The sequence below is a fragment of the Mycobacterium sp. ITM-2016-00316 genome (assembly GCF_002968335.2).
GTDB lineage: Bacteria > Actinomycetota > Actinomycetes > Mycobacteriales > Mycobacteriaceae > Mycobacterium.
This window is the reverse complement of sequence record NZ_CP134398.1, coordinates 796,215-911,557: the sequence shown is the minus strand read 5'-3', so window position 1 is coordinate 911,557 and position 115,343 is coordinate 796,215. Positions and strand designations below refer to the sequence as shown.

Genomic DNA, 115,343 nt, shown 5'->3' with positions numbered 1-115,343 from the left:
GCTTTTGCGGTGCCATCTCGTTTAGCTAGATGACGATGCATACTGAGGTCCGTATGACTCTCGATCAGACCGGCATTCGCATCGGCACCGCACGAAAAGGAGAGATGGGGCACGGCCATCTCCGCCCAGCCCCGAACTGTCTATGAGACTGAAACACGAACTGCGCCAGTTCATACAGCGATTTGGTTTGGATGTTGTGCGGTACCCCTTGCATGATCCGGTAGCGCGGACCGTCAGGCTTCTCCATCATTACCAAGTGGACTGTGTCATCGACGTGGGTGCCAATGATGGAGGATTTGCGACCACCATTCGCGGGCATGGATACGCTGGGCGCATTATCTCTTTCGAGCCACTGAGCGGGCCTTTCTCGGCGCTCAGCCACAGGGCCCGAGACGACGCGCGATGGGACGTCGTACAAAGCGCAGCCGGCAACGCCAGAGATCAAGTCGAGATCAATGTTTCGGGCAACGCCGGATTGTCGAGTTCTGTTCTCCCGATGTTGGATACTCACGTTTCCGTGGCCCCCGACTCCCGGTACATCGGCACCGAGTCGGTCGCTCAAGACCGGTTGGACGCGCTTCTCCCCGAGCTTGGTGTCGGTCATCCCAGCCGCACATTCTTGAAGATCGACGTACAAGGCTACGAGCTGGCGGTGCTGGAGGGCTGCACCGGCTTGTTCGCAGAGGGCGCCATCATCGGAATGCAATTGGAGCTTTCACTTGTACCGCTTTACGCCGGGGCAATGACCTATCAGGAATGTTTGGACCATGCGCATTCCCTCGGAATGACATTGATGGGCCTGGATCCTGTTTTCGCTGACCCGAAGACCGGCCAATTACTGCAGGCCGATGCAGTGTTCTTCACCGCGTGATTCAGTGCCATCACCGAGTTCGGCAGGTACTCTTGCCGGTTCGGGTCGCAGATCAATCACGAAATTGTTCGCCCCGAAGGTTCTTCCATGCCAACAAGACCGAGCTTTGTTGCTCTACCATCGATTTGCTGCTTGTCCTAGGCCGCGTGGGCCGCATCAAGCGGGCACTGCAGACACGGGGGACCCTATGAGGCACACGAACAACCAACCATCCGTAACAGAGGTACCGTGAACACTGCACTGAACTGGTTGCTCTCCGGTGGCCGCGTGCGGAATGCGGTTGCCGCTCGCCTACACGGGCTCATTTGGGCACGCAGACTGCTCGGCGGACGGTCCGACGTGTCCGAGATGCGCCTACTGGACGAGCTCGCACTGCAAGGTCGCGTGGCCGTTGATGTCGGTGCGCACGCCGGGAATTGGACCTTCACACTCGCTCGGCACGTACAGCCGAGTGGCAGAGTAATCGCCTACGAGGCACTTCCCCACTACGGCCAGGCCCTATCCCTGGCGCTTCGGATTTTGCGCGTACGGAACGTCGAGATCAGGACTGTCGCCGTCGGCGAGTCCGAACGAACCATGAGCCTACGTTGGCGCTCGGAAACAGACGAGCTACTCACTGGCCGTACGCATATTGATCCGGGTGCCGATGCATCAAAGGGGGTCATCGAAATACCGATGGTCTCACTCGACCACGACTTGGCGGCGCGTGGAATCACTCCCTCCGAGGTCGGGTTCGTCAAGATCGATGTCGAAGGCGCCGAGCTGGAGGTACTTCGGGGCGCGGCGAACCTTCTGAGAGAGGGCCGTCCGGCTGTATATCTTGAGGCAGAACCCAAATGGGTGGCCCGGATGGGTCATTCGGTACGGGACATCTTCGCCGAGATGGACTTACAAGGCTACCGCCCCTACCTCACGTCGGGCACTAACCGTGTCCCAACAGATCCCGATGCCTACCTGGCTCAATACTCCAGCGAGCGCGCGTACAACAACGTGCTATTTCTGCCCCTGCCATAGCGCAGGATTCATCTTGGGCCACAACGACAGACGCGCCAGGCTAGGTAACAAAGCGGCTTGCCGAGCGCTACGGCGCTCTAGGCCTCGGCCCGAATTGTGACATCGGTTGCCCTCGTTTGTCCGCGTCGTGCTACATGGGGCCGCATTAGATTCTTGATCAGACCGTCGAAGGCAGCCATCGCGGCATCTGCCGAAAGCACATCGCGGCAATAGCGCCGACCGGCAGCACCGTACGTATAAGCAGCCTCGGCGTCCTTGGTCAGCTCCAATGCGGCGACGAGAAGTGCCTGTGGATCGCCGGCCGGAACTACGACACCTGCACCCGACTGTTTGATTTCGCTTGCTGTGATGCCCTGCGGGTCGGTGGCCGCAAGTACTGGGCGAGCGGAGTCGAAGTATGAGGTGAGCTTGCTGGGCACCGCCATGTTAGCGACTCCGGGCTTTTCATTGACCACCAGGCAATCTGCTGCTGCGAGCGCACAACGGTAGTCTGCGGCGTTCAATGGATCAACAAACTGAATACTGTTGATTCCTTGAGCAAGACGTTCCAGCCCGGCTCGTTCGCCCCCATCACCGACCAGAACGAACTTGATCGGTGCACGCCACTCGTCAGCCAATCGTGCTGCCTCAACGACGTTGTCGAGGCCCTGCTTCGAACCCATGTTTCCCGTATGCACCGCCAACAACGTGTCCACGGGCCAGCCTAGCGCCGTCCGTGCGACGTCTTTCGGCATCGCCAATGACGGCCTCAAGTGAGTCCAGTTGCGGATAACGGTGATTCGTTCGGCCGGAATACCGAGCTCGCTAACCATGTAGTCCTTGAATCGGGGATGTATGGCGATGACTCTGTCGGCCGCACGAAGGGTGCGTCGCTCCACAATCTTCGTAATTGCGGCCGAAACGCTGTTCCCTTCACTGGTTTCGGCGAGCCCGAGCGTGTAGATGTCCTGTACCCAGATTATGAGACCCGGCCTGCGGCGATTCAACCGAATTCGAACGGCTGCCAGCGCCGTCGCGAACAATGCCGGCGACACCGCAATGACGACATCCGCACTACCTGATCGGTTGAAGACGAGGCGGATCCCAAAGCTGATCTCTGAGAGCAACCGTCTCAAACCGCGCGGCGGACGGGGAACATAGTGGCGCATGCGTTGCACTTTTACGCCGTCAATGGTCTCGACTCTCCGCCATTGGCCATACCCGGGCCGGACCCGCCATTCGGGGTAATGCGGTTGTGCAACAAAGGCATTGACGCGATAGTTCCGATTGGCCAGGCCGGACGCCAAGGCACCCGCGTACGGAGCATTGCCAGTCGTCTCGGGCGGATAGTGCAGACTCAGGATCGCGGCATTCAGTCCATCCTTATTGCCGTCCAGTGCCGCAGAGACGGTTGCCCGCACGTGCGCATCTGTCACCTTTTATGCCGATCCTCTGCAGTCATGTCGATAATTCACCTACCTCGGTAGAGAATCACCTCTCGAAATGTTCGAACAATGATCTTGATATCGAGCCACAGCGACCAATTCTCGATGTAGAAGTTGTCGTAGCGTGCGCGGTCTGCGATCGAAGTGTCGCCACGGAGACCACTGACCTGTGCGAGTCCCGTTAGCCCGACCTGTACCCGATGCCGGTGGGCGTATCGATCGAACTGCGTCGAGAACTGCTCGACAAAGTGTGGCCGTTCAGGGCGCGGGCCCACCACGGCCATGTCGCCTCGCAGAATGTTCCAAAGCTGCGGTAATTCGTCTATCGATGTGCAGCGCAGAAACCGTCCAACACGGCCAACCCGAGCATCGGTAGCTACGCTCCAACAGGTTTGTGACTCGGCCTCATTAGCCGGACACATGGAGCGGAACTTCAAGAGTTCGAACTCTTTACCATCGCGACCCACTCGCACCTGCTTGAAGATGATTCCCGGCCCACCTTCGAGCCGCACCGCCACAGCCGCCGCCAGGAGCACCGGCGCAAGTACGAGGAGTGCCGCCAAGGACGAGACGATGTCGAAGACCCTCTTGAGCAAGCGCGCCAGCCCATGCAGGTTCGGATTACGTATGCGCATGATCGGGATTGAGCCGATGTGATCGGCCATGCCGGTCAATGTATGGAAATGGTGCATACGTGGGACCACGAGTAGCTCCGCGCCAAGACACACCTGGGTTCGCACCGCATCGACCAAGGCGCGCTCGTCGAAGTTACCGTCGGCGACTAGTAGCGTGTCGGCACCTGCACTCATTATTGCCATGTCCAAGTCGGCAAGCCTGCCGAGATGCGGGGCAAGCTTCGCCGCAGGGCAGTGATCGGCATCGTCGACGAAACCATCGACGATCAGCCCGTACTCTCGGTGCTCCTTCAGGGTCCGCGCCAGTTCGGCAGCCGTAGGTCCGCCACCAACCAGCACGGTGTGGTGCTGCACGAGACGGTACCGACGACCCATTGCAATCAGGCGAGTGGTGACCACGCGACCGACGACGACGAGAGCCACAGCCTGACAAGCCGTCTCGAAGAAGATCAATACGTGTGGCTTCTGATGAAGGTGCAGGACCACTGCAGAAACCGCCGCTACCGCAGCGAGCAATCGAGTGATAATGCTGGGCAACTCATCCAAGACGCTCAGGTGCAATGGCGCGACGTATCGGCTGCCCCCGGTCAGCAGAAGGGTCCCCAATATAGCCAGCGTGAGGGTGGACAACAGTTGCGGAGGCCGCCATGCCAACGGCGCCATCATCATCGCGAAGTCGACGACCGGCACGACCATCCATGCGCGGACCCGGCTGAGGTGGCGCACACCAAAACGGCCATGCTGCACCGGCGAGAAGCGAAAGCTTGAATACGCGTCGATTGTTTCGGGCCACCTGGTTTCGCCGACCACTAGTCGGTCGGCGACTTCACGCGGCGTGAGCGCGAATTCCTTAGATGAGGTGGTGTCAACGTTCAAGCCGCGGCTGCCGTCCACGTTGCCCGAGCGAATCCTCGCCCCAGAGGAGGGTTCTACAACGGTCATGGCTTGCAACCTGCCCTTGTTGCGCTATTATTTACGGCCGCGCAAGTCAGCAAACCATGACGCAAAGGGCGCGCCGGGGTTCGCGGCCCCGATTTGGCCAGCCGATTCCGATCGGCCGACCAGGACTGTCGCATTGCTTCCCGACTCACCGGCCCCCCTAAACCATCCGCGCGAACGATTTGCCAACCGACGTGCGACTGCCAAGATAACGCTGAGGATACGATTCTGCGGCGAATGCGGTCTGCGCCGTCTGAAATATCCATTGATCAGGATCTTAGTGCCATATTGACGCACCGGATAGTTGGTTTGCGAAAGTTTTGCAGAGTTAACCGGTCGTTGCGTAGAACGGATGCTCCAGGTGAGCGTATAGGCAGGTAAAGAGCAGTTTCTTGGGCCCCGACGCGCCCGTTCACGGGACAGCAGCCTCGCTGTCGGCCGCCCGGAGAGTGTGTTTGCTGGATCAGCCGAGAGAGGGCGAATTTCAGTCTGTGATTCCAGAAGACGGCCCGCACCGCGCCACTGGCAGCGCGGCACCGGGGCCTCCTTGCAATTGAGGCCACAGTGTTTCCAACAGCAAATACAGATCGCGCCATGGCAATGTCACGGCGACGACCCACAGGGTCGTTGCGCACATCTCCGACGAGCGTCAACAGTGTTGCTAAAAGTGCCTCGCCGTACCTGGTTGGCAACATATTGCCAACGGCAAGGCGATGACTCAGTGATAGCAGTTGAATTTGCCAGGATTCGACGTCCAGCACAGGGCGCCATGTAGGTGGCGACATAGCGGTCCACACACCGATACTGGACGGAGCGTACGTCTGCCATGAGGGTGCGCGTGCCACAGTCGAATTTCGCGCGAGCCAGGAGCCTCAACTTGCACGTTCTGTTCGTGTGCACTGGAAATATCTGCCGATCACCCACGGCTGAACGCTTGGCGGCGGCCTATGCACGCCGGAATCAGATTGCAGACCTTGTGACGGCGAGCGCTGGCACCCACGCAGTTGTGTCGCATCCGATGCACGTCCATGCAGAGGCGGCGCTGGCGCAGCTCGGCGGGGAGAGTTCAAAGTTCGCTGCCCGGCAGCTGACGCGGAAGATTGCGTCCCAGGCCGACCTCATCATCACGATGACCAGATCGCACCGTCACCGCGTGCTGGAGATTGCTCCCAACAAACTCAGCTCGACGTTTACGCTCACCGAAGCCGCACTTTTGGCAACGTCCCATGGGGCGCGGACAATCAGCGAGCTTGCCGACCTTCGAAGCCACCTGAGCGTGGGCGACATCTGGGATATCAAGGACCCCATCGGTGAAGAACTGGACGTCTTCGCAGCCGTCGGCCAACAGATCGCCGATCTGCTGCCTCCGGTGCTCGAACTTTGCCGTCCCGAGTGACTCACGACGTGCGCCGTTCGCGAGGCCACCGCCGGAGTCCTCCGCACATCTCGATTCCGGCCTCGCTGGCGGTTGCCACTCTGCTCTATGTGGTCGCCGCACTGATCGCGCGCACCGTCCCGCTGGCCAACCTGCCGGCCCTGGTGCTCGCCGCGAGCTTCGCCTACGTCCCGCTGCTCGCCCTCGGCGCGGCGATCCTTGCCGCGCTATGTCGCAAGAAGCTGCTCTCCGTGATCGGCATCGCCCTGCTGGCGGTGTCGGTAGCCGTCCAGGTGCCCTGGCACCATCTCGGGCGCACCTCCGACAGCGGCCAGCCGAGCACCGAACTGCGGGTGCTGTCCTCGAACATCCAGAAAGGCGAGGCCCACACGGCCGAGTTCGTCGACCTCGCCGTGGACAGCGCCGACATCATCACGATGTCCGAGCTGACCGCCGAGGCCGCCACACGGTTGCGCGAGGGTGGCCTTCGCAAGACCTTTCCGTATTCGATCCTCGTCCCCCGACCGGGCGCCGGCGGCATGGGTCTGTGGAGCCGATACCCGCTCACAGCCCTGCCGCCCTCGAAGTACGGCAACAACTTCATCGCGGCGCGCGTACGGGTTCCCGGCGTCCGACACGACCCCCTGGTCGCCAGCGTGCACCTGATGTCCCCGCTCGCCGGCGGCGCCAATACCTTCGCCGAATGGGGACACCGGATCACCGTCGCCAAATCCGAATTCGCCGACTGGGCCCGTACCGCCGGCCCGGCCGCGGTGATCATCGCCGGCGACTTCAACGCCACACCTGATATGCGCCAGTTCCGCGACCTCCTGGACGTCGGCTACCGCGACGCGATCAGCCAAACCGGAGCGGGCTTCTCCCCCACCTACTCACCGCACCCCGCGATCCCGCCGGTCATCACCATCGACCATGTGCTGACCCGCAACTCGACGGCGCAGTCGATCCACACCGTCGACATCCCGGGCACCGATCATCGCGCGCTGCTGGCCACCGTCGCGGTTCCGCTGGATTAGACCGCATCACGACGCCGAAGCGAACTGCTGGGCGACCAATGCCCGACCGAATTCGGTCAACAGGTCGGCGTCCTTGAACGACGGTGCGCGCGCATCGAGCACCGCGTTGCCCCGGATCAGGAGCGTGAACAGGGTCTGCAATGTCGAGACCATCGTCGTGGAGGGCTCGGGGAACGGCGCATCCGGTTCGTGGTTGTCGACGGCGCTGAGGGTCACGCGCTGCGCAATCCGGGTGTCCCCCCAGGTGAATTCCACCGCGTTCCAGGTGACCAGCAACCTGTCATCCACCACCGACACCAGCTGCCCGGTCACCCCGTAGCCGAGATCCAGCGGTCGGGGCACACTCACCCTTGCCTGGTCAGTGTTGTACAACACGCGGCTGGGAAAGACATTGAAGGTGGACGGGCGCTCGCTGACGATGCTGTCGACGACGACCGTCCGCGGTCGGGCATCGCGGTCGAACCGGCTGTCTCCCTCGACCGCGATCATCTGTTGTCGAAGCAGGACCGCGGCCGCTCCGTAGAACCGGCTCATCCCGCCATACCGCCGGGGCGCCAAGGGATACCAGCCCGGCGGCGCGGCCAGTGGCTGACCGAGATGTAGCTGACCCGGGGCGCTGCGCCCGACGACGCTTTGTATATCGGCTGCGGGCAGCGGCCGGACAGCGAGCACTACGGTCACCGCGAGAAACAGAGGTACCGCTGCCCAGACCTGTTTGGCTGCCAGTGGCGCAATCTTGCGGTCGAACACGGTTTTGGGCTGACCGCGGCGGGCCTGCAGGTACATCGCCACACCCACCACCGTGATCGAGATGAGCACCGGTACTTCTTGGTACACCAGCACGGGTGCATCCGGGAACGCCCGCGAGATGAGGAACAGTGACACGAACCCGACGACCCAGGCGGAGAGCCCACCTATCACCCCGCGCCGAACCGTCCGTCCGACGGCGATCCCGGTCCCGACTCCGGCTATCGATAACGTCACGGCACCCGCGGCGAACTTTCCGCCACCGAGCAGGACGACCAGCAGGTAGTACGGCAAGGAGAACACCATGAGCAGCAGCGCCCAGACATGCCGGAATCGGATCACCGGACGCAAGCCGAACAGGATGACCGCCGAGGACACCACGAACAGCCACATCGCGAGTAGATCCAGCCGCAGTAGATGGAAGTAGTCGACGAACCGCTCGATCAGTACCGCCTTGATGAGGATCGCAAGACCGAAACCCATTGCGCCGACAATGATGTCGGTCTGCCGGTCGTGGATGGGCAGCTCGGTGCGGTCCCGGCGCGCCACCCCGATGGAGGCCAGAATTGCCGCCGCGGGCACCACCCACACGTAGCCTCCGACAACCCCGACCGTAGCGGTGCGGGCGATGTCAATGATGGTGTCGCGGAAGGCGATCGCCGTGCCTGTCGCGATCAACACCCAGCGCAGACTCAGCCGAGCCGGAGCCGGCAACGCGTAGTAACGCGCCATCACCGATGGTCTGCCCGCGCCCGCCTCGGTGTGCTGATCGATACCCGTTGACGCCATCCCAGCCCCCAGATTTTTCGGAGCGGACAGGCTGTGCCGGCCTGAGTGAAAAAATGCTAGCCCCACTGGCGGCGCGATCACATCACATCACCAACAAAATGCCCCCGCACCAAGGTGCGGGGGCATCAAGCTGAAACTCTGGGTCAGGCTAGACCTGATCCTCCGTGAAGTTACGGGTGATCGCCGGGTCGACCGGGATGCCCGGGCCGGTGGTGGTGGAGACGGTGACCTTCTTGACGTAGCGCCCCTTCGACGACGACGGCTTGGCCCGCAGGATCTCATCCAGCGCGGCACCGTAGTTCTCGGCGAGCGCCTTCTCGTCGAAGGACGCCTTGCCGATCACGAAGTGCAGATTGGCCTGCTTGTCGACGCGGAAGTTGATCTTGCCGCCCTTGATGTCGTTGACGGCCTTGGTGACGTCAGCGGTCACGGTGCCGGTCTTCGGGTTGGGCATCAGACCACGCGGGCCGAGCACACGCGCGATGCGGCCGACCTTGGCCATCTGGTCGGGGGTGGCGATCGCGGCGTCGAAGTCCAGGAAACCGCCCTGGATCTTCTCGATCAGGTCATCGCTGCCGACGATATCGGCGCCTGCTGCGACGGCCTGCTCGGCCTTCTCACCCACGGCGAACACCGCGACACGGGCCGTCTTACCGGTGCCGTGCGGCAGGTTGACGGTGCCGCGCACCATCTGGTCTGCCTTGCGGGGGTCCACGCCCAAGCGGACCGCAACCTCGACGGTGGCGTCCTGCTTCTTCGAGGAGGTCTCCTTGGCCAACTTGGCGGCCTCAAGAGGGGTGTAGAGATTGTCGCGGTCCACCTTTTCGGCGGCTTCGCGGTAAGCCTTGCTGTTCTTGCTCATTGTGAATCCAATCCTGTTACTGGACGGTGGTTAGCGAGCCGAGCCGGCTCTCCCACGCGTTCTGACTACTTGACCGTGATGCCCATGGACCGGGCGGTGCCGGCGATGATCTTCGCGGCTGCGTCGATGTCGTTGGCGTTGAGGTCTTCCTTCTTGGTCTCGGCGATCTCACGCACCTGGTCCCAGGTCACCGAGGCGACCTTGGTGGTGTGCGGGGTGCCGGAACCCTTCTGCACGCCTGCGGCCTTGAGCAGCAGCTTGGCGGCGGGCGGGGTCTTCAGGGCGAACGTGAAGGAGCGATCCTCGTAGACACTGATCTCCACGGGGATGACGTTCCCGCGCTGCGACTCGGTCGCGGCGTTGTACGCCTTGCAGAATTCCATGATGTTGACGCCGTGCTGGCCGAGCGCCGGACCCACGGGCGGAGCAGGGTTGGCCTGCCCGGCCTGGATCTGGAGCTTGATCAACCCGACGACCTTCTTCTTCGGGGCCATGCTCTGGTTTTTCCTTCTCTCGATGGGCCCGGCCGATATCCGGGCCCGAAAACTAAATCTTGGCGACCTGCGTGAACGTCAGCTCGACCGGTGTCTCGCGACCGAAGATCGACACCAGCACCTTGAGCTTCTGCTGCTCGGCGTTGACCTCGCTGATCGAGGCAGGCAACGTCGCGAACGGGCCGTCCATGACGGTGACGGACTCGCCCACCTCGAAGTCGACCAGGATCTCGGGACGCTCCAGAGTCGCCTCCGACGATGCCGCGGCACCGGAAGTGCTCTTGGCGGGCTTCTTGGCCGCCGCCGGCGGCAGCAGGAACTTCACCACGTCGTCCAGCGACAGCGGGGACGGCTTGGACGTCGCGCCGACGAAGCCGGTGACACCCGGGGTGTTACGCACCGCGCCCCACGACTCGTCGTTGAGTTCCATGCGCACCAGGATGTAGCCCGGCAGGACCTTGCGGTTGACCTGCTTGCGCTGGCCGTTCTTGATCTCGGTGACCTCTTCGGTGGGCACCTCGACCTGGAAGATGTAGTCGCCGACGTCGAGGTTCTGCACGCGGGTCTCGAGGTTCGCCTTCACCTTGTTCTCGTAACCGGCGTACGAGTGGATGACGTACCAGTTGCCCGGACGGGTGCGCAGGTCCTTCTTCAGCGCGACCGCGGGATCCTCGTCCTCAGCCTCGGCCTCGGCAGCCTCGGCCGCGGGAGCCTCGTCGGCTTCCGGAGTTGCGGCGGTTTCGTCGATCACGTCGACGACGGCTTCACCCTCAGGCGTGTCGGCGTCAGAGTTCTCAGTTGAATCTGAGACGCCGTCGAAGCTAGTCACGGTTGTCAGTCCTCTCTCATACTTCCCGGGTCAGCCGAAGATGATCGCCACGAGCTTGGCCAGCCCGAGGTCGGTGAATCCGATCAGCGTCACCATGAAGGCCAGGAACACCAAGACCACGGTGGTGTAGGTGACCATCTGCTTGCGGTTCGGCCAGATGACCTTGCGCAGTTCTCCGATGACCTGCTTCAGGTAGTTCCAGACGAACTGGAACGGATTGGCCCGTCCCTCGTCCGTCTTCGCTGCCTTGGCCGGTTTCGTGCGCTTGGCCGGCTTGTCCTCGGATCCGGCGTCATCCGCGTCCTCAGCATCGGAGACCGCAACGGCGCCTCCGGCCGGTTCGGCTGCCGTGCGTCGCGACCGCTTTCCGGTGGGGCGCAGCGGTCCGGCGGGAACGGCGGCGGGACCGCTCGTCTGGCCGTCCTCGGGCCCTTCGCCTGCCGAAGGCCCCAGAGGCGGTTGATCGTCGCTCACCGCATGCCTTTCGTCTGTGTACGTGTGGTCACCTTCCAGTGTCCACACTTGTCGAGTATTCAGTTGAGCAGGGGCGACAGGACTTGAACCTGCAACCTGCGGTTTTGGAGACCGCTGCTCTGCCAGTTGAGCTACGCCCCTTCGTTCGAGGCTTCACATAACTGCGCGCTCTCCGATCGGTCGATTTCCGAACCGACGGACAGCGCGCTGTAGTGGGAAAACCCCGAGGACCGAGTGTACATCGGCCCACATGCGAGTTACTAATCCCCTGCTGGCTACTCCCCTACCGCTGCCCGGAGCACCTGTCCGGTCTCGCGGTCGTAGCGCACCGACACCGAGTTGTCGCCTTCGTGGCCCATCAGCGTGGTGAACGCCTCCATGATGATCCCGCCGTCATCGTCGGTGAGCACGTTGCGGGTCACCACGATGTCGGCGTTGAAGCGGTTCTCGACCGACTTGATCTCCAGCTGGGCGTGCAGACGGTCGCCGACCTTGATCGGGCGGTGGTACACGAAGCGCTGGTCGACCTGGATGATCTGCATGGTCTCCATGCCGACGTCGACGTTGCGGAAGAAGTCCTGCTGCACCAGCAGCGCCACGATCGAGACGAACGTGGGACCGGCGACCAGCGTGTCGTGGCCCAGCTCGGCGGCGGCCTCTTCGTGCAGCGACGCCGGATCGGGAGACTTCACCGCGAGCGCGAATTGCCTGACCTGCTCACGGCCCACCACGAAGACCTCGGGGTACTTGTAGACCATCCCGAGGATGTCTGCCTTCAACGCCATGTCAGGCCAGCTTCGCGGTCGCGATGGCGCGGCCGAAGATCTTCTTGCCGCCGGTGGTGGCGGAGATCGCGATCGTCACGGTCTTGGATTCGGGCTCAACCGATTTCACGCGACCGTTGAACACGATCTCGGCTCCGACACCGTCGTTGGGCACCGGCACCACGGCGGTGAAGCGGACGTTGTACTCGGTCACTGCGGCCGGGTCGCCGACCCAGGAGGTCACGTAGCCGCCGCCGAGACCCATGGTGAGCATCCCGTGCGCGATCGCGGTGTCGAGGCCGACCTGCTTGGCGATCTCGTCGTCCCAGTGGATGGGGTTCAGGTCGCCGGAAACGCCGGCATAGTTGACCAGGTCCTGACGGGTCAGCGGGACCACCTTCTCCGGAAGGGTGTCGCCGACGCTTACCGAACTGAACTCACGCAGTGCCATCTGAAAAGCCCTCTTCTCCGTCGCCCGAACGTCCCGCGAGGGTCGTCCGGGCCTCCTGCACGACGTCACCGCTGTGGTTGGTGATGACGTTCCTGGTGACGATGATGTCGGTGCCGTGTGCCTGCCGGACCGAGTCCACGTAGACGTCGCAATACAGTTTGTCCCCCGCCCGAATGGGCCGGCGGAACTTCAGCTCCTGATCGACCTGGACGATCTGAGCGTCGTGAATACCGATGTTCGCGCTGTCGAAGAACGCCAACTGCGCCGTCAATCCGAAGATGCAGATGAATGTCAGCGGCGCCGGCAGCGAGTCATGCCCGAGCTCGGCGGCGACAGCCTCATCGAAGTAGAAATCATCATCGTTCTTGACGGCGATGGCGTGCTCGCGGATCTTCTCGCGGCCCACCTCGTAGGCGTCGGGATAGCGGTAGTGCATCCCGACGATTTTCTCCGACAGTGTCACGACTAGGGGCTAGCGCGACTCTTTGTGGGGCTGGTGGTGACCACAGTTCGGGCAGAACTTCTTGATCTCGAGGCGATCGGGATCGTTCCGCCGGTTCTTCTTGGTGATGTAGTTACGGTGCTTGCACACCTCGCAGGCCAAAGTGATCTTCGGCCGTACGTCGGTACTCGACGCCACGTCTCTTGCCTCTCGTTGTTCTACCTGTAGCGGTGGGGAGGCTCGATCTCCCGACCTCACGATTATGAGTCGTGCGCTCTAACCAGCTGAGCTACACCGCCCCGATCGACGCGGCGGTGTTTCGCCGAGCGTCTACCGAGCCCCCTAACGGAATCGAACCGTTGACCTTTTCCTTACCATGGAAACGCTCTACCGACTGAGCTAAGGGGGCCTTGCACCATCTGCGGCCGTAGGGCCTTAAAGAGGGTACATTCTCCCTGTTCCCGGCTCCAAAACGGCTGGTCTGTGGCTCATTTTTGGGCGCTCTTCGCAGTGGCCGCGAGCCTGCCCACCCAGATGGTGCACCGGCGTACGTCAGTTCAGTCAACTAGGCGAGGCCGCACCCTTCCGGAAGCCAGGTAGGCAAATAGGCCGTCTGGCCTACCTGACGTCAGCCAACCACCGACCTCCCCGGTCCTGGCTGAAACCACGTCCTCACGCGGCACGCCACCCGCGGCTGTACAACGCGGCGGCGACGCGGCCGACAGCGTCGGCGTCGGAGTCCTCGGCGATCACCCGGATGACGATCCAGCCCAACGCCGCCAGATCCCGATTGACCTTCTGGTCGCGGACGTAGGTCACGCGATCGGTCTGGTGGTGTCCGCCGTCGTACTGCACGGCGATCTTGAGGTCCTCCCAGCCCATGTCAACCTTGGCGATGATGCGTCCCCGGGTGTCACGCACGACGATCTGCGTGCCAGTCGGCCGCATACCTGCGTCCGTCAACGCCAGCCGGAGCCGGGTCTCGCGGGGCGAGTCCGCGCCGGCGTCGACCAGACCGAGCGCCGTCCTCAGACAAGGCATCCCACGGGCACAGGGATAACGGGTGATCAAGGGCAGCACGTCGTCGATCGTCACCTTTCCGCGATTGAGCAGGGCATCGATCCGGGCCACCGCCGCATCGCGCTCAAGATGCCGGCCGAGGTCGAAGATCGTCCGGGCACGCGTCGTGACTCTGATACCGGCGACTGTCGTCACCTCATCTTCGGCCCACGCCTCGTTACGGACGATCAGCCCCTTCGGCGGATGGGTGTTGCGCCACAGCATCTCGATCGGGACGTCATCGTCGACCCACTTGGCGTAGTGCAGCGCCGACGCCGCGACGCCCGCGATCACCCCGCGGCGCCTCGACCACAACCACGCTCCACCCGCCCGATCCCGAATGGACGGGTTCGGCGGGCCGTAGACATCAGGGAGCATCCGTCGATATCGCGTCCGCAACTCGTGCCGCGTCACTGTGCCTGCCGCCAACGCTTCACTGCCGATCACGACCCCCATGACGGGATGCTGGCACGTGCTGCCCGCGAAAACAGCCCCTGGACTGGGCTCCTGTGGATAACTCCCGACTACGTAGTTTCAGTTTCGCGTCGAGAACCCCGGTGCGGCTGAACCCCGGTACGAAAATCGGCGCCGAGTCGTACGTGGCTTCAGTTCCGCGACAGGCATCGTCACGAAGCTGAAGCCACGTACACCGAACTACAGCAGCCAGTCGTTCGGGCTGAACAGCTCGCAGTGCACCCGGGTCACTCCGCGCGCGAGCAGCTGGTCGCGCACCGCGCGCACGAAGCCGTCGTTGCCGCACAGGTAGACCTCGGCGTCGGCGGGCAACTCGACCCCGTCCAACGACATCAGGTCCTCGTACCAGAGCTGCAGGGTCGCGTTGGGCAGCTTCTCGACGAGTTCGCGCTGACGTTCCCGCAGCGGGTGGGTCGCTTGGCTGCGGTCGGCGTGCAGCACCTGCACCCGCGCGTCGGCCGGCAGCGCTTCCAGGATGCCGAGCATCGGGGTGATGCCGATGCCCGCCGAGATGAGCACCAGCGGGACACCCGGCTGCGGGGCGGGCAGATCACCGAACGGGACGGTCACGTCGATCAGGTCACCGACATGCAGGTGGTCCCGGATCCAGTCCGACACCTCACCGGCCGGTTTGACCGCGAAGGTCAGCTCACCGCCGCCGGGAGCATTGACCAGGCTGTACTGCCGCAACTGGCGGGCGCCGTCGGGCAGCGTCACCCCGACCGACACGTACTGCCCCGGCTCGAAATCGGCATCGAGGCCGCCGACGGTCACCAGGACCACCCCGGACGGATCGTCGACCCGGCCCGTGACCCGCCCGCGCCGATAGACATCACCGGCGGCCACCCCGGCCTCTTCATAGAGCGCACGCTCCATGTCGATCAGCGTCTGCGCCATGATCCAGTAGACGCGGTCCCAGGCCTCGGCGACCTCGGCGGTGACGGTCTCGGCGCCCAGCACCTGCACGATCGCGGCGAACAGGTGCTCGTGCACGATCGGGTACTGGTCGGCGGTGATGCCCAGCGACGCGTGCTTGTGCCCGATCCGCGACAGCAGCTCGGCCGGATGCGGCAGGTCCGGATTCACCAGATGCGTCGCGAAGGTCGCGATGGACGCCGCCAGTGCGCGCTGCTGAGCGCCCTGGGCCTGATTGCCCCGGTTGAACAGATTGCGCAGCAGCGACGGGTGCGCCTCGAAGAGCCGCCGGTAGAACTCCCGGGTGATCGCGTCGATATTGGCCCCGACCAACGGCAGCGTGGCCGTGATCATTTCGGCATGGGCGGGTTCCAGGTCCTGTGCGGGGGTGGTGACGGTCATCGAGTGGTCCTTTCGAGCGGGAGAGTCACGACCGGCAGCAAGCCGCCACCGGTCAGGTCTTGGAGCGTGTGGTTGTCGAGTTCGCGGTAGAAGGCCTCTTTGGCCTCGGCCAGCACGCGGCGCAGCCGGCACCCGGCGATCAGCGGGCACGGGGTGGCGCCGCCGGCGCAGTCGATGACCTCGGCGTCGCCTTCGAGTCGGCGCACCAGCCAGCCCAGCGACACGGTGCGGCCGGCCTCGGTCAGCGACAGCCCGCCCACCCGTCCGCGCCGGGCGTTGACCATGCCGAGGTCGGCCAGGCGCGCGACGGCCTTGGCGATGTGATGCTCGGAGGCGTCGGCGCCGACGGCGATGGTTCGGGTGGTGATGCGGCGATCGGCCGCGTCGCCCGCGGCCAGCAGCATCATGGTGCGCAGCCCCAGATCGGTGAACCGGGTGAGTTGCATGGCTGTGACGCTAGTAATCCTGCATCTGAAATACCAGATTTGGCGCCTGTGCCGTCAAACACGCGCTGACGTGCGGTTTTTAGACCTGCGGTTATGAGCGGTACGACGCGTACCCATAAGGTGTTGCGCATGGCTTCCGACGCAGATCGCCTGTACTTCCGCCAGCTGCTCTCGGGCCGCGATTTCGCGGCCGCCGATCCGATTGCCCAGCAGATGCGCAATTTCGCCTACCTGATCGGCGACCGGGAGACCGGTGACGCGGTGGTGGTCGACCCGGCGTATTCGGCAGGCGAACTGGTCGACGCGCTCGAGGCCGACGGCATGCGGCTGTCCGGGGTGCTGGTCAGCCACCACCACCCCGACCATGTCGGCGGCACCATGATGGGCTTCACGCTGGCCGGCGTGGCCGAGCTGCTGGAGCGGGTGAGCGTGCCGGTGCACGTGAATTCACTTGAGGCCGAATGGGTTTCACAGGTCACCGGGATCGCGATGAGCGATCTGACCGCACATGAGCACGGCGACAAGGTCAACGTCGGCGATATCGACATCGAACTGCTGCACACCCCCGGGCACACCCCGGGCAGCCAGTGCTTCCTGCTCGACGGCCGACTGGTCGCCGGGGACACGCTGTTCCTGGAGGGCTGCGGACGCACCGACTTCCCGGGCGGCAACGTCGACGACATGTTCCGCAGCCTGCAGTCGCTGTCGACGCTGTCGGGCGATCCGACGGTCTTCCCAGGCCACTGGTACTCCGCGGAGCCGAGCGCCCCGCTCTCGGATGTGAAGCGCTCCAATTACGTCTACCGCGCCAGCAATCTGGACCAGTGGCGCATGCTGATGGGCGGCTGAGCGCGCCGCTCGACCCGCAATACTCTCGCGGCATACCTGCGCCTGGACTATTCTGCGAGGTCACAGCGCCCCGGTGGCGCACATAGGGAGGAAACCCCGCATGACGACACCGCCGACCACGGCCGGCTGGTACCCAGATCCCGACGGATCCGGAGGTCAACGCTATTGGGACGGTGCCGCGTGGAGCGATCACGGGCCCGACGCCACCGAGCCGTCTGCGTCCACCGAAGAGACGTCGGCCTGGCCGAGCGAACTGCCGCCGTGGCCCGAGGACATGACGATGCCGTCCTGGGACGAGGCCGGAAAGGCCGAGCCCGTCAGTGAGGTCGAGACTCCCGAGGCCGACGCGGCACCGGAGCCCGAGGAACCCGTCGTCGACGAGGTCGAACCCGCGCCCGCCGAAGAGACGGAGGTGTCCGCGGATGAGCCGACGACCGTCGTCGAACTCGTCGAGCAGGATCAGCCCACCGCCGTCGTGCAGCTGCCCGAGCCGCCCGCCGCGGCGGTGCCGACGCCCCCGACCGAGCCCGTGGCGTTCGCCACCACCGCACCGCCGACCGAGGCCGGTTCTTCCGGTCCGCTGAAGGGCTATCTCATCGGTGTCGGCGGGCTGTTGGCCGTCCTGGTCGCAGTGCTGGTGTGGGCGTTCGCCTTCGCCGACCCCGGCACCAATTCCACTGAGGCCACCGGGGCTGAGGAGACCTCCGAGACTGCTGGGACGACGGCACCGGCAACGGATTCCACCGACCCGGCCGGGACCGCCGAGGGCGAGGTCATCGGCGCCGGCGGACAGGTCTCCGACGGCGACGTCGCGATCACCAGCAACGGCGTGGAGATCACCCCGACGGTCTCGGCCGCCGACAACGAGCTGCTCACCAAGACGGCCTCCGGCGAGTTCGTCGTCGTACGCCTGACATTGCTCAACAACGGTGAACTGCCCGCCACGTTCCTCGCCGACCAGCAGGTACTCAACGCCGGCGGGCAGACCTTCAACACCGAAACCGAGAGCACGTTCTACCTCGGCGGCATCTCGGCGGTGCTGTACCCCGGCCAACCGGTCGATGTCGCCTTCGCCTACGACGTGCCGCCCGGTACCGCTCCGGAGTCCCTGGAGGTCCACGGTGACCTGGCCAGCCCGGGCGCGGTTCTGCCTCTTTCCTGAGCCTTCGTTGCTTGCAAACAATTGACGCTGTACGCCATTTGGCGGATAGACAACCGATTCCGTCGCCAGGTAGCCTTTTGACGCCGGATTTCGTTGACGAAGACTCAGCCTTCAGCGAGATTACGCCCTAGCAGTACCAGGGCGATGTTGGCAGAATTGTTCGCTAGCGTCAGTTTGCGGAGTAGCGCGGGGGGTGGCCATGAAGAACATCGTGTTGTGTTTCGACCACTCTGGGGAAAGCAATGCCACAACGCTCTTCCGGCTCGTCGATCAGGGCGGACAGTTCGGCTGGCGGCAGTACACCAACAGCCGACCCGAAGATGCCCGCGCATCGGTCGCCGCCGCCTACACGCACCTGGTCGATCACTGGCATCCCGGTGACGATGTCTATGTCTTCGGGGCCGGTAGCGGCGCGGCCTGCGCTCAGGCGCTGACCCGCCTGCTGGGCACCATCGGTGTGCTCGACGGCGATCTGCGCAGCTACATGCTGGCCACCTACGCACTGCCGCGGACCTCGCGCACCGCACAGGAATGGCGGCACGTCACCGAGGTCGCCGCCGGACTGGCCGAGCACGACGACATCACGCTGCCGGTGCGTTTCCTGGGGTTGTGGGATGCCACCCGCATCCGCGGGACGGCCGGGCCGGTCAACGTCATCGCCGGCCGCCACGCCGTGGCCATCGACGGCGCGCCGAACCTGCAGCGCGTCGAGGGCGTGGACGAGGTGTGGTTCCGCGGATCGCACCGCGACATCGTCTCCAGCCCGCTGACGCTGGAGTGGATGCTCGACGGCGCCGAGCGGGCCGGGCTGCGGCTGGACCGCACTCCGTCGGTGCATGCCGAGCCGGAAAGCTCGGCGCTGAACGTGGGGCTGCGCCGGTTGCCGGCCGATGCCGTCGTGCACGCCAGCGTCCAGATGCATGTGCGGGCGCATCCGCGGTACTGGCGCCGGCTTCCGGCCCAGGTCGAATGGGCCGATCAGGACTGGCTGGACCGCGGGGAGCGCTTGATGGCCGGCACCTCGGCCCCGCCACTGCGGCCGAGGGCGCTCGCCGCGGCGTCCTGAGCTCACCAGCTAAACCGCGCGTTGCGGTTTACGCGATCACCAGCGAAGCGCTAATGTCCGAGGCGCAATCGGATGATCAGGTGAGGTCGCGGTGGAATGGTTTAGGGATCGGTGGGCCGATCTGAGCGGCCTGGGGTCGGCCGGATGGCTGACGATCGCAGCGTGGGCGGGGCTGGCACTCGGGCTGAGCGCCCTGCTGTTCACCGCGCGTGCGCTCAAGCGGAATCGCCTGATCAAGAGCGATGAGCTGCGGCCACACGTGGTGGTCTACATGGAGCCGCATCCCGCGGACTGGCATGTCATCGAACTCGTGGTGCGCAACTTCGGGAAGTCCGCGGCGCACAACATCAGGTTCGAGTTCACGCATCCGCTGACGGTCGGCCGCTACGAGGACTCTCGCGAGGACGGGCTGCCCGAGATCGCCGAACTCCGGTTGCCCAGCGAACTCATTCAGCTCGCGCCGGGGCAGGAGTGGCGAACTGTGTGGGATTCGGCGATCAGCCGCGAGGAGTTCGGCGGGCAGATCCGGGCCCGGTTCGAGGGCACGGTGCGTTACGGGGACCGGCCCGCCGGCGGTAAGGGCCGTGAGTTCGATGCCGACGTGGTGCTGGACTGGGCGACACTGCAGCCGGTGCAGCGCCTCGAGCTGATGACGACCCACGATCTGGCCAAGCGGGAGAAGCAGAAGCTGGAACTGCTGCGCAGCGTGCTGACCTATTTCCACTACGCCTCCAAGGAGACCCAGCCCGAGGTGTTCCGGGCCGAGATCGACCGGATGAATCGGGCGGTGCGCGAGACGCAGGACCGTTGGCGGACGCGGCAATCCGATGAGACTGCCGAGCTGGAGTTCCCGTGGATCGGCCAGGAACAGGTTGCGCAGGAAGCGTCCAACGGGCGACACCACTCCAGCCCCGCCATCGGAATCAAGCACCGCGCTCCGTAACATCCGGGCCCATGACCGCCACTTACGCCGCTCACGAAGCCGTCGCGACCATCACGCTCGACGACGGCAAGGTCAACGCGTTGTCGCCGGCGATGCAGGCCTCCATCAATGCCGCTCTGGATCAGGCCGAGACCGATATCGCCGCGGGCACGGTCAAGGCCGTGGTGCTGGCCGGCAACGATCGGGTGTTCAGCGGCGGATTCGACCTGAGCGTATTCGCCTCCGGTGACGCGGACGCCGGGCACGGGATGCTCTCCGGCGGTTTCGAATTGGCAATCCGGACGCTGACGTTCCCGGCGCCGGTGGTGATGGCCGCGACCGGGCCCGCGATCGCGATGGGGTCCTTTCTGCTGCTCAGTGGTGACCATCGGGTGGGGTCGGAGCGATCGCGCTGCCAGGCCAACGAGGTCGTGATCGGGATGACGCTGCCGCTGGCGGCGCTGGAGATCATGCGGGCGCGGCTGACGGCTGCGGCGTTCTCGCGGGCGGTGTCGGTGGCCGCGGTGTTCGCCGGGGACGCGGCGATCTCCGCCGGCTGGCTCGACGAGATCGTGGAGCGCGAGGCGGTGCTGTCGCGGGCCCAGGAGGTCGCCGCGGAATATGCCGGGACGCTGCACCTGAAGGCGCACGTGGCCAGCAAGCTGAAGGCCCGCTCGTCGGCGCTGGAGGCGATCCAGGCCGGGATCGACGGGCTGGCGGCCGAGTTCAAGATGTCGCTGAGCTGATTTTGGGGCCAGGCGGGTCCGCCGTCCTCCACCGACCCGGTCGGCAGTTCGGGAGCAAATCGCAAACTCTCGAGCCAGAAAACGATCGACGTTGAATAATCACCGACACACAAAATGGTGAGGCCCCCACGCGACCGCACCGACGGAGAGGGCCCGTTGAACTACCCCACGCCAGGCTCCAGACCCCCCGGAGAGAACCAACCGCAGCCGCACCGTACGACGTTGCTGTGGGTCGCCCTGGTGATTGCAGTGGTCGTCATCGTGGTGCTGTCGGTGGTCGTGATCAAGCAGTTCAGCAACGACACCTCCGACAGCCCGGCCGCATCGTCGACGTCTGCGTCGGCAACGGTTCAATCCGCACCTCCGCCGGTCCCATCGAGCCCGGACGACGGCGTCGTCAGTTCCTCGATGAGCTGCGACGGCTACACCGCATCCGTCGACGAGGGTTCCCAGCCGGGATGGCACGCGGCGATCAATCGGTTTGGCTTGGCCTACGCCGCTCCGCCGGATTGGACCGTCGCGGAATGCGGTGTCCGATCGGGCTGGGCCAAGCCCTGCCCCGCAGGTCAGTGCGTCATCCGGGAACTCGGCGCGGTGGCCACCGTCTCCAACCCCGCATGCCCGAAGCAGAACCTGGCGATGTCGGGCGTCGCCGGGTCCAAGAATCCGGATATCCGGGCCGCCCTGGACGAGGAATCGGCTCTGGTGGCACCGATATACACCCAGGGCGAGACGGTGCCGAACGTCGAGTTGGGCACAGTTCGTGACTTCACCATCGGGACGCGTCCCGCGGTGCAGGTGGTGGCCACGGTGACCGGCATCGCCGCCGACGACTGCAACGGGCCGAACGCGTTGCACAGCATGGTCGTCACCACGGTGCCCAACGTGGAGGGCTCCGTGGTCTTTTTGATCTCGTTGCGCGAGGGCGCCACCGCCTCCCCGAAGTCCGATGTCATCAACGAGATGGTTCAGACACTGCGCAGCCCTGCCTGACGTAACCACTTAGGTATGGCTTAGCAAACTTCGATCGAGTGGCCTCGTCGAGCTTGTCGTGCCGATTCAGCAAGCACAATCACGTCTGCGATCGGGACGGCATTCGGCCACAAAGGATCGCGGCCGGGCTTACTATCAGCTACGTCAATTTTTGCTAGGCGCATGTCGTGAGGGTCCGATGGCTGGGCACTCCCCGGGGAAACGTGCCACTGCGAGGCGAGTGGTCCAACGAGGGACCCTGAGCGCTGGGAGTGGGATATTGGCATCTTCTGCACGACGTCGGGATGCGGGGCGCAACCGGGCCCGCCACCACAAGCACAAGAACCCCGCCCGCGCCCAAGCGACGTACCCCACCTTCCGACTGGATGCCCAGGCAGCCACGTCGAACGCCGACAACGGCAACTACGGCAGGTACATCGGCCGGGTCGGCGGGCTGGCCATCGCACTCGGTGTCGGCGCTGCGCTGACCACCGGACTCGGCGCCGGGATTGCGCACGCCAGCCCCACCACGTCCAAGAACACCTCGCACGACTCATCACCGACTACGCCGCGCAAAAAGGAACCCAAGTCGGTGAGACCGGCGACAACCTCTCCCCGGACGGCGAAAACGCCTGGGTCGACGACTGTCGCGCCGATCGTCGAGGCTCCCGCGGATGCAGTGGACGAGACCGGGCCGGACGTCACCACCGAGGCGCCCACTCACACTGATGTCGATGCAGCGACGGAGCCGGCGAGCCAGCCCGACGCCACGGTCACCACCCCCGCGTCGACCAACACGGACGGATCGGTCCTCGACGCGGCGCCACCGTCGTCCGAACCCGACCGCCCATACTCCGATGCGTCGGCATCCGACTCGACGCCGGCCGATCATGCAGCCCCCGTACTGCCCACCGGATCGACTCCATCGGCCGCCATCTCCCTGCAGTCCCGGACCGACGAGACCGAGCCGGCACCACAAACCGCAGGTATGGACTTCTGGGCCAACAGCAGCCCGGCGGCGGGCGTCGGTACGCCATCGGCGGCTTCCCTCGCGCCGATCGCGGCGGCCCCGGCCGCGAAGACGAGCGTCATGCAGGTATTCGTCTCGACGCTGCTGTCGCCGTTCCTGGCACCGGGGCCGGCCGCCCCCTGCCAACCACCCCTGCTGTGGGCGATGCTGGCCTCCGTCGTCCGGGAGTTCCAGCGCACGTTCTTCAACAGGTCCCCCGTTGTGCTGCCCCAGGCACTGACCCTTGTCCTTGAACCAGACGGAACAAGCAGCCCAACAGCATTCAACGGCCATGACGGCGACGGCGACCGGCTCACCTACATCGTGCCGACACGGGGCGTCCCCGGTGGGCCCCGCCACGGTTGGGTCACCGTCGACGAACTGACGGGCACGTTCACCTATACCCGCGACGACGACTACACCGGCCTCGACCAATTCACCGTTACAGCCAGCGATGCCGGCAATCGTTTCCACATGCACGGGCTGCTCGGGTTCCTACGCCCCGCCTGGGGTCACACCGATACGGCCACGATCACCATCAACGTCGTCGCCGCCGAAACCCCGCCGATCGTCAACAACGACTTCTACACAACCCACGAAGATGTACCGGTACTGGGCAGCGTGCTGAGCAACGACAGCGACCCAAACAACGAAACACTAACCACAACAGTGCTTTCTGAACCATCCAACGGCAGCGTGACGATGGGACAGAACGGAGTCTTCAACTACACGCCAAATCCGGACTGGAATGGCGTGGACGGATTCACCTACCGCGCCTCCAACCTCATGGCCAGCGCCAGCGCCTCCGTGGCGATCGTGGTCACCCCGGTCAACAAGGCACCGCAGACCAGCGACGATCTGTACACCACCACGGAGGACACGGCGATCTCCGGGAACGTGTTGAACAACGACGCCGATACCGATGGCGACGCCATCACCGCCGGCCTCGTGATGCCCGCAAGTCACGGCAACGTGCAGCTCAATGCCGACGGGTCCTTCACCTACACGCCGGGCGCGAACTTCGATGGCACGGACGGATTCTCCTACGTCGCTTCGGACGGAACACTCTCCAGTGCACCGACACTCGTCACCATCACGGTGACACCGGTCAACGACCCACCCGTCGCCCAGAACGACAGCTACACCATCAATGAAGACAGCATCCTGACCGGGAGTGTGCTGCCGAATGACACCGACGCGGACGGGGACTCCCTGACCGTGTCACTAGGGGCGGGACCGGCTCACGGCAGCCTCACATTGAACCCCAACGGGTCGTTCTCCTACATACCCGCCGCCAACTACAACGGGACCGACAGCTTCACCTACACCGTGTCCGATGGCGTGGCCACCAGCAATTCAGCTACCGCCATCATCACGGTCAACGCCGTCAACGACACCCCCGTAGCAAGTGACACTTCGTTCAGTGTCAACGAGGACGCCAGCTACACGGGCACCGTGAGTGTCAGTGACGTCGATGGCGATTCCGTGACCTCCGTCGTGGTCAACGGTCCGGCCCACGGAAGCCTGAGCTTCGACGGCAATGGTGCGTTTGTCTACACGCCGGCAGCCAACTACACCGGCACAGACTCGTTCACCTACACCGCCACCGACGGCGTGGGTACCAGTTCTGTTGCCAGAGTCTCGATTACGGTGACACCGGTCAACGACGCCCCAGTCGCGGTCAACGACACATTCACCGCCAACGAGGACAGTGTCCTGACCGGAAGCGTGCTCAGCAACGACACCGATATCGACGGAAACACCCTCACGGCCACGACGGTTATCGGACCCAGCCACGGAACTCTTGTGCTGAACACGGATGGCTCGTTCAGCTACACGCCGGACGCCGACTACTCCGGGGCGGATTCGTTCGCCTACATCGCCGGCGACGGCACCGCGACAAGTTCGGTCGCCACCGTGTCGATCACCATCAGCCCGGTCAACGATGCACCCGTCGCCGGCGACGACATCTTCAGCATCAATGAGGACAGCTCCCTGACTGGAAACCTGCTCGCCAACGACAGTGACGTGGAGGGCGATTCACTGACGGCGTCGCTGACCGAAGGCCCAGGGAACGGCACCCTGGAGTTCAATTCGGACGGCACCTTCACCTACACCCCCACCGCCAACTTCAACGGCGTGGATTGGTTCAGCTACACCGTCTCGGACGGAGTGCTATCCAGCGCTCCGGCCCTCGTGGTCGTGCTGGTCGACCCGGTCAACGATGTCCCGGTTGCCGGCAATGACAGCTACACCGTCAATGAAGACAGCACTCTGGCAGGCAATGTCCTTTCCAACGATAGTGACGCTGAATCCCTCTCATTGACCGCGACATTGGTGTCCGGCCCCACCCACGGCACCCTCACCCTGTATCCAAACGGCTCGTTCACCTACACCCCAGCGCCGAACTACAAGGGAGCGGACTCCTTCACTTACACCGCATCCGACGGTAGCGCCATCAGTTCAGTGGCCGTGGTCTCGATCTCGGTCGCTCCCGACAACAAGGTGCCGGTTGCGAACGCAGACAGCTACACCGGGGACGAGGACAGCATCCTCACCGGCAACGTGCTGTCGAACGACACCGACGCCGACGGCAACACGCTCACCGCGACCCTCGTCAACGGACCCGCCAACGGCACCTTGACGCTGAACGCGGACGGCACCTTCACCTACACACCAGTGCTGAACTACAACGGGGCTGATTCCTTCACGTATACCGCGAGCGACGGAACTGCCACCAGTTCTGTCGCCACGGTGTCGATCACAATCAGCGCGGTCAATGACGTTCCTGTCGCGGTGGGCGACAGCTTCACCACCGATGAGGACACGGCCCTCACCGGCAACGTGCTGACCAACGACACCGACGCCGAGGGCAACACGCTCACCGCCACCCTCGTTAATGGACCCGCCAACGGCACCTTGACCCTCAACCTCGACGGCAGCTTCACTTACACACCGGCAGCCGACTTCAACGGGGCCGACTCGTTCACCTACACCGCGAGCGACGGCACGGCCACCAGCTCGGTTGCCACGGTGTCGATTACGGTCGACGCGGTCAACGACGCACCTGTCACCGTCGCCGATAGCTTCACCACCGACGAGGACACCGTCCTCACCGGCAACGTCCTGACCAACGACACCGATGTCGATGGCAACACCCTCACCGCCACCCTGGTCGACGGACCGGCCAACGGAACCCTGACGCTGAACCCCGATGGGTCGTTCACCTACACCCCGAATGCGGACCTCAACGGCGCTGACTCGTTCACTTATACGGCAGGCGACGGCACTGCGACGAGTTCGACTGCCACGGTGTCGATTACGGTCGACGCGGTCAACGACGCGCCGGTCACTGCTGATGACTCGTTCAGCACCGATGAGGACACCGTCCTCGCCGGGAGCGTCCTGACCAACGACTCAGATATTGATGGCGACACATTGACCGCGACGCTGGTCGATGGGCCGGCCAACGGCACCCTGACGCTTAATGCCGACGGCAGCTTCACCTACACACCGGCAGCGAACTACAACGGCGCCGACTCGTTCACTTACACGGTCGGCGATGGCACCGCCACCAGCTCTGTTGCCACGGTCTCGATCACGGTCAGCCCGGTCAACGATGCACCCGTCACCGCCGACGACACCTTCAGCACCGACGAAGACACTGTTCTCACCGGCAACGTCCTGACCAACGACCCGGACGCCGATGGCGACACCCTCACGGCGACCCTGGTCGACGGGCCTACCAACGGCACCCTCACGCTGAATGCCGACGGCAGCTTCACCTACACACCGGCAGCGAACTACAACGGCGCCGACTCCTTCACCTACACCGCCAGCGACGGCACCGCCACAAGTTCCGTTGCCACGGTCTCGATCACGGTCAACGCCGTCAACGACACCCCGGTCACGGCGGGTGACACGGTGAGCACCGACGAAGACACCCAACTGACCGGAAACGTTCTCTCGAATGACTCGGACGTGGACGGCAATACCCTCACCGCGACACTGGTGACCGGGCCGGCAAACGGCACCCTGACCCTCAATGCCGACGGCACCTTCACCTACACCCCGACGGCCAACTACAACGGCGCCGACTCCTTCACCTATACGGCAGGCGACGGCACCGCGACCAGCTCCATTGCCAACGTGACGATCACGGTCAGCCCGGTCAACGACGCTCCACTCGCCGTGGGTGACACGGTGAGCACGGACGAAGACACCCAGCTGAACGGAAACGTGCTGACCAACGATTCCGATGTCGATGGCGACACGCTCACGGCAACCCTGGTCGACGGGCCGACCAACGGCACCCTCACCCTCAATGCCGACGGCAGCTTCACCTACACACCCGCAGCGAACTACAACGGCGCCGACTCGTTCACCTACACCGCAAGCGACGGCACCGCGACCAGCTCCATTGCCACCGTGACGATCACGGTCAGCCCGGTCAACGACGCTCCAGTCGCCGTGGGTGACACGGTGAGCACGGATGAAGACACCGCCCTCACCGGAAACGTGCTGACCAACGATTCCGATGTCGATGGCGACACGCTCACGGCAACCCTGGTCGACGGGCCGACCAACGGCACCCTCACCCTGAATGCCGACGGCAGCTTCACCTACACACCGGCAGCGAACTACAACGGCGCCGACTCGTTCACCTACACCGCAAGCGACGGCACCACCACCAGTTCCGTGGCCACCGTGTCGATCACCGTCGCTGCGGTCAACGATGCACCTGTCACCGCCAACGACACCTTCACCACCGACGAAGACACCCAGCTGGCCGGCAACGTGCTGACCAACGACACCGACAACGACGCGGACACCCTCACCGCCACCCTCGTCACCGGGCCCACCAACGGAACCCTGACCCTCAACACCGACGGATCCTTCACCTACACCCCGGATGCGGACTTCAACGGCGCTGACTCGTTCACCTATACGGCAGGCGACGGCACCGCGACGAGTTCGACTGCCACGGTGTCGATCACCGTCAACCCGGTCAACGATGCTCCGGCAGCCGCAGGCGATAGCTTCACCACCGACGAAGACACCCAGCTGGCCGGCAACGTGCTGACCAACGACACCGACAACGACGGCGACACCCTCACCGCCACCCTCGTCACCGGACCGACCAACGGCACCCTGACGCTGAATGCCGACGGCAGCTTCACCTACACACCAGCAGCGAACTACAACGGCGCCGACAGCTTCACCTACACCGCGAGCGACGGCACGGCGACCAGCTCGTTTGTCACCGTGGCGATCACCGTCAACGCCGTCAATGACACCCCGGTCACGGTGGGTGACACGGTAAGCACCGACGAAGACACCGCCCTCACCGGAAACGTCCTATCGAACGACTCGGATGTCGATGGCGACACGCTCACCGCGACACTGGTCGATGGGCCGGTCAACGGCACCCTGACGCTGAACCCCGACGGCAGCTTCACCTACACCCCGGCCGCCGACTTCACCGGGGCCGACTCGTTCACCTACACCGCCACCGACGGCACCGCCACCAGTTCTATTGCCACAGTGTCGATCACCGTCGGTCCGGTCAACGATGCACCTGTCACCGCCGACGACTCGTTCAGCACCGACGAAGAAACTGTTCTCACCGGCAATGTGCTGACCAATGACTCGGATGTTGACGGCGACACGTTGACCGCCACCCTGGTCGACGGACCCGCCAACGGCACCCTCACTCTCAATGCCGATGGGTCCTTCACCTACACACCGGATGCGAACTACAACGGGGACGACTCGTTCACCTACACCGCCACCGACGGCACCGCCACCAGTTCTATTGCCACAGTGTCGATCACCGTCGGTCCGGTCAACGATGCACCTGTCACCGCCGACGACTCGTTCAGCACCGACGAAGAAACTGTTCTCACCGGCAATGTGCTGACCAATGACTCGGATGTTGACGGCGACACGTTGACCGCCACCCTGGTCGACGGACCCGCCAACGGCACCCTCACTCTCAATGCCGATGGGTCCTTCACCTACACCCCGGATGCGAACTACAACGGGGCCGACTCGTTCACCTACACCGCCACCGACGGCACTGCCACCAGCTCGGTTGCCACAGTGTCGATCACGGTCGATCCCGTCAACGACGCACCGGTCGCAGTGGGTGACACGGTGAGCACCGACGAAGACACCGCCCTCACCGGAAACGTCCTGACCAACGACACCGACATCGACGGCGACACCCTCACCGCCACCCTCGTCACCGGACCGACCAACGGCACCCTCACCCTCAACACCGACGGCACCTTCACCTACACCCCGACGGCCAACTACAACGGCACCGACTCCTTCACCTACGCCGCCAGCGACGGCACCACTACCAGTTCGGTGGCCACCGTCTCCATCACCATCAACCCGGTCAACGACACCCCCGTCACCGTGGGCGATAGCTTCACCACCGACGAAGACACCCAGCTGGCGGGCAACGTTCTGACCAACGATTCGGACGTGGACGGCGACACGTTGACCGCCACCCTCGTCACCGGACCCACCAACGGCACCCTGACCCTCAACCCCGACGGCAGCTTCACCTACACCCCGGCAGCGAACTACAACGGCGCCGACAGCTTCACCTACACCGCCGGCGACGGCACGGCCACCAGTTCGGTGGCCACCGTGGCGATCACCGTCAACCCGGTCAACGATGCTCCGGCAGCCGCAGGCGATAGCTTCACCACCGACGAAGACACCCAGCTGGCGGGCAACGTTCTGACCAACGATTCGGACGTGGACGGCGACACGTTGACCGCGACGCTGGTCGACGGGCCGACCAACGGCACCCTGACGCTGAATGCCGACGGCACCTTCACCTACACCCCCATCACCAACTACAACGGCACCGACAGCTTCACCTACACCGCCGGCGACGGCACGGCCACCAGTTCGGTTGCCACGGTGTCGATCACCGTCAACCCGGTCAACGACGCTCCAGTCGCAGCGGGTGACACGGTAAGCACGGATGAAGACACCCAGCTGAACGGAAACGTGCTGACCAACGATTCCGATACCGACGGCGACACGCTGACCGCAACCCTCGTCACCGGACCGACCAACGGCACCCTGACCCTCAACACCGACGGCAGCTTCACCTACACCCCGGCCGCCGACTTCACCGGGGCCGATTCGTTCACTTACACTGCAACTGATGGCACGACCACCAGTTCCATTGCGACGGTGTCGATCACGGTCAGCCCGCTCAACGATGCACCCGTCACCGTCGCCGATAGCTTCACCACCGACGAGGACACCGTCCTCACCGGCAACGTCCTATCGAACGACTCGGATGTCGATGGCGACACGCTCACCGCGACACTGGTCGATGGGCCGGCCAACGGCACCCTGACGCTGAATGCCGACGGCAGCTTCACCTACACACCCGCAGCGACCTACAACGGGGCCGACTCATTCACCTACACCGCCGGCGACGGCACCACCACCAGCTCCGTTACTACCGTGGCGATCACCGTCGATGTAGTCAACGACACCCCCACGGCAGTCGGTGACACGGTGAGCACCGATGAAGACACCGTCCTCACCGGCAACGTGCTGACCAACGACTCCGATACCGACGGCGACACCCTCACCGCCACCCTGGTCGACGGACCCACCAACGGAACCCTCACCCTCAACCCCGACGGATCCTTCACCTACACCCCGGCCGCCAACTACAACGGGGCTGATTCCTTCACGTATACCGCCACCGACGGCACGGCAACGAGTTCCGTTGCCACCGTGTCGATCACCGTCAGCCCGGTCAACGATGCACCCGTCACCGTCGCCGACAGCTCCAGTACCGATGAGGACACAACGCTCACCGGCAACGTCCTGTCGAATGACTCAGATGCCGACGGCGACACGCTCACGGCGACATTGGTCGACGGGCCGGCCAACGGCACGCTGATCCTGAACCCGGATGGCAGCTTCACTTACACACCAGCAGCGAACTACAACGGCGCCGACTCGTTCACCTACACCGCCACCGACGGCACCGCCACCAGCTCGGTTGCCACAGTGTCGATCACGGTCAACGCCGTCAACGACACCCCGGTCACGGCGGGTGACACGGTGAGCACCGACGAAGACACCGTCCTCACCGGAAACGTCCTGACCAACGACACCGACAACGACGGCGACACCCTCACCGCGACCCTGGTCGACGGACCCACCAACGGCACCCTCACCCTCAACCCCGACGGCAGCTTCACCTACACACCAGCAGCGAACTACAACGGCGCCGACAGCTTCACCTACACCGCCACCGACGGCACGACCACGAGTTCGATTGCCACGGTGTCGATCACGGTCAATGCCGTCAACGACACCCCGGTCACGGTGGGTGACACGGTCAGCACCGACGAAGACACCGCCCTCACCGGAAACGTGCTCTCCAACGACTCCGACGTCGATGGCGACACACTCACCGCCACCCTCGTCACCGGACCGACCAACGGAACCCTGACGCTGAACCCCGACGGATCCTTCACCTACACCCCGGATGCGGACTTCAACGGCGCTGACTCGTTCACCTATACGGCAGGCGACGGCACCGCGACGAGTTCGACTGCCACGGTCTCGATCACGGTCAACGCGGTCAACGACACCCCCGCGGGGGTGGGTGACACGTTTAGCACCGACGAAGACACCGTCCTCACCGGCAACGTTCTCTCCAACGACTCCGATGTCGACGGCAATACCCTCACCGCGACACTGGTCGACGGGCCGACCAACGGCACCCTGACCCTCAATGCCGACGGATCCTTCACTTACACACCGGATGCGAACTACAACGGCGCCGACTCGTTCACCTACACCGCCACCGATGGCACGGCGACCAGTTCTGTTGCCACCGTGTCGATCACGGTCAACGCCGTCAACGACACCCCGGTCGCAGTGGGTGACACGGTGAGCACCGACGAAGACACCGTCCTCAACGGCAACGTCCTAACCAACGACTCGGATGCCGACGGCAACACGCTGACCGCCACCCTCGTCACCGGACCGACCAACGGAACCCTGACGCTGAACCCCGACGGCAGCTTCACCTACACACCAGCAGCCGACTACAACGGCGCTGATTCGTTCACCTACACCGCCGGCGACGGCACGGCCACCAGTTCTGTTTCCACCGTGTCGATCACGGTTGATCCCGTTAACGACACCCCGGTCGCAGTGGGTGACACGGTGAGCGCCGACGAAGACACCCCAATGACCGGAAACGTCCTGACCAACGATTCGGACGTGGACGGCAATACCCTCACCGCGACACTGGTCGATGGGCCGACCAACGGCACCCTCACCCTCAACCCCGACGGATCCTTCACCTACACACCGGATGCCAACTACAACGGGGCCGACAGCTTCACCTACACCGCCGGCGACGGCACCACCACGAGTTCGGCTGCCACGGTCTCGATCACCGTCAGCGCGGTCAACGACACCCCCGTTACTGTCGCCGACACCTTCACCACCGACGAAGACACCGTCCTCAACGGCAACGTCCTATCGAACGACTCCGACGTGGATGGCAACACGCTCACCGCCACCCTCGTCACCGGGCCAACCAACGGCACCCTGACGCTGAACCCCGACGGCAGCTTCACCTACACACCCGCCACCAACTACAACGGCCTCGATTCGTTCACCTACACCGCGAGCGACGGCACGGTCACCAGTTCTGTTGCCACGGTGTCGATCACGGTCAGCTCGGTCAACGATGTTCCCGCCACTGTTGATGACTCGTTCAGCACCGACGAAGACACCGTCCTCAACGGCAACGTCCTGACCAACGACTCGGATGCCGACGGCGACACGTTGACCGCGACACTGGTGACCGGGCCGGCAAACGGCACTCTGACCCTGAATGCCGACGGATCCTTCACCTACACGCCAGCAGCCGACTTCAACGGGGCCGACTCCTTCACCTACACCGCCGGCGACGGCACGGCCACCAGTTCGGTTGCCACGGTCTCGATCACGGTTGATCCCGCTAACGACGCACCGGTCGCCGTGGGTGACACGGTGAGCACCGACGAAGACACCGTCCTCACCGGCAACGTCCTGACCAACGATTCCGATGTCGACGGCGACACCCTCACCGCCACCCTGGTCGACGGGCCGACCAACGGCACCCTGACGCTGAACCCCGACGGATCCTTCACCTACACACCAGCAGCGAACTACAACGGGGCCGACTCCTTCACCTACACCGCCGGCGACGGCACCGCCACCAGCTCCGTTGCCACGGTCTCGATCACGGTCGATCCCATTAACGACACCCCGGTAGCCGCGGGTGACACGGTGAGCACCGACGAAGACACCGTCCTCAACGGCAACGTCCTGACCAACGACACCGACAACGACGGCGACACCCTCACCGCCACCCTGGTCACCGGGCCGACCAACGGGACTCTGACGCTGAACCCCGACGGCAGCTTCACCTACACCCCGGATGCGAACTACAACGGGGCTGATTCCTTCACCTACACCGCGACTGACGGCGCTGCCACGAGTTCCGTGGCCACCGTGTCGATCACCGTCAACGCGGTCAACGACGCCCCCGTCGCCGTCGACGACTCCTTCAGCACTGACGAGGACAGCATCCTTACCGGCACTGTGTTGTCGAACGACACCGACGCCGAATCGGACACGATCACAGCAACTTTGGTCGATGGCCCCACCAACGGCACCCTCACCCTCAACGCCGACGGCAGCTTCACCTATACACCCACCGCCGACTACAACGGCACCGACAGCTTCACCTACACCGCCACCGACGGCACCACCACCAGCAACACCGCCGCCGTCTCCATCACCATCAACGCCGTCAACGACGCCCCGGTCGCCGAAGACGATTCGTTCACGTTCGACGAGGACAACAGCTTGTCGGCCAGCGTGCTCTCCAATGACAGCGATATCGACGGCGACGCCCTCACCGCCACCCTGGTCGACGGACCGACAAACGGCACCCTGACCCTCAACACCGACGGCACCTTCACCTACACCCCGGACGCCGACTACAACGGCTCCGACAGCTTCACCTACACCGTCAGCGACGGAACCACCACCAGTTCTGTTGCAGCCGTGTCGATCACCGTCGACCCGATCAACGACGCCCCCATCGCGAACAACGATTCGTATACCATCGGCGAGGACAGCACCCTCACCGGCAACGTGTTGACCAACGACACCGACGCCGACGGAAACACCCTCACCGCAACACTGGTCGATGGGCCCACCCACGGCACCCTGACCCTCAACGCGGATGGCAGCTTCACCTACACCCCGACCGCCGACTACGCGGGCATCGACAGCTTCAGCTATCGGACATCAGATGGATCTGCGACCAGCAATACCGCCCTGGTGACAATCGCGGTGACGGCCCTCAACGATGCCCCGGTCGCTGTGGATGACTCATTCACCACGAACGAGGACACCCAGGTCAGCGGCAATGTGCTCAGCAATGACACCGATGCCGACGGCAATACCCTCACCGCGACACTGGTCAGCGGACCCACCCACGGCACCCTGACCCTCAACGCCGACGGCACCTTCACCTACACCCCGACGGCCAACTACAACGGCACCGACAGCTTCACCTACGCCGCCGGCGACGGCACCTTGACGGACAACGCCTTGGTGACGATCTCGATCACGTCCGTCAACGACACTCCGGTCGCCGCCGGGGACAGCTTCAGCATCAACGAGGACAGCATCCTGACGGGCAACGTGCTCAGCAATGACACCGACGCCGACGGCAACACCCTCACCGCAACACTGGTCACCGGACCCACCCACGGCACCCTGACCCTCAACACCGACGGCACCTTCACCTACACCCCCACCACCAACTACAACGGCACCGACTCCTTCACCTACACCGCCACCGACGGCACCACCACCAGCAACACCGCCACCGTCTCCGTCACCATCAACGCCGTCAACGACGCCCCCGTCGCCGTCTCCAACAGCTACACCACCAACGAAGACACCCAACTGACCGGCAATGTACTGACCAACGACACTGACGCCGAAGGCAACACGTTGACGGCAACGCTGGTCAGCGGACCCACCCACGGCACCCTCACCCTCAACACCGACGGCACCTTCACCTACACCCCCACCACGAACTACAACGGCACCGACAGCTTCACCTACGCCGCCAGCGACGGCACCACCACCAGCAACACCGCCACCGTCTCCGTCACCATCAACGCCGTCAACGACGCCCCCGTCGCCGTCTCCAACAGCTACACCACCAACGAAGACACCCCACTGACCGGCAACGTGCTCAGCAACGACACCGACGCCGACGGCAACACCCTCACCGCAACACTGGTCACCGGACCGACCCACGGCACCCTGACCCTCAACGCAGATGGCAGCTTCACCTATACCCCGACGGCCAACTACACGGGTTCTGACGTCTTCACCTACAAGGCCAACGACGGCACCGTCAACAGCAACACCGCGGTGGTCAGCATCACCGTCACCGCGGTCAACGACACTCCCGTCGCCGTGAACGACACCTACTCCACCAACGAGGAATCCCCCCTCAACGGCAACGTCTTGAGCAATGACACCGACGCCGATGGCAACACCCTCACCGCCACCCTCGTCAATGGGCCGACAAACGGCACCCTGAGCCTCAACGCCGACGGCACCTTCACCTACACCCCGACGGCCAACTACAACGGCACCGACAGCTTCACCTACACGGCCACCGACGGCACCGCCACCAGCAGCCCCGCCACGGTGTCGATCACCGTCACCCCGGTGAACGACGCCCCCGTGGCCACCAACGACTCCTTCACCACCAACGAAGATGTCCAGCTCGCCGGCAACGTGCTCAGCAACGACACCGATGTCGACGGCGACACGCTGACCGCAACGCTGGTCAGCGGACCCACCCACGGCACCCTGACCCTCAATACCGACGGCACCTTCACCTACACCCCCACCACCAACTACAACGGCACCGACAGCTTCACCTACACCGCCAGCGACGGCGCGATCACCAGTAACACCGCCACCGTCACGGTGACGGTCAACGCCGTCAACGATGCGCCCGTCGCCACCAACGACACCTACAGCACCAACCAGGGCATCGCCCTCAACGGCAACGTCCTGAGCAACGACACCGACGCCGACGGCAACACGCTCACCGCATCGGTGGTGGCCGGGCCCACCCATGGCTCACTGACGCTGAATGCGAACGGCTCGTTCACCTACACGCCCGCGACGAACTACAACGGCACCGACAGCTTCACCTACGTAGCAGGCGATGGCACGGCGAACAGCACCGTCGCCACCGTCAGCATCACCGTCGTCGACAACGTCGCCCCCACAGCCGTCAATGTCCAAACCACCAATAGCGGCTCCGCCGGATTGATCGAACAGGGAGACACCATCACCTACACGTTCAGCGAGGCGATCGATCCGACAACGATCCTGGCTGGATGGGACGGTTCGACGACGAACGTCGTGGTGCGCGGGTACAACGGCACCCTCTTGAACGGCCTCGACGACTACCTGCAGATCTACGACTCGACGAACAGCGCGATACTGCCCCTGGGTACGGTCTATCTCGGCCGCCAGGACTATCTCGCCAGCTTGAGTGGCAGCGCCCCCGTCACTTATGGCGCGACCGGAACGGCGTCCACGATGACGTTGACCGGCAACACACTCACGGTTGTTCTCGGCACATACAACTCCGAAGCGTTCGGCGTGTACCGACAGATCGCTCTGGGGACCGGTGCGATGGTCTGGACGCCCTCGACGGGTACGAGGCCGGAGGACCTGGCCGGGAACGTGATGACGACGACGTCGGCCACCGAGTCGGGCACCGCCGACAGGGACTTCTGACGACGTAGCAAGGGGTGAGACCGCCCGCCGCGATGTTTGGGTCTGGAGCACCCGCCGCTGTCGTACCCGCCCACTACGCTGACCTCGATGGCTCTGCACCTGCACCGCGCCGAGCGGACGGATCAGCTCGCCGACGGTCTGGGCGCCATGCTGGCCCAACCGCTGGCAGACCCGTTCGCGACCGAGCTGGTATTGGTGCCCGCCAAGGGCGTCGAGCGCTGGCTCAGCCAACGACTGTCCAACCGTCTCGGCATCTGCGCCGGTGTCCAGTTCCGCAACCCACGGTCCTTGATCGCCGAATTGACCGGCACCACCACCAGCGACCCGTGGGCCGCCGATGCCATGGTCTGGCCGCTGCTCGCCGTCATCGACGACAGCCTCGACGAACCCTGGTGCGCCACGCTCGCCGCCCACCTCGGCCACCACGCCGCGGGCGAAGAACGCGAACTCCGCCAGGGCCGTCGCTACGCCGTGGCCCGACGGCTCGCCGGCCTCTACGCCTCCTACGCACGGCAACGCCCGGCGCTGCTCACCGACTGGGACGGCCTGCCCGACGATCTGTCCTGGCAACGGCCGTTGTGGGACAAGCTGATTCAGCACATCAATGCCCCCGCCCCGCACATCCGGCACGCCGAGACGCTGGCCCGGCTCCGCGACGCCCGCACCGACCTGCCGGAGCGGATCTCGCTGTTCGGGCACACCCGGCTGCCCTCGACCGAGATCGAGCTGCTCGACGCCCTGGCCGCCCACCACGACCTGCACCTGTGGCTCCCGCACCCCAGTGACAACCTCTGGCGCGCACTGTCCGGCCGCCGCGGCCCCATCCCCCGCCGCGACGATATCGGTCACCGCGACGTCGGGCACCCACTGCTGGCCACCCTGGGCCGCGACCTGCGCGAGCTCCAGCGTGCGCTGCCCGAACCGGCTACCGACGAATACCTATCCCCCGCAACGTATCCCGACACGCTGCTGGGCTGGCTGCAATCCGATATCGCCGCGGACGCGGTGCGCCCCGAGGGCCGGACCCGCCGGGCAGCCGACCGCTCCGTCCAGGTGCACGCCTGCCACGGCCCGGCCCGCCAGATCGACGTCCTGCGCGAGGTGCTGCTGGGACTGCTCGCCGATGACCCCACCCTGGAACCGCGCGACATCCTGGTGATGTGCCCGGACATCGAGACCTACGCACCCCTGATCACGGCCGGGTTCGGGCTCGGCGAGGTGGTGCGCAACGCCCACCCGGCCCACCGGCTGCGCGTGCGGCTCGCCGATCGCGCTCTGGTACAGACGAATCCGCTGCTGGCGGTGGCGGCGCAACTGCTCATCCTCGCGGGTGGCCGGGCCGGTGCCAGCGAGGTCCTCAACATCGCCGCGGCCACCCCGGTGCGGGCCCGGTTCGCCTTCACCGACGATGATCTGGACGCCATCACCGGGTGGGTGCGCGAGGCCAACATCCGGTGGGGTTTCGACCAGCCGCACCGGGCACCCTACGGCGTCGAATTCCTGCACAATACCTGGCGATTCGGCGTCGACCGGGTGCTCGCCGGGGTCGCGATGTCGGATGACTCCCGCGCCTGGCTGGGCACCACGCTGCCCCTCGACGACGTCAGCAGCAACCGGGTGGAACTGGCCGGCCGCTTCGCCGACTTCGTGCAGAAGCTCACCGACACCATCGGTGCCCTCAGCGGCACCCGCACCCTGGCCGACTGGCTGCAGGCATTGACCGACGGTATCGAGGCGCTGGCCTTCGACGACGAGGATTGGCCGGCCGCTCAGGTGCAACGCGAGTTCGCCGACATCGCCGAGCGCTCGGATGCCGGGATAGCATTGCGGCTCAGCGATATTCGTGCCCTGCTGGAACGGCATCTGGCCGGGCGACCGACCCGCGCCAACTTCCGCACCGGCACCCTGACGGTGTGCACGATGGTCCCGATGCGCTCGGTGCCGCACCGGGTGGTGTGCCTGGTCGGCCTGGACGACGGGGTGTTCCCGCGCCTCGGCGCCGTCGACGGTGACGATGTGCTGGCCCGCGATCCGATGACCGGTGAGCGCGATATCCGCTCCGAGGACCGACAGCTGCTGCTCGATGCGGTCGGTGCGGCCACCCAGACGCTGGTGATCACCTACACCGGCGCCAACGAGTACACCGGGCAACCGCGGCCCCCCGCGGTGCCGATCGCCGAACTGCTGGACACGCTGAAAGCCACCGCCGCCGACCCTGTCGATGACCTGGTGACCCGGCATCCGTTGCAGCCCTTCGATGTCCAGAATGTGCAACCGGGCCGGCTGATCCCGGATTCGCCGTTCACCTTCGACCCGACCGTGCTCGACACCGCCAGGGCGATGGCGGGCATCCGGGCCCCACAACCGGCCTTCGTGTCCGGGCCGCTGCCGGCGCCGCCGACCGGTGACGTGTCGCTGGCCGACCTGATCGCATTCTTCAAGAATCCGGTCAAGGGCTTCTTCCGGGCATTGGACTACACCCTGCCCTGGGATGTGGACGGGGTGTCCGATGTGATGCCCGTCGAGATCGACGCGCTGCAGGAGTGGACCGTCGGTGACCGGATGCTCAACGACATCATGCGCGGGATGAGCCCGCAGGACGCCCAGCAGGCCGAGTGGCGGCGCGGCACGCTGCCGCCGGGCAGGCTCGGCTGGCGGCGCGCCGTCGAACTGCGCGACCAGGCAGCCCTGCTGGCGGCCGAGGCCCTGCGCTACCGGCGGGCCGACGGCCAGGCGTTCGACGTGGATATCGACCTCGGGTCGGGGCGGCGGCTGACCGGGACGGTGAACTCCGTCTTCGCCGATCGTCTGGTGCCCGTGCCGACCTATTCCAAGCTCGGCGGTCAACACCTGCTGGCATCGTGGATTCCGCTGCTGGCGTTGACCGCTCAACGCGGTCAGCGGTGGTCGGCGGTGTGCATCGGCCGGCCGCCGCGCGGCACCACGCCCCGCGTACAGGGCCTCGACGGCCCGAACGACGCCGTCGGCCTGCTGCGCGATCTGGTGGCCATGTACGACGAGGGCAGGCGCCGCCCGCTGCCGCTGCCGATCAAGACCTCCTTCGCGTGGGCCGGTGCCCGCGAGGCCGGCGATGACCCGGCGCAGGCGGCGAACTACCGCTGGCGCAACGAGCGCGACGACCCGGCCATCGAACGGGTGTGGGGCCGCGACCCTGACCTGGCTGATTTGGTGGGCCTGCCCGACTACGCGCAGCGGCTGTGGTTGCCGCTGCTGCACGCCGAGGCCACCGCGTGAGCGGGGACGTGCGCACCTTCGACCTGACCGGACCGCTGCCCGCACCGGCGTCGACCACGGTGCTGGAGGCCAGTGCGGGCACCGGTAAGACCTTCGCACTGGCCGGGCTGGTGACCCGGATGGTCGCCGAAGGCCGGGCCACGCTCGACGAAATGCTGCTCATCACCTTCGGCCGGGCCGCCAGCCAGGAGCTGCGGGAGCGGGTGCGCGGCCAGATCGTCGGTGCGCTGGCCGCTTTCGCGGACCCGTCGGCAGCGGACACCGACCTGCTGCGGCACCTGATCGCCGCGGACCGCGATACCCGGCAGCAGCGGCTGCGCGACGCGCTGGCCGGATTCGATGCCGCCACCATCGCGACCACACACCAGTTCTGCCATATCGTGCTGAAATCCCTCGGTGTGGCCGGTGACAGCGACAGCGGCGTCACTCTGGTGGAAAGCCTCGACGAGCTGGTCTCCGAGATCGTCGACGACCTGTACCTGGCCCGGTTCGGCAATGACGCCGACGCACCGCGGCTGAGCTACCGCGACGCGCAGAAGCTCGCCGCCCAGGTGGTGCGCAACCCGGCGACCGAGCTGCGGCCGCTGGATCCCGACCCGGACTCGCTCACCGCGGAGTGCCTGATCTTCGCGCGGGATGTGCTGGCAGAGTTGGAGATCCGTAAACGCCGCCGCGGCGTGCTGGGCTATGACGACCTGCTGACCCGGCTGGCCGACGCGCTGGCCGACCCGGGTTCGGCGGCCCGGGTCCGGATGCCGCAGCGCTGGCCGGTGGTGATGGTCGACGAGTTCCAGGACACCGACCCGGTGCAGTGGCAGGTCATCGAGCGGGCCTTCGCCGGGCAGTCGACGCTGATCCTGATCGGCGACCCCAAACAGGCCATCTACGCCTTCCGCGGCGGCGATATCGACACCTATCTGCGGGCCGCGGAGACCGCCGGGGACAAGCAGACCCTCGGCATCAACTGGCGCAGCGACGCCGCCCTGGTGAACCGGCTGCAGGTGGTGCTGGGCGGCGCGCAGCTCGGTGGGCCCGGCATCGTCGTGCACGACGTCACCGCACATCATCAGGGCCACCGGCTCGCCGGCGCGCCGCGCAACGATCCGTTCCGGTTGCGGGTGGTGACCCGCGGCGGCAAGGGCACCCGCACCATCGGCATCGACCGCCTGCGTGAGCACATCGGCCGCGACCTGGCCGCCGATATCGGCGCGCTGCTGGCCGGTGGCGCCACGTTCGCCGGGCGGCCGCTGGAGGCCCGCGATATCGCCGTCATAGTGGAAACCCACAAGGATGCCCGGGCCTGCGACAGCGCACTCGCCGAGGCCGGTATCCCCGCGGTGTACACCGGGGACTCCAATGTGTTCGCGTCGGCGGCCGCGCAGGACTGGCTGTGTCTGTTGGAGGCATTCGAGCAGCCGCACCGCCCCGGCCTGGTCCGGGCGGCGGCATCGACGGTGTTCTTCCGAGAGACCGCGGAAAGCCTTGCCGCCGGCGGTGACTCGCTGACCGACCGGATCGCCGAGGAGCTGCGCAGCTGGGCCGGGCACGCCCGGGAACGCGGGGTGGCCGCCGTGCTGGAGGCCGCGCAGCTGGCCGGCATGGGCAAGCAGGTGCTGTCCTGGCAGGGCGGCGAGCGGCTGATGACGGACCTGGCGCATGTCACCCAGCTGCTGCAGAACACCGCGCACCGTTCAGGTTTCGGGCTGCCCGCGCTGCGGGACTGGCTGCGCACCCAGACGACCGAGGAGACCGGATCGGCCGAACGTAACCGGCGCCTCGACAGCGACGCCGCCGCGGTGCAGATCATGACGGTCTGGGTGTCCAAGGGGCTGCAGTACCCGATCGTGTACCTGCCGTTCGCGTTCAACCGGTATTCGCCGGACCCGAACCCGGTGCTGTATCACGAGGACGGAGCCCGCTGCCTGTATGTCGGAGATCCCGATCCGGTGGTGCTGCGGACCGGCAAGGCCGAGGCCGCGGCCAATGACAGTCGGCTCACCTATGTGGCGATGACGCGCGCCTGCTCGCAGGTGGTGGCCTGGTGGGCGCCGTCCTGGGACGAGCCCAACGGCGGGCTGTCGCGGCTGATGCGGGGCCGCGCGCCCGGCGAGGCCGAGGTGCCCGCGGTGTGCAGCCCCGCCAAGATCTCCGACCTGGACGCGCTGGCCCGGTTGCGCGCGTGGGAGCAGGCCGGCGGCCCGGTGCTGGAGGAATCGGTGATCGAGCCGGTCACCCCGGCGCCGGCGCCACCCACGCCCACCGCGCTGGCGGTGCGGCATTTCCACCGCGCCATCGACACGTCGTGGCGGCGCACCTCCTACTCCGGTCTGCTGCGGGCGGCCGAGGAGTCCCCGGTGTCCAGCGAGCCGGAGGTGGCCGAACTCGACGACGAGGTGGCCGACATCCCCTTGGTGGCACCGGCTTCCGGTGCGGATGTGCCCTCGCCGATGGCGAGTCTGCCGTCCGGTGCGGCGTTCGGGTCGCTGGTACACGCGGTGCTGGAGACCGCCGATCCGCTCGCCGACGATCTGACCGCCGAGCTGGCCGAGCACGTGCGCAGCCATGCCGCGCGCTGGCCGGTGACGGTGAGCGCCGAGGAGCTGGCCGCCGCGCTGGTCCCGATGCACGACACCGATCTGGGCCCGCTCGCGCCCGGGGTCACCCTGCGCCAGATCGGGTTGTCAGACCGGCTGCGGGAGTTGGATTTCGAATTTCCGCTGGCCGGCGGCGATACCGCGGCCGGAACGTTCGCCCGGCTCTCGGATGTGGGCGCGCTGCTGGCCGAGCATCTGAGCGCCGACGACCCGTTGGCCTCCTACGCGAGCCGGTTGTCGGCGGGCGCGCTGGGCCGGCAGCCGCTACGGGGTTATCTGTCCGGTTCGGTGGACGCGGTGCTGCGTATCGGTGATGGGCTCGGCGCGAAATATGTGATCGTGGACTACAAGACCAACTGGCTGGGCATCGCCGATGCGCCGCTGACCGCGGCCGACTACGGCCGCGAACGCATGGTCGAGGCCATGCTGCACTCGGACTATCCGCTGCAGGCGCTGCTGTACAACGTGGTGCTGCACCGCTATCTGTCGTGGCGGCTGCCCGGCTATGACCCGCAGCGCCATCTCGGCGGGGTGATGTATCTGTTCGTGCGCGGCATGTGCGGCGCGCTGACCCCGGTGCAGGACGGCCACCCCGCCGGCGTGTTCAGCTGGGACCCGCCGGCCGCGCTGACCATCGCACTGTCAGGACTGCTCGATGCCTGACCTCGACTTCGAGCCCGCCGATATCCAGGTGGCACAACGGCTGACGGCGCTGGCCGAGGAGACCTCGCAGGACGTGGCGCTGGCCGTGCGCCTGGTGGTGCGGGCACTGCGCGGTGGGTCGGTCTGCGTGGATCTGCGGGCGGCCGCACCGGAGGTGGACATGCAGGCCGACGAGTGGCTGGCGGCGGTGGCGGCGAGCCCGCTCGCCCAGACACCGCCGGTGCTGCGGCTGTTCGGCGATCTGCTCTACCTGGACCGGTACTGGCTGGAGGAGCAACAGGTGTGCGCCGACGTGCTGAACCTGGTCGGCACCGTCCCGCCCGGGAGGGCTCCGGATGTGCTGCGGCTGTTCGACGACGACTACGCCGAGCAGCGGGCCGCGGCCAATATGGCGCTGTCCCAAGGGCTCACCGTGCTGACCGGCGGGCCCGGCACCGGGAAGACGACGACGGTGGCGCGGCTGCTGGCCCTGCTGGCCGAGCAGGCGGCCCTGGAGGGCCGGCCGTCCCCGCGGATCGCGCTGGCCGCGCCCACCGGCAAGGCGGCGGCCCGGTTGCAGGAGGCGGTCCAGTCCGCCGTCGACGCACTCGATGCGGCGGACCGGTCACGGCTGACCGGCCTGCAGGCCACCACGCTGCACCGGCTGCTCGGGTCGCGGCCGGACACCTCGTCGCGGTTCCGGCATCACCGCGGCAACCGGTTGCCCCACGACGTGATCGTCGTCGACGAGACCTCGATGGTGTCGCTGACCATGATGGCCCGGTTGTTGGAGGCGGTGCGCCCCGATACCCGGCTGCTGCTGGTGGGCGATCCGGATCAGTTGGCGTCGGTGGAAGCCGGTGCGGTACTTGCGGATCTGGTGCAGGGACTGGGTGCCGGACGGGTGGCCTCGCTGACGACCTCGCACCGGTTCGGAGCCGATATCGGCGACCTGGCCGCCGCGGTGCGCGATGGCGACGCCGATACCGCGCTGCAAGTACTGCGGGCCGGCGGCGCGCATATCGAGTGGCTGCCCTCGGCGCAGTCGCTACGCGATGTGCTGCTGCCGCAGGCACTTCGGTTGCGGGAGGCGTGCGTGCTGGGTGACACCGCCACGGCGCTGCGGACGCTGGAGGAACACCGGCTGCTGTGTGCGCACCGGCGTGAGGTGGCGCACTGGAACCGTCAGGTGGAGCGGTGGCTGACCGAGGCGACCGGCGAGCCGCTGTGGTCGACGTGGTATGCCGGGCGCCCGATCCTGGTGACCGCCAACGACTATGGGCTCAAACTGTACAACGGGGACACCGGGGTGACGGTGGCGACACCGGACGGGTTGCGGGTGGCGGTCGGAACACTGACATTCGCCCCGGGCCGGCTGGCGGAGGTGGACACCATGCACGCGATGACGATCCACAAATCCCAAGGCAGCCAGTCCGCGGAGGTGACGGTGCTGTTGCCGCCGGAAGACTCCCAGCTGCTGACCAGGGAGCTGTTCTACACCGCGGTGACGCGGGCGCAGAGCCGGGTGCGCGTGGTGGGATCGGAAGCCGAGGTGCGCGCGGCGATCGACCGGCAGGCGGTGCGCGCTACCGGACTCGGGCGGCGGCTGAAGGTCTAGACCGTCTTGGCGGCGAACGCCGCGCTGGAGATGATGCCGATCGCCAGGGCGATCGTGCCGTATCCGAGGATCGCGGCGGCCACGACGGCGGCGATAGAGCCGGCGCCCAGCAAGACCATCACTATGCCCAGAAGTACACCGCTCATGATCGCGCCCTTTCGTATGACTGCCGTCACAATGTAGCGCATACCGTGCGTTGAATCACACTCAACCCGGCGACGATTTGGGCACAGTCACTTACGCGCATTTGTGCAGCGCACAGCCGGGTTTGTCGGGTCTGGAGCGGATATTTTGTTAGCTTGGCATAGTACCGATCGCTAGCTGCCTCATTTAGGTGAGCTACTCAATTCATGAGCGTGGAAATCGACGTATTGGCGGCTTTTCGGGCGCAGCAGCAGCCATTGCGTCGATCTCTGGGCGTACCGGTAACGATGGCGAGGGCTCGGGCTACGGAGCGGGGAATCAGGTCGACTCGCCCGCGTCGGTGCCGTCGAGGAGCCGGCCGAGCAGCCCGGTCAGTTCCTCGGCATAGGTGAGGTGCTTGCGCAGCTTCTCTGCACTTTCCTGTGCCTTGGCGTGGCACTCCTGCAGGTGCGCTGCCGCGGCGGTGCGCTGCTTTCTGGATGCCCCGCCACCGTTGAGCGTGTCGAGCGAGTCCAGCAGGTCTTTCATCTCCGCGAGCGTGAACCCCAGCGGCTTCATCCGCCGGATCACCAACAGCCGCTCGACATCGGCCTCGGTGTAGAGCCGAAACCCCCCGGTCGAGCGTGCGGACGGAGTGACCAGTCCGACCTCGTCGTAGTGGCGCACGGTGGCGATGGACAATTCGGTGCGGGCAGCGACCTGCCCGATCTGCATGTGCGCGTCGTCGCTCAATGTCCCGCACCCAGGGATCCGGACAGCCTGTCGTGGCGGTCGGCGGAATCGGTGTTCAGGCCGACAATTTCAACGTTCTTGCCTCTGGCGTGATACTTGGTCGTCACCGCGTCGAGCGCGGCCACCGTCGAGGCGTCCCAGATGTGCGAGGCGGATATGTCGATCACGATGTTCACCGGATCCTCGGTGTAATTGAACAGGTACACCAGGTCATTGCTGGAGGCGAAGAACAGCTCACCGGTCACGCGGTACACGACCGTGTCGCTGGTGCCGTCATGGTCGTCATCGGTCTCGTCGATCTTCTCGACGGTGACCAGGTGGGCCACTCGGCGGGCGAAGAGCACCATCGCAGTCAACGAACCGACGATGACACCGTAGGCCAGGTTGTGCGTGGCCACGGTGACCACAACGGTGGCCAGCATGACCAGCGTCTCGCTACGCGGCATGCGCCGCAACGTCTTCGGCGAGATGCTGTGCCAGTCCATCGTGCCGACCGAGACCATGATCATCACCGCCACCAGAGCCGCCATCGGGATGAGCGCGACGATATCGCCCAGCCCCACCACCAGACCCAGCAGGAACAACCCGGCCAAGAATGTCGAGATCCTGGTGCGGGCACCGGAAACCTTGACGTTGATCATGGTCTGGCCGATCATCGCGCAGCCGCCCATCCCGCCGAAGAATCCGGTGACGATGTTGGCGACACCCTGGCCCCAGCCCTCACGGGTCTTGTTGCTGTGGGTGTCGGTGATGTCGTCGACCAGCTTCGCCGTCATCAGCGATTCGAGCAGACCGACCAACGCCATGGCCAATGCGTAGGGCGCGATGATCGACAGGGTCTCCCACGTGAACGGCACGTCGGGAAAGAACAGGGACGGCAGACTCGAGGGCAGCTCACCCTCGTCACCGACGTTGGGGATCTGGATGTGGAACACGATGGCGGCCGCGGTCAGCAGCACGATGGCGACCAGGGGCGCGGGAATGATGGTGGTCAGCTTCGGCAGGAACACCATGATCAGCAGGCCGATGGCCACGAACGGGTAGACCAGCGCCGGTACGCCCAGCAGGTGCGGCAGCTGCGAGGTGAAGATCAGGATCGCCAGCGCGTTGACGAAGCCCACCATCACGCTGCGCGGGATGAACCGCATCAACCGAGCCACACCCAGCACGCTGAGCAGGATCTGCAGGACGCCCGCGAGTAGCACTGCCGCCACGAAGTAGTCCAGCCCGTACTGGCGGGCCAGCGGCGCAATGACCAGGGCGATCGCGCCGGTTGCCGCCGAGATCATGGCCGGGCGGCCACCGACGATCGCGATCGTGACGGCCATCGTGAACGAGGCGAACAACCCGACCCGGGGGTCGACGCCGGCGATGATCGAGAAGGAAATGGCCTCGGGGATCAGCGCGAGCGCCACCACGAGGCCGGCCAGCACTTCGGTCTTGAGGCGTTTGGGAGACCGCAGCGCTGCCATCACCGACGTGCTGGGGTCACCATCGACCTCCCGCACGATTGACGAAGACGAAGTCGGTTGAGAAGACACAGTTTTCCGTTCGAAGTCTCGGCACCGCGGTACCAGGCGATCATCAGGGGCGGCCGTCGCGTCGATGCGAGAGCCGTGGACTCTGCAACCGATACGGTGCGAGTCACGCCGGCTTCAGCCGGACATGACCCTACTCTCACCTGAGCTGAGAGTGTAATTCTGTGCCTGGCGTCACCACGACACGGATGCGGTGGTCAACGCGAACGCCGTTGCCTCCAGTTCGAGCGGGCCACGTCGGTCTCTACAGGAATTTCACGCGGCCAAGCCGTCAGCGTGCGGCGATCAGTCGAGCGATATCCTTGGCGCTGGGCACCTTTCCCGCCACGAGGACTTCCTCGTCGACCACAAGGCCGGGGGTTTTCATCACGCCATAGCCGGCGATCTCGGCGTAGTCGGTGACGGCCTCGATATCGGCGGCGAGACCCAGTTGGGTGAGCGCCTCCCGAGTGCGTTCTTCGAGGGCGTGGCAGTTGCGGCACCCCGGCCCGAGGATCTTGACGATCATGACGTAGCTCCGTTCGGTGGAAATGGTTGGGGCTTCAGCCAACGAGGTTGAAGAGGAATCCGATGAGCATGATCCCCACGGCTACTGTGCCGAAGAAAAGCGCCAACAGCGGCGGCTTCATCACTCGCCGCAACATGACCGCCTGCGGGATCGACAAGGCGATCGTGCTCATCGTGAACGCCATCACCGTGCCCAGTGACATCCCCTTGGCCCACAGCGCTTCTGCGATCGGCACGACGCCCGCGCCGTTGACATACAGCGGCACACCGGCCAGCGTCGCGACGACGACCGCGAAGGGGTTGCCCTCACCGGCAAAACGCACGAAGAAGTCGGCCGGAACCCACCCGTGGATGACGGCTCCGATGCCGACTCCGAGCAGGACCCACAGCCACACGCTGCGGAAGATGTCCTTGGTCTCGTCGACCGCGGCACTGACCCGCTCGGCCAGCGAGGGCACGTGCCCATCGGCTCGCAGCGCCGCCACCTTCGTGGTGAACACCATGTCCTCCACCCATCGGCTGAGGTCGAAGCGGGAGAAGATCCAGCCGATCACGAGCGACAGCACACTGCCCGCCAGCACGTAGGCGGCAGCGATGTGCCAGCCGAACTGGTCACCGATCATGATCGCGGCGATCTCACTGATCAACGGGGACGCGATGAGGAAGGTCAGCGTGATCGACAGCGGGATGCCCGCTGCGACAAAACCGATGAACAACGGAATCGAACTACAGGAGCAGAACGGCGTCACGATACCGAGGATGACCGCAAGCACCAGACCCACGAACAGTCCCCGCCCCCGCAGATAGTCCCTGGCCCGGTCCAGATCGAGGCTCGCGCGCAGCACGCCGACCGCGAACATCAGGCCGGTAAGCAGCAGGAAGATCTTCACCGTGTCGTAGAGGAAGAAATGCACGGCGCCGACGACCCGAGTGTGGACATCGAGCCCCAGCCAACCGGCCAGTGCATCCCAGATGTACTCGTTCAGGGTGTAGAGGGCGACCCAGCCAAGTGCTGCGAGCAGCAGTATCGCCACGGTCCGCGGGCGCCCCGATAAGCCATCCGGACGAGCGTCCGGGGCGTCACAGGATGCAGTGCTCACCCACCAACCTTAGGTGGGGAAGGACGCGATCATCCGACGATGACGAATACCGCAGCCGTGAAGTTGTTCGGCTTTCTTCGCTATCGCGGCGACCACCACCGCCGCCGGACCGATTCCGAGTGGCTACCCAAAATTTCCGTTGCTCGCGAACCGAATTCGGCCTTGACGGCGGGTGCTCACCGTATGGAACGACACGACTCCCGACCCACCCAAGGTCAGAGCGCGAATGACGTGGCGCGTCTCGCCGATTATGCCGGCGCAGGGGTGTCTGCGACGCACCGGAAGCCGATGTGGGTGGTCGAACTATCCTGCGATTGCGGGGACCTGGCCGCCGGCCGGTAGCGGTGGCAGTACTCGGGTGCGCACAGGTGTGAGCCACCCTTGAGCACTTGATTGACCGACGGGTCACCGCCCGGGGCCGGGCAGCACCCGGACACCTCGGGGTGGGCGCGGTGCCGCGGGGCATAGCGGGTGGCAGTCCACTCCCACACGTTGCCGATCATGTCGAACAACCCGAATCCGTTGGCGGGGAAGGTACCGACCGGCGAGGTGCCGGCCCAGCCGAGGGCGCCGCCGTTACGGTACGGGAACGCGCCCTGCCAGGTGTTGGCCATCAGCGCGCCGCCGGGACGGACGTCGTCGCCCCACGCGTAGGCCGACGTCGCACCCGCGCGGGCGGCGTACTCCCACTGCTCCTCGGTCGGCAATCGCCGGCCCGCCCACGCCGCGTAGGCGGCGGCGTCGGGATAGGCAACCTGCACCACCGGGTGATCGGGCCGATCCTCGAACGTCGACCCCGGACCCTTCGGGTGTTTCCAGGACGCCCCGGGCACCCAGGTCCACCACTGCCGCCAGTCCCGTAGGTCCACCGGGCCGGCGGTCGGCTGGAAGACCAGCGAACCCGGTACCAGCTCGTCGGCGGGAACACCGGGAAACGCCGCCGGATCGAGTTGCTGCTCGGCGACGGTGACATGGCCGGTGGCCGCCACGAACTCGGCGAACTGGGCGTTGGTCACCGGGTGCCGCTCGATCGCGAACGGTGCGACGGTGACGTCGTGCACCGGCGCTTCCTCGGGGTAGAAGTGCGACGATCCCATGCGGTAGGTGCCGCCGGGGAGCGCGGCGAGTTCGGTGAGCATGCCGACAGACTAGGCAGGGACCGCGATCGGGTCCGCTACGCGGACGCCAGTTCGGCCAGCAGATCGGGCAGCGCCACGGTGGCGATGCCGATCTGGGCATCACCGATCCCGTACGGCAGCACCAGGGTGTCGGCGTGCACCAGCGCACCGCAGGAGTAGACGACATTGGGCACATAGCCGTCCTGCTCGTCGTCGGCGGGCGACAGCAGCGGCCGGCGCAACCGGCCGATGATCTGGGTGGGGTCATCCAGGTCGAGCAGGATCGCCCCGATCCGGTAGGTCCGCATCGGACCCACCCCGTGGGTGAGAACCAGCCAGCCCGCCTCGGTTTCCATCGGCGGACCGCAATTCCCCAGCTGCAACGTCTCCCATGCCAGCAACGGGCGCTGGCACGGCAGCGTCGTCTCCCACACCGAGAGGTCATCGGTGAAGGCGATCGTGTTCGATTCCCGGTCCGAGCGCGACAGTGCGGCGAAGCGCCCGTCGATCCGGCGGGGGAACAGCGCCAGACCCTTGTTCGCAGCGGCATCACCCACCAGCGGCGCGGAGGTGAACGATCGAAAATCGTTGGTGGTCAACATCTGCTGACTGATGTGCGAACCGCTATAGGCCGTATAGGTGGCGTGGTAGATCACCGATCCGTCGTCCTCGACGAACCGCACCAGTCGCGCATCCTCCATGCCGACGGCCTCGGCGGCCATCGCAGGCCAGAGCACCCGTTCGGACAGTTCGGTGTCGGTGGGGAATTCGACGGTGTAGGTGCGGTCCGCGATCTCCCGGATCAGTTCGATCGTCTCGGGTACGTGCATCCAGGTTGCGCGGTGCCGGTACAGCCGTTCGAGTCGCTCATCGAGATCCGCCCGAGTGAACCGCTCGCCGAGCCCGGCGAGGACGTACTCGGTCGCCTCGGCGGCGTGCACACCGAACAGCTCGTGGCGGAAGATTGTCGCGTTCAGGAGCGTCGACGCGACCGTCCCCTCGGTGGCGAACGGTGCCGGTTCATCGATGACGGCACTGCCCGCGGCGTCAACGGTTCCGGTGCGGAAACCGATGGAGGACCGGTGCCCTTCCCCGATTCCCCGCACGCTCATCACGAATCGCAGGCTGCCGTCGGATACACCGCTCTGGTCGGGATGCGCGACGATGCTCGGGTTGCACAGGGCGGCCCCCTCGATCGCCACCTCACTGGTGAATGTCGCTCCCAGCAACAGCATGCGGTCCGCTGACAAACCGATACCGGGATCCAGTCGATCGGTGAGCTCACGCGCATGCTTGCCGAAGGTCACCACCAGATCGCGGTGGCGCCCACTGAATCTCGACAGCACATCGTCCATCGAGGCACTGACTTCGTCCTCGCTCAAGGCCAGCACCCGCCGTAGCGCCGCGCCGGCGCGGGACTCCTGGTCCTCGAAGCCCTCCTGCCCGGGCACGAACAGTTTGGTGATGACGCGGGACCTGTCGGCCACCAGTCGCTGCGGGCTCCGGGTGATCAACGCATCCCGCACCGCCGTCACTGAGGCACGCCGACGAATCGCCGAGCCTGTTGGAAGGTCGACAACAGTGCCAGTGTCGATTCCGCGCCCTGGTTGAGGTTCACGCCGTCGGCGTGCAGACCGTCGAATCCACCACCGGTCTCGGTGTTCCACATGACCGCTCCGGCATCGTTGTCCCCCTGGAACCAGGCCGCCGCCGCCCGCACCGTGTCGGGCCAGATGGCCGCGGCATCCACCGATGCGGCGCGCGCGCAGGCATCGGCCAACGAGGACACCTCGATGGGTTGTTGGTCGAACCCCGGCCGCGGTTCACCGGCGGCCCAGCCGCCGACCGGAGTCGGCGACAGATGACCCTCGGATGTCTCCTGCTCGATCAGCCAGCCCAGCAGGTCCAGCCCGCGTTGGCACAGCGCCTCGTCGCCGAGCGCGGCACCGGCGGCGATCATCGCCTCGGCGAGTACTGCGTTGGCGTAGCTCAGGCGCGGCTCCGGCCACGGCCAGCCGGTATCGCCGTCCGCCGCGGCGAGACCGTCTGCGTAGTCGCCGATCAGCTTGCGCGCGGCGGCATTTCCGGGTTCGGCGCTCAGCAGCTCGGCCGCACCGATGGCCGCAAAGGCCATGGCCCGCGGCCATGTCGAACGGCCGTGCGCGGCCCGCTCGAACTGGATCACCGCCAGCCTGCGGATCAACCCGTTGTCACTGTGCGCGGCGGCGAAGCCCAGACCCCATAGACAGCGGCCCCAGCAGTCGTCGAACGCGTGCGTGTCGGTCCAGCGCCCGGTGTGATCCATGCGGTTTCGGCAACCGCCGAGATAGGCCTGCGCCTCGTCGAGGAACCGCACCGCGACCTTCGCCAGTCCGCGCACGGCGTCGCCGGCATCGGGTTCACGGGTGGTCACCACCAGCACCCTGGCCATGTCGTCGGTGCAGTAGCCGTGCTCGCGCCGGGGCTGCGCACCGCAGGCGTGCTCGAAGGTGCCGCGGTGGTCCGAGAGCGCGAGCAGGTGGTCGAACGTGGGTTCTAGAACGACCATGTGCGCTCCCGTGGCTTCGAGATGCTGTGCGCCACAGCTTGATAGGACCTGGCCACCAGGGACCACGCCATGGTGGGCGCGAGCCGACGCGCCTCGGCGGCCATTCCACCGGCCAGCCTGGGGTCCGACAGCACGGATCGCAGCGCCGCGGTCATCGCATCGGGATCATCGTGGGCGACGATCAGTCCGGCGCCACTGCCGAGCAGCTCCACCGCGTGTGGGAAGGCGGTCGCGACCACCGGACGTCCACTGGCGATCGCGTCCACCAGCACCCCGGAGGTGACCTGCTCGGTGGAGTCGTACGGCAGCACCACCACGGCCGAGGTCTGCGCCAGCGCCGACAACGCCGCCGTGCTGCGGTAGGTGGCGTCGAAGAACACCGAGCCCGCCACCCCGAGGCGCTGCGCCTGTTCGGCGCGTGCTTCCCGGTAGACGTCGCCCTCGTGTGCCAGCACCTTCGGATGGGTCCGGCCGGCGATCAGGTAGCGCGGGTTGCCCCGCAACGTCTGCAGCGACGGCATCGCATCGATGACCCGCTCGATGCCCTTTCCGGGTCCCAGCAACCCCCAGGTCAACAGGGTCGGCCGGCCGGCCCGCTTGCTGGCGGCGACGGTCGGGGCGGTCGATCCGTGCGGGATCGTGGAGATCTTGCGTCGCTCGACGTCGAACCCGGCCCGCAGCAGAGCACCGGCAGAATCGGACATCACGACGACGTGGTGGGCCAGTCGCATCACCGATTCGAGCACCGAACGCTGATGCGGGGTCGGGGTTCTGGGCACGGTGTGCAGCACGACGATGGACGGAACGTTCAGTCCGCCGAGGATATCGACCACTTCGTCGCCGTCGGCTCCGCCGTAGATGCCGAACTCGTGCTGGATGACGGCGACATCACTGTCGTTGAGCAGATCCGCACAGGCGGCCACCGATGCCCGGGACCCGTTGATGAGTTCGCCGACGACGCGACCACTGGGGCTGGGCGGTCCGTCGGCCACCCGCACCACGTTGACGCGCGAGCCGTTGGCGGACAGCCCGTCGGCCAGTGCCGCGCTGAAATTGGCGATGCCGCACGGTGTCGGCGGATAGGTGCTGAGCAGGCCGACGGACGGAGTGCGGCCGCGCGGGCGCTCCAGCACCGAGGTGCCGGAGGAACGAAAAGTGGGTGCGCTGGTAACTGCGGTCAAGGGTGATCCAAACAGACGGATGTCACCTGAGTGTCCGGCGCGAGCTGACGCTCGGCGAGTTCAACGGCGGACGGCTGACTCATCCCGGACCGGCTGGGTTCCCAACTTCCCCCACGTTACACCCCGTGACCTGTGGCTGGGGAATCAACTGTGCCTGGCACGTGCCCGGCGGACGGCCTCGTCGACGACGCGTTCGGCCACTGCGGCCAGCTTGCGGTGCTCGGCCTGACTCATCGCCCGCAACTGGTCGAACGACTCGGCGGCGCTGCGGCCGGTTCGCGATCGAATGATGCCGATCGCCTGGTCGATGACCGGCCGCGTCGCCAATGCCGCCTGCAACTGATCGGTCAGCGTCAACGCGTCGGCGAGGATGCGCGCGTTGTGCACCGCGACCGCCGCCGGCTTGGCGAACAGTTCCCCGAACCGCGCGGCATGCTCGTCGAAACTGTCCTTGCCGTAGGCGTAGGCGGTGATCGCCCCGACCACCCGCCCGGAGACGGCCAACGGTAACGCCAGCGTGCTGTGCACCCCCAGGCGCCCGGCCCGCGGGCCGAACCGCGGCCACGACTGTTCACCACCGAGCGACCCCGACCACACGGTTTGTCCTACTTCCACGGCCGTGATGCCCGGGCCCTCCTGCAGCGTGCGGTACTGGATCTCTTCGAGTTCGGTGACGAACGGCGCACTGGCCGCCAACGCCACCGCGGTCCCGTCGCCGGGTGCACCGTGCATCAACGTCACCCCGACGCCGTCGGCGCCCGGTATCGCGCGGACCGCGGAGGCGGCCACCTCGGCGAGCACCTGCGCCAGTCCGAGGCTGTCGGCCACCAGCCCGGCCAGCCGGGTCAGCCCGGCCTGCAGGTCGGCGGCGGCGGAGGCGCCGTCATCCGGTGCCGGGGACTGCGCCATCGTCGACATCTACACCCGTGACGGGTCGGGACGGTCGGGTAGCGCGAGACGGAAGTTGGTCCGCACCGTCTGCAGGTATTGCCGGGGCAGCGACCCGGTGACATAGGCAATGTCGTACTTCTCGCACAGTTCTCGCACCCGCACGCTGATCTCGGCGTAGCGGTTGCTGGGCAGGTCGGGAAAGAGGTGATGCTCGATCTGGTAGCAGAGGTTTCCGCTCGAAATGGCCAGCACCGGACCGGCTTTGAAGTTTGCCGCGCCCAGCATCTGGCGCAGGTACCACTGGGCCCTGGTCTCATCCTGCAGGGACTCCGGGGTGAATTGCTGGACGCCGTCGGGGAAATGCCCGCAGAAGATCACCACGTAGGTCCACAGGTTGCGCAGCAGGTTGGCCGCGGTGTTGGCGGCCAGCGTCCGCCGCCACCGGCGCATGCTGAGCGCAGGCCAGATGATGTAGTCCTTTGCCACCTGACGGGCCATCTTGGCCAGCATTGTCCGTTTCACCGCACTTTTGGCGTCCTCGGTGTCGGCGCGCTCCATATCGGAGTGATAGCCGTGACGTGCGATGCCCCATTCGAAGATGACGGCGAGCAGCAGGTTGCGCAGGGGTTGAAACAGATGCTCGCGTTTCCACGGTTGATCGCGGGTCACCCGCAGCACCCCGAACCCGAGATCGTCGTCGACCCCGAGGACGTTGCTGAACACGTGATGCCGGTAGTTGTGCGAGTAGCGCCACTGCGACGAGGCGCCCGCCATATCCCATTCCCAGCTGGTCGAGTGGATCTCGGGATCGTTCATCCAGTCCCACTGGCCATGGCTGATGTTGTGGCCGAGCTCCATGTTCTCAACGGATTTCGCGTAGGCCAGCGCGGACGTGCCGAGCAACCACCCGGCCTTGGAGCGGGTTCCGGCGATCGTCAATCTGGCCGCCAGGTCCAGAGTCCGCTGGAAGACGATGGTCCGCCGGATGTAGGACGCGTCCTTGGCACCCAGGGACTCCTCCACATCACTGCGGATGCGGTCCAGCTCGGCCCCGAACGCCTCGACGTCGGCACTACTCATGTTCGCGTACGCCGCGATATCGCTGATTGCCACCTGAGTTCCTGGTCCGATTGTGGGCGGCGGCGGCAAGGGTCCGGACCACCTGTGGAGCACTCCCAGCCTAGGCGTCGACCGGGATCTGCGCCAAGTCGGTACATCGATGAGCAAGACTGGAGTCATGACAGAAACCGCCGCCACCCGCGTCGCGGTCTACCTCGACTTCGACAACATCGTCATATCGAGATACGACCAGGTCAACGGCCGCAACTCGTTTCAGCGCGACAAGGCCAAGGGCCTGGAAACCGAGAAGCTGACCCGCGCCACCGTCGACGTCGGCGCGATCCTGGACTTCACGTCCTCGTTCGGCACACTCGTTCTCACCCGGGCGTACGCCGACTGGTCGGCCGAGGTCAACGCCGGGTACCGCCAGCAGGTGGTGGGCCGCGCGGTGGACCTGGTTCAGCTGTTCCCCGCCGCCGCGTACGGCAAGAACGGCGCCGATATCCGGCTTGCCGTCGATGCCGTCGAGGACATGTTCCGGCTGCCCGACCTGACCCACGTGGTGATCGTGGCCGGCGATTCCGACTACATCGCCCTGGCGCAGCGCTGCAAACGGCTGGGCCGCTACGTGGTGGGTATCGGCGTCGCCGGCTCCTCCAGCCGCGCACTGGCCGCCGCGTGTGATGAATTCGTGGTCTATGACGCGCTGCCCGGTGTGCCGGTGTTCGAGCCCGAACCGGTCACCGAGCCGCCGAAGAACACCCGGCGCAAGAAGGCCGAACCGGAGGAGCCCGACCCGCAGACCGCGGCGACCGCGCTGCTGACCCGCGCGCTGCAGATCGGGCTGGAGAAAGATGACGTCGACTGGCTGCACAACTCGGCGTTGAAGGCTCAGATGAAGAGAATGGATCCGTCCTTCAGCGAAAAGTCGCTGGGATTCCGGTCTTTCAGTGATTTCCTGCGCTCACGCACCGATGTCGTCGAGCTCGACGAGAGTTCCACGACCAGGATGGTGCGGCTGCGCAGCGCGGACTGAGACACGAAAAACCTAAATTCACAAGAAAATTCGCGCAGTCCCCTCCGTGCCGCGCGGGTGTATGGTCGAAGAACAGGGACCACCTCAGGCCCCCTCATCGAAGGGGCCACCATGGCCGACAAGTCTCCGCGTCAAAGCATGACGAAGAAATCCGGTAAGTCTCTCAAGGAGAAACGCGCGGACAAGCGCGGAGATTCGTCCACCAACACGACCGACAACGTCTTCAACAACAAGAAGCGCTGACGCCTCACCGCACGGCCGCGTTGATCTGCGGTGCGGTGATGATCCCGCGTTCCACACCCCACATGGTCGCGATGGTCTTGTACTCGCCCGTCTCGATCAGGTGCTCGAGCGCCTGCAACAGGGGACGCGCCAGCGGTGAACCCTTCGCGACCGGCCAGCCGTAGGGCGCCGAGTCGAACACCTCACCGGCCGGCACCAGCGCCCCGCCGCTGAGCTTGATCGCGAACCCAGTGACCGGTGAGTCCGCGGACATGGCATCTATTTCCCCGGCGATCAACGCGGCGGTCACATCGTCCTGCCGGGCGAAGACCACCTTCTCGATCGGCGCCAGCCCGGCCGCCACGCAGGCGTCACTCTTGGCCGGGATCTCCACCGTTTCCTGAAGCACGCTGTGCGCCACGCCAACCCGCAGCCCGCACGCCGCAGCCGGGTCGATCGAGGAGTCCCGCTGCTGGGCCCAGAGCGTGCCCGCCTCGAAGTAGGTGACGAAGTCGACCAGCTTCTGGCGATCGAGGGTGTCGGTGAACGACGACATCCCGACATCCAGTGAGCCGTCCTGCACCGCGGGAATGATGGCGTCGAACTCGCTCTCGCGGTACTCCGTGGCCAGCCCCAACGTCCGCGCGACCGCATTCATCAGGTCCACATCGAAGCCCACGATTTCGCCCTCGGAGTTGGTGAACTCGTTGGGGGCGTACGGGACGTTGACCCCGATGGTCAGCGTGCCGTCCGCGCGGATGTCCGCGGGCACGCCGGCCGCGATGGCCGGAACCGCACCCTCGGGGAAATCCTGCGTCGACGTCGCATCCCACCACTTCCACGCCCCGACCGCGCCGGCTCCGACGAGCACCAGCACCCCGGCCATCACCAGCGCGCGCTGCGGCAGCCGGCGTCCCCCGCCGGAGCGCGCCGCCATGTGCCGCCCCGAGCCGGTGATCCGCACCGGCGCGGACAATGCCCGCCTGGCTGCTGCCGCCAGCTCCGCACCGGTCTGGTAGCGCTTCTCCGGTTTCTTGGCCATGCCCTTCGCGATGACCTCATCGAAGGCGCCGAGGCGCGCATTGGATTCCGACGGCTTGGGCGCCGGCGACACCATGTGCCCGGCGATCTGCTGCTCCAGGCTGTCCGCGGGGTAGGGCCGCGCGCCGGTCAGGCATTCGTAGAGCACGCACGTCAGCGCATAGGTGTCGGCCCGGGCGTCGGCGAACCCGCCGTCGAAACGCTCCGGCGCCATATAGGCCAGGGTGCCCAGCGTGCTGCCCGCGGTGGTCATGCCGGACTCACCCGCGGTGCGGGCCAATCCGAAGTCGATCAGGTAGGCGAAGTTCGACCGCGTCAGCAGGATGTTGGACGGTTTCACGTCGCGGTGGATCAGCCCCAGCCGATGCGCGGCATCCAGAGCCGAGGCCACCTGCTCGATGATCTGCACCGCGAGCGCCGGATCGAGCGGCCGGTGCGTCTCGGAGAGCAGCGCGCCCAGGGTGCGGCCCTCGATGAGCCGCATGTCCAAGTAGAGCCGGCCGTCGATCTCGCCGTAACCGTGGATGGGCACCACATGCGGGTCGTTGACGCCGGCGGCCGCCTGGGATTCCCGGCGGAACCGTTGCTGGAACACGGAGTCCTGGGCCAGCTGGGGCGGCAGTACCTTGAGGGCGACGACGCGGTCGGTCTTGGTGTCGTAGGCCCGGTAAACCTCGCCCATCCCGCCCCGGCCGATCAGCTCCTGGAGCCGATAGTGACCGAAAGGTGTCGCGTCCACCGGTTTTCCTCTCGGCGCGGGCCCCCTGGCGGCGATATGTCGATCGAAGTTACATCACAGTTGGCAAAAATGTCATGACGGGACAGTTAGGCGGGCGGCAGCTGACGTGGGGAATCGTCCTCGCGCCCGTGCGCGACGCGCTCGCCGATCTGTCGCTGCTCGTCGGATCCGTCGAGCACGACACCGCGGCGCGACTCGATCCGCGGGCGGGACAGGTCCACCCATGCGCGGTCCGTCGTGACCTGCTGGGGGTCCTCGCCACCCTCGGATTCCACCGTGACCCGGTGCGTGCGGCGCATCGTGAAGTGGAACTCCTCGGTCTCCTCGAACACCTGGCGGATCGGCTTGGTGGCGTTATCGATCGCTCCGGCGACGATCGGCGGCACGAAGGGCCGGATGAACCGGACGGCGGCCCTGGTGACGTCGGGAATGAGCGGCACCCCGCCGCCGCGGTGCGGCTCCAGTTCCTTGGACGCTTCGGGGTCCCTCCCTTCGGCGACGGGCAGTGCGGGCCGCGCCGGCTCGGTGGCCTGCACCGGTGCGAGCGCCTCGGCGACCCGGCGGCGCTGCCGCTCGGCGTCGATCTCGTTCTGCGCCTCGATCGCCATCCGCGCGCTGGCCAGCTCCTGCTCGGCCCACAGCTGATCGACCTGTGCGCGCACCTCGGCCCGCTTCACCGCGATCGCGGTGTCGGCCGCGGACTCGGCCTCCACGGTGGTGGCGCCCTGCCACCGCTTCATCAGCAGCGGCAGGATCGTCAACAGCACGAAGAACGCGGCGATCAGGGCGCGCAGCACGAGCGGACCCGGATGGTCCAGCGTGTACGCATTCATCCCCTGCCAGCGGGCACCCAGACCGCCGGTCAGTGCCGCGTCGCGGGCCTGCGCCAACGCCTGCTCCCGCACCGCCGTCTCGGCGTCCAGGCCGGCCGCCCGGCTGTCCCGTTCGGCGATCGCCGTGTCCAGGGCACGGTCTGCCGCGCCGAGGAAGTCGTCGGCGGTCCGGGCACCGGGCCCGGTACCGGGTAACCCGGTGATCCGGCGCTGCGGGCAGTCCGCCGCCGGGTTCACCTCGCAGCGCGCCACCACCAGCGCGTCATCGCGGCGCTGCTCGGCCAGCACGACCGCGTCGTCCAATCCGGCGCGCGCCTGGCGGGCCTGCTCCAGCGAGGCCGCCGCCAGCTCGGTGCGCGGGGAGGCCTGACCGGCCAGCTCCGCGTCGATGGACCCGCTGAAGACCACGACGGCGGCCAGTTCACCGAGCACCAACCCGACCGCGACCCCCACAGCCAGCCGGGCCGGTAACGCCGAGCGCCCGGTCGACACCGCACGTGCGACCACACCGGCCAGCACCCCGACGACGATGCCGCCCGCGATCACGGCCACCGTCGGCCACGTCGTCGAGGCGGCCAGCGCCAGCGCGAAAACCACCGCGGCCACCGCCGCGAGCAGGACTTCTACGATTCGATCGGCACGCATTGAGGCTCCAAAGTGTGGGGTTCTGTGCGGTGCGCCATGCGGAATCCCTCACGCCGGCTGCGAATACCGGGATCATCTCACAGCCCCGAACGTTGCGCTTCGCGCGTACAAGGGCCCGGCATGGTTACGTTGGTCCCCGTGCGAGTCGACGGTCGTGACATCAGCGTCACCGGCAGCCTGCTGCAACCGCTCACCCGTCGCACCAACGAGATCCTGCGGGTGGTGCTGTCGGCGGCCTTCCTCGGCGTCATCATCACCAGTTCACTGATCACCCGCAACGAGTGGGTGAGCCTGGAGCGGTCGGTGTCCGAGATCATCGGCGTGCTCACCCCGACCCAGTCCAACCTGGTGTATCTGGCCTACGGCGTGGCCATCCTGGCGCTGCCGTTCATCATCCTCGTCCAGCTGGTCGTCGGCAGGCACTGGACGCTGCTGGCCGCCTACGCCGCGGCCGGTGTGCTGGCCGTGCTGGCGCTGTCGATCAGCGGCCGGGGCATCGCCGCCCCGCAGTGGCATTTCGATCTGCGTGACCGCCTGGACACCCAGCTGTCCCAGTTCCTCGACGACCCCCGCTGGATCGCGCTGCTGGCCGCGGTGCTCACCGTGTCCGGGCCGTGGCTGTCGCGGCGGCTGCGCCGGTACTGGTGGGCATTGCTGCTGGCCTTCGTGCCGATCCACCTGTTCGTCAGCGCCGTCGTCCCGGCCCGCTCACTGCTGGGCCTGGCCGTCGGGTGGTTCGTCGGCGCGCTGGTGGTGTGGGTCGTCGGCACGCCGGCCCTGGAAGTGCCGCTCGACGGTGCGGTGCGGGCGCTGACCCGGCGCGGTTTCGTGGTCTCGGCGCTGGCGGTCATCCGCCCGCCCGGGCCGGGCCCGCTGGTGCTCGCCGCGACCGGCCCCGACAGCACCGCCGTCGTCGAGTTGTACGGACCGAACCAGCGCAGCGGCGGCGCGCTGAGCCAGTTGTGGCGCAAGTTCCGGTTGCGTACCGATGAGACGGCACCGCTGCAGGCCTCGATGCGTCGCGCCGTCGAGCACCGCGCGCTGATGGCCATCGCCATCGACGATCTGGGGTTGTCCAACATCTCGTCGGTGACGGTGAGCGCACTGGACCGCGGCTGGACGCTGTATGCCCGCAAGCCCGCTCGCGGAACGCCGCTGAGCGCGCACGCGGCTCCGGTGGCCGATGTCTGGCAGGCGCTGCACACGCTGCATCAGAGCCAGATCTCGCACGGCGATCTGTGCTGCGGTGAAATCACGGTGCACGACGGGAAGGTGCAGTTCGGCGGATTCGACAATGCCGAATACGGCGCCACCGACGCCCAGTTGCAATCCGATATCGCCCAGCTGTTGGTGACCACCTCGGCGATGTACGACCCGGCCTCGGCAGTGTCCGCGGCGATCGACGCGTTCGGCCGCGACACCGTGCTGACGGCGTCACGGCGACTCACCAAAACCGCGGTGCCCGCAAGGATTCGCGAGTCGGTGACCGACGCCAAGGCCGTCATCTCCGCGGCCCGCGAACAGGTCCAGCATCAGACCGGCGCCGACAAGATCACCACCGAGACCATCACCCGGTTCACCCGGGTGCAACTCATCCAGCTGGTGCTGTTGGTCGCGCTGGTCTACGTGGCCTACCCGTTCATCAGCACGGTGCCCGCCTTCTTCGACGAGCTGAGCAACGCCAACTGGTGGTGGGCGTTGCTCGGCCTGGCGGTCTCGGCGTTGCGCTACCTCGGTGCCGCGGGTGCGTTGTGGGCGTGCGCCGATGGACTGGTGCGCTTCCGCCACCTGGCGATCATGCAGGTGGCCAACACCTTCGCCGCGACCACCACCCCGGCCGGCGTGGGCGGTCTCGCGCTGAGCACCCGGGTGCTGCAGAAGGGCGGGCTGAGCACCATGCGCGCCACCGCGGCCGTCACGTTGCAGCAGAGCGTGCAGGTGCTGGTGCACGTGACGCTGCTCATCCTGTTCACCGCCGTCGCGGGTACCTCGGCGAACCTGCAGCATTTCGTGCCGAGCGCCACCGTGCTGTACCTGGTGGCCGGTGTCGCGCTCGGCCTGGTCGGTGCGTTCCTGGCGGTGCCCAAGCTGCGGCACTGGCTGTCCTCGGCGGTGCGCCCGAGGCTGCAAGAGGTCAAGACCGACCTGTGGGAGCTGTCCCGGGAGCCCAAACGGCTGGCGCTGATCGTCCTGGGCGCCGCCGGAACGACTCTGGGCTCCGCACTCGCGTTGTGGGCGAGCATCGAGGCGTTCGGCGGGGACACCTCGTTCGTCACGGTGACGGTGGTGACGATGATCGGTGGCACCCTGGCCTCGGCCGCGCCCACCCCCGGCGGTGTCGGCGCGGTGGAGGCCGCGCTGATCGGTGGCCTGGCCGCGTTCGGTGTGCCCGCGGCGGTCGCGGTGCCCTCGGTGCTGCTGTACCGGGTGCTGACCTGCTGGTTGCCGGTGTTCGTCGGCTGGCCGGTGATGCGCTGGCTGACCCGAAACGACATGATCTGACGTTTGCCGGCGCCGGCGTCTGGATACTGGAGAGTGACCCTCGACACCCTGACGATTCTGGAGCGCTCCTGTGCAGATCCGCACGTTCGTCCCGACCGCGCTGGCGGTCGCCGCCACCGCCGCCGTCGGCAGTCTCGCCAGCAAACCGGCCGTGGAGTCGGACTGGTACGCCACCCTGCGCAAGCCGAGCTATCAGCCGCCATCGGTCGCGTTCCCGATCGCCTGGACATCGCTCTACACCGATATCGCCGTGGTGTCGGCCCAGACCCTCGATGACGCTCCGCCGGAGGTACGGCGCACCTACATCCGCTCCCTGGTAGTCAACCTCATCCTCAACGGCAGTTGGTCGTGGTTGTTCTTCAACCGGCGCCAGCTCGGCGCGTCTGCCGTCGCCGCCGGACTGCTGACCGCGAGCAGCGCCGACCTGACCCGCCGCGCCGCCGCGGTGCGTGGGGTCAAGGCTGCGCCGATGGGCCTGTACCCGCTGTGGTGCGCATTTGCCACCGCGCTGTCCACCCATATCTGGGTGCTCAATCGACGCTGAGCGCGGTCCTCACGGCGCAGCGCGGTTCGTCATGACCGGTTCCATCCCTGCCAGAAGCACGTTCACCCAGTGGTGGAACGACCCCGTCGACCACTACTGGGTGCTGAACTTCCTGCAACCACGCGGCTACCTGAAGCCGCTGCGGAGGCTGGTCGCTCTGGGCGGCGTCGCGATGGGTATCGCGCTGGTGCTGGTGCAGTTCACCGAGCTGACGGAGCCGGTGGCGGTGTCGCGCGCCGTGGTCGCGGTCCTGACCGTCGCCGCGTTCGCGTGGCCGATCTACTGGTTGTTCTTCCCGTGGCCGTCGCCACGCACATCGATCATCCTGTTCATCCTCACCGATGTCGGCATCGCCCTGGCATGCGCGACGCACGGCGACCCGATGTCCGCCATGGCCACCACCTCGTTGTTCGCGGTGACCGGGATCTACATCGTGTTCTTCCACGGCCCGCGCGCCGCGGCGGTGCATCTGGTGGTCGTCACGGTCACCGTCCTGGCGGTGGCGGTGTGGCTGGGAGCCTCCGGAGAACCGCACGCGGTGATTCTCGCCGTCTGTAAGGGCCTGGTGTCACTGCTGGTCACGGTCGGCATCCTGCCCTTCGCCCAGTTCGGCTTCTGGCTCATCCGGAACAGTTCGGTGGAGTCGCTCGTCGATGAACTGACATCGCTGGCCAACCGGCGCGGGCTGCAGGACTACGTGTCGCGCCTGACCGCATCGGCCGATCCGCTGCCGGCCGTGTGTGTCCTCGTCATCGATCTCGACAAGTTCAAGGCGATCAACGACCGGCACGGCCACGTCGTCGGCGACCGGGTGCTGGTGCGAACGGCCCACCAACTGCGCGACGTGCTGGGTCGGCGGGCGTTCCTGGCGCGGACCGGCGGCGAGGAGTTCGTCGTCATCGACCGGTTGCCGGCCGCAGAAGCGGCCGAACTGGGCGAGCGCCTGCGCGGCGCGGTGGCCGCCGCCGGGCCGCCCGCGGTGACGGCCAGCGTCGGCGTGGTCTGCGGGCACCTGGACAGCGCCGCCGATTTCGACCGGCTGCTGCATCTGGCCGATACCGCGATGTACGCGGCCAAACGTGACGGCGGAAACCGGCTGGCCGTCGCGCCGCCGTAACAAAACGGCCATACCCGCCGATCCACGGAGATAGGTCATCTATCGTGGCACGACACAACCCAGGGAGTTCCCACAGTGAAAACGTTTGTAGTGGCCGGTGCCGCAACGCTTCTGATGTCCATCGTCGCCGCCCCGACCGCGGCGGCCGCGACGACCTGGGAGATGCCGTCCCTGGAGGGCATGAATCTGGCCGACGCCGAGGCTCTCTACGAGGAGACGGTGGGCGCAGAAGGGCCCTGGCTGGACATCATCAACAACGCGCTGGCGGCATCCGGCGCGGTTGCCGCCCCTTCCATGTGGGAGGTCTGTCTGCAGGCACCCAAGCCCGGCGTCAGTATCAGTGCGAAGTCGTACACGGCGGTCGCGGTCAACCGACCGGGTAAGTGCTAGCACCACCCCGCTCGTAGTTCGGGGCGCACCGAGCCCGGTTATGCTCGGTGCGGCGAATACGCGCGTGCCTGGGTTCGGGCCGGCGACAGGCCAGGACCCTCCATCTTGCAGACAACACAGCACACCCCGGTCACTGTTGCGCCGGTCGCACGGCAGTCCCGGCGCGACCTGGACATCATCGCAACGGTCGCCGTCACTCTCGTCGTCCTCGGCCATTTCTGGTGGGGACGGGTCAGCGGCGGTGTCGACGTTCTGCTGGTGCTGGCGGGCTACTACGTGGGCATCCGGGCGCTGCGCAAACCCGCTGTCCCGGCCCAGATCTGGTGGTGGGCCCGGCGGGTGTTCCCGGCGCTGGTCCTGACGCTGACGGTGTGCGCCGGGTTGACGCTGGCGGTGCAGCCGCAGACTCGCTGGGAGTCGTTTGCCGAGCAGACCCTGGCCAACCTGGGCTTTTATCAGAACTGGCTGCTGGCGACGACCGCGGGCGACTACGTGCAGGCCGGCGAGACCGTCACCCCGCTGCAGCATCTGTGGGCGGTGTCGGTGGCCGCGCAGGTGGTGCTGGCGGTCCTGTTACTGACGTGGTTGATCCGTCGGCGAGCCGCCCTGGTCCCGGTGCTCGCCGCGGCCGCCCTCGCTTCGCTGGTGTGGGCGATCGTGCAGAACGCCGACGATCAAACCGTCGCCTACTACAGCAGCTTCACCCGGGCCTGGGAGGTGCTGGCCGGTGTGCTCGCCGCCTTCGCGGTCGGGCGCGTGCCGTGGCCGCGGTGGCTGACCCGGCCGGCCGTGGTGGCCGGGGTGCTCGCGATCGTGGTGTCGGGATTTCTGGCCGACGGGTTGGCCGACTACCCGGGGCCGTGGGCCCTGGTGCCGGTACTGGCCACGGTGCTGATCATCGTGGGCGGCAGGGAAACCGGAACCGTGCCGTACGCCGGGTGGGCGTTCGCGCTCTACCTGTGGCACTGGCCGCTGCTGATCTTCTGGATGGCGCACACCAACAACGACACCGTGGGCGTCGGCGAGTCCGCGGCGATCCTGGCGGTGGCCGCGGTGGCGGCGTTCCTGACGTGGCGCTGCGTCGACACCCGGTGGTGGCCGTCCTGGCATCCGCTGCTGACCGGCAGCGTGACCGCATGTCTGGTGGCGGCGCTGGCGGTGGCCTCGGTGGGATGGGGTGACCACGTCCAGCGGGTCCGGGACAGCGGCTCGGAGCTGACCGCCCTGTCGATGCGTGACTATCCGGGCGCGCGGGCGGTGCTCGAGAACCGCAAGACCCCCCGGCTCCCGGTCCGCCCGACCGGGCTCGAGGCGCCCGATGACGTCCCGCCGACCACCATCGACAGATGCCTGGCCGACTTCGGCGGCGAGGAGGTGGTCACCTGTGTGTACGGCGACCCGCACGCCGCCAGGACGATCGCGCTGGCCGGCGGCTCGCACTCCGAGCACTGGCTGAGCGCGCTGCACACCCTGGGCCGCGAGCACGGCTTCCGGGTGATCACCTACCTGAAGATGGGCTGCCCGCTGACCACCGCGGAAGTGCCGATCATCGCCGGACCGTTCACGCCGTATCCGTCGTGCCGCACCTGGTCGGATAATGCGATGGCGCAGATCATCGCCGACCGTCCCGACTACGTGTTCTTCACGACGACGCGGCCGGTGCTCGACGGCCCCGGCGATTACGTGCCGGACTACTACCCCGGTATCTGGGAGGAGTTGTCGGACAACGGCATTGCCATGCTGGGGATCCGGGACACCCCGTGGATGTTGCGCGAGGGCCGGTTCTTCTCCCCCGTCGACTGTCTTGCGGCCGGCGATGACGCCGACACCTGTGGGCTGGCTCGCGACGAGGCGCTGCAAGAGCGCAATCCGACGCTGGATTACGCGGCCGACTTTCCGATGCTGCAGCTACTCGATCTCAGCGACGCGGTGTGCCGGCCGAACATCTGCCGGGCCGTGGAGGGCAATGTGCTGATCTATCACGACGCGCATCACCTGTCGGGGACGTACGTACGCTCGATGGCCGAGGAGCTGGGCCGCCAGCTCGCCGACGCCACCGGGTGGTGGTGACCTCGGCGCCAGATCCGGGCTACGAGCAGGCGTTGGCGACCATATCGTCCCAGGTGTTGCGGGCCGCGTCGTATTCGCGCACCACGCCGAAGTCGACATCCGCTGCGCTGGTGATCTTCTCACCGGCCGCGGGTGACTGGTCGCATACCAGCCAGTCGGCCAGGCTCAGCTGCTTCTGCTTCATACCCTTGATGTTGTGTGAATGCATTTGCAGCGGAATGCCGTTCGCCGCCGCGGTCACCGCGTCCTCGGCTTCCTGCAGGTTCATCCCGTCGAGGCTGGGCATCACGAAACCGGCCGCGGCCTGAGCCGGCGCGGCGAAGCCGATGACGGCCGGCAGCAGCAAAGTTGCCGCGCCGATGGCGAAGGAGCGTTTCTTCAACATGGTGTGTCCCTAGATGTCGTTGCCCGCGGTAACCGGGGCCATGCCAGTGGGGTCGAAACAATCTGACGCTGAGCGACGTTCACCGTTGTAGGCTTGGTCTGTCGCGGCTACCGCGCTGTAGGGCCGACGATTCGCACAGCGTCACATCCCCGGACCTGTACATACCAGTGCGACGCGCTGTGAGGATTCTGGCTAACCGCTGTCACGCAATACAGCGACCTCGCAGCGGGCTCACAGAAACTACCGCGACCCGTACTCCAGCGCCCGCTCGGCCGAATCCACGCGCCCATTGCTCAGGATGGTCAGCGTGTCCGGGCGGACCTCGTATCGGGCGCCGTCCGCCGGGTTGACCGCATCGAATCCCCCGTCGGCGGGGACAGCGTTCGCCAACCGCACGTTGGCGCCGTCCCGCAACCGTTCGCCGTGGTAGTAGTAGCCGCCCGACGACCCGTCGCAGATGACCGCCAACGAGGACGCGGTTCGGATCGCGGCCACCAGCGCATCCCCGGCCTCGCAGCGCGCCGCGTGGCCGACGAAGCCCTGCTCGTCGGCGCCCGACACGCCGGCCAGGGCGGTGGCGCTGGTCGTCGTGGTCGAGGGCGGCGCGGAGGATGACGGCGGCACCGCCAGCGGGCGCTGCGACCGCGAGCCGTCGCCACCGGTGAACACGATCGCCGCGGCCAGCCCCGCGGCCACCGCGAGCGTGCCGATCGCCCCCAGCAGCAGCCCCGTCTGCGAACGGCCGAAGCGGGCCTTCCCGGCCGGGGCCGGCGGGTGCGGGACGTAGGGGGTGGGCGCAGCAGCCTGCAGTTGCCGGGTCGGCGGCGGTGTCTGGCGTGCCGGCGGACCGTGCCGCGCCGCGGCCGCAGCGCGGGCGAGTTCACCCGCCGCGCCGTACCGATCGGCGGGATTCTTCGCCATCCCCCGGGCGATGACATCGTCGAACGCGGGGCTGATCCCGTGGCGCTCGACACTCGGCCGAGGCGGCGGCGCGAACATGTGCGCGCTCATCACCTGCCGGATGTCGTCGGCCTCGAACGGCGCGCGGCCGGTCAGACACTCGAAGAGCAGACACGTCAGCGAGTACACATCCGAGGCCGGGCCACCGGGCGTGCCGTTGAGCCGTTCGGGAGACATGTACGCGCACGAACCGATGACCAGCCCGGTCTTCGTCACGGTCGCCTCACCGCCGCCGTAGGCGATGCCGAAGTCCACCAGGTAGGCGAAATCGTCATGGGTGAGCAGCACGTTCTCCGGCTTGATGTCACGATGCACCAGGCCGACGGCGTGCGCGGCGTCCAGTGCCGCAGCGATCTGCGCGATGATCGCGACCGCACGAGCCGGCGAGAGCACCCCGTTGACCCGCACCAGCTCACGCAGGCTGGGCCCCTCCACCAAGCGCATGTCGATGAAGAGCACACCGCCGATATCGCCGTAGTCATGCACCGGGATGACGTGCGGCTCCTGCAACCGGGCCGCGATGCGCGACTCCCGCCGGAAACGGGCCTGAAAGCTCGGATCCGCCGCCACATCGGTGCGCAATACCTTGAGCGCCACCATCCGCTCACGCCGGGTGTCGTAGGCGCGATACACCTCGCCCATCCCGCCGATACCGATCACCGACCGCAGCTCGTACGGCCCGAACCGGGTCCCCACACTCGGGTAGCCCATGCCTGCCGTTCACCCCTTCGCGGCCACCCCGCCGCGACCGAAGTCACACCGGTACAAGCCAATTGCTTCCCGTGCAGGCTACACGCCGGCCCAGAACCTGCCCGAACCGTCGAACGTGTGTTCTAATGACCACCGAACCGCGAGCCCGCGCCGTGCGGGCGATGATGACGAAGGAGTTCGCCGTGACGATGACACTGACCACTCCGGTTGCCGAGACGTTGCCCACCACCTCCGACGATGCTGCGCAACCGCCCGTCGACGAGGCACCCAAGAAGCCGGCGGCCAGGAAGACGGCCGGCAGGAAGGCCAAGACGATCGAGCTGGTGCTGACCGTGACCGGCACCGCCGACGGCGAGTGGCGGGCCGAACTCAAACAGGGCGCCAGTTACCTGGCTCGTGACCTCGCCGTCGCAGCCGCCGCCGTGTCCCGCGCGGCCAGGGAACTGCACGACGATCTCGCCACGCCGATCGATTCGATCATCGAAGAGGCGCGAATTCAGCAGGCCGCCAAGGTCTCTGCGCTCGAAGCCGAACTCGAGGCCGCCCGCAAGGTGCTCGCCGACCTGGACTGACGGCGAAGATCGGGGTACAACCCCCCGGCACGCGCAGGCCATTCCCCGCCCGGCGGTGAGATGGATCACTGCGCATCGCCGGAATCCCGCCCGGCCATCCGGGCTTGTAGCAGGTAACTGCCACCTCTGCACCGAAGCGATGGCACCGCGGATTTCGGAACGGGGAACCTCATGAGCACATCGTCACAGAGCTGGGGCATCAAGGCCGCACGGTCGGCCATCTTCGCCGCGATGGCGGCATTCGCTGTCGCCGCCGGCCTGTTTGCCGGCCCGGCCGCGACCGCCAACGCCGCCGACGATTCCTGTGTGGATGTCGCGGTGGTGTTCGCCCGCGGCACCTTCGAGGGACCCGGTGTGGGCGCCACCGGCCAGTCGTTCGTGGATGCGCTCAGTGCGCGGCTGCCGGGCCAGTCGGTCAGCGTGTACGGGGTGAACTACCCCGCCTCACTGGACTTCGGGCGGGCCGTCGACGGTATTGCGGACGCCACCAACAAGATTCAGCAGATCGCTGCTGACTGCCCCAACACCGAGATCGTGCTGGGCGGTTACTCGCAGGGCGCGGCTGTCGCCGGCTACAGCACCAGCAGCAGCGTGCCCGCCGGATTCGTCCTGCCCGCCGGACTGGCCGGTCCGATGCCCGCGTCGGTGGCATCCCATGTGTCGGCCGTCGTCCTGTTCGGCACCCCCAACAACTGGGTCCTCAACGTCGCCGATCGCGGCGCCCCGCCGATCGCCATCGGCGATCTGTACGCAGGCAAGACCCTGCAGCTGTGCGCCGTCGGAGATCCGATCTGCTACCCGGGTGGGCTGGACCGGTCCGCACACAGCTCCTACAAGAGCAACGGGATGGCCGTGCAGGCAGCGGACTTCGTGGCCGGCCGACTGGGTGTCCCGGCCCCCGCCGCACCAGTCGTGCAGGCGGCCGCGCAGATCGGTTGATCCCGGCGACATGAATCAGGCCCCCTCGTGCGAGGGGGCCTGATTTCTGCGTGCACTGCTACTCGGAGTCGGTACCCGTGTCGCTGTCGGCGGACGGCTTGGGAGACGATGCCGATGGCGAGGACGTACCGGCGACCGCGACGGACCGCGGGGAGACCTTCGCCGACCGCGGAGAGGTCAGGCGCGCCCGCCGGACGGGTGCCTCGTCCACCTCTTCTTCGACACCCTCAAGGGCGGCGGCCGCCGCCAACTCGTCGACGGCTTCCGGTTCGTCGACCTGAACCTGCGCCGTCGCGACCCGGGCGTTCAGCGTGGGCGCGCCGTTGAGCTCCTCGTCGCGATCCTCCATGGCGTCGATGATCTCGGTCGTCGTATCCGGCGCGGTGACGACGGGCGGTTCGCCGGGCTCCTCGGGGTCGGGGTAGTTGCCCGCGAGGATCTGGCTTGCCTTCTCGAATCCCGCGGCGACGGCCTGCAGCTGCTGGAAAATTTTCTGCGGGGACGGCAGGAACCCGACCTTGCCGGTCTCGTACATGCCGGTGCTCTCGACCATCGGCTGCAGGATCGCCTGGAACGCGTCGATGATCCGGGTCGGTACACCGAGGATCTTCAGCGGCATGAGCAGCGGCATCACCGGGCTGTTCACCCGCACCGTGACGACATTGCCGTCGACGGTGACGATATTTTCGGGATCCTCGAAATCGAAGTTCTCCAGCCGGGAATGCTCGAAGATGAATCCGGCCGCCAGCTGAATCCAGCTCATCGGATTGAACAGGTACTTGGGGAAATAGGCGATCGGGTCGTACTCGCGATTGACCCGTAGATAGGTCCCGTCCGGCAGCTGGATGGCACCGCCGAGGACATCGGATCCGAAGGTCGGCTCGTCCGGTCCGTAGCGGGCGAAGATGCCGGTGCCGGGGGTGTTGGAGTCACCGTAGAAGACCCCGAACACGCTGGACATGTCGTAGCCGGTGGCCGCCACCCGGGTCAGCGCCTCGGCGGCGACGCGGCCGCCGAAGGACCCGGTATTGATCCCGCTGACGATGGTCGACGGATCCCGCGCCAGGATCAGCTCGGTCAGCCAGGTGGCGCCCGCGTCGACCGACGCCGCCGTGACGGTTCCCGGATAGCGCGTCGGATCGTTGAGCACCGTGAGGTCCTGGATACGGCGCCAGACACCGCCGTCCTGGGTGTCGAGCGCGCCCGGCGGGAACTGGACCCCCGCACCCGGCACCGCGAACAGCGCGAGCGCGGCCAACGCGACGTCCTGGGCGGAGACGACCCGGTGCTGCTGCTGCACCACGGTCGGCACCGGCCGGCTCACCGGCTGATCGACGATCCCGGCGGCGAGCAACGCCGCCACGGCGGGCACCGCGACGACCCTCGCTGCTCGGCTGTGTTTCTTGGCGCGATGACGTGCACTCACGGCGGCTCCTCTTCGGGCTCTGTCGTCGCTGAAAGGGACCAGACGGGTTGATGATTCGCGTTCCCCCGCGACGCCATACCCATTCAGCCAGGCATTTTCGGTGTGACCCTACGTCATGTACTGCTGATGTTCCCGGCAAGTAAATTTGCCCAAATCGCGGCATCACGTTCGCTGCCGCGGCGGCGCGCACCGGCCGCGCAGCGCGGGCAGACCGCGGCCGGCCCGGTTGCGGGCGCGCCGCGCAGTGATGTTCGAGAAGCGTTCGCTCGCACCGTTGATCAATTCCGCGCTCCGCGGGGTAGATGCTGAGCTCACCGCGGTGCGGGCGCACAGACCCGGCGCGGACCGGCCGTTGCCAGCCGCTGCCGACGATATTGACGGTTGAGTTAGCGGGGCCGGCGCGGCCGTCGAGCGGACGCACGAGCGCCCCCGCCCCGGGTCCTCCGTTGCTGCACCCGCATACGGGTGGCACCGGACCCCGAAAAATTCACCCGAACGACGGACGGCCTCTGCCCTACTCCGTGCGCGGGCCACCCTCCGGCGCGCCGTCCGGTGCGCGAACGCACCGAGCGGATAGTGCGTCCACCGGCTATTGCAGCAACGTCTCACAGCACCACTGCGGGTGATTTGGCCCCCGGCCGACCAGACCGACGCAGCACCTCGCTCCCCGACGACGGACGCAATATTTGCGCAGGACAGTGCGGGGGTCGACGCCCGCGACAATTAATTATCCCGTTAGTGCCGCGCCCACCGTCGCGATGCCGCACACTCAGCAGGCGGTGACACCAGCAATCCCACCGCCTCAACGGATGGGATTTGCATGGATCACGCACGGTACGTCGGGCGCGTCGGGGCATTGGCGGTCGCTCTCGGGGTGGGAGCGGGCATCGTATGGGCACCGGGCATCGCGCTCGCCGATCCGTCCGACAGCGGTGGCTCGACCACTTCGAGCGACGACGGCGCAGGCGGCGGCGACTCCGACACACCCGGCACGCCGTCCACCGGGGATGACGCGGCGGGCCCACAACCGGACCGGGAGCCTGCCGACGAGGACGACGCGGACGCCAAGAAGTCCCTGTCGGTCATGACGACGAGATCCGTGGCCGGCATGGGTCGCCCGCAGGCGACGGGGTCGTCTACCCGCACCTCGCGGGTGACGGAGCAGGAGCCCGCCGACGCGGCGGACATCGCACCGGCTCGCGCGGGCGTCGCGTCTGCGACGGCGGCGCCAGACCCGCAGGACATCCCGGCGGCCACCGCGCCCGAGGCCGCACCCGCCGCACCCACCCTGCGCACCGTCACCACCATTGATGCCGGCCCGGGCCCGCGTCCACTACAGGTGCTGCTGGCCGCGCCGGTGCGCATCTTCGATTCGATCGTCAGCGCGCTGCTGGGGCCGGCCGGTCCGCGCACGCCTGCGCCGACCACACTGTGGGCGCTACTCGCGTGGACACGCCAGGAGCTGCACCGGACCTTCTTCAATCGCGCGCCACGTCTGGCCGCCGCACCTGTCGACGTCGAGCAGGTCGACGACGTCATCACCGGCACCATCGTCGGCACCGACCCGGACGGCGACCCGCTCACCTTCTCGGTGACACCGGTGACCGCGCAGGGTGGCACCGTCACGGTCGACGGCGCCGGCACGTTCACCTATGTCGCGCCGGCGGGCTGGAACGGCACCGATGCCCTGACGGACAGCTTCACGGTGTCGGCGGCCGACAAGGGGTTGCACATTCACGGCCTGGCCGGGCTCCTGTTCGGGACGGGACACGTCGCCAGGCGCGTCGTCACGGTCCAACTCATCGGCGGTATCGCCGGGGTGACCGAGACCATTCCTGTCGCCGTACCACCGGGCTGGACGAACCCGCGCACCATCGTCGGGCCCGGCGGGACCGTGGCGATCACCCAACGGTTCGGATCGGGCACGCCGGAAGACCCGTTCACCACACAGATCCTCGTGCAGGGCCCCGGACGGCCACCGGTCACGGCGACCGCGGCGGGTGTCGTGTATTACGGCGCGCCGCTCATCGCCGGCGACGGCACCGTCCACGTGACGACGGTGGTCTATGCGGCGGGCACTCCCACCATCACCGAATTCACGGTGACCACGCTGCGACCCGGCGCGTCGCCGGTGGCATGGACGGTGGCCGGAGCTCCCGTCGGCGGACCCACCCTGACCGGTGCCGGTGTCTTCGTCCTGACGGCGGCGACCGGTGGCGGCGCCCCCGATGACACGCAGACGACGGTCACGATCATTCGCGACGGCCAGCGAAGTGAGGTTCTGACCATCGCGGGCGTCACCCAGGACCAGGCAGCCATCGGGGCGGACGGCACCATCGCGTTGGCCGCGACCAACGCCTCGGGGGGCGCGACCATCGGCGTGCTCCGACCGGGAGCCGCCGCCGAGTACCTCGATCTGCCCGCAGCCCTGCAGGGGGCCGTCACCGTCGCCGACGACGGCACCATCGTCTTCACGACGGTGGGCATCACGGGCTTCGCGGCCCGAGCGGCATCGACGACGACGCTCTGGGTCTGGCGCCAGGCGAACAGGCCGTGGCGAACACCGCCGCGGGCACTCTCGTACAGGTGGTCACCGGCGGTGGCGGCACGGTCGCGTACGTGACGACCACGGGCAGCGGAACGGTAGACGACCTCATCACGACAACCGTCACCGTGCTGCGTCCGGGATCTCCCGACCGGGTCTCGACCGTCGTCGGCACGCTGGTCTCCAGCGTGGTCGCCGGCGCCGACGGCACGGTGGCGTTCCACACCTACGCGGGGCCGGCGAACGCATTCGTCACCGACGTGACGGTGACGATCATGCGTCCGAATGGAACCGTCGAATCACTCACGAGGACGACCAACCAGATCTACCGGATCCGGCCGGCCATCGGGCCCGACGGCACCGTGGCCTCGATGTGGGGCAACAACGGGATGACGATTGCGGTGTTCAGGCCGGGTCAAGCACCGATCATCGTGACCAACCCCAACGGCATCAGCATCGACCCCCGGATCGGCAGCAATGGCACGGTCGCCTTCACCGTTGGCGAAGCCGCGCCCACGGGAGAGCAATACAGCCAGATCGTCGTGTTGCGCCCCGGGCAGAACACCTTGACCGCCTCGACGATCGGCTCCGCGTGGGGAGAACCCACGATCACCGGTGACGGCACGGTGGTGATCTCCACGCGCGTCGACAGGAACCTCAGCTACATCACGGTGCTGCGCGCCAACGGGGACTATCTGATCGTTCCGGCGCCCGGTTTGATCAGCAACGCTGCGCAGGTCGGACCGGACGGAGTCATCTACCTTCCGACCGATGTGGACGGCACCAGCGTCAACATCACCATCGTGAATACCGCCAACCGCTACGTGACGCTGAATCTTCCGGGACGGGCGTCCGGCTTCTCGATCAAGGCCAACGGTGGCGGAACGGATTTCGTCACCGTGTCCCTGGATGCCTCGGGGTCGGTGAGCTACATCATCAATCGGGTCTTCGTGGCCACGGTCGCGTGATCGCCACCAAGATCTCGGAGCGGCTCGCGGTCACCTTCGGATAGCGATCCGTGGTGCCGGAAAAACACGTCAGGCCCCCTCGATGAGGGGGCCTGACCGGTGTGGCAGGTACAGGATTCGAACCTGTGTAGGCGTAAGCCGACGGATCACGACGGCACGCTGATCCGTCGGCGACGGTGAGGCGCGACAGAGCCGAAGTCACTGCCCCCGAACTTCAGCCGCGGACGGAAAGCGACTCGGGCTCAATCCCCAAACCCGCCAGAGTTCGTCAGTGCATCGGACAAGCGTCAGGATCTTCACGTCATCAATCGGGGCCGCTGCGAACGCAACAGCCGCCCGCTGGACGTTAGGCACGAACTTGACGTACGCGATGTCACGGTCGCCAGGGCACCGCTCGACGAACTGAGTCATGCCGTGGCCACGCAGAATCTCTTCAGCCTGATTGAAGTCACCCCACATCGACGGGTCCAGGGTGAGGTTGTGCAGCGCCGTCAGGAATTCAGGCCTGTTACTGAGCGCCTGGCACCACATGAATGCCGCTCCGCGTGGCTCGTCAGGAGTCGGTCCGCCACGCGGGAAGAACGCTTTCAAGACCTCATCTTCTGCGCGGATCTCCAATGGCAGTGGATCGCCAGCCTGGTGACCGCTCTGACGCACCTCAGCATGCATCGCCGAGCGGGCGAAGACGGGCACCGTCCGCTCGAGACCGAGGTAATACTCGGTGACGGTGAACTGCGGCCGGGTGTAGGCCGCACGATGCTGCTGAAGACAGGCCAGAACGGCGGCCTCGGCGAGATCAAGTTGGTCTTGAAGGAAGTCGTCAGGATGAACGACCTCAATGTCGTACCGCGCCAACGCTTCCGGCGGAAAGTCGCGAGTGTTCGCCGTGACAATGAGCGCGGCCCCACCCCGAACAGCTGCGGCCGCAACGTGACGGTCCTTGGGATCGTTGGTCATCGCGGATACAAGATGCTCGAACCCGGTCACCGTCGCGTTGGGGAATGCTGACGCCATCTGCGCGATCCGACGGGCAGCCTTGTTGGGCTCGATCCCGAGCTTGACGACATTGCGTTCGACCTCGGCAAGCAGTTCGTCTGACCACAGCGGTTCGAACAGTTCAGCGTCGGCGATGCGCAGTAGAAGGTCCGCAAGTTGGTAGGGCACAAGGACGCAGGCATCAAGAAACACCCGGATTCGTGACACGGGTCAGCGCGTCTCACCGAACTCGCCGAGGCGGCCATAGATATCATCGTCGCCGGCCTCAGCGTTCATCGTGTCGAGCGTGCCGCGCCGCTGATGGCGAATCTGCTGCTGATAGGCCAGAAGGTCCGTGAGCTGCACCCGGCGGTGCCGGCCCGGCTGCGCGTAGGGAATCTCGCCCGCTTCGAGAAGTTTCACCAGAGTCGGTCGAGACACCCCGAGGAGATCGGCGGCTTCCTGCGTCGACAAGACGACCCTTTGCGGCTCGAGAGTGACCGCTTGGCCTTCCACTAGCGCATGGGCTGCATGAATCAACACATCACGCAGTTCAGGCGACAGGGGAAACGACTGGCCATCGGTCGTTTCGATAGCCAACGGCGCCGCTGTTTGCAGGGTGACGAGCAGCGCAGCGAGACCCCGGTCGGTGTCGGCTGGAAAGACAGTGTGCTCAGTCGTCGCAGTCACACCACCATGGTAAATCGAAAGAAACGAAAGCGCACTAGGGTGCCCCACGGGTCGTGGCATCGACAACTGATCGGCGCAGAGTTCCTCGCACCTTGTGACAATCCGTGCCAACGCCGTCGGTATAAACACGTCAGGCCCCCTCGATGAGGGGGCCTGACCGGTGTGGCAGGTACAGGATTCGAACCTGTGTAGGCGTAAGCCGACGGATTTACAGTCCGCTCCCATTGGCCGCTCGGGCAACCTGCCGGAATTTGGTGCGAGTAGCAGGGTACAACGAGGATGTACTGAAGACGAAAACGGCCAGCACCATGAGGAGGCTCCAGTGGCGGATTCAAGCTTTGACGTCGTCAGCAAGGCAGACCGGCAAGAGGTCGACAACGCGCTCAACCAGGCAGCCAAGGAGTTGTCCACCCGGTTCGACTTCCGCGGCACCGACACCACCATCGAGTGGCAGGGCGAGGAGGGCATCATTCTCGTCTCCTCCACCGAGGAGCGGGTGAAGGCCGCCGTCGACGTGTTCAAGGAGAAGCTGATCCGCCGCGACATCTCGATGAAGGCGTTCGACGCGGGCGAACCGCAGCCCTCAGGCAAGACCTACAAGGTCATCGGCAGCATCAAGCAGGGCATCGACAGCGAGAACGCCAAGAAGATCACCAAACTTATCCGCGACGAGGGCCCCAAGGGCGTCAAGGCGCAGATCCAGGGCGAGGAGATCCGGGTCAGCTCGAAGAAGCGGGACGACCTGCAGGCCGTGCAGGCCCTGCTGCGCGGCGCCGACCTTGAGGTCGCGCTGCAGTTCGTCAACTACCGGTAGCGGACGCTGGGGCGGCACCCCGGTGGCCGTGCTAGGGACGAGATCGACCTGACGGCTGTGGATTCGTGCCATACGGCACCGAAACACGACCCTGAGGTCGATCTCGCCCCTAGGGGCCGGGAGCCCTCCCCCGAGCTAGCTCCCGCCGTATTCGGGCCGCAGGATCGGGCTCAGCGCCGACAGCGGGATGCGCGCCTGCACGGTGCCGCCGTCCATCGACCATTGCATGACGCCGGGTGTGAAATCGGTCGGGCTGTCCCGGGCCACCGGGTAGTCCGGCATGTAGAGGATGAGCTCGTCGGGTGTCAGCGCCCACGCCCGGTAGCCGCCGGAGTACACCTTGTCCGGTGTCCAGCGCTCGGGCTGGAACGGGTAGCTGCCCGGCTGATGTTGCGGCGCAGCCTGATTCAGCGCCTGCTCGACGAACGGCCGCGCCAGCGGTTCGATGGCCGTCGGCGGGTCGACTCCGGGCTTGGTCAGATCCGCAAGCTGCAGCTGTCTGCCTTCGCCGAAGGTGAAGGTGCGGTAGGCATTGTTGAAGTCGGGTCCGTCGGCGTGATATGTCTCCCGGAACACCACCGAGACCGTGTCGCCGTGGCGGAACACCTGATAGTTGGCCTCGCCGAAGCTGTTCGCCGCCATCGAGCGCCCGACTCGGGTCCAGTTGTCCACCAGCGTGGTCAGGTATCCGCGCAGCACCGGCCCGGCGACGGGGTCGTCGATGAGCTCTCCCGGCACGGCGATCTTGATATCGCGCAGCGCATTACGCTCCGAGGCCACCGAGGTATGGCAGTACTGACCGTTCCACTGGCCGGCCAGCTCATCGCAGAATATCGCCGGCGACGCCGCCGCCACGGGAGCGGTGACGGCCGCGAGGACCGCCGCGCCGAGCACGCCGGCCAGGCCCCGCATCAGGGCAACTCGACTGTGGCCGCGCGCCACTGCCCGTCGACCTTTTCCATGGTCATCTTGATGCGGCTGCGATCGAGCCGCGGATCCGGCACGCTGGCATTCGACACCGACTGGTCGACGAACAGCAGCACCACGACCCTGTCCTTGGCCGTCGACTGGACGGCCGACTCGACCACGACACCGTGTGCGGTGGCCTTGTTGTCGATCAGCAACTGCCGCAACCGCACGCTGGACTCCGAGTACATGTCCTTGAACTCTCCGGTGGCGCCCGCGAGCACCTGGTCGAAGTTCTCGTCGACCTTGTCGGAGTCGATGCTCGTGAGCACCTGCGCATACGACACCGCCGCGTCACGCGCCTGCTGCCCGGCCTCGGTCAGCTGCTGGTGCTGCCAGAGCCGCCAGCCCAGAAAGCCCGAAACCGACACCAGCACAACGAAGACCGCGAGAACGGACGCGGTGACGGCGCGTCGGCGCCGGGCAAGCGCCCGCGGTTCCGCAGATGCGGGCACGGCCGCCTCGGCATCGTCGCTGACGTCCTCGGCCGTGGGCTGAGCGTCTTCGGTCTTGTCGTCGGTCATCACTGTCACAGTTGCTCCTATCTCAGCGGGGCGGTTCGATCGGCAGTACCGGGCCGCCGTACGGCGTGGGAATGGTGAACCGGCCCTTGGGCGTCGGGTCCGTCGTGCGGCCGAGGTCCGCACCGGGCGGCGGGCCGGCGGTGTCGTCCCCGGCGGGGCGTGGTGCGTTCTTGGCCCCCCGCACCAGAACGCCGGGATGGTCATCGCGGCAGTATGTGTACATGTAGGGCTCGGGGTAGTCCGCCGAGGACGGTGGCCGACGCGGCGTTCCGTAATCGCAGGCGTACCGCGGGTAGATGTCGCCGGTCGCCCACAACCCGTTGTCGTGCATGACGCTGCCAAGCGCGTCCAGTACCGAGGTGCGGTGGCTCGGGAACAAGGCGTTGAGCGCGGGAACCCGTAGGTACAGCAGTCGCGTGGTGGTGGTGAGGTTGCCGAGAAGCTGCACCATGGTGTCGGAGTTGTCGGCGAACAGGTTGTCGATATCGGTGAGCGCGCCCGGCGCCTGATCGGTCAGCCGACGGTAGCCCTCCCGCATCCGGCTGACACCGTCGAGGGTGGTCGCAAGATGGTCTGCCGCCACCTCGATTCCGGCATTCTTGTCGGCGGCCAGGGTGAACACCGACTGGCTGGTCCGCAGCAGGCTGGTAGTCTCCGGGAGCACCGAATCCAGGGTGGACAGCAGGAACGTTCCGCCGTCGATGATGTCGGCGAGCTTCTGCGGGCCGTGCTCGCTGAGGCTCAGCTCACGCCGGATGATATCCAGCTTTCCCGTATCCACCTGGGCCAGCGCGCCGTCGGCGTGTGCCAGCAGATCGGCCAGACTCACCGGTACCGTCGCGCGCCCCTGCTCGACGACGCTGCCGTCGCCCAGGAACGGCCCGTCGTTGGCGGAGGCCACGAAGTCGATGTACTGCTCACCGGCCGGCGACAGCCCGGACACCCGCACATCGCTCGACATCGGGATGGGCACCGACGATTTCACCGTGATGACCGCGTCCACACCGGCCGCGGTGATGTCGAGGCGCTCGACCTTGCCCACCGGCACTCCGCGCAGCGTGACGTCCTGGTTGGGCAGCAGCCCCGCCGATTCGGGGAGGCGCACGGTGACGCGGTAGTCCGAGTCGAACGGATTGACCTGCAGCGCGCCGATCAGCAGATAGCCGGTGGCGACGATGAACGTCATCATCAAGGCCCCCGCCGACAGCCACGCCCGTTTGCGGTGACCGGCGCGCACCGCGCCGACCAGGACGTCGGCCAGACCGGCGATCATCGGGGGGCTTCCGGGGCGGGCGCGGGGATGATCTGACCCGGCTCGGTCGGACTCGGGATCACCGGAACCTGCGCAACCCCCGGCCCGCGCCCGACGACGCGTTCCTGCAACCGCAGCAGGGTGTACTGCAGGGAGCCGACCAGTTGGTGCCAGTTGTAGCGTTTGGGACCGTGCAGCCCCGGATCACCGGCGAACCCGATATCCGGGATCGAACCCAGCACCAGCCGGTCGATGCTCGCTCTCGTCGAGATCGCGTTGCTGGCAGTGGCTTTGACCAGGGCCGGCATCAGCCGATTCAGCGCGTACAGGCTGGCATCGGGCGCCAGTGCGACATCGTTCCATGCGCCCGCCACGCTGTTGATATCGGCGATGGCGCTGCGCCCGCTGGTATCGGTGCCTGCGATCGACGGGAACCTCTGCAGCTGCACCGACGTGTCACCGATCAGCTGGACGAGATCGGTGATCTGGGTGGTGTGCGCGGCCAGCGTCTCGGTGGCCGGGCCCGCTGCGTCCATCAGTTCACCGATGATGTCGTTCTTGGCCTCGATCGCACCCAGCAACCCCGAGGTCTCGGTCAGCGCCGTGGAGATCTGATCGGAGCGGGCGTTCAGCGTGCCCAGCGTGCGGGTGGTCTTGGCGATCAGATCGCCGAAGGCCTGCCCCTGATCACCGGTCGCCTTGCCCGCGCCGTTGATGATGTTGGTGAGGTTGCGCACCGCACCACCGTTGACCATGACCGCCGCCGCACTCAGCAGCGACTCCACCGTCGCGGCCGCGGTCGTGGAATCCAGACCGATGGTGTCACCGTCGCGCAGCAGCACGGCGCTGGGCGCCGCGGGCGTGGGCGTGGGCGGCTTGATCGCGACGAACACATCGCCAAGCGGTGTCGCAGAACGTAATTCGGCGGTGCTGCCCTGCGATAGTTGCACACCGTCGAGAATGCGCAGGGTGGTGACGGCGGTGTAGTTGCGGGCCACCATCGACTCCACCTGCCCGATATCGGCGCCGGCGAGCTTCACCTTCGCGTTGGCGGGCAGATTGAGCGCATTGCCGAACACGGCAGTCAGCTCGTAGCCGCCCGACCCCACCCCGGGCGCCGGCAGCGGCAGGCTGGCCAACCCTTCCGTCGCGCAGCCGGCGACGGTCAGGCAGGCGGTGACAGCCAGCGGCAGAACGGACCTTTGCAGCCGCGCGCTCACTTCTGCCCCATCGCGGCCATACCGTCGAGCATGTAGGACAGCCCGAAATCCGGGCCGAAGTCCTGCATCGTGCCGGTGCTGCAACCCAATTGGCGCAGGCCCATCATGTTGCACATCTCTTTGACGGTCTGGGAGTCGAACAGCACCTTGTCCACCAGGACGTGCACTCGTGCCGAGCCGTTTCGCTGATCGACGATGTTGTACAGGTTGTCCAGGGTCATGGGCGTCAGATCGAGGAACTCGGCAAGATCGCGCCGATGGTCCACGGTGGTGGTCACCGCGGTGTTGCCGTTGAGGATGATCTGCTTGACCGCATCGCGATGAGTGGCCAGCACCTCACCGACCTGGGTGATGACATCGTTGAGCTTCCTACCGGTGGCGCCGGTGCCGAACTGCTCATCGGCCAGGATCTGGCTGAGCTGGTTCACCGACGTGCCGAACTCCCGCAGGGTCGCGTCGTTGCGGGCGGTCGCCTCGAACAACGAACTCAGGTTGCGGATGCTGGTGGTCAATTGATCACGGGTCAGGCTGCCGCGATCGGCGCTGAGCCGCAACGCGTTCGACAGCTCACCGAGCGCATCCTTCATCTGCTGACCGTTGCCGTCGGCGATCGCGGCCGACGCGTTGACCAGATCGGCGACCGGCCCGTTGCCTGCGCCGTCACCGTGCAGCGACGCCGACAGCTTGTCCAGGACATCGAGCACGCGGGCGAATTCGACCGGCGTCTTGGTGCGGTTCAGGCCGATGGTGTCGTGGTTGCGCAGGGTCGGACCACCCCGGTAGGGCGGGGTCAGCTCGATCTGCCGGTCGGTCAGGATGGAGTTCGAGATGGTGACGGCCTGCACGTCGGCGGGTACCGCGACGTCCTTGTCCACGCTGAACTCGACCTCGACATAGCCGCCCTTGGCAGTGATCGTCTCGACCTTGCCGACCGGCATGCCCAGCACGGCAACGACATTGCCCTCGTAGAGACCGGCCGCGCTGTCGAACTGAGCGGTGACGCGGATGGTGTCGACCTGGTCGCGGACGTAGGACCAGCCGACGCCGACGGCCACCGCCGCTGCGATCACCGCCGCCGCGCCGACCGCGAGGACCGTGACCGATGGCCGTCTCATTTGCAGTCCTGGAAGTACTCGATCATCCCGAACTGTTCGGCCCGGCCGCTGATCGCGCACATCCACGAGTCGATCAGCAGCCCGTTGGCCACATTGAGGTCCACGGCGTTGCCGGTGCCGGTGGCATTGGTCAGTCCGCGCAGCGCCACCGGGCCGGCCTGCAGGGTGCTGCGCAGCAGATCGTCGTGCCGGCCCAGCATGTCGGACAGTTCGCGGAGGTTGACGAGCAGGTTCTCCAGTTCCGGTCGGTCATCGATGACGATGCCGCTCAGGGTTTCCACCAGATTCGTCAGCGAGGCCATCAGCGCGCGGAACGACGCACGCCGGGCGACGAACTCGCCGACCAGATCGTTGCCCTGCGTGACCAGCGCTCCGATCGCGCTCTGCTGGCGCCGCAGCGTGGTGCTGACCTGCTCGGTGGTCTTGAGCAGCGAACCCAGTTGGTCGCGGCGGTCGGCGATGATCGTCGACAGGGTGTGGGTGTTGGTCAGCGCCTGGGGCACCACCTCGGGCAGACCTTGCATCTGCTCGCCGAGAATGCCCAGAGTCCGGGCGAATTGGTCAGTGTCCACCTGTTCGTAGGTGGTGGTGACATCGGCCAGCGCCTCCTGCAGGTCATAGGGAACCTCGGTCCGATCGAGGTCGAAGGTGTTGTCCGGCAGCGATCCCGGCCCCGCCGGCTGCAGCGCCAGGTACCTGGAGCCGAGGATGGTGGTGACCTTGATGATCGCCCGGGAGTCCTGCCCCAGGGAGACATCGTTGCGTACCTTCAGCCGCGCCTCGACATGATCGCCGGCCAGCTTCATGGCGGTCACCTCGCCGACCGGGATACCCGCCACCGTGACCGGGTTGCCGGTCTTGAGGGCCGCGGCCTGCAGGAAGCGCGCGGTGTAGCTGCGGTACCCGATATCGGCGACCTTCACCGCCAACATCGCCCCGATCAGCACGGTGACCACGGCGATGGCGGTCACGCCCAGCCAGGTGCGGTCCCAGCTGAGCAGCGGCCGCCGCCACCATCTCTGTCCGTCAGCCATTGGCCATGTTCCTGCACCTCGGTGTGTAGTGGGCCCCCTCGCCGGGGGTCGCCGCGTCGACGATGATCGGTGTCACGTCGTTGAGACCCGGAAAGAAGCCGGTGGCGTTCAGGTCGCACGCGTAGCTGTTGGCGTAGGCGCCCTCGTTGGTGATCCGCGCAAACCCCTTGAGCAGCAACGGAAGATTGGCGCCGGTGAAGGCGAGCTGCGGTTCGATGCTCACCAGATGCTGGGCGAAGCCCGGCTCGCGGACAACCAACTCGTTCAGCGAGGGGTACACCTCGTCGGCGATGGTGGACAGCTGACGCACCACAGCGGTGATGGATCCCATCGACTCGACGAGCTCGGGGCGGCGCGCATCGAAGGTGGACACCACGCCCCGGGTCTGGGTGATGACCTCGTCCAGGCTGTCGTTGTGCTGGGCGAGATTGTTCACCACGACGTTGAGGTCGGTGATCACCTGCCCGAGCTGTTGGTCGCGACCGGCGAACGAATCGGTCAGTCGCGCAGTCTCATCGACGAGGCTGACGACCGAGGCACGGTCGCCCTGCAGGGATTCGATGACACCTTTGGTGAGGTTGTCGGCGTCGGTCGGGTTGAGCGCACTGAACAATGGCTCGTACCCGTTGAGCAGCGCCCCGACATCGAAGGACGGGTCAGTACGCTCCAGCGGGATCTCACTGCCCGGCGGCAACGCCTGCGGCTCGCCGATATCACCGAGCGACAGACCGAGATAGCGCTGACCGACGATGTTCTGGTAGGTGACCGACGCGACGGTGGTGCCGAGCAGTTGCTGATCGCTCTGCACCACGAACGACACCTTCGCCACATCGCCCTGCAGCTCGATCTTCTCGACCCGCCCGACCCGCACGCCCGCCATCCGGACGTCGTCACCCTCGCGCAACCCGAACACGTCGGAGATCACCGCGGTGTAGCCGACGGTGTCGCCGGCGACGTCGCGACGCAGCGTGACATAGACCAACCACGTCAACGTGATGGCCACGGCCATGAACAGAGACAGGCCGATCATCGGTCCGCGATAGGTCACCGGGCTCCCCCTCCTGACACGGTGGTGCCGCGGGCGACCGGACCCAGCAGCAGTTGAGTCGCCGGGCTCGCGGGTTGACCGATTGCCGCGCTCAGCACGTCGCGTTCCTGCGGGCTACCGACCGGCCCCACGTTGCCCCCGAATGACGCGGGTGCGGCCTCGGCCGCGAGCGGCGGCCCCGGACGGGGCGCGACCGGCGCCAGGGGTGACAGCGGCACCGGCGGCGGTGGGGTCGGCACCAGCGCCGGGTTGGCGGTGCCGGGCACCGGTGCAGCGGGTGCCATCCATGGCGGCAGTGGCGGATTCGGATCGGCGAGGCTGGGGTTCGGCACGACGAGCGGCGGCCCGACCGCTACGAGGTTGCCATTGGCTCCCGGCACCGTCCCGGCCGGCGGCAGGAGATCGGCGGGCGGCTGATAGTTCTGCGGCAGCAGGACATCCGGCAACTCGGGACGGGTCGGCACCAGAGGCGCGGTGAAACAGCTGGGCCCCTTGAGCCCGGCGTACTGCGGGCAGTCGGCGCGGGTATAGGTGTGCGATGGCGTGAAGGACAGGTTCACCCGCATGTTGCCGGTGTCCAGATCGGAGATCCACACGTGATCGAAGAACTTGTCCGACAGCTGATTCAGCTTGACGAAGGCAGGCACCCAGTGATGGGAGGTGTCCGCGAGCTGGCCGAGCACCGGGGTGAGATCGGAGGTGATCTGCACCAGTCGGTCGGTGTGATTGCTCAGCGCCGTGTGCGTGGTGCCCATGGTGTTGAGCCCGCCGTTGACCAGCGACGTGAGCTGCGCCCGCTGCTCCACCAGGGTCCGCATCGGTGCCACCGCGACGTGCAGCGCGTCGACCAATTCGGGTGCCGTGCTCTGCAGCCCCGTGGCCGCGTCGATGAGCGCCGACACCGTGGAGGGTCCCGGCTCGGTCGCCACGATGGCATCCAGCTGGTCCACCAACCGGTTCAATTGTGCTCCGCTGCCCAGCAATTCGGTACGCCGGTGCTCGGTGGCTGCGTTGATGGCGGCCAGCACGCCGATGGTCTTGTCCTCGCGCCCGCGGCCGGTGGCGGCCAGGATGTCGCGCAGCTTGCTGATGGTGGTCTGGAACAGCACCGTCGGCAGCTCGGTGTCTTCGGGGATCTGCGCGCCCGCGGCGATCGCCGGTCCGGGGCCGCGGTCGACAAGCTGCACCGAGGAGACCGCGAACACGTTGCTGGGCACCACCCGCGCGGTCACCGTGGCGGGGATCGAGGCCGCGTATTCGGGTTTGAGGTCGATCCGTACGAAGTTCGGGTCGCCGTTGGCCGCCGGCGTGACGTCGTCGACCATGCCGACGAGCACCCCGTGGTACTTCACGTCGGAACGTTGCGGCAGGCCGTCACCGACATTGATCAGGGCGGCCACCACCGGCACCCGGGCGTCCAGCCGGCCGGTCGCCTTGACCAGTAGAGCTGCCGAAACCATCCCCGCCACAAGCAGAATCGCGACACCGGTGGCGAGCAGCTGGCGGTCGGAGAGCCCGCGTCCGTCGGTCTCTATCGAATTCGGCATCTACCCACCGAACCTGGCGCCGGAATCGACCGTCCACAGGGCCATGGTGAGCAGCATGTTGACGATGATCACCACGGTGATACTGGCCCGCATGGCGTGGCCCGCGGCGACGCCCACACCGACCGGACCACCCGAGGCGTAGAAACCGTAGTAGCACTGCACTGTTGAGGCGATCCACACGAAGATGACGGTCTTGAGCACCGAGTAGAGAATGTCCTGACCGGAGAGCATCAGGCTGAAGTAGTGCAGATAGGAGCCGGTCGATCCGCCGCTGATCATAAAGACCACCACCTGGGTGGTCAGATAGCTGACCGCCAGCACCACGACGTAGAGCGGGATCACCGCGATGACCGAGGCCATCAGTCGGGTGGTCACCAGGTAGGGGATCGGGCGGATCGCCAGGGCGTCCAACGCGTCCACTTCTTCGGCGATGCGCATCGAACCCAATTGCGCGGTGAAGCGGCAGCCGGCCTGCGTCGCGAACGCCAGCGAGGCGGCGATCGGTGCCAGCTCGCGGGTGTTCACCAACGAGGAGATGATGCCGGTCGCCGGGCCCAGCCCCAGCAGGTCCAGGAAGTTGTAGCCCTCGATGCCCACCAGCGCCCCGACGGTGACGCCCAGCACCACCGCCACCCCGGCGGTGCCGCCACCGACCACCAGAGACCCGTTGCCCCAAGCGATGTCGGAGAGCAGCCGGACGAACTCGCCACGGTAGTGCCGCAGCGCCACCGGGACGCCGGCCACCGCCCGCACGAAGAACACCAGCATGTGCCCGATGCGGATCACCGGAACGGTGCTTCGTCGCAGACCTCTGGCCCACGGCCCCATGAAGGTCGAGGCCGTCACAGCCCGACCCTCGGGAACAGCATGATGTAGAGCTGGCTGACAGCCACGTTGACCACCATGAGCAGCAGGATCGATTCGACCACCGCCGCGTTCACCGAGTTGGCCACACCTGTCGGCCCGCCCGCCGTGGACAACCCCTTCTGACACGAGACGATGGCGACGATGGCGCCGAAGATCACCGCCTTGACCAGCGCGATGACCATGTCACCGGTGGTGGCGAACGAGGCGAAGGTCGCCACGAAGCTGCCCGGGGCGCCGTTCTGGAAGTACACGTTGAACAGGAAGCTGGCCAGGAAGCCGACGAAACACACGACGCCGGTGAGCGCGACACCGATCATGACGGCGGCGGCGAAGCGCGGCACCACCAGTCGCCGGATCACCGAGACTCCCATGACTTCCATCGCATCGGTTTCCTCGCGCATGGTTCGCGAGCCGAGGTCGGCGGTGATCGCCGACCCCACCGCCGCGGCCATCAGCACGGCCGCGGTCAGCGACGCGGCCTGGCGGATGACGGCCAGACCGCTGGCCGCGCCGGCCAGCGACGTGGCGCCGACCTGCCCGGCCAGCAGCGCGAACTGGATGGAGAGGGTGACCCCGATGGGCAGCGCCACCAGCACGGTGGGAATCACCGCGGTGCCGGCCATGAACGCGCCCTGCCGGATGAACTCCTGCCACTGGAACTTCCCGGTGAACAGGTCGACGAACAGATGCTGCAGGGTGCGCACGCCGAGCACGAACTGGTCACCGACGGTGCGCAGCGACGCCACCGGATGGCGCCGGACGTAACCGTCGGTCCACTGCTCGATGGCCGCGAGCCCGTCGGTCGCGCGCTGAATGGGCAAAGCGCTTCCCTCCCGGTAGCGAGCCGCGACCACCCCCGGGCCCGTTCACTCGCAATGCTTGGCACGGTATCGGTGCGGTTCCATCGATGTCTACGTTTTGAGAATTCTCATTCACATATTTGGCGCGTGCAGCGTAACACCGGCACCGAACGGGTAACCTTCATAGGCCCAAGCTGCACCGGGGTAGCCGATCCACACATCTCATGCCTCGCCGCTATCGCGGACGGCACATTAACTTATTCCGAGCAGGCAGTTCTTCGGGGCGGGACGCCGCGCGCACCGACACACCCGCGCGTATCCGAGCCAGTTCAGCAACTTGCGGTCACCGGCACGATCGCGGCAATACGCTGACCCGATGGCACCTGCACAACGCGAACCGAACGTCGTCGTCCTGGGCGGAGGGTCCTGGGGCACCACCGTGGCCACCATCTGCGCACGGCGCACGCCGACCCTGCAGTGGGTGCGATCCGAGGACACCGCCAAGGACATCAACGACAACCACCGCAACTCGCGCTATCTCGGCGACGAGGTGGCGCTGCCGGATGGCCTGCGGGCCACCACCGATTTCTGCGAGGCCGCACAGAGTGCCGACGTGATCGTGATGGGCGTTCCGTCGCACGGGTTCCGCGGTGTGCTCGAGGAACTCGCCCGGGAGCTGCGGCCGTGGGTTCCGGTGGTCTCTTTGGTGAAGGGCCTGGAGCAGGGCACCAACCTGCGGATGAGTCAGATCGTCGACGAGGTGCTGCCCGGGCATCCCGCCGGAATCCTGGCCGGGCCGAACATCGCCCGCGAGGTCGCCGAGGGCTACGCCGCCGCCGCCGTGCTGGCCATGCCCGACCAGCATCTGGCCGCCAACCTGGCAGACCTGTTCCGCACCAGGCGCTTTCGCACCTACACCTCCGATGATGTGGTGGGCGTCGAGATGGCCGGAGCGCTGAAGAACGTGTACGCGATCGCCGTCGGGATGGGCTACTCGCTGGGCATCGGGGAGAACACCCGCGCCATGGTGATGGCCCGCGCGGTGTCCGAGATGTCCAAGCTGGGCGTGGCCATGGGCGGGCATCGCGACACCTTCGGCGGCCTGGCCGGGATGGGCGACCTGATCGTCACCTGTACCTCACAGCGCAGTCGCAACCGTCACGTCGGCGAACAGCTCGGGTCCGGGAAGACCGTCGAGGAGATCATCGCGGCGATGAACCAGGTCGCCGAGGGCGTGAAGGCCTCATCGGTGATCATGGATTTCTCCGAGCAGTACGGGATTCCGATGCCGATCGCCCGCGAGGTCGACGGGGTGATCAACCACGGCTGCACCGTCGAGGACGCCTACCGCGGACTGATGCTGGAAAAGCCCGGCCACGAGGTGCACGGCGCGGGGTTCTAGCGCCCTGCGTCAGTTGAAGTAGGGATTGGTGCCCTCGGGACGGTCCAGCAGCGGGTTGCTCGGATTGAGGATGTAGCTGCCCGCCGGGCTGATCACGAACCCGGACTGGTCGAACGAGTTCTGGCACGCGGTCACCACGCCGTCGGTGCCACAGCTGACATTCTGGAAACCGATGCGCGAGTTGGCGGGCAGCGGCTGGGCCGGCTGATCCCCGACGTAGATCGCGTTGGCGGCGTTCGCGAAACCGGGGGCTCCCACCTGACCGCCGGACACCACGTTGGCGCCGTTGGGGGCGGCCGGGAACGGCCCACTGCAGCCGTAGCCACCGGTGCCGCGGCTCATCACGCAGGTGATGTCGCCGGGCACGGTGAAGGCGTACATGGTGCCGTCGTTGACGGCGTAGGCGGAGGGCTTCACCAGTTCCCAGGCGTTGATGTTCGGGCCCGGCGGCGGTGGGGGCGGCGGCGCAGGTTCGGCACCCGCGATCGCCGGGGCGCTCAAGGCGGCAGCCGCCGCCGTGACGAAGAGCAGACCTCGCATACGCATGGCGACACCCTAGCCAACCTCCGTGATTTCGGCGCGCTCGCGTACGAAACACGTACGTAGCCGCTCCGCAATCACACGGGTCCGCGACCGGCCATCGCCTCCAGACGCGCGATGCGGTCCTCGATGGGCGGGTGGGTGGAGAACAGCTTGCCGATCTTCTCCCCCGCCCGGAACGGGTTGGCGATCATCAGGTGCGCCTGGTCGGCCAGTTGCGGCTCGGGCGGCAGCGGCGCGGCCTGCACGCCGTAGGCGATCTTGCGCAGCGCGCTGGCCAGCGCCAGCGGATCCCCGGTCAACTCGGCACCGGACTGGTCGGCCTGGTACTCCCGCGAGCGCGACACCGCCAGCTTGACCACGGTGGCCGCGATCGGTCCGAGCAGCGAAACGAGCAGCAGCGCAAAGGGATTCGTACCACCATCGCGATTTCCACCGAACATCGAGGCGAACATGGCGATATTGGCCAGCGCGGTGATGACCGAAGCCAGCGCACCCGCCACACAGGAGATCAGGATGTCGCGGTTGTACACATGGGACAGTTCGTGGCCCAGCACCGCGCGCAGTTCCCGCTCGTCGAGGATCTGCAGGATGCCGGTGGTGCAGCACACCGCGGCATTGCGCGGGTTCCGGCCGGTGGCGAACGCGTTGGGCGCGGCGGTGTCGCTGATGTACAGCCGCGGCATGGGTTGGCGGGCGGTGGTCGCGAGCTCGCGGACGATCCGGTACATCGCCGGCGCCTGCATCTCGGTGACGGGCTGGGCGTGCATCGCCCGCAGCGCCATCTTGTCGCTGTTGAAGTAGACGTATGCGTTCATGCCGACGGCGAACAGCACCGACAGCCACAGGATCGACGGGTTCCCGAACAGCGAACCGATGAAAACGATCAGCGCAGACATGCTGACGAGCAGCACGAAGGTCTTCATCCGGTTGGCATGAGGATGCCAGGTCATCAGAGTTCCTCCTACGAAGTCTTCGCTGATCTAACGCCGATCGACCCCCGTAGGTTCCGGCTACCCGTGCCGGTTGACGGTGTAGTCCACCAGGGTGGCCAGCGCGGCCCGGCCGGGACCCTCGGGCAGATTGTCCAGCTCCTCACGCGCCCGCACCGCGTATTCGCGCACCGTCTCCTTGGCCCGAGCCATGCCCGGGGACCGGCGCAGCAGGGTCAGCGCCTCGGCGACCTCGGCGTCGTCCTCGATCGGCTGGGCCAGCAGCACCCGCAGTCGCTCGGCGTCGGGACCCGACTCGCGCAGCGCGTACAGCACCGGCAGGGTGTGCACGCCTTCGCGCAGGTCAGTGCCCGGGACCTTGCCGGACTCGTCGGGATCGCTGTCGATGTCGATGATGTCGTCGGAGATCTGAAACGCCGTCCCGACGATGCCGCCGAGGCGGGACAGCCGCTCGATCTGCTCCTCGCCGGCACCGGAGAAGGTGGCACCGAAACGGCCCGAGGCGGAGATCAGGCAGGCCGTCTTCTCGTAGACCACCTTGAGGTAGTGCTCGATCTCGTCGGTACCGCCGGCGGCGCCGCGCGTCTCGCGCATCTGGCCCGTCACCAGCTGGGCGAATGTGTCCGCAATCACCCGCACGGCGTCCGGGCCGAGCCGCGACACCAGCCGCGACGCGGTCGCGAACAGGTAATCGCCGGCCAGGATCGCGATGTTGTTGCCCCAGCGCGCGTTGGCGCTGTCCGCACCACGGCGCACCTGAGCCTCGTCCATCACATCGTCGTGATAGAGCGTGGCCAGATGCACCAGCTCGATCACGGCGCCGGCAATGGTGACGTCGTCGTCCTCGGGGCGTGGCCCCAGCGACCCCGACAACACGGTGAACAGCGGCCGGAACCGCTTGCCGCCGGCCTGGAACAGATGCTGGACGGCCTCGGCCATCAGCTCATCTGCCTTGCCCAGCTCGGTGGCCATCAGATCTTCGACGCGCGCCACTCCGTCGCGCACCTGCGCGGCGAATTCGGGATCCCCGAAGTCCACCCCCGCCACCACGCTCGCCGGTGTCCTCATGCGTCCAACATACTGTGAGGTGTCGGGGATACAGCGGGCAGGAGCGGAGCGACTTGATCAAGGCCGATGTGGTTGTCGTAGGGGCCGGGCCCGCCGGTTCGTCGGCCGCCGCGTGGGCGGCCCGGGCCGGTCGCGACGTGCTCGTCATCGACTCCGCGCAGTTTCCCAGGGACAAGGCCTGCGGTGACGGATTGACCCCGCGCGCGGTCTCGGAGCTGCAGCGCCTCGGCCTCGCCGACTGGCTGGACGGCCGGATCAGCCATCACGGCCTGCGGATGTCCGGGTTCGGTGCCGACGTGGAGATCCCGTGGCCCGGCCCGTCCTTCCCCGCCACCAGCAGCGCGGTGCCGCGCACCGAGCTCGACGACCGGATTCGCATGGTCGCCGCCGACGAGGGCGCCAAGATGATGCTCGGCGCCAAAGTCGTTGATGTGAGCCATGGTTCGTCAGGTCGGGTCTCGGAACTGATACTGGACGACGGGTCCGTGATCGGTGTCGGCGAGCTGATCGTGGCCGACGGCGCCCGCTCCACGCTGGGGCGCGTTCTCGGCCGCGCCTGGCATCAGGAGACGGTCTACGGCGTGGCAGTGCGCGGATACATCGCGACGCCGCGCGCCGACGAACCCTGGATCACCTCGCACCTGGAATTGCGCTCCCCGGAGGGCAAGGTGCTCCCCGGCTACGGCTGGATCTTCCCGTTGGGCAACGGTGAGGTGAACGTCGGTGTGGGTGCGCTGGCCACCGCGAAGCGCCCGTCGGAGGCGGCACTGCGGCCGCTGATGTCCTACTACTGCGATCTGCGCCGCGAGGAGTGGGGTTTCGAGGGCGAGGCCCGGGCCGGGTTGTCCGCCCTGTTGCCGATGGGCGGCGCGGTATCCGGGGTGGCCGGTCCGAACTGGATGCTGATCGGCGACGCCGCGGCGTGCGTCAATCCACTCAACGGCGAGGGCATCGACTACGGCCTGGAGACCGGACGGCTGGCCGCGCAGCTGCTGGGGACCGGCGATCTGACCACGGCGTGGCCCGCGGTGCTGAGCGAGCACTACGCGCGCGGGTTCTCCGCGGCACGGCGCCTGGCACTGCTGCTCACGCTGCCGAGGTTCCTGCCCGCGGTGGGCCCGATCGCGATGCGCTCGCACTTCCTGATGAAGGTGGCGGTCCGGATGATGGGCAATCTGGTCACCGAAGAGGACGAGGACTGGATCGCCCGGGTGTGGCGATCTGCCGGCTTGGCGTCGCGCAGGTTCGACGAACGCAAACCCTTCAGCTGAGAACCTCAGACGAGCTGCGGTTCGCGCCCCAACAGCGTCATCTCCATCAACAGCTTGACGCAGGCACGGGAATGCTCGGTGTCCTGGTACTGCACCAGCCGACCGAGGTCGACCACCAGACCGAAGGCGGCGTGCACGGCGAACTTGGCCTGCGCGTGGCTGAACTCGGGTCGCGCGGCGGCGAGCAGCCGCGCCCACTCGTCCACCGTCGCGCGCTGGATATTGCGGATCGGCGCCCGGTCGGCCTCGGGCACATTGCCGCGTTCGGCGTAGTACACGTAGGCGATCTCGGGTTCCCGGAACGATCGGGCCACGTAAAGATCGATCAGGCGGGCCAGCGCCTGCTCCGGATCCGATTCCGCGGCAAGGACGCTCGACACATCCGCGGACACCCGGTCGGCGCTGCGCCGATAGGACGCGACCAGCAGGTCGGCCTTACCCGGGAAGTACCGGTAGATACCGGATGCCTGGATACCCACCGCCGCGGCGATGTCCTCCATGCTGGTCTCGCGGAATCCCTTCTTGTGGAACAACAGCAGGGATTCGTGCAACAGCATCTCGTACTTGCCGCCGGCGCCGGAACCGCTGGGCGCCAACGGATTCGATTCGGGCGATTCGAACGGGGCGGGCAGGGTGGCCGCCAGCACGGCCGCGGCCAGGCCGGCCAGCAGTAGCCGTACCTCGCCGACGGGCAGTGAGTTCCGGTGATCGGTGACGCTGCCGATCACACTCAGCGCGGCCGAGGACAAGGTCCAGCGTTCGCGCGAGGTCAGCTCCGGCCGCAGCCGGATCAGCGGTTCCTGCAGCCGGCGGTTCACCAGCTCGATCTGACCGGCCAGGACGGCCTGGTCGTCCGCGTTGAGATAGCGCCCCTCCCAGCGGTACAGCCCGCCGGAGCTGCGGTTGGCAATCGCGGTCTCCACGATGGCCTCGACGAGGCCGGCCAGCAGAATCGCCGGATCGCGTTCCGGGTCGGCGATATCGGTGCTGTCCACCAGTTGCTGGCCCAGGCCGAAGACGGCGTCCCGGAACAGCCCGTACTTGTTGGGCGAATGCCGGTACAACGCCGCGGCCGAGATGCCGACCCGTGAGGCGATCTCCTCCATGCTGACTGCGTGGTAGCCGAGCTCACTGAAGGCCTCGGCGGAGGCCTTGACGATCTGGGCCTTGCGATCGCGTGGCCGGCGCCGCACAGGAGCTTGCGCGGGAGGACCGGCCGGAGACATACCCTCACGGTAACGCATTCGGCAGGTACCTACAGGTCCTGGGAATGCCTCTTCATGCTCGATGGCAATCCGCCATCCACAGCCGCATATTTCACTGGTATCCGTAGCGTCGCAGTGGAGAATAGCCATTCACATAAAGCCTTGCGCGAACGTCAATCCATGTGCCAGGCTCCCTACAACGGTCCAGCGATCGACGTTGCTGCTCCGGGGAGGGGAGGTCCGATGCCTGCGCGCTACCTCGATTTCGGGTCGCCCCCGCGGCTCACCAACGCCGACACCCGCATCACCATCGAACAGCGAACCCCGCGGTGGCACCGCGGCGACGTCGCCATCGCGGACGCCCTGGACTTCTGGTCCTTCGCCGGCGCCGCCGCCAACGTCGTCATGCAGCTGTCCTGGCCGGAGGTCGGCTATGGGGTGGCCGAGAGCCGGGTGAAATCCGGCAGTCTGATGGAGCATCCCTGGAAACGGGCCCGCACCACGACCCAGTATCTCGCCGTCGCCATCCTGGGCACCGCGGAGGAACGCGCCGCCTATCGGGAGGCGGTCAACGGCGCGCATCGCCAGGTGCTCTCCACCGAAGCCAGCCCGGTGCGCTACAACGCCTTCAACCGCGAACTGCAGATGTGGGTGGCGGCCTGTCTGTTCGTCGGGTTCGAGGACACCTTCGAACTGTTGCACGGAGTGATGACCGAGGAGCAGGCCGAGCAGTTCTACCGGACCGCGCAGCCGCTGGGCACCACGCTGCAGGTCACGGCGGACCAGTGGCCGGCGACCCGGGCCGATTTCGACGTCTACTGGAACACCGCCTGCGAACGGGTGGTGATGGACGATCACATCCGCGACTACCTGATGGCGCTGGTCGATCTGAAAATGATCCGGTGGCCGCTGCGGGTGACGTTCGGACCGCTGCTCAAGTTCCTGACCATCGGGTCACTGGCGCCGGTGTTCCGCGATGCCATGGGCCTGCATTTCTCGGACACCGACCGACGACGCTTCGAGAACCTGTTCGTGTTCGTCTCGTTCGTCAACCGGTTTCTGCCGCGATTCATCCGTCAGGGCGCCAGTCAGCTGCTGATGGGCGATGTCCGGCGCCGGATCCGCGGCAAGAAGGCGCTGATCTAGCGGTACTCGCACAGGTAGGCCGTCTCGACGTCCGCGCGCACACTGAACCTGCTGTCCGCGGGGACGGTGAATTGCGTTCCCGCCGCGTAGGTTTCCCAGCCGTCGGCACCGGGCAGTCGCACGGTCAGCGCGCCGGAGACCACGCTCATGATCTCCAGCTGCGAGGTCCCGAACTCGAACTCGCCGACGGCCATGACGCCGACGGTGGCCGGCCCTTGCGCGGTCGCGAAGGCGATCGACGCGACATCGCCGCCGAAGTACTCGTTGACTGTGAACATGGCCGCAGAGTAGCGAGTGGGTGCCGGCACCTCGTCTGCCGGGGTCCGGACCACCTGGCTACACCACATACTTGTGCACGCCGAGCATCGCGTTCTCATCGGCGGGTTCGCGGGTGCAGTCCTGCAGCGCCGACGACACCGCGTCGACATCGATACCGGTGCCGATCAGCACCAGCGTCGTCCCCCGCCCGGCCGCACCACGCTTCTCGAAGCGCAGCGAGCTGCCCACCAGCTGAACGGAGTACCGGCCACCGTCCCCGAAATCCACGAAACCCTTTGCGCGGTAAAGCCCGACGGGACGGTCCTGCAAAAAAGCCAGAAAGCGGCGCGGGTTCAGCGGTGTATCGGCACTGAACTCCACGCTCTGGTACTCCGGGTGCTCGTGGTGATGATCGTCCTCGAGCAGCAGTTCATCCAGCGACAGCTGCGCCGGACGCTCGCGGCGCTTCACCGGAGCGTCGATCAGCAGCGCGGGATCGACCCGCGCGAAGTCGGTGCACACCAACGGAACTCGGGGGTTCTCGGCGCGCACCGCGGCCGCCACCGCGTCGGCGTCACCGTCGGCGGCCTTGTTCAGCACCACCAGATCGGCCACCCGCACCCCATGGCCCAGCTCGGCGGGCTGAGCGGCGTCGACCACCAGCACCAGTCCGGCGTAATGGAACCGGTCATCGCCGGCGGTGGCGATGGTGCGTGCCAGCACCGGCGGCTCGGCGATACCGCTGGCCTCCACCACGATCAGGTCCAACGCGGGACGCACCGCGGCAAGCCGGCCCAGCATCTCGGCGGCCTCCGACGCGTCCACCGCGCAGCAGATGCACCCGTTGGACAGCGAGGCCATCGCGTCGACCTGCCCGGCGACGAACATCGCATCGATGTTCACCGCGCCGAAATCGTTGACCAGGGCCCCGATTCGCACTCCGCGGCTGTTGCGCAGCAGGTGATTGAGCAGCGTGGTCTTACCGGCGCCGAGGAAGCCGGCGAGGGCCAGGACCGGGACGCTCACCGCGGCTAGCCCGGTTTGACGGCGGCGTGCAGCGCGACGATCCCACCGGTCAGATTGCGCCAGCGCACGGCGTCCCAGCCGGCGTCGCGGATACGGTCGGCCAGCTGCGGCTGCGTCGGCCAGGCCCGGATCGACTCGGCCAGATACACATAGGCATCCGGGTTGCTCGACACCGCACGCGCCATCATGGGCAGCGCCTGCATCAGGTACTCCTTGTAGGCGGTGGCGAACAGTCCGTTGGTGGGCGTGGAGAACTCGCACACCACCAACCGCCCACCGGGGCGCGTCACCCGGGCCATCTCGCGCAGCCCCGCCACGTGGTCGACGACATTGCGTAAACCGAAGCTGATGGTCACCGCGTCGAACACCCCATCGGCGAACGGCAGCCTGGTGGCATCCCCGGCCACCTTCGGCACGCTGCGGGAGGCGCCGGCGGCCAGCATGCCGACCGAGAAGTCCGCGGCCACACACCAGGCACCCGAGCTCGCCAGTTCGACCGTCGACACCGCGGTGCCGGCCGCCAGGTCGAGCACCCGCTCCCCCGGCCCGATGCCCAGCGCCGAGCGGGTCTGACGGCGCCAGTACCGGTCCTGCCCCAGCGACATCACCGTGTTGGTGATGTCGTAGCGGCGGGCCACGGCGTCGAACATCGACGCGACCTCGTGCGGGTCCTTCTCCAGCGACGCCCTGCTCATCGGATCAAAACTACCTGTGAGTCCCGGGGTTCCGGGAATGGGGATTGCCCGCCGGCGTTGGTAAGCCTCAGACGAGGAGAAAGAGGAGAACGATATGGCTGAGAAGGTCTGGTTCATCACCGGCACATCGCGCGGCTTCGGCCGGGAATGGGCCATCGCGGCCCTGGAGCGCGGCGACAGGGTGGCCGCCACCGCCCGGGACACGTCGTCGCTGGATGACCTGGTCAGCACGTACGGCGAGGCGATCCTGCCGCTGCAGCTCGATGTCACCGACCGGGTGGCCGACTTCGCCGCGGTCAAGGCCGCCCACGAGCACTTCGGGCGGCTCGACATCGTGGTCAACAACGCCGGATACGGACAGTTCGGCTTCATCGAGGAACTCTCCGAGGCCGAGGCCCGCGACCAGATCGAGACGAACGTGTTCGGCGCGCTCTGGGTGACCCAGGCCGCGCTGCCGTTCCTGCGGGCCCAGCGCAGCGGGCACATCATCCAGGTGTCCTCCATCGGCGGGATCACCGCGTTCCAGAACGTCGGCATCTACCACGCCTCGAAGTGGGCGCTGGAGGGCTTCTCGCAATCGCTGGCCCAGGAGGTCGCCGGGTTCGGCATCCATGTCACGCTGATAGAACCGGGTGGCTTCGACACCGACTGGGCCGGCTCCTCGGCCAGGCACGCCGAGCCGTTGGCCGACTACGCCGAGGCGCACAGGGAGGCGCAGGAGGCCCGCGCCAAGCGCACCGCGAAGTCCGGTGACCCGCAGGCCTCGGCCGCCGCGGTGCTCAAGATCGTCGACGCCGAGCAGCCACCGCTGCGGGTGTTCTTCGGCGAGATCCCGCTGCAGCTGGCCGAGGCCGATTACGCACAGCGGCTGGCGACCTGGCGGGAGTGGCAGCCGGTGTCGGTGCAGGCCCAGGGCTGGGGTCGCGCACGGCGAGGTAGTGCTCGGAGACCGGCCTACCGTCGGTGTAGCGCTCCACGGCCTGTTCGATGAGCAGGTCCTGCCCGGTGAGCCGGGTGTGGTGCTGGTGCATGTGCTCGCCCCAGGACCGCACGATGAACGTCTCGACGAACGTCGACTCGTGTTCGACACTGCGGAACAGTCGCCACTGCGACGCCCCGGTGCGCTGCCGGGACCGGCCGAGCACGTCCATCGCGGCGAGGAAGTTCTGCTCGTCCTCCGGCGTGACGCGGTAGGCGGTGATCACCAGCACGGGTCCGTCCAGCGGGGCGGGATCGAAAACCAGGTTGGGCTCCGGCCAGTGCGAGGACGGCGTCAGGTCGAGGTCACCGGTTCTGGCGTGCAGCGGCCACCACAGCGAGGACAGTCCGCACACCACCAGGAAGCCGGCGCTGATCAGCAGGCTCGTGACACTGGTGGTGGCCGCGGCGAGCACACCCCAGACCAGCGAGCCGACCGCCTGCCCTCCCATGAAGACCAGCTGGTACACCGACAGCCCGCGGGCGCGCACCCACCCCGGCAGACTCAGCTGCATCGAGGCATTGAGCGTGGACAGCGACAGCAGCCAGGAGGCGCCGCCCACCAGCAGTGCCAGCAACACCGCGACGAAGTTCGGTACCAGGGCCAGGACCACGGTGGTGAGCGCGAAACCGGCCGCCGCGGTGGTGAGCAACGCGTTCTGGCCGAACCGGGACCGCAACCGCGACAACAGGAACGCACCGAGCACCGCGCCGGCACCCAGGGCGCCCAGCAGCACCCCGTAGCCCGATGACGACAGCCCGAGGCGGCTGCTCGCGATCACCGGCAGCAGCCCCCACAGCGCGCTGGCGGGAGCGACGAACAGCGCCGCCCGCAGCAGGATTCGCCGCACGATCGGTGAGCTGCGGATGAACCGCCCGCCCGCGCTGAGCGCCGCCAGGGCCCGCTCGGGCGGTTCATTGCGTTCCACCACGGCGGGGCGCCAGCAGAAGAGCACGATGACGATCCCGGCGAACGACACGGCGTTGAGCGCAAAGACCAGGGTCGGACCGGACAGCGACACCAGCACCCCGGCGATCGCGGGCCCGATGGCCCGGGCCAGGTTGATGCTCATGCTCCCCAGCGCCGCGGCCGCCGGAATCTGCTGAGCGGGAACGAGATCAGGCTGGATGGCCTGCCAGGCCGGCGCCACCAACGCCTGCCCGCAACCGATCATGAACAGCAGCATCAGCAGTACCGCCGGCGTCGTCAGCCCCGCACCGGTCAACGACGCGAGTAGACCCACCCCGGCGGCCATCGCACCCTGGGTGGCGATGAGCAGGCGGCGCCGGTCGATGAGATCGGCCAGCACGCCGGACGGCAACGCCAGCAGCATCACCGGCAGCGTGGTCGCGGTCTGCACCAGCGGCACCAGCACCGCGGCGCGCGGGTCGCCGACCAGCATCCACTGCGCGCCGACGGTCTGCATCCAGGTGCCGAGGTTGGACACCAGCTGCGCGATCCACAGCGCTCGGTAGACCGGCGATCGCAGCGGCGCCCAGGTGGAGGTGGACGGTGCCGATGCCATCGTTGCCCCCCACCACCGCGTTTTCGACCACTGTAGAGGGGCGGACCCGCAGGTTCGCTAGGCGGCCTTGCGGCGTCGCTGACCGATGACCGATTCGTAATGCCCGAGCAGTTCCTCGCAGACGGCGGGCCAGGTGCGGGCGAGCACGCTGCGCCGGGCGGCGGCCGAGTACCGGGCCCGTTCGGCGACCAGATGGTCCACGGCGCCCGAGAGCCGGGCCTCGAACTCGCCGACCCCCAGCAGCAGGCCGGTGTGCATCGGGGTGACCAGATCCCGCGGTCCGCCGGCATCGGGGGCGATCACCGGCAGACCCGAGGCCATCGCCTCCTGGACGGCCTGGCAGAACGTCTCGTGTTCGCCCGGGTGCACGAAGACGTCCATGCTGGCGTAGGCCGCAGCCAGCTCCGGCCCGCGCAACTCGCCGGTGAAAACTGCTGCGGGCATCAAGGATTCGAGCTTGATCCGGTCGACACCGGCACCGACGACCACAACCTGCAGGTCATCGCGAGCGGCCAGGGTGGCCAACCGCTCCACGTGCTTCTCGGGGGCGAGCCTGCCGACAAAACCGATGACCGGCTTGCCGTCCGGTGACCACCTGGCCCGCAGCGACTCATCGCGCGCCGACGGGACGAAGCCGGTGATATCGACCCCGCGCCCCCACTTGTGTAGACGCGGAACACCATGGGCGGCAAGATTTTCCATTGCCGATGTGGACGGCGCCAGAGTACGGTCGGCCTTGCTGTGCAGCCGGCGGGTCCATGCCCAGGACACCCGCGACAGGACGCCGACGCCGTAGCTCTCGGCGAAACCCGCCACATCGGTCTGGAAGACCGCCACCGCAGGGACACCGAGGTGCCGGGCCGCATGCACACCGCCCCAGCCGAGCAGCGCCGGCGACGCCAGATGCACCACATCGGGATCGAAACCACGCAGTACGCCGACGATCCGCGGCATGGGCACCCCGAGCGGCAGCGAGGTCACCTTCGGGAACATGTGCGAGGGCACCCGGTGCACCCGGACCCCGTCGTGCACGCGATCGGCGGGCGGCTGGCCGCGCGGGGTGTCCGGCGCGATGACCAGAACCTCGTGACCCGAGCGCCGGAGGTGCTCGATCACTCGGAGCACCGAGTTGGTGACGCCGTTGACGTTCGGAAGGAAGGATTCGGCAACGATTGCAACGCGCACGTGAGGACTGTGGCACCGCAGGTTGACAGCACGGTTGCGGGCGGGCATATGGCGTGCGAACACCACGCCAGCGGTACGGTGGCCTCGTGCACCGAATGTTGGCCTTGCTCACCGGTTTGACGCTGCTGACCGCGGTGGGCTGCACAAACCAGATCCAAGGCAGCGCCCAGTCCGACCCCGTCAAGCCGTTGACCCAGGTGAGCGAGGACGGCTTCGGCATTCACGCCGGATTCGACGACGCGCCGGTGCAGATCGAAATCTTCGCCGAACCGCAGTGCACGCACTGCGCGGACCTGCAACACGATGCCGGGGAATCCATCCGGCGCCACATCGCCGCCGGTCGGCTGGCCGTCACCTACCGTCCGATGACGTTCCTGGAGATGTCGGACCACCACTACTCCGAACGGGTCAGCAACGCGCTGTTCGTGGCGGCCGAGGACGGCCGCACACCCGCGGTGGCATTCCAGAAGTTCGTCGAGGAACTGTGGGCCGACCAGGACCCGTCCGGCAAGGGACCGACCGATGACGAGTTGGCCGAGAAGGCCCGCGCCGCCGGGATACCCGACGAACTGGCGCAACGCATCGCCGACGGTGACGCCGCGGTGGACGCCGCCGAGATGGACGAGACGAACTACGAGTTCCTCTACCTGGTGGACCCGGTCGACACCGGAACACCGACGGTGTATGACCTGGTGAACGACGAGAAGGTCGACATCTACGACGAGGACTGGCTGGCCAAGCTGATGGCGTCTTCCTGATCTGCGCCGGCCTCGTCCTCGATCCGCCGGGCGATCACCGCCACCACCAGCAGTGCCGACCCGGCGATCAGCCAGCCCAGTACCGCGATCGACCCGGCCGGGATGATGGCCAGCGCCGCGTTGCGGTGCTGTACCCGCACCAGATCGGGATCCGTGCGGTCGTACTCCACGTAGATCCGCATCCCGGTGTCCAGTTCCGAGGGATAGAGCACACCGAGTTCCGGCCGGTAGGTGACCCGGTCCGGGGTGACGAACTCGATGGTCGAACGCCGCGGGCCGGCGTCGAGCACCTCGGCGGCCGCCACGCCCATATCGGCCTCGATCCGGCGGTCGTTCTCCCAGGCGCCGAGCACCAGCAGCACCGACTGGAACGTCACCAGGCACGCCCCCAGGATGATGCCGACCCGCACCCGGCGGATGACCCGTTGCGGCCTGGTCTCGGTGCCGTCTCCGAACATTCGCGGGACCCGCAGCCACCGGTCTTTCAGCGTGGTGAACAGTTGCACTAGAGCGCCGCCCGGATGGACGCATGCAGCGCACGAAGCGATGACCGGTCGGCCTTCACCTCCAGCACCCGCATGCCGTCGAAGGGTTGGCGCAGCGCGTCGGCCAGGCCGTCCACCTCGATCTGCTGGTTGTCCACGTGATAAGCCCGGCACAGCGCCGCGATGTCCACATCGTGGGGGGTGCCGAAGATGCGCGAGGACACATCGGAAAACCGCGGGTCGCCCTGCTCCAGCAATTCGAAGATGCCCCCGCCGTTGTCGTTGGACACCACGATGGTGAGATTGCGCGGCCTCGGCTCGGTGGGCCCGATCAGCAGCCCAGAGCTGTCGTGCACGAAGGTCAGGTCACCGATCAGCGCCACGGTGCCCCCACCGTCGGAGCGTTCATGGGCCAGGGCGGCGCCGATCGCGGTCGACACGGTGCCGTCGATACCGGCGACGCCGCGGTTGGACCGCACCTTGACCCCCGGAGCGCGCAGGCCGACCAGGGCGATATCGCGCACCGGGTTGGAGGCGCCCAGCACCAACTGGTCCCCGTCACGCAGGCCGGCAACCACCGCCGCCGCGACGTGCAGGCCGGTGGTGTGCGGGTGCACGTCGAGCTGGGTGCGCACGGCAGCGCAGGTGCGCTCGTTGAGCGCGGCGCAGCGCTGCAGCCACGCCGGATCCGGCGTGCCGGAGGTCACCGCCCGGGTGCCGGTGGCCTGCGAGTTGCCGGACACATCGGGCCAGCGCGGCCCGGTGGTCAACGCGAACACCGGCACCGAGGAGTCCGCCAGCAGCGTGGACACCGTGCGGTGCAGGGTCGGGCGCCCGGCCATGATGACCTGCTTCGGGTGCAGCAGCGACAGCGCCAGCGGGTGCAGCGGGTTGACCGCAGCCGGCGCCGTCGGCTCGGAGACGGTGGGCAGTCCGGCCAGGTTGGGATGTGCGCCCGCACCGTGGCCGGCGATGACGACGGTGTCCGGGGTGAGGTCGATGTCCAACGGCTGGTCGAAGCTGACCGGCGGGGTGTAGGTCCAGGACCGCCCGCCGGGACGGCCATCCGGCGTCTCACCGTCACTGTCGGCGTCCGGGACCAGCGGCTCGCGCAGCGGGATGTCGAACTGCACAGGCCCCGCATTGGCGGTACGAGATCCCTTGGCCGCCACCAATACCCGGCAGGTCGCCGAGCGCCACTGCGCGTTGGCCGCGGCAAGATCGCGGTCCTCGGCCAGTCCGAGGCTGATGCTCTCGCGCACCTGACCGCCGAAGTAGCCGAGCTGTTCCATGGTCTGGTTCGCCCCGGTGCCCAGCAACTCGTAGGGCCGGTTCGCGCTCAGCACGATCAGCGGCACCCGCGCATAGTTGGCCTCGACCACGGCCGGACCCAAGTTGGCCACCGCGGTACCCGAGGTCATCGCGATGGGCACCGGAGCCTGCCCGGACACCGCCAGCCCGATGGCCAGGAAACCGGCGGTGCGTTCGTCGATGCGCACGTGCAGACGGATGCGGCCGGCCCGGTCCGCGTCGTGCAGCGCAAAGGCCAGGGGCGCGTTGCGCGACCCGGGACACAGCACCACGTCGCGGACGCCGCCGCGGATCAGTTCGTCGACGACGACGCGGGCCTGGGTCGTCGAGGGGTTCACTCCGACAGCCTAGAGCTTGGCTTCAGCAAAGAATTCCAGGATCGCCTCGTTGACCGCGTCGGGGTGCTCGATGAAGCCCAGGTGACCGGCATCCGGGATCTCCAGGTAGCGCCCACCCGGGATGGACTCGGCCACCTCGCGGCTCAGGTGCGGGGCCATCAGCACGTCGTCGCCGAAACCGATGACCAGCACCGGTGCCTTGATGTGCGCGTAGGCGGGCAGCCGGTTGCCTTCCGGGGCCACCGCGAGCTGGCTGCGCAGGCCCGGGGTGTATTTCGTGGGCCACATGGTGAACATCTCGGCCCAGTCCCGCACCGAACGGTCGTCGTTCAAGGTCTTCGGGGAGAAGTTCTCCATCAGCCGGATCTTCGCGTCGTAGCTGGGTGGCAGCGTGATGTTCGCGTCGTGGAACTCGCGTTCGGCCTTGCCGAAGAAGTCCCGCGCACCGTCGTGGCGGCCCCGGGTCGCCATCAGCACGGCCTGGCTGACCAGCTCGGGCCGCGACACCATCAGCTCCTGGGCGATGAACGAGCCCATCGACACCCCGACCACCCGGACCGGGCCGCCGACCACCTTCTCGATCAGGGATGCGGTATCGGCCACCACCTGCTCGGTGGTGAAGCCGCTGGCGTTCTCGGTGGCCCCGACACCGCGATTGTCGAACGTGATCACGCGGTAGCCGGCCCGCTGGAAGGCCGGGACCTGATGCAGGTGCCAGGTGCGGCCGGCGCCCCCGCGGCCGGCGATGAAGAGCACCGGTGCGCCGGTGCCGCCCTTGTCGACGTAAGCCAGATTCACCCGCTCGAGCCTACGTGCGGGTGCGGACCTTGCGGATCGCCTGGTCCCACAACAGCTGGGTGGTGGCCTTGAGCTGGGTGGGCTTGAGCAACTCCTTCGACATCAGCGCGGTCGCACTCGCCTTGGTCGCCGCCGACGCCTTCGACATGTGGCCGGAGTCGAACGGCGGCTGCGGGTCGTACTCCATCGACAGCTGAATGGCCTTCGCGCGATCGTCACCGGCAATCCGGCCCGCCAGCCACAAGCCGAGATCGATACCGGCCGACACCCCGGCGCAGGTCATGATGGTGTTCTGGGCCGAGCCGTCGGCGGCGACGATCCGCTCATCGCTGACCGGTTCCACCCCGAACGCCTTCAGCAGCGGCACCGCGGCCCAGTGCGAGGTCGCACGTTTGCCCCTGAGCAGACCGGCCGCCGCCAGGATCACCGAACCCGAGCACACCGACGTCGTCCACGTCGCCGTTCGGTGAGCCTGCCGGACCCATTCCAGGACCCTCTCGTCGCGGGCGTGCTCCATCGTGGTGAACCCACCGGGCACCAGCACGACATCGGGCGCGGGCGTCTCGTCGAACGAGTGCGTGGCGCCGACGACCAGCACACCCGAGTCGGCGGCAATCGGTCCCGGCTCATGCCACACGAACCGAACCTCTGCGTCGGGCAGCCAACGCAGCGACTCGTAGGGGCCGATGAAGTCCAGGGCGGTGAATCCCGGGTACAGCACGATGGCGATTTGCATGATCTCTCCTTCAGGCGAACGTTTTGCGGTAGTGGTCGGGTGATACGCCGATGCGTCGAACGAAGTTGCGCCGCATGGTTTCTGCGGTGCCGAAGCCGCACCGCGCGGCGATGGCGGTGACGGTGTCGTCGGTTTCCTCCAGAAGGCGACGGGCGGCCTCGGTGCGGATCCGTTCGACATAGCTGCCGGGGGCCTCACCGACCTCGTCGGTGAACACCCGGGTGAAGTGCCGCGGGCTCATCGCCGCCCGGCGGGCGAGCGCGCCGATGCTGTGCGCGCCCCCGGGTTCGGTCTCGATGAATTCCTGAACCTCGCGGATCGGTGCCCGCTTGGCCCGCGGCGCCCACACCGGCGCGGCGAACTGGGTCTGCCCGCCGGGGCGGCGCAGGTAGAGCACCATCCAGCGGGCCACCGTCTGCGCGACCTCGGTGCCGTAGTCGTCCTCCACCAGCGCCAGCGCCAGGTCGATGCCCGCGGTGACACCGGCCGCCGTCCACACCGTGTCCGAGCTGCGCACGAAGATGGGATCGGGATCGACTGAGACAGAAGGGAATTCGGTGGCCATCCGGTCCGCGAAGGCCCAGTGCGTGGTGGCCCGACACCCGTCGAGCAGACCGGCCTCGGCCACCAGGAAGGCGCCGGTGCACACGCTGACGACCCGCCGGGCGGTGTCGGCGGCGCGGCGGATCCAGTCCAGGACATCGGGGTCGGCACGCAGATCGTCGATCCCGGCGCCGCCGGGCACCAGCACGGTGTCGACGGGGTGCTGCGGCAGTGGTTGCGCGACGATCTGCAGACCGTTCCAGGTGCTGGCGGGGCGGCCGTCCGGGGAAGCGATGATGAGGTCGTAGCCGTCGTCGTGGCGGCCCTGACCGGCCAGGGCCATGGTCGCGCCGGTGAACACCTCGAACGGACCGACCAGATCGAGTGCCTGCACCCCCGGGTAGCCGAGCAGCACCACTGATCGCTTCACGTCTCCCATGGTGATCGTGATTTCCGATGGCGTCTACGCCGGGCACCCCACAGATCAGGACAGGCGGGTCACGCCGCTACCGGCATATGAACGGGTAGCAGTCGCGGATCCGGTCGATCCACCACTGGCGACGGTCCGCAGGCGCGGCCAGCGCGTCCAACCGGGCCGGGTCCGGCATCACCGGTCCGACCGGCAGCTCGCCGGCCACCGGCGCCACCGCATCAGTGACGTCCTCGACGAACAACCCACCGGTACCCAGCCCGCAGGCGTACGGCAACTCGGGCAGGCAGGCCGCGGCCAGCAGCCCGCGGGACATGCCGACCGCGCTGTCCAAGGCACTCGACACCACCACCGGTATGCCGATGCGGGCGGCAATGCTCAGCAGCGGGTGCACCCCGCCCAGTGGCGCGACCTTCACCACCGCGATATCGGCGGCTCCCAGCGCGACCACCCGAAAGGGGTCGGCCGCCTTGCGGATCGATTCGTCCGCCGCGATCGGGATATCGATCTGGCGTCGCAGTTCCGCGAGCTCTTCGACTGTGGCACAGGGCTGTTCGAGATACTCCAACTCCCCCAGCGCACCCGCCGCGGCCACCGCCTCGGCAACACTCCAGCCGCCGTTGGCGTCGACGCGCACCTTCGGCACCGCCGCACGCACCGCCTCGACGCGCGCGACGTCCTCGGCCAGCGTCTGCCCGGCCTCGGCGACCTTCACCTTCGCGGTCTGCGCCCCCGGGAAACGGGCCAGCACCTCGGGTACCCGCTCCGGTTCGACGGCGGGAACGGTGGCGTTGACCGGGATGCGATCACGCAGCGGTGCCGGTGGCTCCCGGTAGGCGGCCTCGACGGCCGAGGCCAACCAGTGCGCCGCCTCGGGCGGCTCGTACTCACCGAAGGCCCCGAACTCGCCCCAGCCCGCCGGGCCGTCGAACAGCGCCATCTCGCGCACGGTGATACCGCGGAACCGCACCCGCATGGGCAGCGCGACGACGTGCAGACGATCCAGCAGGTCGCTGCACGGCGGGCACTCAGATGGTGGCGCGATCGCGACCCTCCCAATGCGGTTGCCTCAGGTCCTTCTTCATGATCTTGCCGGTGGGGTTGCGCGGCAGGGCATCGATGATATCGACGGTCTTCGGGCACTTGTAGGCGGCCAGATGCTGACGGGCCCAGGCGATCAGCTCGGCCTCGGCCACACCGTCACCCTCGAGCGCCACCACGGCCTTGACCGCCTCACCCCACTTCTCGTCGGGCACACCGAACACCGCGACCTCGACGACCGCCGGATGCTCGGCCAGGATCCGCTCGACCTCGATCGAGTAGACGTTCTCGCCACCGGTGATGATCATGTCCTTGATCCGGTCCTCGACGAACAGGTAACCGTCGGGGTCCAGCCGGCCGATGTCACCGGTGCGGAACCAGCCGTCCTCGGTGATCGACTCGGCGGTGGCTTCCGGCTTGTTCAGGTATCCCTTCATCAACTGCGGTGTCCGGAACCAGATTTCACCCTGGGTACCGGCCGGCGCGTCCTGCAGGCTGTCGGGGTCCACGATGCGCACCTCGACACCCTGGATCGGGGTGCCCGCACTCACCATGCGCTCCTCGTTGCCGCCACGATGATCTTCGGGGCCCAGCCGGGTGGCCACACCGCACACCTCCGTCAGCCCGTACACCTGGATGAAATCGGTGTCCGGCCACGCCTTGAGTGCCTCCCGCAGCAGCGGCAACGGCATCGGCGACGCCCCATAGGCGAAGGTCTTCAGCGCGCCGAAGAGTTTGACCGCATCGGGCCCGGCCTCCAACACCTTGGCCAGCACCGCGGGCACCAGGAAGGTCCGGTTGGCGCCGGCCAGGATGCCGCCGGCCAGCGCGGCCCCGTCGACATCGCGGGTCATGTAACTCGGAGCGCCGTTGTGCAGGCCGAACTGCATATAGGAGGTGCCACCCACATGGAACAGCGGCATCGCCACCAGGTTCTTGTCGCCCTCGTTGAACGGCCAGTCGTCGAACGCATTCACGGTGTGGGCGATGAGGTTGGCGTGGCTGAGCGCCACCCCCTTGGGCCGGCCGGTGGTACCCGAGGAATACATCACCACGACCGTGTCGGCGGGATCCACCTCGGGTGAGCGGTCCACCGGGGTCGCCGCGGCGAGCAGCGCCTCGTATTCGTCATCACCCTCGGGTTTGACCTCGATGACATCGGTGACCGCCGGCAACCGGTCGCGGATCGCGGTCACCGCCGGCAGCAGTTCCTCCCCGACGAACAGCACCTTGGCCCCGGAATCGTTGAGCACATAGTCGATCTCATCGGCGGCCAGCCGGAAGTTCACGATGGCGGTCGCCGCACCCAGCGAGGCCGCGCCCAGCGTCACCTCCACACACGCCGGGTGATTCTTGTCCAGGAAGGCGACGACATCACCGCGGCCGACGCCGCGGGCGGTCAGCGCGCCCGCGACCCGGCGGATCCGGTCGTCGAACTGCGACCACGTCCAGGTCCGACTCAGATAGGTGATCGCCTCGTCGTCGGGTTTGGTGGCCGCCCAGTGGGCGACGCGCTCGTCGAGGAACCGTGGGGCGGTCAGTTCAGACATGTCCGACAGCCTGCCACGACGCGAACCCCCTCAGGCCGGTTTCGGATGAACCTGCCGACCCGCCATATAGGTGGCCTCGACCTGCAGATCGGCGATCTCCTCGGGGTCCACGGTGCGCGGATCAGCCGACAGCACAACGAGATCGGCGTACTTGCCGACCTCGATCGAGCCGATGCGGTCATCGGCGAACAACTGGTATGCGGCGTCGAGCGTCTGCGCCCGGATGGCCTGATCCACCGTGAGGCGCTCCTGTGGCGCGAGCACGCGGCCGCTGGGGGTGCGCCGCGTCGCGGCCACGCTGATATTGCGCAGCGGCTCCTCGGGCGTGACGGGCGGATCGTTGTGCAGCGAGATGCGCATCCCGGTCGCCACCGCCGACCCGCACGGCATCCACCGCTCGCCGCGCGCTGGACCGAAGAGTCCGTCGACGATGACGTCACCCCAGTAGTGCAGTTGGTCGACGAACAGGCTGCAGGTCACCCCGAGCGCGTGGGCACGGGCCAGCTGGGCATCGGTGATGGCGCCGACGTGCTCCAACCGCAGCCGGTGGTCGTCGCGGGGGTGCGCGCGCAGCGCCTCCTCGTAGACATCCAGGATGGTGTCCACCCCGTTGTCGCCGTGCACGTGACAGGCGAGCTGCCAGCCCTGCGGGTAGAAGGTCCCGACGATCTCGGTGAGCTGCTCGCGGGTGTAGTTGGCGTGCCCACAGGAGCCGGGAACCACCCCGATGGTGCGGGTGGCATCGGTGTCCAGGTACGGAAAACTCAGGTCGATGTTGCCGACCCATGGTGACCCGTCCACCCAGATCTTGATCCCGATCTGGCGCACCACATCGTCCCCGTCGAAGGGGCTGGCGTCGGTGTGCAATTCGGCGGTCGACATCTCGTAGGTGCGCAGTCGGACCGTCAGCCGGTCATGCAGGGCCTCCAGCATCGGCCGGAACATCGGGTCGAACGCCATCTCCGAGCAGGTGGTCAGGCCGGCCCGGTTGAGCCGATCGCACTCGGCCATCAGCATCGCCGGGTACTCGGCCACCGAGATGGCGCCGCCGATCAGCGGGAACACCGCGGCGGATTCCTCGGCCGTGCCGTCCAGGTCCCCGTTGGCATCGCGGCCGAAGCGGGCACCCTTGGGATCCGGGGTGTCCCGGGTGATCCCCGCGACCCCGGCCGCCGCCGAGTTGAAGAAGGCCTTGTGTCCGGAGTTGTGGATGATCACCAGCGGGGTGTCTGCGACACCGTTCAACCAGTCCAGGGTGGGCTCCGGTAATCCGTTCTGCAGCAGCGGGTCCCAGCCGTTCAGGTAGGCGCCGTCGGCACCGCGGCGAGCCACCTCCGCGTGCACCGCCGCGACCACGTCATCGGCCGAGGGCAGCGTCACCGGCCGGATGTCCACCATCCGGTCCGACAGGGCCACCGCCTCCATCAGTGGATGGCCGTGCGCCTCAACGAAACCGGGCAGCACGCACCCCTCGCCCACCGAGACCACGGTGGTGTCCGGCCCGATCCAGTTCGCCACCTCGTCCTCGGGCAGGTCCACCGCCACGATCCGTCCGTGCGAGACGGCCAGATTCCGCGCGGTCGGCAAGGCGTCGTCGACGGTGAGGATGGTCCCGGTGAGGATCAGATCGGCCGGTTGCGCTGCGCTGGTCATGGCGCAAAGGCTAGTTCGCTGCCGACGGCCGGGGTACGCGATGAGAAAAGTTCGCGGCGCATGTCGATTCTGTGTGGGTTCCGTTCGACGTATCCATGAGGGCACGATCGACGTGCCCCTTCCCGAATAGAAGGAGACACCGAGATGTCGCGCTACATGCTCATCATGCGAGTTGCCGATGCCACCGCCGCCGAGGCCGCCATGGCCGGGGTCGACTTCGACGAGATCATCGCGTCGATGGGCCGCTACAACGAGGAACTCATCAAGGCCGGCGTGATGCTGGCCGGCGAGGGACTCACCGAACCCGAGGAGGGTTTCGTCGTCGACTTCGACTCCGATCCGCCGGTGGTGACCGATGGCCCGTACGCCGAGATCAAGGAGCTGTTCAACGGGTTCTGGATCATCGAGACCTCGTCAGTCGAGGAGGCCAAGCAGTGGGCCCGCAAGTGCCCGCTCGGCCCGGGCGTGAAGCTCGAGGTGCGCCGGGTCAGCGAGATCGAGGAGTTCGCCGCCGACAACCCGTGGATCCAGAAGGAGATCCAGTGGAAGGCGGATCTGGCCGAGAAGGTCGCGAAGGCGGCGCGCGAGGCCGCCGACCGCTGATCAGGACGTGGCGCGGATCCGCACGGGTCCGCGCCACGGCTCGTCCGGGTCGAGCACCGTGCCCTTCTGACTGATCTCCACCTCACCGCGGCGGGCCAGCTCACGCGCCTGTTCGCGGGCATCGTCCATCAGGTCACGCCACTGCGGCCCACCCACCGCGCGGGCCGCATCCGACGGGCAGATCGTCTTCTCCGGTCCGCGTTCGCGGGCCAGCCGCAGGATCGCGGCGCGCAGGTCGTGGTTCACCTCGACCAGTCAAGCCGAATCGGGCGGGCCTTGCCAGCAATTCTGTAACACGTTCTAATCTGTTGCTATGAGTGACGAGCAGCTCCGCCATTTCCTGCACTCCGGCCACCTCACCGTCGGCGCGCTGAAGCGCCACAAGGACCGCCCCGTGCTGTTTCTCGGGGACACCACGCTGACCGGCGGCGAGCTCGCCGACCGCATCAGCCAGTACATTCAGGCCTTCGAGGCGCTCGGCGCGGGTACCGGAGCGGCCGTCGGCCTGCTCTCCCTGAACCGGCCCGAGGTGCTGATGATCATCGGCGCCGGCCAGACCCAGGGTTTCCGGCGCACCGCACTACACCCTCTCGGCTCACTCGATGATCACGCCTATGTGCTCTCCGATGCCGGGGTCACCTCGCTGATCATCGATCCCAACCCGATGTTCGTCGAGCGCGCGCTGGGACTGCTGGAGAAGGTGCCCTCGCTCAAGCAGGTCCTGACCATCGGACCGGTGCCGTCCGAGCTCGCCGATGTTGCCACGGATCTCAGCGCCGAGGCCGCCAAATACGCGCCGCAGCCGCTGGTCGCCGCCGACCTGCCCGCCGATCACATCGGCGGGCTGACCTACACCGGCGGCACCACCGGCAAACCCAAGGGCGTCATCGGCACGACCCAGTCGATCACCACCATGACGACGGTGCAGCTGGCCGAATGGGAGTGGCCGGAGAACCCCCGGTTCCTGATGTGCACGCCGCTGTCGCACGCCGGCGCCGCGTTCTTCACCCCGGTCATCGTCAAGGGCGGCGAGCTGATCGTGCTCACCAAGTTCGACCCGGCCGAGGTGCTGCGGGTCATCGAGGAGCAGAAGATCACCGCGACCATGCTGGTGCCCTCGATGATCTATGCGCTGATGGACCATCCCGACAGCCACACTCGCGACCTGTCCTCACTGGAGACGGTGTACTACGGCGCCTCGGCGATGAACCCGGTGCGCCTCAAAGAGGCGATCCGGCGGTTCGGGCCGATTTTCGCCCAGTACTACGGGCAGTCCGAGGCGCCGATGGTCATCACCTACCTGTCCAAGAAGGACCACGACGAGAAGCGGCTGACCTCCTGCGGGCGGCCCACCCTGTTCGCGAAGGTGGCGCTGCTGGGCGAGGACGGCCAACCGGTGCCCCAGGGTGAGGTCGGCGAGATCTGTGTGGCCGGCCCGCTGCTGTCCGGCGGCTACTGGAACCTGCCCGAGGCCACCGCCGACACGTTCTCCGGCGGCTGGATGCACACCGGCGACCTGGCCCGCGAGGACGAGGACGGCTTCTACTTCATCGTCGACCGCACCAAGGACATGATCGTCACCGGCGGCTTCAACGTCTTTCCCCGTGAGGTCGAAGATGTTGTGGCCGAACACCCTTCGGTCGCCCAGGTGTGTGTCATCGGCACCCCCGACGAGAAGTGGGGCGAGGCGGTCACGGCCGTGGTGGTACTGCGGCCCGACGCCGACACCGCCGAGGCGGCGGTCGCGACCATGATCGCCGAGATCCAGGCCTCGGTGAAGGAACGCAAGGGGTCGGTGCAGGTGCCCAAGCAGGTTGTCGTCGTCGACTCGGTGCCGATCACCGCGCTGGGCAAGCCCGACAAGAAGGCCGTGCGCGCACAGTTCTGGGAGGGCGCGGGACGTTCGGTGGGTTAGCGGGCGAGGAACGGGGGTACAGGAGCGCTGACCCCGTAGCTTCGCCCAGATAGGACCGCCCCGATGGACGACCGCACCGCCGTCGCCGCAGCACCCGCCCGCACGTCCGAGGCCCTGAGCACCTGGGCGCTGTTCCTGAGCATGATCGCCATCGTCGGTTTCGCGATGTCCGTCGGCACCTTCGGGTTCGACAACATCGGCCTGTCGATGGGCGCCGGTCTGCTCTCGCTGACCAGCTTCGTGGCCAGCATGTTCTTCTTCCACGCCGACGCGCAGGACGCACCCGACGCCTGACGGGCGCTAGTTTGATTCAGTGCCGGACACCGATCTGCGCGACACCGTCGACGCCGTCTGGCGGATGGAAGCCGCCAGGATCGTCGCCACCCTGACCCGCGCGGTCGGCGATGTGGGCCTTGCCGAGGACCTGGCCCAGGAAGCCCTGGTCGACGCGCTGGCTCAGTGGCCGTCCGCCGGTGTCCCCCGCAATGCCGGGGCCTGGCTGACCACCGTCGCCAAACGCAAGGCCATCGACCTCTGGCGCCGGCAGGAGAACCTGGACAGCAAGTACGCGGTGCTGGCGCGCGAGCTCGAAGACGGCGTCGACGATGCGTGGGATCCAGACCGCATCGACGACGACGTGCTGCGCCTGATCTTCATCGCCGCCCATCCCTCGCTGACCCGCGAATCGCAGATCGCGCTGACGCTGCGGGTCGTCGGCGGCCTGGCCACCGACGAGATCGCCCGGGCCTTCCTGACCTCGAAGGCCACGGTGGCCGCGCGCATCACCCGCGCCAAGAAGACCCTGGCCGGCATGGCGTTCGAGGTGCCCGAGCGTGCCGACTTCGGCCCGCGCCTGTCCGCGGTGCTGGCGGTGATCTACCTGATCTACAACGAGGGCTACGCGGCGTCGGCCGGGCAGCACTGGATCCGCGACGAATTGTGCAGTGAGGCTTTACGTCTGGGGAGGGTGCTGCAAGCAATCACTCCGGATGAGCCGGAGGTGCACGCCCTGGTGGCGCTGATGGAGTTCCAGTCCTCGCGGTTCGCCGCCCGCACCGACGCCGACGGCGATCCGATCCTGTTGGAGGATCAGGACCGCACCCGCTGGGACCGGGCTCAGATCCGGCGGGGCGTCACCGCTCTGCAGCGCGCCGAGCATGCCCGCGGGCAGCGGGGCTGGGGTCCGTATGCCCTGCAGGCCGCGCTCGCGGAGTGCCACGCCGTGGCGCCGACCGCGGCCGACACCGACTGGGCTCGCATCGTGGCGCTCTACGATGCGCTGCGCCAGATCGCCGGATCCCCGATCGTGGCGCTGAATCGGGCGGTGGCCGTGGCGATGACCGAGGGGCCGGAGGCGGCCCTGCGGATCGTCGATGCCATCGACGGGCTCGAGGGCAGCCATCTGCTGCCCAGCGTGCGCGGTGAACTGCTGGC

At 67.1% G+C, this 115,343-nt stretch carries 93 protein-coding genes, 4 tRNA genes and 1 pseudogene (1 of these 98 only partly in view); 34 read left to right on the top strand and 64 right to left on the bottom strand.

The genetic code is table 11. From position 1 onward, the window contains the following. The first annotated feature begins 256 nt into the window (after positions 1 to 256). Together C6A86_RS04370 and C6A86_RS04365 are read left to right on the top strand one after the other, a co-directional pair. Positions 257 to 871: an FkbM family methyltransferase gene (locus tag C6A86_RS04370; RefSeq protein ID WP_158263319.1), complete on the top strand. Its 615-nt coding sequence runs from the start codon at positions 257 to 259 to the stop codon at positions 869 to 871. A gap of 384 nt (positions 872 to 1,255) precedes the next feature. Then, positions 1,256 to 1,885, top strand: a complete 630-nt coding sequence (locus C6A86_RS04365) for an FkbM family methyltransferase (RefSeq protein ID WP_158263318.1) — start codon at positions 1,256 to 1,258, stop codon at positions 1,883 to 1,885. Positions 1,886 to 1,962: 77 nt separating this feature from the next. Here C6A86_RS04365 and C6A86_RS04360 read toward each other — a convergent pair whose 3' ends face one another. Beyond that, entirely contained in the window at positions 1,963 to 3,300 is a 1,338-nt protein-coding gene (locus C6A86_RS04360; protein ID WP_311101035.1) for a glycosyltransferase family 4 protein, read from the bottom strand. A 35-nt stretch (positions 3,301 to 3,335) separates the two neighbouring features. Then, positions 3,336 to 4,886: an exopolysaccharide biosynthesis polyprenyl glycosylphosphotransferase gene (locus tag C6A86_RS04355; protein ID WP_233213172.1), complete on the bottom strand. Its 1,551-nt coding sequence runs from the start codon at positions 4,884 to 4,886 to the stop codon at positions 3,336 to 3,338. An 874-nt stretch (positions 4,887 to 5,760) separates the two neighbouring features. Between C6A86_RS04355 and C6A86_RS04350 the strand changes: the two genes are divergently transcribed. Next, positions 5,761 to 6,279 carry a low molecular weight phosphatase family protein gene (locus tag C6A86_RS04350; RefSeq protein WP_233213171.1) on the top strand — a complete coding sequence of 173 codons (519 nt, stop codon included), beginning with the start codon at positions 5,761 to 5,763 and terminating at the stop codon, positions 6,277 to 6,279. A gap of 8 nt (positions 6,280 to 6,287) precedes the next feature. Further along, positions 6,288 to 7,292, top strand: coding sequence for an endonuclease/exonuclease/phosphatase family protein (locus C6A86_RS04345; protein WP_233213170.1), 1,005 nt, complete (start codon positions 6,288 to 6,290; stop codon positions 7,290 to 7,292). Between the two features lie 6 nt (positions 7,293 to 7,298). Here the strand turns inward: C6A86_RS04345 and C6A86_RS04340 are convergent, their stop codons facing one another. From C6A86_RS04340 to C6A86_RS04270, 15 genes are all read right to left on the bottom strand, one after another. Continuing rightward, complete coding sequence (locus tag C6A86_RS04340) at positions 7,299 to 8,828, bottom strand: hypothetical protein (RefSeq protein WP_105365346.1); 1,530 nt, start codon at positions 8,826 to 8,828, stop codon at positions 7,299 to 7,301. Between the two features lie 148 nt (positions 8,829 to 8,976). Beyond that, positions 8,977 to 9,690, bottom strand: a complete 714-nt coding sequence (gene rplA / locus C6A86_RS04335; RefSeq protein WP_105365345.1) for a 50S ribosomal protein L1 — start codon at positions 9,688 to 9,690, stop codon at positions 8,977 to 8,979. Positions 9,691 to 9,755: 65 nt separating this feature from the next. Next, positions 9,756 to 10,184 (bottom strand): 50S ribosomal protein L11, encoded by a 429-nt coding sequence (gene rplK / locus C6A86_RS04330; protein ID WP_105365344.1) that lies wholly within the window; start codon positions 10,182 to 10,184, stop codon positions 9,756 to 9,758. Positions 10,185 to 10,236: 52 nt separating this feature from the next. After that, positions 10,237 to 11,013: a transcription termination/antitermination protein NusG gene (nusG, locus tag C6A86_RS04325; protein ID WP_105365343.1), complete on the bottom strand. Its 777-nt coding sequence runs from the start codon at positions 11,011 to 11,013 to the stop codon at positions 10,237 to 10,239. A gap of 30 nt (positions 11,014 to 11,043) precedes the next feature. Continuing rightward, the gene (gene secE / locus C6A86_RS04320) at positions 11,044 to 11,487 is read right to left on the bottom strand and encodes a preprotein translocase subunit SecE (RefSeq protein WP_158263317.1); all 444 of its coding nucleotides are present in this window, start codon (positions 11,485 to 11,487) and stop codon (positions 11,044 to 11,046) included. 68 nt (positions 11,488 to 11,555) lie between these two features. After that, a tRNA-Trp gene (locus C6A86_RS04315) sits at positions 11,556 to 11,628 on the bottom strand. Between the two features lie 134 nt (positions 11,629 to 11,762). Continuing rightward, a complete protein-coding gene (hadC, locus tag C6A86_RS04310) occupies positions 11,763 to 12,272 on the bottom strand; it encodes a (3R)-hydroxyacyl-ACP dehydratase subunit HadC (RefSeq protein ID WP_105365341.1) in 510 nt (169 codons plus the stop codon). Between the two features lies 1 nt (position 12,273). Beyond that, positions 12,274 to 12,702 (bottom strand): (3R)-hydroxyacyl-ACP dehydratase subunit HadB, encoded by a 429-nt coding sequence (hadB, locus tag C6A86_RS04305; RefSeq protein WP_105365340.1) that lies wholly within the window; start codon positions 12,700 to 12,702, stop codon positions 12,274 to 12,276. Next, on the bottom strand, positions 12,689 to 13,165 hold the full coding sequence (gene hadA / locus C6A86_RS04300) for a (3R)-hydroxyacyl-ACP dehydratase subunit HadA (protein ID WP_105365339.1): 477 nt from the start codon (positions 13,163 to 13,165) through the stop codon (positions 12,689 to 12,691). The genes hadB and hadA overlap by 14 nt, the downstream gene beginning before the upstream one ends. 9 nt (positions 13,166 to 13,174) lie before the next feature. Beyond that, on the bottom strand, positions 13,175 to 13,342 hold the full coding sequence (gene rpmG / locus C6A86_RS04295; RefSeq protein WP_023985310.1) for a 50S ribosomal protein L33: 168 nt from the start codon (positions 13,340 to 13,342) through the stop codon (positions 13,175 to 13,177). Positions 13,343 to 13,369: 27 nt separating this feature from the next. Further along, positions 13,370 to 13,443 (bottom strand) — tRNA-Met (locus C6A86_RS04290). Positions 13,444 to 13,480: 37 nt separating this feature from the next. Further along, a tRNA-Thr gene (locus C6A86_RS04285) sits at positions 13,481 to 13,553 on the bottom strand. 263 nt (positions 13,554 to 13,816) lie between these two features. Beyond that, on the bottom strand, positions 13,817 to 14,659 hold the full coding sequence (locus C6A86_RS04280; protein ID WP_105365338.1) for a hypothetical protein: 843 nt from the start codon (positions 14,657 to 14,659) through the stop codon (positions 13,817 to 13,819). A gap of 198 nt (positions 14,660 to 14,857) precedes the next feature. Continuing rightward, positions 14,858 to 15,994, bottom strand: coding sequence for a globin domain-containing protein (locus C6A86_RS04275; protein ID WP_105365337.1), 1,137 nt, complete (start codon positions 15,992 to 15,994; stop codon positions 14,858 to 14,860). After that, the gene (locus tag C6A86_RS04270) at positions 15,991 to 16,440 is read right to left on the bottom strand and encodes an Rrf2 family transcriptional regulator (protein WP_105365336.1); all 450 of its coding nucleotides are present in this window, start codon (positions 16,438 to 16,440) and stop codon (positions 15,991 to 15,993) included. The genes C6A86_RS04275 and C6A86_RS04270 overlap by 4 nt, the downstream gene beginning before the upstream one ends. A gap of 129 nt (positions 16,441 to 16,569) precedes the next feature. Between C6A86_RS04270 and C6A86_RS04265 the strand changes: the two genes are divergently transcribed. The 10 genes from C6A86_RS04265 to recD all read left to right on the top strand — a co-directional run bounded on the left by C6A86_RS04265 (position 16,570) and on the right by recD (position 45,180). Then, entirely contained in the window at positions 16,570 to 17,289 is a 720-nt protein-coding gene (locus C6A86_RS04265) for an MBL fold metallo-hydrolase (protein WP_105365335.1), read from the top strand. Between the two features lie 100 nt (positions 17,290 to 17,389). Further along, entirely contained in the window at positions 17,390 to 18,451 is a 1,062-nt protein-coding gene (locus tag C6A86_RS04260; RefSeq protein ID WP_105365334.1) for a DUF4352 domain-containing protein, read from the top strand. Positions 18,452 to 18,650: 199 nt separating this feature from the next. Beyond that, entirely contained in the window at positions 18,651 to 19,517 is an 867-nt protein-coding gene (locus C6A86_RS04255) for a DUF2235 domain-containing protein (protein ID WP_105365358.1), read from the top strand. Positions 19,518 to 19,608: 91 nt separating this feature from the next. Beyond that, positions 19,609 to 20,460: a hypothetical protein gene (locus tag C6A86_RS04250; protein WP_105365333.1), complete on the top strand. Its 852-nt coding sequence runs from the start codon at positions 19,609 to 19,611 to the stop codon at positions 20,458 to 20,460. An 11-nt stretch (positions 20,461 to 20,471) separates the two neighbouring features. After that, positions 20,472 to 21,185 carry a crotonase/enoyl-CoA hydratase family protein gene (locus C6A86_RS04245; protein ID WP_105365332.1) on the top strand — a complete coding sequence of 238 codons (714 nt, stop codon included), beginning with the start codon at positions 20,472 to 20,474 and terminating at the stop codon, positions 21,183 to 21,185. A gap of 222 nt (positions 21,186 to 21,407) precedes the next feature. Beyond that, positions 21,408 to 22,178 (top strand): hypothetical protein, encoded by a 771-nt coding sequence (locus C6A86_RS04240; protein ID WP_105365331.1) that lies wholly within the window; start codon positions 21,408 to 21,410, stop codon positions 22,176 to 22,178. Between the two features lie 259 nt (positions 22,179 to 22,437). Next, a complete protein-coding gene (locus C6A86_RS04235) occupies positions 22,438 to 37,071 on the top strand; it encodes a tandem-95 repeat protein (RefSeq protein ID WP_311101034.1) in 14,634 nt (4,877 codons plus the stop codon). 87 nt (positions 37,072 to 37,158) lie between these two features. Continuing rightward, the gene (gene recC / locus C6A86_RS04230; RefSeq protein ID WP_105365246.1) at positions 37,159 to 40,326 is read left to right on the top strand and encodes an exodeoxyribonuclease V subunit gamma; all 3,168 of its coding nucleotides are present in this window, start codon (positions 37,159 to 37,161) and stop codon (positions 40,324 to 40,326) included. An 8-nt stretch (positions 40,327 to 40,334) separates the two neighbouring features. Further along, positions 40,335 to 43,583 (top strand): exodeoxyribonuclease V subunit beta, encoded by a 3,249-nt coding sequence (gene recB / locus C6A86_RS04225; RefSeq protein WP_105365251.1) that lies wholly within the window; start codon positions 40,335 to 40,337, stop codon positions 43,581 to 43,583. Beyond that, entirely contained in the window at positions 43,576 to 45,180 is a 1,605-nt protein-coding gene (gene recD / locus C6A86_RS04220; protein WP_105365245.1) for an exodeoxyribonuclease V subunit alpha, read from the top strand. Before recB ends, recD begins: the two co-directional genes overlap by 8 nt. Here recD and C6A86_RS04215 read toward each other — a convergent pair. The 11 genes from C6A86_RS04215 to C6A86_RS04165 form a co-directional block, all read right to left on the bottom strand. After that, positions 45,177 to 45,326, bottom strand: coding sequence for a hypothetical protein (locus C6A86_RS04215; RefSeq protein ID WP_168141810.1), 150 nt, complete (start codon positions 45,324 to 45,326; stop codon positions 45,177 to 45,179). The genes recD and C6A86_RS04215 overlap by 4 nt on opposite strands. Before the next feature lie 316 nt (positions 45,327 to 45,642). Next, complete coding sequence (locus tag C6A86_RS04210) at positions 45,643 to 46,038, bottom strand: MerR family transcriptional regulator (RefSeq protein WP_105365244.1); 396 nt, start codon at positions 46,036 to 46,038, stop codon at positions 45,643 to 45,645. 14 nt (positions 46,039 to 46,052) lie between these two features. Beyond that, a complete protein-coding gene (locus C6A86_RS04205) occupies positions 46,053 to 47,528 on the bottom strand; it encodes a SulP family inorganic anion transporter (RefSeq protein ID WP_105365250.1) in 1,476 nt (491 codons plus the stop codon). 337 nt (positions 47,529 to 47,865) lie between these two features. Beyond that, positions 47,866 to 48,102, bottom strand: a complete 237-nt coding sequence (locus C6A86_RS04200; protein ID WP_105365243.1) for a thioredoxin family protein — start codon at positions 48,100 to 48,102, stop codon at positions 47,866 to 47,868. Positions 48,103 to 48,136: 34 nt separating this feature from the next. Continuing rightward, the gene (locus C6A86_RS04195; protein ID WP_105365242.1) at positions 48,137 to 49,201 is read right to left on the bottom strand and encodes a permease; all 1,065 of its coding nucleotides are present in this window, start codon (positions 49,199 to 49,201) and stop codon (positions 48,137 to 48,139) included. Positions 49,202 to 49,449: 248 nt separating this feature from the next. Beyond that, positions 49,450 to 50,340 carry a formylglycine-generating enzyme family protein gene (locus C6A86_RS04190; RefSeq protein WP_105365241.1) on the bottom strand — a complete coding sequence of 297 codons (891 nt, stop codon included), beginning with the start codon at positions 50,338 to 50,340 and terminating at the stop codon, positions 49,450 to 49,452. A 35-nt stretch (positions 50,341 to 50,375) separates the two neighbouring features. Beyond that, positions 50,376 to 51,854 carry a glycoside hydrolase family 130 protein gene (locus C6A86_RS04185; protein ID WP_199196348.1) on the bottom strand — a complete coding sequence of 493 codons (1,479 nt, stop codon included), beginning with the start codon at positions 51,852 to 51,854 and terminating at the stop codon, positions 50,376 to 50,378. After that, positions 51,851 to 52,867: a glycosyltransferase gene (locus tag C6A86_RS04180; RefSeq protein WP_105365240.1), complete on the bottom strand. Its 1,017-nt coding sequence runs from the start codon at positions 52,865 to 52,867 to the stop codon at positions 51,851 to 51,853. The genes C6A86_RS04185 and C6A86_RS04180 overlap by 4 nt, the downstream gene beginning before the upstream one ends. Continuing rightward, positions 52,855 to 53,997, bottom strand: a complete 1,143-nt coding sequence (locus C6A86_RS04175) for a glycosyltransferase (RefSeq protein WP_105365248.1) — start codon at positions 53,995 to 53,997, stop codon at positions 52,855 to 52,857. The genes C6A86_RS04180 and C6A86_RS04175 overlap by 13 nt, the downstream gene beginning before the upstream one ends. Before the next feature lie 195 nt (positions 53,998 to 54,192). After that, positions 54,193 to 54,957, bottom strand: coding sequence for a GAF and ANTAR domain-containing protein (locus C6A86_RS04170; RefSeq protein WP_199196347.1), 765 nt, complete (start codon positions 54,955 to 54,957; stop codon positions 54,193 to 54,195). A gap of 9 nt (positions 54,958 to 54,966) precedes the next feature. Next, entirely contained in the window at positions 54,967 to 56,052 is a 1,086-nt protein-coding gene (locus C6A86_RS04165) for a fatty acid desaturase (RefSeq protein WP_105365238.1), read from the bottom strand. Between the two features lie 124 nt (positions 56,053 to 56,176). Between C6A86_RS04165 and C6A86_RS04160 the strand changes: the two genes are divergently transcribed. Next, the gene (locus C6A86_RS04160; protein ID WP_105365237.1) at positions 56,177 to 57,034 is read left to right on the top strand and encodes an NYN domain-containing protein; all 858 of its coding nucleotides are present in this window, start codon (positions 56,177 to 56,179) and stop codon (positions 57,032 to 57,034) included. Between the two features lie 247 nt (positions 57,035 to 57,281). Here the strand turns inward: C6A86_RS04160 and C6A86_RS04155 are convergent, their stop codons facing one another. Together C6A86_RS04155 and C6A86_RS04150 are read right to left on the bottom strand one after the other, a co-directional pair. Further along, the gene (locus C6A86_RS04155) at positions 57,282 to 59,036 is read right to left on the bottom strand and encodes a bifunctional serine/threonine-protein kinase/transporter substrate-binding domain-containing protein (RefSeq protein WP_105365236.1); all 1,755 of its coding nucleotides are present in this window, start codon (positions 59,034 to 59,036) and stop codon (positions 57,282 to 57,284) included. A gap of 86 nt (positions 59,037 to 59,122) precedes the next feature. Then, the gene (locus C6A86_RS04150) at positions 59,123 to 60,514 is read right to left on the bottom strand and encodes a DUF4407 domain-containing protein (protein ID WP_105365235.1); all 1,392 of its coding nucleotides are present in this window, start codon (positions 60,512 to 60,514) and stop codon (positions 59,123 to 59,125) included. A gap of 138 nt (positions 60,515 to 60,652) precedes the next feature. Here C6A86_RS04150 and C6A86_RS04145 point away from each other — a divergent pair, with 138 nt between their 5' ends. The 5 genes from C6A86_RS04145 to C6A86_RS04125 all read left to right on the top strand — a co-directional run bounded on the left by C6A86_RS04145 (position 60,653) and on the right by C6A86_RS04125 (position 67,137). After that, entirely contained in the window at positions 60,653 to 63,016 is a 2,364-nt protein-coding gene (locus C6A86_RS04145) for a lysylphosphatidylglycerol synthase transmembrane domain-containing protein (protein WP_105365234.1), read from the top strand. Between the two features lie 70 nt (positions 63,017 to 63,086). Next, positions 63,087 to 63,560 carry a TspO/MBR family protein gene (locus C6A86_RS04140; protein ID WP_105365233.1) on the top strand — a complete coding sequence of 158 codons (474 nt, stop codon included), beginning with the start codon at positions 63,087 to 63,089 and terminating at the stop codon, positions 63,558 to 63,560. A gap of 31 nt (positions 63,561 to 63,591) precedes the next feature. Beyond that, positions 63,592 to 64,677, top strand: coding sequence for a GGDEF domain-containing protein (locus C6A86_RS04135; protein WP_105365232.1), 1,086 nt, complete (start codon positions 63,592 to 63,594; stop codon positions 64,675 to 64,677). A 75-nt stretch (positions 64,678 to 64,752) separates the two neighbouring features. Then, entirely contained in the window at positions 64,753 to 65,067 is a 315-nt protein-coding gene (locus tag C6A86_RS04130; protein ID WP_142407053.1) for a hypothetical protein, read from the top strand. A 105-nt stretch (positions 65,068 to 65,172) separates the two neighbouring features. Continuing rightward, positions 65,173 to 67,137, top strand: coding sequence for an acyltransferase family protein (locus C6A86_RS04125; RefSeq protein ID WP_105365230.1), 1,965 nt, complete (start codon positions 65,173 to 65,175; stop codon positions 67,135 to 67,137). Positions 67,138 to 67,156: 19 nt separating this feature from the next. Here the strand turns inward: C6A86_RS04125 and C6A86_RS04120 are convergent, their stop codons facing one another. Continuing rightward, on the bottom strand, positions 67,157 to 67,522 hold the full coding sequence (locus C6A86_RS04120; RefSeq protein ID WP_105365229.1) for a PASTA domain-containing protein: 366 nt from the start codon (positions 67,520 to 67,522) through the stop codon (positions 67,157 to 67,159). A 240-nt stretch (positions 67,523 to 67,762) separates the two neighbouring features. Further along, complete coding sequence (locus tag C6A86_RS04115) at positions 67,763 to 69,193, bottom strand: serine/threonine-protein kinase (protein WP_105365228.1); 1,431 nt, start codon at positions 69,191 to 69,193, stop codon at positions 67,763 to 67,765. A 182-nt stretch (positions 69,194 to 69,375) separates the two neighbouring features. On the opposite strand from C6A86_RS04115, the gene C6A86_RS04110 reads away from it, so the two are divergent. Together C6A86_RS04110 and C6A86_RS04105 are read left to right on the top strand one after the other, a co-directional pair. After that, on the top strand, positions 69,376 to 69,765 hold the full coding sequence (locus tag C6A86_RS04110; protein ID WP_396835257.1) for a DUF6319 family protein: 390 nt from the start codon (positions 69,376 to 69,378) through the stop codon (positions 69,763 to 69,765). A 171-nt stretch (positions 69,766 to 69,936) separates the two neighbouring features. Next, positions 69,937 to 70,704, top strand: coding sequence for a cutinase family protein (locus C6A86_RS04105; protein WP_105365227.1), 768 nt, complete (start codon positions 69,937 to 69,939; stop codon positions 70,702 to 70,704). A gap of 58 nt (positions 70,705 to 70,762) precedes the next feature. Here C6A86_RS04105 and C6A86_RS04100 read toward each other — a convergent pair whose 3' ends face one another. Beyond that, positions 70,763 to 72,130, bottom strand: a complete 1,368-nt coding sequence (locus C6A86_RS04100; protein WP_158263314.1) for a PE-PPE domain-containing protein — start codon at positions 72,128 to 72,130, stop codon at positions 70,763 to 70,765. Positions 72,131 to 72,950: 820 nt separating this feature from the next. Here C6A86_RS04100 and C6A86_RS04095 point away from each other — a divergent pair. Together C6A86_RS04095 and C6A86_RS04090 are read left to right on the top strand one after the other, a co-directional pair. After that, entirely contained in the window at positions 72,951 to 74,753 is a 1,803-nt protein-coding gene (locus C6A86_RS04095) for an Ig-like domain-containing protein (protein ID WP_105365225.1), read from the top strand. After that, positions 74,750 to 75,643 (top strand): hypothetical protein, encoded by an 894-nt coding sequence (locus C6A86_RS04090; protein ID WP_158263313.1) that lies wholly within the window; start codon positions 74,750 to 74,752, stop codon positions 75,641 to 75,643. Before C6A86_RS04095 ends, C6A86_RS04090 begins: the two co-directional genes overlap by 4 nt. A gap of 198 nt (positions 75,644 to 75,841) precedes the next feature. Here C6A86_RS04090 and C6A86_RS04085 read toward each other — a convergent pair whose 3' ends face one another. From C6A86_RS04085 to C6A86_RS04075, 3 genes are all read right to left on the bottom strand, one after another. Continuing rightward, positions 75,842 to 76,831 (bottom strand): PIN domain-containing protein, encoded by a 990-nt coding sequence (locus C6A86_RS04085; protein ID WP_311101033.1) that lies wholly within the window; start codon positions 76,829 to 76,831, stop codon positions 75,842 to 75,844. Between the two features lie 18 nt (positions 76,832 to 76,849). After that, a complete protein-coding gene (locus C6A86_RS04080; RefSeq protein ID WP_233213193.1) occupies positions 76,850 to 77,308 on the bottom strand; it encodes a helix-turn-helix domain-containing protein in 459 nt (152 codons plus the stop codon). Between the two features lie 163 nt (positions 77,309 to 77,471). After that, positions 77,472 to 77,554 (bottom strand) — tRNA-Tyr (locus C6A86_RS04075). A gap of 76 nt (positions 77,555 to 77,630) precedes the next feature. Here C6A86_RS04075 and C6A86_RS04070 point away from each other — a divergent pair. After that, positions 77,631 to 78,122, top strand: coding sequence for a YajQ family cyclic di-GMP-binding protein (locus tag C6A86_RS04070; RefSeq protein ID WP_057166479.1), 492 nt, complete (start codon positions 77,631 to 77,633; stop codon positions 78,120 to 78,122). A gap of 135 nt (positions 78,123 to 78,257) precedes the next feature. On the opposite strand, the gene C6A86_RS04065 is transcribed toward C6A86_RS04070, so the two are convergent. The 10 genes from C6A86_RS04065 to C6A86_RS04020 are packed head-to-tail and all read right to left on the bottom strand — an operon-like array spanning position 78,258 to position 88,516. Continuing rightward, positions 78,258 to 79,034, bottom strand: a complete 777-nt coding sequence (locus C6A86_RS04065; RefSeq protein ID WP_105365575.1) for a mannan-binding family protein — start codon at positions 79,032 to 79,034, stop codon at positions 78,258 to 78,260. Next, the gene (locus C6A86_RS04060; RefSeq protein ID WP_105365576.1) at positions 79,034 to 79,612 is read right to left on the bottom strand and encodes an Mce protein; all 579 of its coding nucleotides are present in this window, start codon (positions 79,610 to 79,612) and stop codon (positions 79,034 to 79,036) included. Before C6A86_RS04060 ends, C6A86_RS04065 begins: the two co-directional genes overlap by 1 nt. Positions 79,613 to 79,634: 22 nt before the next feature. Beyond that, positions 79,635 to 80,885 carry an MlaD family protein gene (locus C6A86_RS04055; RefSeq protein ID WP_105365577.1) on the bottom strand — a complete coding sequence of 417 codons (1,251 nt, stop codon included), beginning with the start codon at positions 80,883 to 80,885 and terminating at the stop codon, positions 79,635 to 79,637. Further along, a complete protein-coding gene (locus C6A86_RS04050; RefSeq protein WP_105365578.1) occupies positions 80,882 to 82,084 on the bottom strand; it encodes an MlaD family protein in 1,203 nt (400 codons plus the stop codon). Before C6A86_RS04050 ends, C6A86_RS04055 begins: the two co-directional genes overlap by 4 nt. Further along, a complete protein-coding gene (locus C6A86_RS04045) occupies positions 82,081 to 83,199 on the bottom strand; it encodes an MCE family protein (RefSeq protein WP_105365579.1) in 1,119 nt (372 codons plus the stop codon). Before C6A86_RS04045 ends, C6A86_RS04050 begins: the two co-directional genes overlap by 4 nt. Continuing rightward, entirely contained in the window at positions 83,196 to 84,233 is a 1,038-nt protein-coding gene (locus C6A86_RS04040; protein ID WP_105365580.1) for an MCE family protein, read from the bottom strand. Before C6A86_RS04040 ends, C6A86_RS04045 begins: the two co-directional genes overlap by 4 nt. Further along, positions 84,226 to 85,281, bottom strand: coding sequence for an MCE family protein (locus C6A86_RS04035; RefSeq protein ID WP_105365581.1), 1,056 nt, complete (start codon positions 85,279 to 85,281; stop codon positions 84,226 to 84,228). Before C6A86_RS04035 ends, C6A86_RS04040 begins: the two co-directional genes overlap by 8 nt. Continuing rightward, entirely contained in the window at positions 85,278 to 86,828 is a 1,551-nt protein-coding gene (locus C6A86_RS04030; RefSeq protein ID WP_105365582.1) for an MlaD family protein, read from the bottom strand. The genes C6A86_RS04035 and C6A86_RS04030 overlap by 4 nt, the downstream gene beginning before the upstream one ends. Beyond that, entirely contained in the window at positions 86,829 to 87,656 is an 828-nt protein-coding gene (locus tag C6A86_RS04025; RefSeq protein WP_199196379.1) for an ABC transporter permease, read from the bottom strand. A gap of 14 nt (positions 87,657 to 87,670) precedes the next feature. Beyond that, entirely contained in the window at positions 87,671 to 88,516 is an 846-nt protein-coding gene (locus tag C6A86_RS04020; protein ID WP_233213194.1) for an ABC transporter permease, read from the bottom strand. A 355-nt stretch (positions 88,517 to 88,871) separates the two neighbouring features. Between C6A86_RS04020 and C6A86_RS04015 the strand changes: the two genes are divergently transcribed. Further along, positions 88,872 to 89,897 (top strand): NAD(P)H-dependent glycerol-3-phosphate dehydrogenase, encoded by a 1,026-nt coding sequence (locus C6A86_RS04015; RefSeq protein ID WP_105365584.1) that lies wholly within the window; start codon positions 88,872 to 88,874, stop codon positions 89,895 to 89,897. A 9-nt stretch (positions 89,898 to 89,906) separates the two neighbouring features. Here C6A86_RS04015 and C6A86_RS04010 read toward each other — a convergent pair whose 3' ends face one another. The 3 genes from C6A86_RS04010 to grcC1 all read right to left on the bottom strand — a co-directional run bounded on the left by C6A86_RS04010 (position 89,907) and on the right by grcC1 (position 92,458). After that, positions 89,907 to 90,443, bottom strand: a complete 537-nt coding sequence (locus C6A86_RS04010; RefSeq protein ID WP_105365585.1) for a hypothetical protein — start codon at positions 90,441 to 90,443, stop codon at positions 89,907 to 89,909. 71 nt (positions 90,444 to 90,514) lie between these two features. Continuing rightward, entirely contained in the window at positions 90,515 to 91,390 is an 876-nt protein-coding gene (gene htpX / locus C6A86_RS04005) for a zinc metalloprotease HtpX (RefSeq protein ID WP_105365586.1), read from the bottom strand. Between the two features lie 60 nt (positions 91,391 to 91,450). Further along, on the bottom strand, positions 91,451 to 92,458 hold the full coding sequence (gene grcC1, locus C6A86_RS04000; RefSeq protein WP_199196376.1) for a nonaprenyl/(2E,6E)-farnesyl/geranylgeranyl diphosphat synthase: 1,008 nt from the start codon (positions 92,456 to 92,458) through the stop codon (positions 91,451 to 91,453). Positions 92,459 to 92,514: 56 nt separating this feature from the next. Between grcC1 and menJ the strand changes: the two genes are divergently transcribed. Continuing rightward, the gene (gene menJ / locus C6A86_RS03995; RefSeq protein WP_233213198.1) at positions 92,515 to 93,729 is read left to right on the top strand and encodes a menaquinone reductase; all 1,215 of its coding nucleotides are present in this window, start codon (positions 92,515 to 92,517) and stop codon (positions 93,727 to 93,729) included. 5 nt (positions 93,730 to 93,734) lie between these two features. On the opposite strand, the gene C6A86_RS03990 is transcribed toward menJ, so the two are convergent. Further along, positions 93,735 to 94,922 carry a TetR/AcrR family transcriptional regulator gene (locus C6A86_RS03990; protein ID WP_199196381.1) on the bottom strand — a complete coding sequence of 396 codons (1,188 nt, stop codon included), beginning with the start codon at positions 94,920 to 94,922 and terminating at the stop codon, positions 93,735 to 93,737. Positions 94,923 to 95,177: 255 nt separating this feature from the next. Here C6A86_RS03990 and C6A86_RS03985 point away from each other — a divergent pair, with 255 nt between their 5' ends. After that, positions 95,178 to 96,080: an oxygenase MpaB family protein gene (locus tag C6A86_RS03985; protein WP_105365590.1), complete on the top strand. Its 903-nt coding sequence runs from the start codon at positions 95,178 to 95,180 to the stop codon at positions 96,078 to 96,080. Here C6A86_RS03985 and C6A86_RS03980 read toward each other — a convergent pair. Genes C6A86_RS03980 through C6A86_RS03970 form a run of 3 tightly spaced genes read right to left on the bottom strand, consistent with a single transcriptional unit; the run spans position 96,077 to position 98,059 of the window. Beyond that, positions 96,077 to 96,358, bottom strand: a complete 282-nt coding sequence (locus C6A86_RS03980; RefSeq protein WP_105365614.1) for a pyrimidine/purine nucleoside phosphorylase — start codon at positions 96,356 to 96,358, stop codon at positions 96,077 to 96,079. The genes C6A86_RS03985 and C6A86_RS03980 overlap by 4 nt on opposite strands. A 58-nt stretch (positions 96,359 to 96,416) precedes the next feature. Then, positions 96,417 to 97,364 (bottom strand): GTP-binding protein, encoded by a 948-nt coding sequence (locus C6A86_RS03975; RefSeq protein WP_105365591.1) that lies wholly within the window; start codon positions 97,362 to 97,364, stop codon positions 96,417 to 96,419. A gap of 5 nt (positions 97,365 to 97,369) precedes the next feature. Continuing rightward, positions 97,370 to 98,059: a demethylmenaquinone methyltransferase gene (locus C6A86_RS03970; protein ID WP_105365592.1), complete on the bottom strand. Its 690-nt coding sequence runs from the start codon at positions 98,057 to 98,059 to the stop codon at positions 97,370 to 97,372. Positions 98,060 to 98,153: 94 nt separating this feature from the next. Between C6A86_RS03970 and C6A86_RS03965 the strand changes: the two are divergent. Continuing rightward, positions 98,154 to 98,915 (top strand): annotated as a pseudogene (locus C6A86_RS03965) (SDR family oxidoreductase); the annotation flags it as partial. Here C6A86_RS03965 and C6A86_RS03960 read toward each other — a convergent pair. Both C6A86_RS03960 and C6A86_RS03955 read right to left on the bottom strand, forming a co-directional pair. Further along, positions 98,839 to 100,563, bottom strand: a complete 1,725-nt coding sequence (locus C6A86_RS03960; RefSeq protein WP_311101032.1) for an MFS transporter — start codon at positions 100,561 to 100,563, stop codon at positions 98,839 to 98,841. The pseudogene C6A86_RS03965 and the gene C6A86_RS03960 overlap by 77 nt on opposite strands. 57 nt (positions 100,564 to 100,620) lie before the next feature. Continuing rightward, the gene (locus tag C6A86_RS03955; RefSeq protein WP_105365615.1) at positions 100,621 to 101,748 is read right to left on the bottom strand and encodes a glycosyltransferase family 1 protein; all 1,128 of its coding nucleotides are present in this window, start codon (positions 101,746 to 101,748) and stop codon (positions 100,621 to 100,623) included. 95 nt (positions 101,749 to 101,843) lie between these two features. Here C6A86_RS03955 and C6A86_RS03950 point away from each other — a divergent pair, with 95 nt between their 5' ends. Further along, a complete protein-coding gene (locus tag C6A86_RS03950) occupies positions 101,844 to 102,506 on the top strand; it encodes a thioredoxin domain-containing protein (protein WP_105365595.1) in 663 nt (220 codons plus the stop codon). Here C6A86_RS03950 and C6A86_RS03945 read toward each other — a convergent pair. The 8 genes from C6A86_RS03945 to C6A86_RS03910 form a co-directional block, all read right to left on the bottom strand. Further along, on the bottom strand, positions 102,464 to 102,964 hold the full coding sequence (locus C6A86_RS03945) for a DUF3592 domain-containing protein (RefSeq protein ID WP_105365616.1): 501 nt from the start codon (positions 102,962 to 102,964) through the stop codon (positions 102,464 to 102,466). The genes C6A86_RS03950 and C6A86_RS03945 overlap by 43 nt on opposite strands. A 47-nt stretch (positions 102,965 to 103,011) precedes the next feature. Continuing rightward, positions 103,012 to 104,640, bottom strand: a complete 1,629-nt coding sequence (gene menD / locus C6A86_RS03940) for a 2-succinyl-5-enolpyruvyl-6-hydroxy-3-cyclohexene-1-carboxylic-acid synthase (RefSeq protein WP_105365596.1) — start codon at positions 104,638 to 104,640, stop codon at positions 103,012 to 103,014. A gap of 9 nt (positions 104,641 to 104,649) precedes the next feature. After that, positions 104,650 to 105,438 carry an alpha/beta fold hydrolase gene (locus C6A86_RS03935; protein ID WP_105365597.1) on the bottom strand — a complete coding sequence of 263 codons (789 nt, stop codon included), beginning with the start codon at positions 105,436 to 105,438 and terminating at the stop codon, positions 104,650 to 104,652. Between the two features lie 10 nt (positions 105,439 to 105,448). After that, a complete protein-coding gene (locus tag C6A86_RS03930; RefSeq protein WP_105365598.1) occupies positions 105,449 to 106,174 on the bottom strand; it encodes a DJ-1/PfpI family protein in 726 nt (241 codons plus the stop codon). A 10-nt stretch (positions 106,175 to 106,184) separates the two neighbouring features. After that, positions 106,185 to 107,147 carry a GlxA family transcriptional regulator gene (locus C6A86_RS03925; RefSeq protein ID WP_233213195.1) on the bottom strand — a complete coding sequence of 321 codons (963 nt, stop codon included), beginning with the start codon at positions 107,145 to 107,147 and terminating at the stop codon, positions 106,185 to 106,187. A 76-nt stretch (positions 107,148 to 107,223) separates the two neighbouring features. Beyond that, the gene (locus tag C6A86_RS03920) at positions 107,224 to 108,123 is read right to left on the bottom strand and encodes an o-succinylbenzoate synthase (protein WP_233213196.1); all 900 of its coding nucleotides are present in this window, start codon (positions 108,121 to 108,123) and stop codon (positions 107,224 to 107,226) included. Between the two features lie 52 nt (positions 108,124 to 108,175). Continuing rightward, positions 108,176 to 109,738 carry a long-chain-fatty-acid--CoA ligase gene (locus C6A86_RS03915; protein ID WP_105365601.1) on the bottom strand — a complete coding sequence of 521 codons (1,563 nt, stop codon included), beginning with the start codon at positions 109,736 to 109,738 and terminating at the stop codon, positions 108,176 to 108,178. Positions 109,739 to 109,768: 30 nt separating this feature from the next. After that, positions 109,769 to 111,391, bottom strand: coding sequence for an amidohydrolase (locus tag C6A86_RS03910; protein ID WP_105365602.1), 1,623 nt, complete (start codon positions 111,389 to 111,391; stop codon positions 109,769 to 109,771). Positions 111,392 to 111,535: 144 nt separating this feature from the next. Between C6A86_RS03910 and C6A86_RS03905 the strand changes: the two genes are divergently transcribed. Then, a complete protein-coding gene (locus tag C6A86_RS03905) occupies positions 111,536 to 111,994 on the top strand; it encodes a YciI family protein (RefSeq protein ID WP_105365603.1) in 459 nt (152 codons plus the stop codon). On the opposite strand, the gene C6A86_RS03900 is transcribed toward C6A86_RS03905, so the two are convergent. Beyond that, the gene (locus tag C6A86_RS03900) at positions 111,995 to 112,240 is read right to left on the bottom strand and encodes a DUF3253 domain-containing protein (protein WP_105365604.1); all 246 of its coding nucleotides are present in this window, start codon (positions 112,238 to 112,240) and stop codon (positions 111,995 to 111,997) included. Between the two features lie 67 nt (positions 112,241 to 112,307). Between C6A86_RS03900 and fadD8 the strand changes: the two genes are divergently transcribed. From fadD8 to C6A86_RS03885, 3 genes are all read left to right on the top strand, one after another. Then, positions 112,308 to 113,909, top strand: coding sequence for a fatty-acid--CoA ligase FadD8 (gene fadD8, locus C6A86_RS03895; protein WP_105365605.1), 1,602 nt, complete (start codon positions 112,308 to 112,310; stop codon positions 113,907 to 113,909). 63 nt (positions 113,910 to 113,972) lie between these two features. Then, positions 113,973 to 114,203, top strand: a complete 231-nt coding sequence (locus C6A86_RS03890) for a hypothetical protein (RefSeq protein ID WP_105365606.1) — start codon at positions 113,973 to 113,975, stop codon at positions 114,201 to 114,203. 64 nt (positions 114,204 to 114,267) lie between these two features. Continuing rightward, positions 114,268 to 115,343, top strand: the 5' portion of a protein-coding gene (locus tag C6A86_RS03885) for an RNA polymerase sigma factor (RefSeq protein WP_105365617.1). The gene runs 130 nt beyond the window's last position; 1,076 of the gene's 1,206 nt are visible here — the first part of the coding sequence; the start codon lies at positions 114,268 to 114,270; its stop codon lies off the right edge, out of view.

Coding starts and splice junctions, on each gene's coding strand:
- C6A86_RS04355 (WP_233213172.1), bottom strand. CDS start 4,886: ATGACCGTTGTAGAACCCTCCTCTGGGGCGAGGATTCGCTCGGGCAAC.
- C6A86_RS04340 (WP_105365346.1), bottom strand. CDS start 8,828: ATGGCGTCAACGGGTATCGATCAGCACACCGAGGCGGGCGCGGGCAGA.
- rplA (WP_105365345.1), bottom strand. CDS start 9,690: ATGAGCAAGAACAGCAAGGCTTACCGCGAAGCCGCCGAAAAGGTGGAC.
- rplK (WP_105365344.1), bottom strand. CDS start 10,184: ATGGCCCCGAAGAAGAAGGTCGTCGGGTTGATCAAGCTCCAGATCCAG.
- hadC (WP_105365341.1), bottom strand. CDS start 12,272: ATGGCGTTGAAGGCAGACATCCTCGGGATGGTCTACAAGTACCCCGAG.
- hadB (WP_105365340.1), bottom strand. CDS start 12,702: ATGGCACTGCGTGAGTTCAGTTCGGTAAGCGTCGGCGACACCCTTCCG.
- C6A86_RS04280 (WP_105365338.1), bottom strand. CDS start 14,659: ATGGGGGTCGTGATCGGCAGTGAAGCGTTGGCGGCAGGCACAGTGACG.
- C6A86_RS04275 (WP_105365337.1), bottom strand. CDS start 15,994: ATGACCGTCACCACCCCCGCACAGGACCTGGAACCCGCCCATGCCGAA.
- C6A86_RS04270 (WP_105365336.1), bottom strand. CDS start 16,440: ATGCAACTCACCCGGTTCACCGATCTGGGGCTGCGCACCATGATGCTG.
- C6A86_RS04265 (WP_105365335.1), top strand. CDS start 16,570: ATGGCTTCCGACGCAGATCGCCTGTACTTCCGCCAGCTGCTCTCGGGC.
- C6A86_RS04260 (WP_105365334.1), top strand. CDS start 17,390: ATGACGACACCGCCGACCACGGCCGGCTGGTACCCAGATCCCGACGGA.
- C6A86_RS04255 (WP_105365358.1), top strand. CDS start 18,651: ATGAAGAACATCGTGTTGTGTTTCGACCACTCTGGGGAAAGCAATGCC.
- C6A86_RS04245 (WP_105365332.1), top strand. CDS start 20,472: ATGACCGCCACTTACGCCGCTCACGAAGCCGTCGCGACCATCACGCTC.
- recC (WP_105365246.1), top strand. CDS start 37,159: ATGGCTCTGCACCTGCACCGCGCCGAGCGGACGGATCAGCTCGCCGAC.
- recD (WP_105365245.1), top strand. CDS start 43,576: ATGCCTGACCTCGACTTCGAGCCCGCCGATATCCAGGTGGCACAACGG.
- C6A86_RS04215 (WP_168141810.1), bottom strand. CDS start 45,326: ATGAGCGGTGTACTTCTGGGCATAGTGATGGTCTTGCTGGGCGCCGGC.
- C6A86_RS04210 (WP_105365244.1), bottom strand. CDS start 46,038: ATGCAGATCGGGCAGGTCGCTGCCCGCACCGAATTGTCCATCGCCACC.
- C6A86_RS04205 (WP_105365250.1), bottom strand. CDS start 47,528: ATGGCAGCGCTGCGGTCTCCCAAACGCCTCAAGACCGAAGTGCTGGCC.
- C6A86_RS04200 (WP_105365243.1), bottom strand. CDS start 48,102: ATGATCGTCAAGATCCTCGGGCCGGGGTGCCGCAACTGCCACGCCCTC.
- C6A86_RS04190 (WP_105365241.1), bottom strand. CDS start 50,340: ATGCTCACCGAACTCGCCGCGCTCCCCGGCGGCACCTACCGCATGGGA.
- C6A86_RS04180 (WP_105365240.1), bottom strand. CDS start 52,867: ATGGTCGTTCTAGAACCCACGTTCGACCACCTGCTCGCGCTCTCGGAC.
- C6A86_RS04170 (WP_199196347.1), bottom strand. CDS start 54,957: ATGGCGCAGTCCCCGGCACCGGATGACGGCGCCTCCGCCGCCGCCGAC.
- C6A86_RS04160 (WP_105365237.1), top strand. CDS start 56,177: ATGACAGAAACCGCCGCCACCCGCGTCGCGGTCTACCTCGACTTCGAC.
- C6A86_RS04150 (WP_105365235.1), bottom strand. CDS start 60,514: ATGCGTGCCGATCGAATCGTAGAAGTCCTGCTCGCGGCGGTGGCCGCG.
- C6A86_RS04135 (WP_105365232.1), top strand. CDS start 63,592: ATGACCGGTTCCATCCCTGCCAGAAGCACGTTCACCCAGTGGTGGAAC.
- C6A86_RS04120 (WP_105365229.1), bottom strand. CDS start 67,522: ATGTTGAAGAAACGCTCCTTCGCCATCGGCGCGGCAACTTTGCTGCTG.
- C6A86_RS04115 (WP_105365228.1), bottom strand. CDS start 69,193: ATGGGCTACCCGAGTGTGGGGACCCGGTTCGGGCCGTACGAGCTGCGG.
- C6A86_RS04105 (WP_105365227.1), top strand. CDS start 69,937: ATGAGCACATCGTCACAGAGCTGGGGCATCAAGGCCGCACGGTCGGCC.
- C6A86_RS04095 (WP_105365225.1), top strand. CDS start 72,951: ATGGATCACGCACGGTACGTCGGGCGCGTCGGGGCATTGGCGGTCGCT.
- C6A86_RS04065 (WP_105365575.1), bottom strand. CDS start 79,034: ATGCGGGGCCTGGCCGGCGTGCTCGGCGCGGCGGTCCTCGCGGCCGTC.
- C6A86_RS04060 (WP_105365576.1), bottom strand. CDS start 79,612: ATGACCGACGACAAGACCGAAGACGCTCAGCCCACGGCCGAGGACGTC.
- C6A86_RS04055 (WP_105365577.1), bottom strand. CDS start 80,885: ATGATCGCCGGTCTGGCCGACGTCCTGGTCGGCGCGGTGCGCGCCGGT.
- C6A86_RS04045 (WP_105365579.1), bottom strand. CDS start 83,199: ATGAGACGGCCATCGGTCACGGTCCTCGCGGTCGGCGCGGCGGCGGTG.
- C6A86_RS04040 (WP_105365580.1), bottom strand. CDS start 84,233: ATGGCTGACGGACAGAGATGGTGGCGGCGGCCGCTGCTCAGCTGGGAC.
- C6A86_RS04030 (WP_105365582.1), bottom strand. CDS start 86,828: ATGCCGAATTCGATAGAGACCGACGGACGCGGGCTCTCCGACCGCCAG.
- C6A86_RS04025 (WP_199196379.1), bottom strand. CDS start 87,656: ATGGGGCCGTGGGCCAGAGGTCTGCGACGAAGCACCGTTCCGGTGATC.
- C6A86_RS04015 (WP_105365584.1), top strand. CDS start 88,872: ATGGCACCTGCACAACGCGAACCGAACGTCGTCGTCCTGGGCGGAGGG.
- C6A86_RS04010 (WP_105365585.1), bottom strand. CDS start 90,443: ATGCGTATGCGAGGTCTGCTCTTCGTCACGGCGGCGGCTGCCGCCTTG.
- htpX (WP_105365586.1), bottom strand. CDS start 91,390: ATGACCTGGCATCCTCATGCCAACCGGATGAAGACCTTCGTGCTGCTC.
- grcC1 (WP_199196376.1), bottom strand. CDS start 92,458: ATGAGGACACCGGCGAGCGTGGTGGCGGGGGTGGACTTCGGGGATCCC.
- C6A86_RS03985 (WP_105365590.1), top strand. CDS start 95,178: ATGCCTGCGCGCTACCTCGATTTCGGGTCGCCCCCGCGGCTCACCAAC.
- C6A86_RS03980 (WP_105365614.1), bottom strand. CDS start 96,358: ATGTTCACAGTCAACGAGTACTTCGGCGGCGATGTCGCGTCGATCGCC.
- C6A86_RS03970 (WP_105365592.1), bottom strand. CDS start 98,059: ATGAGCAGGGCGTCGCTGGAGAAGGACCCGCACGAGGTCGCGTCGATG.
- C6A86_RS03960 (WP_311101032.1), bottom strand. CDS start 100,563: ATGGCATCGGCACCGTCCACCTCCACCTGGGCGCCGCTGCGATCGCCG.
- C6A86_RS03950 (WP_105365595.1), top strand. CDS start 101,844: ATGTTGGCCTTGCTCACCGGTTTGACGCTGCTGACCGCGGTGGGCTGC.
- C6A86_RS03945 (WP_105365616.1), bottom strand. CDS start 102,964: ATGTTCGGAGACGGCACCGAGACCAGGCCGCAACGGGTCATCCGCCGG.
- C6A86_RS03930 (WP_105365598.1), bottom strand. CDS start 106,174: ATGCAAATCGCCATCGTGCTGTACCCGGGATTCACCGCCCTGGACTTC.
- C6A86_RS03920 (WP_233213196.1), bottom strand. CDS start 108,123: ATGCGGGTGCGGTTCCGCGGTATCACCGTGCGCGAGATGGCGCTGTTC.
- C6A86_RS03915 (WP_105365601.1), bottom strand. CDS start 109,738: ATGTCTGAACTGACCGCCCCACGGTTCCTCGACGAGCGCGTCGCCCAC.
- C6A86_RS03910 (WP_105365602.1), bottom strand. CDS start 111,391: ATGACCAGCGCAGCGCAACCGGCCGATCTGATCCTCACCGGGACCATC.
- C6A86_RS03905 (WP_105365603.1), top strand. CDS start 111,536: ATGTCGCGCTACATGCTCATCATGCGAGTTGCCGATGCCACCGCCGCC.
- fadD8 (WP_105365605.1), top strand. CDS start 112,308: ATGAGTGACGAGCAGCTCCGCCATTTCCTGCACTCCGGCCACCTCACC.
- C6A86_RS03890 (WP_105365606.1), top strand. CDS start 113,973: ATGGACGACCGCACCGCCGTCGCCGCAGCACCCGCCCGCACGTCCGAG.